We start from the raw sequence: 115,343 nt of genomic DNA, 5'->3' as shown, positions 1-115,343 counted from the left end.
CCAAAACCAAACTGGCCGGAAATAACAGGGTAAGGTTTGCCGGTTCGGCCGGCACCCTGGAACTGGACCTGCCCGGTAAAAGCATTGATGTTATCACAGCCGTAATGAGCCATCATTATTTCGATATTGAATCAAGGAGAAAGGCCACGGAAAACTGCTTCCGCATGCTGAAAAACGGTGGTGTTTTTGTTACTTTTGAAAACATAAGACCCAACTCTGAAAAGGGAGTTCAAATCGGGTTGGAGAGATGGAAAAGGTTCCAGTTGGCTCAGGGTAAGAGTGAGGAATCTGTTCAAAAACACCTGATGAGGTTTAACACCGAGTTTTTCCCCATTACCCTGGAAGAACACCGGCACCTGTTGCGGAAAACCGGGTTTGGGTTTTGCGAAGTATTGTGGGTTTCGTATATGCAGGCCGGCTTTTATGCTATAAAATCATAAGTTACTTTTACAGAAATAATCTTGCTTATCTTTACGCACCATTAATCCTACACCAATGGCAACAAAAAAACCGATGATAGCATCTATAACCATGTGCATAAAAAATGAAACTCTCGACGATCCTAAATGTTTACCGAGCCAAATGTATCCAGGTGTGTCATTTTGGAAGGTAGGTATCATTATCTGGCATATTAGAAACCCAAGCGTAGTCATAAACAATAAATTTTTATGCTCAGTCTGATCGTTGAGAATCGTAACCACAGGAAGGTTAAATTTCTGGATATGTTCTTGCGTATAACTTAAACCTTTCTCTTTATTAAATTGTATAAAATAATAATGAAAAAATAAAAGAACCTGCTCCTGTATTAAAGAGGTGTAGGTTTTTAATTTATCAAAAAACAAAATAAATTAAAAGAATATTTTTATGTTTTTCTAAAATATCGATTGTATTTATTTAAAAATCGGGTATGCTTATATTATAAGAGGTGATTTTATGCTTATTACATTTAAAGTTGCCAACTATCGTTCGTTTCGGGATGCGGCCGTTTTATCCATGGTGGCATCAGGCCGCAAGGAATACAAAGAAAGCTTAATTCCCTATGGGGCAAAGAATGTGCTGCCTGCGGCTGCGATTTATGGGAAGAACGGCGGCGGCAAGAGCAACTTGATTCGTGCCTTTTGGTTGGGCGTACAGTTTGTGCGCAATGCCCAGCGGACGCAGCATGAAAAGGCGTCCATACCTGTACAGCCTTTTTCTTTAAATGATTTTTCGCAAAATGAACCCACATCATTTGAATATACCTACATGCAGGATGGCATCAAGTATGTCTACGGCTTTTCTGCTACTAAAACAAAAATTATAACGGAATATCTGTATCACAGTCCCAAGGGACAGAAGGCAACCATTTTTGAGCGAAAGGCTCAGGAATTCTCATTCCCTATAGATGCTGAGAAGAAGAAAAAAGAGATGATCAGTGATGCTGTTGCCTCAAACCAGCTCTATTTTGCAGTATCCTGTACAATGAACTATAAGCCATGTATTGCGGCGATGAAGTGGTTTCGTGAAAGCGTTATCTTTTCGCGGGATTACACAGATATTCCAAATCAAATTATCCAGCATGCCGAAGACACCGGTATGCTAAAGGCAATTGTCTCTGCAGCGCAAAAGGCAGATCTCGGCATTCAGGATATGAAGTTTGAGATAAGTAACAAAGAGTTGTCAAAACAAGAGAAACTTCCGGATAATCTGCCGGATGATGTTAAATCTGCTTTGCAAAACTTGATGAAAGCCTTATCGAGCGCCCCTAATGAGGCTGAAGCGAGGCTGCGGGTTAGTGAGCTAAAAGCTACATCGCTGCATTACGGCGTGTCCAATGCAGGTGATATGAAGTACTATCCACTAGAGCTTGCGGATGAATCGGATGGTACAAAACATTTGATGGCGCTGGCTCCGGCCATAGAAAAAACGCTGTCCAGTGGCGGTATCTTGATTGTAGATGAGATAGAAAAGGAAATGCACCCCCTGCTTGTGGAGTACATTGTGGCACGCTATCAAAGCAAAAACAGCAACAAAACCGGTGCGCAGATTGTCTTTACCACGCATAACACAGAGCTTTTAAACATGGAGGTGCTGCGCCGGGATCAGATTTATTTTGTGGATAAAGACAAAAAAACTGGAGCATCGGAACTTTATAGCATTACTGAATTTTCTCCTCATCCTGACGAGAATATCCGCAAAGGTTATTTAGCCGGCAAGTACGGTGCTGCGCCAATCCTTGAAACAGAGGAGGTGTAGCCGTTGGCTCGAAGAATTAAGCCTTTGATCTTTGTGTTCTGGGAAGGAGAAAGCGAACAGGCCTACACGAAATACCTTAAGTCTGCGTTTGAGGATGTAGCTGTGATACGCTTTCCCTCCAATTCTGGATTATTTTTGGAAGCGAAAAATATGTTCAAGAATAGCCCAAAGTATCGAAACAACGCCGAGGTTACAGATGAAATCTGGTTTTTCTTTGACACCGAGCTTGAAAAGGCTGTGCACTGGGAGAGAAATTATAAGATTATCAAAGAACTGCGAAAGCTACGCAAGTGTCAGATAAAGGTTCGTCTCCTCATGACAACGGCTTGTATGGAGTATTGGATGCTCCTGCATTTCGAGCGTACAGCACCTGCAATTGCGTCTCCGGCTGACAAAGAGCGTATTAAAGACCGGGTGAAAAGATGTGTGCCATTTTATGAAAAGGGTGACTACGGTTCCACATGCGAGATTGCCAAACACTACGGGACGGCCATCGAAAACGGAAAATGGACGCTTATTTCATTAGTAGATGACGGCCTGCCAACCTTGGAGGATACCGATGAACGCAACTGCTGGCTGTATCAAGGAACGCACACATTTACGACGGTACATGAGGCTATTGAATTTCTAATCGAATTGAAAAGATAAAAAAGTACAACTTTTTAAGCTGTGTGTATGTTTTTCGCTGAACAACCTGCGGCTGATGATGGTCTGATGAATATTTTGCTGTTTATGGCAGATTATGGAGATAAATTGATCGGGATGGCATTGAAGCAGATCTAAAAAGCGGGTTGGATTTTCTTTGAAACGACTTGCTTGGGCATGAAAGAAAAAGAAAACCAACCTGAGCGACCTCGTGATGGAAGGAAAACAGAACAATGTAACCGGAAGAGGAACTACCACTCACAATCAACTTTCCAGCGGAATAACAGTGCGGTACTTGCCACCGGGGGCCTGCTCCGGTGGTTCCTCGACGCGCTCAACAGTGATATTATTGAGCGCTCGGTGAGTAGGTACGCCACGCTATTTACGCTGCCACCGCTTAAATGGAGTGTACTAAAATAAAATGCACATCGAATACAAGGTAACAAATGATAATAATAATCAAAAAGTCTCACAGATACTTAAGAACCATCTGAAATTTTCCCGTGGTGAAATACGAAGGATTAAACGCTGTGCCGGACTTATGGTGAACGATCAAGCAGTTCGTTTAAATTCGCTGGTAAAAGAAGGTGATTTAATACGGGTAAATTTTCAGGATGATAATGACCAACCGGTAATACCCCAGGACATACCATTAAATATTCTCTTTGAGGACGAACATATCCTGGTAGTGAACAAACCATTCAACATGCTGGTACACCCGCTTTCCTATCATGTTCTGAACACCTTGGCTAACGGCGTTATTTACCATTGGCAGCTGCAAGGACATAACAGTAAATTCAGATCGGTCAACCGGTTGGATAAAGATACTTCTGGAGTTATCTTAATCGCCAAAAGCAGTTACATCTGTCATCAACTCTCTGAGCAAATGAAAAAAGGCATATGCCGGAGGGAATACCTGGCAGTGGTGCACAACAGAATAACTATGAATTCTGGAATACTTGATTTCCCTATCGGATGGCCCAATAATGACTCCCTTGTCTTTGGGGTAACATCTCAGGGTAAAGAAGCGATCACTCATTTTACCGTAATACAGCGTTTCGCCAGCGGCAGTCTGGTCAAATTGCGGTTAGAAACAGGCCGTACCCACCAAATAAGAGTTCATATGAGACATTTCGGTCATCCCTTAATGGGAGATGAGCTATATGGGGGTAGTTTAGAGCTGATACATCGTCAGGCTTTACATAGTTGGCATCTGGAGTTTAACCATCCTGTCACAAAGAAAAACATGCAACTGGAGGCCCCTCTGCCAGCCGATATGACATCTTTAATCCATGAGTTAAAAAGTTTAAGAAAGTTTTTTCCATAACATGCTTTACAAAAATAATTATATGTGATAGAATTATTTTCTACAAGTTCATTAGGTCTGGAAACAAAAACCTTCTTATCGAAAATTCTTTTGGTGAGAATTAGTCATTGTACCAAGCCTGAGGATTTTAGGTAATATTTTAAAGGGGGTTTTTTAATGTTTCAAGACAAAATTTTAACATGCCGTGATTGTGGTCAGGACTTTACCTTCAGTGTTTCTGAGCAGGAATTCTTTGCTGACAAAGGATTCACAAATGAACCAGGACGCTGCCCTGAATGCCGTGCACTTCGCAAGCAGAATTCTAATCGTGGTAGTAATTATTCACAAAACAGACGTGAAATGCATTCAGTAATCTGTTCAAACTGTGGGCAGGAAACGACCGTACCTTTTGTGCCCAGCCAAGATAAACCTGTATATTGCAGGGATTGTTACCAGAAATTAGCTTCAAACCGAAGAGTTGGATCTTACCGATAGACTAAATATGATTTATGATTAAGGAGCTTTTTAAAAATGAGCTCCTTATATCTATTAGGGGGCTTAATGGCAAAAAATAATCGCTCTTCGAATAAGAAAAAAAACACAACAGACAGATCATATAAACCAAAAACATTCGTTAAAAGTTGTTGTTTATGCGGTAAACAATTTATTCTGCCATTTCAACCAGATATTGATAAAGATATGATATGCCTTGAGTGTTTTCAAAAAAATAAGAATAAAAATCAATAAAAAAACCTTCCTTCGGGAAGGTTTTGCTAATTAAGCATAATAATCGGGTTCACTTACTCCAATTAGCCTAACGTTACCCAGGCGGAGTTTTTCCTCACAAACTACACGATCATATCGGTTGCGGGCAAATCTGTCTTTTTCATCTACCAGGTAATGCGTAACCTTTGGTTCGTTAATAGCATAGATAAGTAAATTAACAAATCCTTTATCTTTTTCCACCCTATAGTCTGAATGGTCAATAAATCCCCATTTTAAAATTACAATATTGTTGTCACTGGCGTATTTCTCAATGCGGGATTTTTGAGCCGGTAGGCTTACGTTTTTTTGTTTCGGGCATTCATCAGAAACTCGGCATTGGGCAACAGCATAGGTTACTGCTTTAATCTGTTTTTCGCTCATGTTAATTATGTCTGACACATCTCCACTCCTCGTTTCTGCGACTTTATTTGTTTCCTTTGGATCCCAAGTAAAAATATAACCCATTAATTTTCAAACACCTTTATTCAGTTCCAGCATTCGCATGGGTTAATCACCTCTGTGTTAATTATATCACAATTATTATACATAGGGGCCATCGCGGTCATTTTGGCCAGTTATATTTTGGTTTTGCTGCCGTCAGTAATATTCTCGTGGCAATAGTGTATTCAAGGAGGCGGGAAAAGACCCGAACCTTCAGATGAGCTTAAAAGTGCGAAAAAGGTGCAAGAATAAGAATGGCCCCAATATTCATCAGGGCCGCATCGGAAAGACCAACTGTTACAGTAATAATGCTATAGATTCATAACATTTCTTCATTATTTCATAATATTCATCAAATGACTGATTTCCCTGGGCGCTTTTGCTGCCCAGAACCACGCCGAGCGGATCTATTTTATGCATAATTTCAATTTCTTTTGCGGTTGGTGGATTAACTGTTTTTATATCTTCAGCCAGCTTAAGCTCCCAGCCGACATCGGACTTTACTTCTTCTACGGTTACACCGGGGAATAATTCATCTAAATACATTTCTTTGGATGAAGGGTCAAATCTAAAGATACACTTATTGGTTATTACAGCTTCAGGACCTCCGCCCTTTAACCCAAACTCTTCTCTTGCTTCACGGCCGGTAATGAATCCGGGACTGGTGATATAGTCGAGCTTCTCAACGAATTTTCTTTTTTCCAGCTTCATTATTATCAGCACCCTTTTAGCTGATGAAGCAAGGTCATTAGCTCCGCCGGAACCGGGCAAACGCGATTTAGGTTTTTGATACGAGTTCCCGGGACCCATAATGACTGTAGTGTTAAGATTCCCGAATTTATCAATTTGTGCCCCACCAATAACGGCGACATCAATGAAACCCCGTTGTACATCACCAAGAACCCTCCATAATTCGGTGGCAACAAGAGCGTTATCGGTGGTTGCATTATCAGAAATGCTCCACGGAAGCCTGCGGCTGACGGCTCCGACTCCTCCGGCTTCATATATCAATACGGAATTGGTTGCATGGATCTTGCTGGCTACAACTCCTGCCAATAGTGGAATACCTACTCCTATGAACACGCATTCGTTGTCTTTGATCAGCCTGGAGCATGCGGAAACCATAAATTCCTGTGTAGTATAGTTCATTGCCTTGACACTCCTTCTAATAGTTCTCTATTCTCGGGATTTGGTAATTGTCCCGTTCCATTTTCCGCAATTTAGCCAGTCTGTCGGAACCTAATTTCCGCAAGTATTCTTCAAAATTGTCCCAGCTAAAAACCCACTCCTGCAGCCAGGCGTTAAAACCTTCCTGTGAGCGGGAAGCTTTAAGCCATTCTTTTCTGAACGGCGTATCCAGCCAGTAATACCCCGCAACTCCAAGAGGATGCGCGCCGAAAGGTAATTCCACGACAGCATCCACACAATAAAAAGGTATCTGGGTCATATTGGGGATCTTCCTGATTTCAGATGTGGGGATGATTTCCTCGCAGGTTAAGATTACTTTTTTAGCCGAGCGGGCAATGTTTATATCATTGGCAAGCATGCCCCAAATCTGAGCGTTGCCCATTTTATCCGCTTTCTGTACGTGAATAAAGGCAACATCCGGTTCCGCCGCGGGTACGAGGTTGACATTTTGGCCCTTATAGGGGTCCTTAAATGTAACTATTTTATCGTTATATGTTGGGATATCCGATCCCGACATGGATAGAACCGGAAGAAAAGGAACACCCAGCGCCCCCGCCAAAAAGCGCATGCCGATGGCCAGGTTGGTGTAGTCTTCGACCTCCACGTGCCGGGGGATACCTTTTTCAACAGATCTTCTAAAGTTTAATCCGCTTCCGATTACCCCGACCCATACATAAGCTGACTCAACTTTTTTAACCAGCCCTGCTCCCAGCAGTAATTCAACTGATTCGTCGTGGCTATCGACAATTATGGTAAGATCTTTTTTGTTTTGCCTGATCAGCTCATAGCTGCAGGCAACCGGTTCGCGAGATAAAATTCCGCCCAGGGCGATTGTATTACCGTCGTTGACCAGCCCTTGTACTGCTTCGGGTAAAGTTGTCACTTTATTAACCGTCAAGATATGACCCCCCAGTTATCCTATTTGACTATCAGGTTTGGCAACCAGGTAACCAGTTGTGGAAACAGTGCTACGGCCAACAGGGTAATAGCCTGAATTCCGACAAAGGGCCAGATTGCCGAGTAAATATCGCTTATGGTTAGGCCCGAAGGTGCAACAGCTCGTATTACAAATAAATTAAAACCAAAAGGTGGTGTCACGTAAGCCATGCACATGTTAATAACGAACAATATGCCGTACCATAGCGGATCAAATCCAAGGGCACTGACTACCGGTAAGAAAAACGGGCCTGTAATCAGGATGATTCCTGCTGGATCAAGAAACATGCCCAGGATAAAAAAGATAGCCTGCATGCCGATCAATATAGCCCACCTGTTTACATCCATTTCTGTAACCAGACTGCTGAACCATTGACCGACACCGGACATGGTAACCAGGCGGGAATAAGCAACTGCGCCGATAATAATCCAAAATACCATGGAGTTGACTCCAACACCCATGATCAGCATTTTTTTAAGATTTTCCCCGTTCATTTTGTGTTTGATAAAAGCACATATGATTGAACCCACCAGACCGATTCCAGCCGCTTCGGTAGGCGTTGCGATGCCAAGGTAAATTACGCCCAGGACCAGTAAAATTATGAACATCGGCAGCCCTACGGATTTTGCCGACTCCATTTTTTGAGCAAATGTATAGTTCTCCTCCGAGGGCGGTCCGTCTGCCGGATTTTTTATGCATTTGTAAGCGATATAGGCAATAAATAACACGGCCATTAAAATACCGGGCAAAATGCCGCCAAAAAACATTTGTCCGGCGGATACCTCGGCTTCGCTGGCATAAATAATCATGATTACACTGGGTGGAATGATGATGCCGAGAGCTCCGCCGGCACAAATCGCTCCGGCAGCCAGTTTTTTATTATAACCTCTATTTAACATTGAAGGCAGGGCGGTTAAGCCAAGGGTTGCGGTAGCAACGGTGCTGATGCCGACCATGGCGGCGAAGATGGCGGAAATTATCACGGTTCCGATAGCCAGTCCGCCTCTTAATTTTCCCATCCAGCGATTGATCATTTCGTACATATCGTCGGCCAGGCCGCTAAACCGCAAAACAGCTGCCATCATCAGGAATAGGGGTATGGAGGTTAGCGTAAAGCTGGTAAGCTTCCCCAGGGAACCAAGTGTAACCGCATAAAAACCGGCAGTGCCTCCCCATAGGAAATACCCTATGCCCAAAGAAAGACCGCCCAGTGCAAAAGCTACCGGAACACCCAAGCCCATAAAAAGTAATAAAGAACCTAAAAGAATCAATGCCAATAAAGATGGCTCCATTGCAATTAGTCCTCCTCATCAACTGTATTGCCGAGAGCTAGTTTAATGTTGTTGATTAAATCCACTATTGCCTGCAGCCCTAGAAATAGACCACCTAACGGTATCAGCAGTTGGGGAATGAAAAGGGGAATATTGATTACGCCCTGGGTGGTGTAGCCCGCTGCAAGGGACTCAAGGCAGGTGTTGAAGCCAATCCAAACAAAAACACCGCATAAAAGAAACAACAGGGAAGAAGTTAAAATATCAATGATACCTTTTAACCGGGGGGTAAATTTCGCGTAAAATATATCGACTTTTACATGCTGCCGGGCCAGTAGGCCATACCCTCCGGCCAGCAGCGCAACCGTTGCGCAGATATAACCATCCATGGCAAAAGCCCATTGAATAGAATATTTCATGGTGGAACGCAGTATGACATCGGCTGTAATTAAAAACCCCATAAATAAAATTAAAATTCCACAAATCCACATGATAAGTTCATTTAATTTTTTAACTGTATTTTTATATAAATTCAATATTAATACCTCCGTGATGATGTAACAGGGCATTACCCTGTTACATCATTTGGGCTAAAATCTTATTGGGACAACCATCTTTCTTCCCAGTTTTTGGAGTCGGGATTTTGGGCTTCCCATTGTTGGATGTCGTCTTTTAGGAGATTAACCATTTCCGCGGTATTGGCATTTCTGGCGGCAAATTCATCCCACAAAGGCATAGCCGATTCTTTGAACTTATTGAAGTCTTCTTTGCTCAATTTGCTGACGGTTACACCCTTTTCATCACACATTTGCAAAATGGAGTCGGTAAGCTTTTCCGAACCTTGAATTGCTTCTTTTTCTATATCGGCAGCCACCTGCTCAATAGTTTTTTGCAGGTCTTCAGGCAAAGCGTTCCATTTATCTTCGTTAACTAATACGTAGCAAAGGAATGGGTCGATAAAGCCGGGAAGCGTCAGGTTTTTGGCTACTTCGTAGAATTTATAAGTATCAATGCTGTAAAGAACGTAGATGGTCCCATCCATGGTTCCTCTCATCATTGCCTCGTATTGTTCAGTTGGATCAATGTTAATCGGTGTCACGCCCATGGACTTGTACCAGGTTGGCCACATGGAAGACCCCATGCGAAGTTTGATGCCTTTTATATCGTCGTATGAAGCAATTGGCTTGGTTGAAATCAAACCTTCAATACTGACAGGCCAGTAAAACAATAATTTTACTCCTTGCTTTTGATAAGCCTCTTCAACCATTTGGCCAACTTTAGTTTCCCGCATTACGTGCATGGCATGCTGGTGACCTTTGCTCCAGAAGGGAAGCCAAATGACGTCGGATTCAGGAACCGTGCCGCCCCAGTAAGAGGTTGAGCTTTCCATGTCAATAACGCCTTTCTTTAATGCGTCCAGCGCCTGATCGTTGGGGGCCAGCTGGCTGTTATAAAAGATATTAATTATTACCTGCCCGTTGGTGGCTTCACTTACACGCTTGGCGAATTCATCGTGAGCGATGTATTTTGATTCCCATTCATGGGTGGGTGGAGGATAAGAACAGTTAAGGTTAAGTGTATAAGTTTTGTTTTCAGCCGCTTGTTGGTTGGAATCAGAGCTTCCGTTACTGTTGCCGGAGTTGCCGCAAGCTGTGGTTAAGATGGTAACAACAGCCAGCATTGCAATGAGAAAAAACACCAATCTTTTTTGCACTTTTATAAATCCCCCTTTTTTTATAACTCCCCATAGTAAATCTAATATTAGAAGCTTTTTTCCACCTCCTCGTTTGAAAAACCAGGTTTTGTACAATTTTAAAAAGAGTTTAATTGCTTTAACTTTTGCAAATTGTATGCCAATTGTGATTTTTTTGGACTAAGTACTTAATATAGGACTAGCCGAACAAATTTGATCAAACGGCATTCATCTTATGTTTCAATTTAAAACAAATGTTGTAACAGATTATAACCCGACGATAATTAGGACGTCGTATCTTCACAGGTTCTTGACTTTTTTGAGCATGGGCTTGAGTGCTGTTTAATCTGGCGGGCGGGTGGGCGGCCGTACAGGTTGCATCTCTTTAAAGCAATTTACTCCTGGTCAATGTTCCCAAAAATACAGCCGGGGGAGTATAAAACATACTCCCCCGGCTTGCTAGCTGAATCTTTCACTTGGATTAGGGCGTTTAATTTTACCTTACCCGGCAACTGTTGTCCCGGCATGAAGAATTAATGCTTAATCAATCCGCTTGCCTGGAAATGGATGGATCATTTCTATATGATATTGACTTTGCTTAAAACCTTGTTCATATTTCGCACGGCACACATCTTGCCGCACATGGTACAGGAATCTTCCGCTTCAGGCTGGGACTCGGCCCTGTAACGGCGGGCCTTTTCAGGATCAATGGCCAATTCAAACATTTTAGCCCAATCAAGATTGCGCCTGGCTTCGCTCATTTGATCGTCCCACTGCCGTGCCCCCGGTACTCCCTTGGCTAAATCAGCCGCGTGGGCGGCAATTCGTGATGCGATAATTCCTTCCTTCATATCATCCAATGTAGGCAGGCGCAGGTGTTCCGCCGGAGTGACATAACAGAGAAAATCCGCGCCGTTGGCGGCGGCAATGGCGCCTCCGATAGCGCTGGTGATATGATCGTAACCCGGCGCAATATCGGTGACCAGCGGACCCAAAACATAAAACGGGGCGCCGTGGCAGAGCTTTTTCTCCAGAAGCATGTTGGGCGCTATCTCATTTAGGGCCATATGTCCCGGGCCTTCAATCAATACCTGGACATCCTTCTCCCAGGCCCTTTTGGTCAACTCGCCCAGCACGATCAATTCCTGTATTTGCGAAGCGTCGGTGGCGTCTTTGATGCTGCCGGGGCGGCAGGCATCCCCGAGGCTGATGGTTACATCAAAACGGCGGCAGATCTCCAGCAAGTCGTCAAAGTACTCATAAAAAGGGTTTTCCCTGTTGTTTATTTCCATCCAGGCAAAGAGCAGCGCCCCGCCCCTGGAAACAACATTGGTGAGGCGGGGATTATTTTTAAGCCTTCTTCCGGTTTCCCGGTTAATGCCGGCATGAATGGTCATAAAGTCCACACCGTCACGGGCATGCTTTTCCACAACGCCAAGAAATTCTTCCACGCTGATATCTTCAAGTTCTTTGTCATAGAAGCCCACGGCGTCATATACCGGAACCGTACCTATAGCAGCCGGTGAGGATTGAACCAACTTTTGCCTGAATGTTTCTGTCTTGCCGAAACAGCTCAAGTCCATGATGGCGTCAGCCTTCATGGCAACAGCCAAACGAACTTTTTCCATCTCGGATGCAAAATCGCAGCAGTCCTTGGAAACTCCCAGATTAACATTTATTTTAGTTTTCAGTCCCCGGCCAATGCCGCAGGGTTCCAGGGAGGCATGGTTAATGTTGGCCGGAATAACAACACTGCCCTGGGCAATGAGATCCCGGAGCGCTGCAACATCAATGCATTCTTTCTTAGCAACGGACTCCATTTCTTGTGTTATAATCCCTTTTCGGGCCGCCTCCATCTGAGTATTGTAAGACATAAAATTTATCCTCCTTTTTTACCTGAACACGTTACCAATACCTGAAGTTTGATGCTAATATACGGTCCATATTATTCCCCCGCTTATAGTTAACGGTTAATCAAAAAACCGCAGTCCCAAAGGAAATGCGGTTAAACACAAAGAAAAACATCACATCCCTTCGCTGGTATTATCCAGTACCTGTGCTATACAGGCAGCGCCGATCAGCGCTCAGGTTCCAGGGTAAGCGGGTGTTTCCCGCACTCTCAGCTCCACATCAGGAACTCCCCTTGTTGTTAATATTTAGTTGTTATTAAATCAAGAATATCACAGTAATATTCCTGTGGCAATAGTGTATTCAAGTAGTATATTGCTTCTATTTTTGAGGATTCAGGATATTTTGACCGGAGTCCATGATGTTGTCATAGTACTTTAATTTTTTATTTACCAGCTTTAGCAGATCCTTGTATTCCTTAATATGATTTTCAATAATTTCTTTCTGTCTAAGAATAATCTGACGCCTTTGGGGTATAGTATTTTCTCCGAGGCGGCATAGCTCCACATAATCCTTGATATAAGCTATGGACATGCCTGTGGCCCTCATGCAGCAAATAAGCTGAAGCCATTCGAGGTCAACATCGCTATATTGTCTGGTCCCATTGGCTGTACGCTGAATGGGGGGTAAGAGTCCTTCCTTTTCATAGTAGCGCAATGTATATGAAGATATATTAAATTTTTGGGACACCTCTTTGATTGAATAACTCATCTCTTTCGCCCCTCGTATAAGAAATGGTTCCTGCCATGCATATTATATGGGTTAAAGCATACTCTAAGCAATGAATTTTATTTTTTGGCATTGACTTAGAGTTAACTCTAAGTAATATACTAAAAGCAGCTTGGACCTCTTGCAACGGCCGCCTTAGTTCGGGGCATGCAAGCCAATACATCTTAGATCGTTAATGTCCTGAAACAGAATTGATATACTATTCTGCTGTGCAGTAGTGGGAAAAAGGGAGGAATTATTTTGTTGTACAGAAAGTTTGGCAAAACCGGTGAAATGGTTTCCGTTTTGGGATTTGGCTGTATGAGACTGCCGGTTATCGGCAACGATCCAACCAATATTGATGAGAAAAAAGCGATTAACATGATTCGGTATGCTATTGATTCTGGCGTAAATTATGTAGATACTGCGTATCCATATCACGGTACCGGTCTTACTCACGGCGGAGCAAGCGAGCCTTTTCTTGCTAAAGCCTTAATGGATGGGTACAGAGAGCGGGTCAATTTAGCGACAAAGCTTCCCAGCTGGCTGATTAAAACAAGAGCCGATATGGACAAATACTTAAATGAACAGTTGGAGCGCCTGGAGACCGATGTCATTGATTTCTATTTGGTGCATTCGCTAAACAAAGATGTTTGGCCAGGATTAAAAGAAGCCGGGATTAGCGAATTTTTAGATCAAGCGATAAAAGATGGAAGAATTAAATATGCGGGATTTTCTTTCCATGATCAATTTGATTTGTTTAAAGAAATCGTAGATTATTATCATTGGTCATTCTGCCAAATTCAGTATAATTACTTGGATGAAGATTTTCAGGCGGGCAAGAAAGGGTTGGAGTATGCAGCGCAAAAAGGGCTTGGCGTTGTTATTATGGAACCTCTGAGAGGCGGTAATATCGCCAATCTGCCCAAAGCGGCAAAAGCTGTTATTGATCGGGCCGATGTGCGGAAAACACCGGTGGAATTGGCTTTACGCTGGGTATGGAATCATCCGGAAGTATCCGTTGTATTAAGTGGCATGACCGCCATGGAGCATGTTGTGGAAAATATCAAAGTGGCCCGGGAAGCGCAGGCTAATTCATTAACCGCCCAAGAAATGAAAATTATTGATCAGATTAAGAATCTTTTTAAAGAAAGAATAAAAGTGAATTGTACAGGTTGCTCGTATTGCATGCCTTGTCCCGAAGGCATAAATATTCCCGTATGCTTTTCAACATATAACGACTACTGGGTTTTTGACGCCCCTCCTGCAGCTAAGGGAATGTATGAGATGTGGGCGAAAATGGGGGCTCCCGCCTCCAAGTGTTTGGAATGCGGCAATTGCGAGAGCCATTGCCCGCAAAGCATTGCCATTCGTGACGAACTAAAGCGTGTTAAAGAGTTATTTGAGTAATGGTTGAGATAAATTGATTTGAGTACGCGCCTCCGCCCCCATTGGGATGCCGGAGCGCTTCTGGAGAAGGGTTTAAAGGACACGCGGGCTTTTCTTATGGACACTATCTTGGTAGTGGGATATCGTCATCCACTACCAAGATTTTAGTTTTAGACACAGCTTTAAATCCCTCCGTCATCCTGCTGCCGTTTAAGGCAAAGCAGAACCACCTGTCTGGCCCAGGTGGTTTTGGGCTTTAACTAGTAAGCGGTTGGTATATTGTTTCTCTGAGTAATCTGCATCCATAATTTTATCAAGTTTGCTTTAGTATAGCCAGATAATACTGATTTACCTAAGGAATTTAGGAGTTATGCTCTCCTGCCGGTATAAATGAGTACCGCATCCCTTAAAAATGCTGCTGTCCCAGGTTGATTCTTATCATAATAGGCAGTAAATCTCTCGTTATCTACATACATCTGAGTAACTCCTATATGTGCTTCTTTGGTATAACAATCCCAATAATAGCTTAACCATTGACGATGTAGATCCGCCGCTTTTTGGGCCGGCTCGCCGGCCGGATCACCTGTTTTAAACGCAGCTTCGAGTGTTTTAATAACCTCGCTACCAAGTCTTTCAACATCTTCATACTGTTCTTTTGACATGCCTTTGACTTTTTGATACGACTTATTAACAGCCTCGTCACCATATTTTTCACGAATTTTCTTGCCATACTTCTGTTCATTATCATTGATTAACTTTTGCTTAAAGCCCTCAAATTTTTCTTGATCATTCATCGTAATTCTCCCTTCTTTTAACGCAATCGTTTTATCAATATTCGCAATCAACAGGTCCAATTGCTTTCTTTTTTCAAGAAGCTTATTACGGTGTTCTCTTAGCGCTTTTACACCATCAAAGGAAGGTGAGGTTACTATTTCTTTGATGCTCTCCAAACTCAAACCCAGCTCTCTATAAAAAAGAATCTGTTGTAACCTGTCAACCTCATTTTGACCATATATGCGATATCCTGAAGAGTTAATTCTTGCCGGTTTAAGAATGCCTATTTCATCATAATACCTTAATGTTCTAGTGCTGATACCTGCCATTTGACCTAGTTTTTGTACTGTATATTCCATCGCCCGCCTCCTGACAAATTAACTATACACCTTTACGCAACGTCAATGTCAACAGGTATGAAATCCAGAAAAATTTGGTTTCTCAATTAGGGGATTATCCTATTGCCTTAATTAATTGGTCAGTTTGGCAGCTTTAAATAGTGTTGTTTTGCCTTTTTTTTAAAAGGGGGCTTTATTTTACAAACCAATTCTATCGGTTGGCAGCATAAGAATGTGATCAAATGGTATTTCTAATAACCAAACCCAGGGCAATAATACCCTGGGTTTTTGTATACAATGTTTGGTAAATTATATCATTCCATGCTACCTGTTACATACCGGCCTGCCGTTCCGTAAGCAGCTCATGTGCCTCGTTTACCCCCAGGTCGTGGTGTATAATTCCGTCAACCGCCGCCAGCAGCGCTTCCGGGTGGGGGCTCTGCCAGATATTGCGCCCCATTACTATTCCCCGGGCACCGCCCTGGATGGCTCCGTAGACCATTTTTAATGTATCCAGGTCTGTTTCGCACTTTGGCCCTCCGGCAATTAATACCGGTACGGGACATCCGGCCACCACCCGGTCAAAATCCTTTTCGGTGAAATATGTTTTTACCAGATCGGCTCCGTGTTCTGCCGCCACCCGGGCTCCCAAAGCAATAAAGCGGGGGTCCTGCTTCTTGTCCTCATTAATTTTCCCCACTCCCACTACTCCCAGCAGCGGTGTGTTCCAGCGCCGGCACCGGCCGGCCACCTGAGCCAGGTTGATGAGGGTATCATGCTCATAGGGTGACCCGATAAAAGCGGATACGGCTACGGCGTCGGCCCCCAGGGCCAGTGCCTCTTCAACGTTCCCGGTCAAGCCCTCGCGGGTCAATTCCGGCCCGGCAATAGTGGCTCCGCCGCTAATGCGCATGATCACGCCCGGACATCCCCGGGGATGAAAGGCGTAACGATAAACTCCCTTTGTTAATAGCCAGGCATCTACCATACCGGTATTTTCCAGCTTGGAAATGGTTTCCTGCACATTGACCAACCCCGTCATCGGCCCCAGGGCCATGCCGTGGTCCACGGCAACCACCAGGGAATTTCCCGAGGCACTGTCAAATAGCCTGCGCAATCTAATTTGCATACCGTCCATTATTAAAAGCCCCTTTTTTAATTATTTATTCAAGTGATTTGCTCAAATACCTTGCCGCTCCCTTTGGTCGGATGCCGTTAGTCCATGATGACGACTCCTTTAATCATGCTCTGTTTGCGCACCTGCTCCACCGCGTCCAACATGTTATCCAGTTTAAAACGGTGTGAAATCATATCACGCACTTCAATCTCCCCGGAAGTTATCGCGGCCAGAGCACGCTGAAAATCAAGCGGAGTGGAGGCAAATGTGCCGGTTAAATTGATTTCTCCGTAATGCAGCCAGCGCGGATCAATAGTCAACTGCTGCCCCGCCGGCGGCCCGCCGAAGATATTAAAGGTACCGCCTTGGCGCACCGCGGGCAAACACTGCTCCATAACCGGGGGGATACCCAGAGCGGCTATGACCATATCAGCTCCCCGTCCTTCCGTAAACCGGCGCACTTCATCTATAAAATTGTTCCGTTGGGTGTTAATACACAGGTCCGCTCCCATGCGCCGCGCTATATCCAGCCTGGCATGATTTAGGTCCGCCACTATCGCGCGGGCGCCTAGATGACGTGCCACTTTTAAGTGAAACAGCCCCATGGGGCCGGCCCCGACTATGGCTACGGTATCCCCGCTCTGCACCTTCCCCTGACGGGCTGCGGCCAAACAGCAGGAAAGGGGCTCTGCCATAGCGGCCTGTTCAAAGGCAATGGACGGGGACAGCTCGCAGACCCCCTGAATGTCAATAATCTGCCGGGGAATGCGCACATACTCGGCAAACCCCCCGTCAATGCCGTGGGCCAGGCCAAATTCCCGCTCGCAAAGATTATGCCTGCCCCGGCGGCAGAAATAACAATCTCCGCATACTGCAATCGGGTAAACCGCTACCCGCTGGCCGGGCTGCAGGCCTACCACTTCGGGTCCCACGCTAAAGATTTCCCCGGCTACCTCATGCCCCAGAATAGCCGGCAGGTTTTTGGGGAGGCCCTGGCCCAGCAGCATTTTAACATCTGTGGCACAGATGCCCGAAGCCCGCACCTTTACTACAACTTCCCCGGCACCCGGCTCGGGGCGGGCCACTTCCTGAATGCGAATGTCGTTAATCCCATATACCACGGCCGCTTTCATAATGCATTCTCCTTTCTGACCTCGGTCATGAGCGCCCTTAATTTATTTAAACTCTTTTGACCAGGCGAGGCTTCCACTCCGGAGCAAAGGTCGATGCCGGCCGGTTTAACAAACGCTATTGCTTGGGCAACATTGGACGGATTTATCCCCCCCGCCAGGAAAGCGGGCAGCGGGCAATTCTTTACCAGCTGCTGAACCAGCTGCCAGTTGCTTTGCCGCCCTGTTCCGCCAAATCTCTTTGAGCCGCTGATAACTGCCGCGGTATCAAACACAACCAAATCAGCTCCCGCCTCGGAACATTCCCACACCAGCCGCTCTATTTCCGGCCGGTTGACTTGTTCATCAGCCGGCGGGAGGTGGATGGACTGCCACATTTGTATCCCTGGATATATTTTTTTAGCCCGGACGATAAGATCCGCCGCCCGACTAAGAAACTGTACCGCAAAGGGTTTTAATGAACTGATTAATAATTCAAGCTTGGTAAAGGATATTTGATGCACCAGCGCCACTGTCGGCCGGTAAGGTGATGCAAATATTTTCCCGGCTTGTTCGATAGTCAGCGAGCGGGGAGAAAAAGACACGTCCACCACCACGCCGATGTAATCAGCTCCTTCGGCGGCAGCCAGCCGGGCATCTTCCAGATTGGTAATTCCACAAATTTTAACTTTGCAGCCAGCCTTCATGCTGATAATTCCTTTCTTCTCCGTTCTCCATTATACTGGCGCCGGTATTATCGATAAATGTTTCAATAATCCTATTTGAGGGCACTTTTTCCGCAGCCAAAAAATTAATCATGCGCTGGTAAACCTCCGTGCTGCGGGTGAGGGCATAAATTGTCGGCCCGACAGAACTCATGCCCACAACCTCGGCGCCAATTTGCCGCAGACTGCCGGTGTACCGGTAAATGGGGGCGCCGAATAATCCGTGCTGTTCGCACTCGGCACGTTTGGACCCCAGGTAGGACAGGTCAAAAAGGGCGTTGCCCATGGCCTTCAGGTCCCCCCTGGCCATAGCCGGCAGCAAATCCAGCAGCACTATCTGTGATTTGGTTCCACACTGCAAATGGTCCAGGTAGCGGGCCCGGCGCATTAATAGTTCAACCTCCGGTTGGGCGGCCGTGTCTTTGCCTGTAAACTCATCGTCCAGGCTGGGCACCTCCGGAATAATAATTAAAGCCCGGGTATCCGGCAGGGGGATGCGGTAAATCAGCTCCATATCATCAGTGGCCAGCACCATGCCGCCGTTTATACCGGCCATAGCCCCTATCCCTGTTTCAAAGCCCCGGATCAGATAGTTTTTATTCATGGCGCTTTCTTCGCAGGCGTTGAAACCCAAAATCCGGCGCAGTTCCCGGTTATTGAAAGGGCGGCCCAAAACTTCATTGATGCCGACACAGGCCGCCGTCATGGAACCAGTGGATGAACCCATTCCCACATGACGCCGCCCGTGATCATACAGTTCAATTTCAAATCCGCCGGGAAAGCCCAATATCTCTTTAAATACCCGGGCAAAATGTTTTACAATGAGCGTGCGCTGGCCCTGTACGATAATTTCCGGATTTTTAGTGGACCGTACCCGGGCCCGGAAGTAAATGCCCACCGCAAGACCGATGCCGCCGCCACCGGGCCGGGTGGTGTTGAAACGGTTCATATCCAGCACGGTGGTATGCAAGCGTGCCGGTACAGTTACCTCGACTTCCCTTTCCGCAATTTCCTCAACCTTGCGGGGCTCTACCCCAAAAATTTGGGGGTGAACAATAAAATCCTTTTGACCGGGTTCAAACTCCTCCAAAACAGTTGTTATGCGGTCAAAGGGTCCACCTATAATACCGATTTCAATTGATTGTTTGCGCGGCATAATTGACGTCTTATTTATTGCCATACTACTGTCCTCCCATTTTTTTATCTGCCTTTAACGGATTGACCTGAACTAACACCATGCTGCCTGACTGCTGCTGCAGCTATCCCACCTCCTTTTACCCGTTGGCCGGGCCCAAAAATAAAAAAACACCCCGGCAGGGTGTTTTAGGTAAAAAATATATTAATGCCAATGTTAAAGTTAAACGAAGCTAAATACACCGGCACATATATCCGAAGGCTGCATCAAAGCTGCCTTGATCCTATTTACCATCCTACCATTCTACAACTTTGATTATAATCCAACTGACAGATTATTTCAACACATCATGGATATGCCATAAAAGGCCGCAACCCCATAGACGGTTATTGGTTATATGTTTAATATTATTGGAGCTGCCTAAAGGTAATTGTCATCCGGAAAGCGAAATCTAGAACAAGCTTAGGCAGGCTTGTTGAATGGCAATAGTAGCAAGGGAGATGATGGAATATGCCGGGTCAGGAAGATTTGAAAAAGGATATCTTAGATCAAGATTTATGTTCTTCTTGCGGCATGTGCGTGGGGCTGTGCCCATATATAAAAACAGCCCGGGACAGGGTGCGGGTGATTTACCCCTGCGGGCTGGCGGAAGGTACGTGTTACAGCATTTGCCCCAAGACAGGGGTGGACGTTGGAGCAATGGACCGGGTTGTTTTTGGCCGGGAAAGGGAAGATCAGGCCCTGGGCGTAATGCAGGGATTATATATCGCGCGGGCGGTGCAAGACAGGGCTGCAGGGGCCCAGTACGGCGGCGTGACTTCAGCACTGGCGGCTCTGGCCCTGGAAGAGGGGCTGGTATCCGCAATGGCTCTGACCGGCGGGGATATTTTCAACCCTTATCCGGTGCTGGCCCGTAATGCTGAAGAAGCCAGGGCCTGTGCCGGGTCCAAGTATACAGGTGTTCCCACGCTGGAGATATTGAACAGGGCGATACGGGAGGGCCTTGATCAGCCGGGTATAGTCGGCCGGCCCTGCCAGGTGCTGGCTGTGCGCAAAGCGGCACAGGGCCGTTTACCGGGGGCGCAGTTCAATCAGGTTGGATCATTCGGGCTGGTGCTGGGGTTGTTTTGTTTCTGGTCGCTGGATTCGGAATTTTATCATTTTCTGGAGCAAAAAGTTAAAGAAAAAATAATTAAGATGGACATTCCGGTGGCAGGTCCGGTTATCGAAACAGCGTCAGGTACTTACCGGTGGCAGGTGGAAGATTTGCGGCCCTATATTAAAAAGCCTTGTAATTTATGTTTGGACAGCACTTCTGAATGGGCCGATATCGCGGTGGGTTCCACCGAGTATGACCCGGCCTGGAATACAGTGGTGGTGCGTTCGGACAAGGGGCGGGAACTGCTTGACCTGGCGCTGCGGAAAAATGTGCTGGAGGTTGGGGAATACCCTGCTGAAAGACTCCCTTTGCTCCGGCGGGCTGTGTTGAATAAGAAAATGCGGGTATTGCATATGCCGGAATACAAGCCGGGGCAGCCCGGTTGTCCGGTAGTGCCGCCGGAATACAAAAAGCTGATGGAAGAACAGTGGGGAGGGATTGACCAGTGACCATCATGGGAGTATGCTGCGAAAAGCCGGGGAGCAAGGTTGCGCTGACGGGCAATGAATCCATCGCCCGGGGCGCCCTGGAGGCCGGCGTGGGATATGCTTCTTCCTACCCTGGTTCTCCCACTGCGGAGGTGCTGGGCACGCTGGCTAAATTGGCCCGGCAGTTTAATCTATATGCCGAGTGGTCAATTAATGAAAAAGTAGCGATGGAAGGCGCGGCTGCCGCTTCCTTTGCCGGTTTGCGGTCGCTGGTGATCATGAAGGCCGACGGCCTGAATGTGGCCCTGGACTTTGCCAGCGCGCTGGCCATATCGGGCTGCCGGGGCGGTATGGTTATTGTGGTGGGGGACGACCCCGGCGCCCATTCCAGTGTGCGGGAAGAAGATTCACGCAACCTGTGCAAGGCGCTGCATTTGCCCGTACTGGAACCTGCCTCGGTGCAGGAAGCCAAAGACGTAACCAGGGAAGCTTTTTCCCTGTCGGAAAGCCTGCAACTGCCCGTGGTTGTACGCTGCGTCACCCGGGTCTGCCATGCCAGCGGAGATGTGCTGCTGGGGGAACTGGCCCCGGCCAACAGGCGGGCTGTTTTTACTAAACAGGACCGGGTTATAACCTTTTCCATTAAGCTGCATGCCCTGCTGGAGCAAAAGCTGGCCCGGGCAGCGGATATGGCCGGCAATTCCCGGCTGAACTCCTATCACGGCCCGGGCGATGCCAACCGGCTGGTCATAGCCAGCGGGCCTTGTTATATGTATGCGTTGGAAGCACTGGAGATGCTGGGGCTAAGCGAGCAGGTCGGAGTGTTGAAGCTCGGTATTACCTGGCCTTTGCCTGAAACACTGTTATTAGGATATTTAAAGGCTGCCGGCGAAGTGGTTTTTGCGGAAGAAGTAGAACCCTTTGTGGAAGATAACGTGATGGCCCTAGCGGCCCGTCATTGGGATGAGGTTGGAAGAATAAAATTTTACGGTAAAAGGAACGGGCGGGTTGCCGGTCCCCACGGGCCGGGGATAGGTGAGCTTGACCCCGATGTGCTGGCGCAATCTCTGTCTGCCATATGGAGCACCTCCTATACCAGGCCTGCCTGGCCTAATCAAAAAGAAATCCTGGACCTGCTCGGAGAAAAAATGCCGGATCGTGAACTGGCCCTTTGTGCGGGCTGCCCGCACCGGGCTTCCTTCTGGTCCATCAGGACAGCCCTGGAACTGGACGGGCGAGGCGGCATTGTGCTGGGTGACATTGGCTGCTATACGCTGGGTATTGTCAGAACGGGCTATTATCTGCTGCAAACCATGCATTGCATGGGTGCCGGTGTGGGTATCGCCTCCGGGCTTGGCAAACTGGACTGCTTCGGCTTTGATAAGCCCGTAATTACCGTGGTGGGCGACTCCACTTTCTATCATGCCGCTCTTCCGGCACTGGTTAACGCTCGCTACCACCGGGCCAACTTCATGTGTGTGGTGCTGGATAATGAAACTACGGCTATGACCGGCCACCAGCCGCACCCGGGCCGGGAACTGACCGCCACCGGGGAACCGGCGGATACCGTGCAAATGGAAGAGCTTATCCGCGGCATTGGTATACCATACGCGGTTCAGGACCCTTACGATGTGCCGGCAGCCACTGAAGCTGTATACCTGATGCTGCAGCAGCAAGGCCCCCGGGTTCTTATTCTGCGGCGGACTTGCGCTCTGGCGGCGGTAAAAGGCAAGCGGAAGAACCGGGTTTACGTTGACCCGGCCAAGTGTATCGGTGATAGCTGCGGCTGTGGCAGGTTTTGCAGTAAAGTGTTTGCCTGCCCGGCCAACATTTGGGACGCCGAAAGCGGCAAGGCGCGCATAGATGAAGCTGTTTGCAACGGCTGCGGGGTATGTGCGACGCTTTGTCCCCAACAGGCCATTGTGGTGGAAAGGACGGTGTAAACGGCATGGGCGCTTTTTATGAACCTCTGAATATGATTATTACCGGTGTGGGGGGGCAGGGCAACGTGCTGGCTTCCCAGGTTGTTTCAGTTGCAGCGGCTGAGGCCGGGTACCGGGTGGCGGTGGGTGAAACCTTCGGTGTCTCCCAGCGGGGTGGCTCGGTGATGAGCCATGTGCGCATATCCCGGGACAGACCGTACGGCCCGCTGATCCCCCGTGGCAGGGCTCACGTGATAGCCGGTTTTGAACCGCTGGAAACCTTGCGGGTAATGATGGACTATGCCAATCCCGATACGGTAATTATTATGAACGACCGGCCCAACTACCCCCTGGGGTGCTTACTGGGTGAAGACAAATATCCCCGCCCGCAAAACATCAGGGCGGCGGTGCAAAAAATGGTCAGCCGGATGCACGTATTGCCGGCTACGGAACTGGCCAAAGAGGCCGGCAGCCCGATGGCTGCCAACATGGTGATGACCGGCGCCCTGGCGGGCAGCGGGCTTTTACCCTTCGGCCGGGAATACTTTGTGGAAACAATTAAATCATTGTTTAAGGATCATATCCGCGAGTTAAATCTAAAAGCTTTTACAGTAGGTTTGGAGCACGTTGCGTTACCTGTGAAATAACAAAAGAAGCCCCGCTTTACGTTTCGCGTGCGGGGCTTCTTTTTGACTAATATGATCCCCGGTACAGAGCCCATTTGTTCTGACGTCAAAATAACCCCGCTTGGAATTGCTTCCTTGGCGGGGTTTTATATTGTTTTCTTATACCGTGGGTTTTGAAATGCAGTTTAGAAGAGGCTCAACTTTGGAAATTAACAATAGCGTATGCTGATCTTTTTCTATGGATATTGGACAATTCGACATCGTTCCCGAAGGCAATAAAGAGGTGTTTGTCAAAAACAAAAACTTAATGCCATAAGTTGCATGGGAAATGTCGCTGCCAGAGCTTGTATGTCCTAATGTCCATTTAGGAGGTACCGAAAAAATGAAAGAGAAAATTGCGATGGAAAAAGAAATAAATAATAACAATTTTAAAGGATTAATAAGCTATCTGCGAAAGCATTATGGAGACGAAGGGGTTCAACTGGTAACCCGGGGACTGATTAACAGCGAAAAATATCTCATTGCTGATAAATATGATCCTTTAAAAGTTACCCCCGTTCAAGAACACCACCTGCTGGACAATGCTTACTGGGTTTCCAACGAATTTTCTCTACAACTCCTCGCGAATGTCAAAAAGGTGGTTTCGGGACCGAATCCTTTATTTACAGCAGGGGAAAACTCCGTTATCAATCATATGTCTAAAAGCTCCTTATTTATGGCAAGAATATTCGGCCCCAAAATTCTTGCCCATCATGTATCCAGGCTAAATGCACGTTTTAACCGGACAAAAGAGGTAAGGTTAGTTGAATTGACGGATAGTTCAGCAATATTTGAGCTGCATTATAAACCGGGATATCATGTCACCAAGGATGTTTGTAACTGGAATCTTGGCATTTATTCAGGTATGGCCCGGCTTGCCGGAGTTCGGGGCGGTAAAATTGAAGAGATTAAATGCGTAGTAGATGGTAGTGAATGTTGTGTCTTCACAGTTACCTGGAAAAAAAACAGCTTGATAAAACGTTTACTCAGCTGGTTAATGAGATCTGTCACACAGGAGTTGGTAGAAGACTATGAATTTACTACCAGGCAAAGAGATAAACTCATAGATAACCTCAAACAGTCGGAAGAGCGCTATCGCGTATTGACTGATAATTCATTGACTGGAATATATATAATCCAGAAGGGGGTTTTTGTTTATGTAAATGATCGTTTCACTCAAATGCTAAACTATTCTTCCTCAGAAATGATTGGGAAAAAATGTTGGGAATTTTTACACCCCGAATATCAAGATATAATTAAAGAAAGGCTTATGACTAATTCCGGGGAGAATCAAGTAAGGTTTTATTACGAATTATGTGCTTGTCGAAAAGATGGAGAATTAATCTGGTTTCAAGTTTTATCGACCAATATTGAATACAATAGTCAGTATGCAATAATGGGTAACGTAATTGATATCACTGAACGCAAACAGATGGAAAAGGAAATTGCCCGCCTCGACCGATTGAACCTGATCAGTGAAATGGCTGCCGGTATCGGCCATGAAATTAGGAATCCGATGACTACCGTACGCGGGTTACTACAAGTGCTTGGTGGTAAAAAGGTGTGTATTCAATATAAGGAATACTATGATCTCATGATCGAGGAACTGGACAGGGCCAACTCAATAATTACGGAGTATCTTTCGCTCGCCAGGAACAAAGTAGTAGATTTAAAAACGCAGAACCTCAATAATATAGTGCAAGCCCTGTCTCCGTTAATTCAGGCCGACGCAATGGTCTCCGATAAGTATTATCAAGTGGAGCTAAAAGATATTCCGGATTTGCTCCTGGACGAGAAAGAGATTCGCCAGCTCATTCTTAACCTCGTTCGCAACGGTCTGGAAGCAATGTCCCCCCGGGGAATTTTGACCATAAGAACATTTGCTGACAGCGAAAAGGTGGTTTTGGCGGTACAGGATCAAGGCAAAGGGATTGAGCCACGCTTACTTGAGCGGATGGGCACTCCCTTCTTCAGTACCAAGGATAATGGAACGGGTTTAGGGCTGGCAGTTTGTTACAGCATCGCCGCCAGGCACAATGGCACGATAAAAGTGGAAACCGGTCCCAAGGGAACTACTTTTTACGTTTGGTTCAGACTGTAGCAGAGCTTTGCGGTGGCCGCAACCAAAACATAAAAGCCACCAAGATCCTCTGCCTTTAATAATAGTGCAAACACTGGTATGGAATAATTTCGGAATAATTTCAATTGACAACATTACAATTGGTGTTTAAAATTAATTTAATCATCAACGTTTATTTTTTCATAAATTTGCAAAATCACTTAAGAAGATCTATAAAACCTCGGACAAATTCCTGACGAATCAGGATTCATTGATACTACATAAGATAAAAAAACCACGAAGGCATGACCCGGCGCGAAGCGGGGCCTTTCGTGGTTTTTTATTTTTTACGGCGGGAGGGCGATAACTTAAAAAACACCAGGTACTTACCAGTTATTAGCTAAAAAGGAGTCGATGAATTCATGAAAATCAAAATTATTAAAAAAACAGTACTAATGGTTTTGGTTTCCTTTCTCGTCATGATTTTGCTGACCGGTTGCGGTGGTGGGGGCGGGCCACAGGAAAAGGCGCCGGCAGCCGCTGAAAATGTTTTAAAATTGGCCGCGGCTTTTGATTTTAAAAGCGCCATGGAAGGCAAAATGCTGATATTTGATTCCCTGGTTAAACTGGATCATACCGGCAACATCCAGCCTTCTCTGGCGGAGTCCTGGGAAGTGTCCGGGGCTGGAAAGGATTACACCTTTCATTTGAGAAAGGGCGTCACCTTCCATGACGGAACACCCTTCAACGCGGAGACCGCGAAGCTTTCACTGGAGTGGATGTCCCAAAGTGAAGTTTGGGGAAAGTCTATACAGGACATCAATACCCCGGATGAATATACGGTAACGGTAAGCTTCAACAAGTTTTGTGCCAACTTTTTACAGGACCTCGCAGACTCATCATCCTGCGCCATGCTCTGTCCCGGGGCGCTGGAACCGGCGGGCAGCTCAGAGGGAAAACTGACCAATTTTATAGGTACCGGTCCTTACAAACTTGATTCCTATGAAAAGGACAAGCAGGCGGTTTTAATCCGCAATGACAGCTACTGGGGAGATAAACAAAAACTGGATAAAGTGATCTGGTACAGAATACCCGACCCCCAAGCCCAAATCGTTGCGTTAAAGGCGGGTGAGGTTGATATAATCGGCATTGCCGAGCACCATTCCAGCGTTCCCTATGTGGAGGTGCCAGGATTGAAGCAGGCCGGTTATCAGGTCAGCACCCAATCTTACGGTCGTTACCAGGTGCTGGAATTCAACTGCCGGCGTGAGCCCTTCAACGATAGAAATGTCAGACTGGCTTTCAATTATGCCGTGGACAAGGAAAAAATGGTTCAGGAGCTTTTCGGGGGGCTGACAGAACCAGCCGATACCATCACCGCCCCCTGGTTCAAATACGGCCCCTCTGAAGTGAAAGAGAAATTCACCTACGATCAGGAAAAAGCCAAACAGCTGCTGGCCGAAGCCGGCTGGCGGGACACCAACGGGGACGGTCTGCTGGACAAGGATGGTAAACCCTTCAGCTGCGAACTGCTGATTCCCGCAGGGGAGGCCAATGCCGATGCGGTGGCGGTATATGTTCAGTCCGAGCTTAAAAAAATAGGGGTGGATTTGCAGCTGCTGACACTGGAAAGCAGCTCCGCCGGGCAGAAGAAAAATGAAGGCCAGTACGACCTGTTTGTTCACCATAGCTTTTGCCTGCCTACCACTCCCGGAGGTATTGCCCCGGGGGACAAATATGATTCCGGGGCGGCCAGCTGGAAATACGCCTACCACAGCCCGGAACTAGACCAGTTGATTGCAAAGGCTTTCGGAGACCCGGATGAAACCGGACGGAAGGAGTTTTGCAACCAGATCTGGGATTTGCTCCATCATCAGGCGCCCTGCATTCCCCTTTACGATATTGTCAAACTGGTGGTTTATCGGGACGGTGTTACGGGATTCCAACCGGGAGCCACTATGTTTGATATGGATTTAAAAAATATTGAAGTTAAATAGCTTTGGCCTGGACGGTCAGGCTTGGGGAGGGGCGATAATTGCAAAGCTTAATACTACGGCGGTTTTTTGTGGCCCTGCTGGTGATGCTGACAGCCTCGCTACTTTCCTTTACACTACTTTACTTTGCTCCGGGCAATCCGGCGGAGGCCATATTGAGGCAGCGTACCGGAAATGATCCTAACTTTGAGGAAATCGCCCTGTTTATGGAAAATCACGAACTTAACAAGGCCTATTCCAGCCAATGTATTCAATGGATGTATATGATCAGCCGGGGAGATTTCGGCTCCTCCCTTAAAACCGGCGAACCGGTGCTGCGGGAGTTTTTCGGCAGGTTTGGGGCTACAGCGCAGCTGGCTGTGGCGGCGATGGTTATTTCTCTGCTGCTGGCGCTGCCACTGGGGGTGCTGGCGGCGGTCAGACAGAACTCCCTGCCTGACCACGTTACCAGGGTAGTGGCTCTGCTGGGCATTTCCATTCCGGAATTCTGGCTTGGAATCATGCTGATGGTGTTATTCTCCCTGATACTGGGCTGGCTGCCCTGTTTCGGCAGCGGCACTGTCAAACACTTCGTATTACCGGTGGTCACCCTGGGTACCGGTATCGCCGCTGCCCTGGCCCGGTTGACCAGGGCAGCCATGCTGGAGGTGCTGCCCCTGGACTATATTAAGACGGCCAGGGCCAAGGGTTTGCGGGAACCGGTGATCATCTGGAAGCATGCTCTGAAGAACGCTTTAATACCAGTACTGACAGCCTTTGGCTCGCAACTGGGGCATCTGATGGCCGGGGCGGTGGTGGTGGAAACGGTATTTTCCTGGCCGGGTATAGGAAAATTTCTGGTGGATTCTATATACGCCAGGGACTATCCGGTGATCCAGGGATTTGTTTTCCTGGTGGCGGCAGTATTCGTGCTGGTTAACTTGTTGGTGGACATTGCCTACTACTTCCTGGACCCCCGGGTCAGGTTCGAGAAAGGGTGGCGGTAATTTGGCCGGTTGGTTTAAACATTACAGACAAAACAAGCTGCTTTGGGCGGGAGGCGCCATGGTTTTATTAATAACTGTGGTGGCTCTGGCCGCCCCCCTTCTTTCTCCCTTCGATCCCACCCAGGTACAGGTGGATGAGAGGCTGCACGGGCCGTGTCAAGACAATTTAATGGGAACTGATGGTTACGGTAGGGACATTCTCAGTAGGATAATTTATGGGGCCAGATTTTCCTTAAGCCTTTCTCTGGCTGTAGTGGCGGCGAATATGGTTTTGGGACTGCTCATAGGTTCTACGGCAGGCTATCTTGGGGGCATGGTTGACGAATTTATTATGCGGACGGTGGACTTATTGATGGCTTTTCCCGGTATTATTCTGGCCCTCTGTATAGTGGGGGTGTTGGGCCCGTCAATGCATAACCTGTTCATCGCCCTGGTGGCTCTGGGTTGGGTGGGTTACGCCAGGATAGCCCGGGGGCTGGTGCTGTCCTTAAAAGAGCAGTGCTTTATCGATGCCGCCAGGGGCCTGGGCGGGAGCGGTTGGTACATTATTGTGTACCATGTCATTCCCAACATTGTGCCTTCTCTGATTATTTTGGCCGCGATGCACGTGGGGCATGCCATACTTGCCATCGCCTCATTGAGTTTTCTGGGGCTGGGGGTACAGCCCCCCACCCCGGAATGGGGAACCATGCTGAACGAGGGCAAACAATTTATATTTACCCACCCCCATGTAATTTTCTTCCCCGGTGTGTCCGTTACGGTGACAGTATTCGCTTTCAACATACTGGGCGACGGCCTCAGAGACCTGTTGGACCCCAGGGCCAGGGACATTATCAAAACATAATGGGGGGTAGGCCTTATGGATTTGCTTAAAGTCATCGGCCTTAAAGTATATTTTGATTCCCGTGACGGAATGGTTAAAGCGGTGGACGGGGTTGATCTGTCTGTTGCTCCGGGGGAAACCTTGACCCTGCTGGGCGAAACAGGCTCCGGCAAGACGGTTTTGGGTTTGGCGATTATGGGCCTGCTGCCTCCCAATATCTTGATGGAAGGTAAAATACTTTACCGGCAAAAAAATCTCCTGACTCTCTCCGCAGGAGAACTGCGGGAGCTCAGGGGGCGGGAAATAGCTATGATCATGCAGAACCCCTTGAGCTCGTTAAACCCTACCATTACCGTTGGGGAGCAGATAGCAGAAGCAGTAAGGGAACACCGCAAGATTAGCGGAAAGGCTGCCTGGAAGGAGGCGGAAAACATGCTGGGACTGGTGGGCCTGCCACCTGAACGAGTCCGGCATTACCCCCACCAGTTCAGTGGGGGTATGCGCCAGAGGGTCATGATTGCCCTGGGCTTGGCCTGCCGGCCTTCACTGTTGATTGCCGATGAGCCAACTAAGGGGTTGGACGTTACTGTACAGTTACAAATTATGGATTTATTAAGTTCCCTGCCTGGCTACACCGGCTCCGACGGTTCAATGCTGCTGATTACCCACGACCTTGGGGTGGCGTCTGAACTGGCCGACAGGGTTGCCGTGATGTACGCAGGCAGAATAGTGGAGTTGGGTGGTGTCAGGGATATTTTTAAAAAACCGGCACACCCCTATACCAGGGGGTTTATAGCAGCGCATCCGGGAAACGGCCTAAGGCCGATCAAGGGTCAAAGCCCTTCCCTGGTGGAGCTCCCTTCAGGCTGTGGTTTCCATCCCCGTTGCCCCGGGGCCGGTTCCCTCTGCCAACGGGAGATTCCGCCGCTATCAGACGTAACCGGAACTCATAAAGTGAGGTGTCATTATGCTTGAAGCGGCAGGGCTTACCAAAATATATCGCAGCGGCATCCTCCGGTGGGATAAAACCGTTGCCGTCGAGGATATCTCCTTTACTATTACCAAGGGCCAGTGTTACGGGCTGATAGGGGAAAGCGGCAGCGGTAAATCTACCGTGGGCAGGCTGGTGGCCGGTCTGACATTGCCCAGCAGTGGCAGCGTTTTAATGAATGGCCGGAATATTTCCGGGATGGGGGCGGCAGATCGCAAGATTCACCGGAGCAAAGTGCAAATGATTTTCCAGGAGCCGGATGGTTCCCTGGACCCCCGTTGGAAGACTTCCCGCAGTCTGGCCGAACCATTCAGGCTGCATCAACTGTTGCCTGAGGGTAAAATTACCGGACGGGTAAAGGAATTGCTAAACATTATCGGACTTCATTCGGAGCATTTGAATCGCTACCCCTTTGAATTGAGCGGGGGACAACTGCAGAGGATATCCCTGGCCCGGGCACTGGCACTGGAAACGGAGCTTATTGTGGCGGACGAGCCCACATCCTCCCTGGATGTATCTGTACAGGCTCAGATACTCTGTCTTTTAAAAGAATTACAGCAAAAATTAAACCTGGCCATACTTTTTATCACCCATGATCTTTATGTTGCCCGTCAAATGTGTCAGCGAGTTGCGGTTATGTACCGGGGTACAGTTGTAGAAGAAGGAGATACAGAGTTTGTTCTGGCTCAGCCGGCCCATCCTTATACCAGGCTGCTGCTGGAATCACTGCTCATTCCAGACCCCGACGCCAGAAAAAACAGAGTGGGCACAATGAGGCGTTTTAACGGAACCGAACTGGAGCATACATATAAGGACCGTCGGGGTTGCCTGTTCTACCACCGTTGTAAAATGAAAAATTCTTTATGCGAACAGGTGAAACCAGATTTTGTATTCATTACTAAGGGGCATAAAGTGGCCTGCCATCATGCGGAACCTTTTAGTGCAGCTCCTAAAATTGCCGTTATTTGAGGAGGACTAACCATGAAACAGGCGGAATTAAAAGAAGCGATCAGACTCAGGTGGAACAACAGGGCGGAGTCCTTTGACAGTTCTCCGGGCCACGGCATTCACTCCCAGAGTGAAAAAGCTGCTTGGATATCCCTTTTTACCGGAATCATGGGGCCGTCTGGAACCAGTGTACTGGATGTGGGTTCAGGCACCGGTGTTTTGTCCCTGTTACTGGCGGAAATGGGACACAAGGTTACAGGGGTAGACCTGGCTGAGGAAATGGTGCAGAAGGCCAGGGACAAATTTAAAAGCAATAATCTGCCCGCGGAATTTGTTATAGGCGATGCGGAAAACCTGCCTTTCAGGAAACAAACCTTCGACATTGTGATCAACAGGCATGTGGTGTGGTCCCTTACCGATCCGGAGAAGGCCTTTAGAGAATGGAAAAGGGTATTGAAGAAACCCGGCGGCAGGTTGATAATAATAGACGGCAACTGGGGCAGGGATGTGCCAACGGTTAGAAGGATCTGGCGGTTTTTCAGCCGTATTCTCATACTGCTCACGGAGTTCAACAACCCTTGGGTGGGTAATCAGAAATTGGACAGGCTTCTGCCCATGAAACAGGTAAAACGGCCGGAAACCGATGTGGAAATACTGAAAAAGCTGGGCTTCGCGGTCAGAGTGGAGCCTCTGAACATCCCCAGGTGGAGCGGATTTTTAGGCTATCTTAAACATGGCCACCACGCTGGAATGGATTTTCTAATCGTAGCTTCACTTTGAAACCACAACCCGGGAGGATACGAAATCATAGAGTATCCTCCCTTATTTATAGGTTCCGCATGGGTTCCGGCTTCCACTATCTGAGATATATCGGAAAATGAGAGACAACCTCTTAGATAAACCCATAATATGGTTTTTGACTGGTGGCAAAATGGATCCATCTGATCAAGGTGATAAAGTCAAATACTGGGAGCTTGACCGCTCTTTGGATATCGGATGCATATGGCGGTAAATCACTGCATTCTAATAGGATTGCTCCAATATCCGGATGATCATTTACCATAGCAACAGCTGCATCAACTACTTCTTTTCTAAGCTTCTCATTATCAAACGTTCCTCTGTCCTCAATAATAGCTGAAAACTCGGGCAACCCACTTAAATCTTTTACGATACAAATACCTGGATCATGCACACCACAGCTTGCAAATAAGTTTGGCGTGATTCCTTTGGCGTAGGCTGTCAGCATACCAATTTTTTGATTAGGCTTTAAACCCGTTTTGATCCAGGGTATTTGCACAACGCTGGAAAGGTACACGGGAATATCAACAGCTGCTGCTACTTTATTTTGGAAATTGCCAAAGAACCCGCATGCTGCGGATATCGCGCGGGCACCTTCCGCTTCCAATTCCTGTGCTGCTTTGATTACGCTATCCAACAATGTGAAATCGCCTGAAAGCAGCCTTGATGTATTACAATCAGGAACTACCTTTAATCTAACGGGAAAGTCATAAGTACATAGATTGGCAACATTTCCTGGCAAAACAGGATACCAGCATCCGTCCAGATACAGAATCCCCACTGAATATCCGGTTACATACTGACCTCTTTTTTGTGTAACTACAGTTTTGGGGGTTGCAATTCCCAGGTACCCGTACTCCCGTTCTTGGTTAGGCTTTTTGCTGTTCATTTCAAACTCCCTTGCGTTCGATACTTGAAAACTAATTACTTAAAATAGTAACATTTTACGGTTAATAAATCCAGAAATAATGGTTATCAGGTGCTTACTTTCTTGATCGACAATCCCGGCTAGTTTTGAATATTATGTTTTTGCCGGAACAATGGACTGTTTGAAAAACGTTTAATTATTCGCCCATACAGGTCATCAAAAATTGTATACACTACGGGTACCAGTATCAAGGTGATAAGAGTTGAAAAAGTTAAGCCAAAGGCAATAACTATGGCCATTGGTTTCATTAATTCATTACCGGTACCGCCGCCAAGAGCCATGGGCATTAAAGCCAAAACTGTACATAAGGTCGTCATCAGAATCGGCCGCAGACGGATCGGCCCGGCCTGTATGACAGCATCATTGCGTTCGATTCCACGTTTGCGCAGGGTATTTATATAGTCAACCAACACAATGGCATTGTTAAGAACAATACCAATTAACATAATGGCCCCGATCAAACTCATCACATTTAAGCGTGTTCCGGTAAGTCCCAACCCGATTACAACTCCGATAAAGGTGGGTGGTAAGGAAAACATGATGATAAAAGGTTGGAACAAAGATTCAAACTGCGCCGCCATCACCATAAAGACCAGGACAATCGCCAGTATCAGGGCCGTACCCAAGGCACTGAAAGATTCATTCATATTTTGTTGATCTCCACTGTAGTCAATGGTATAGCCCTGGGGAAGTGTCAATTGTGCCAGTTTCTGCTGAATTTCGGAGTTAACACTGCCGGGAGCTACACCGGAAACATCGGCGGTGATTGCAACTTCACGGTTTTGGTTGGAACGGCTTATCTCCTTGGGAGAATTTTTAATGGCTATATTAGCCACGTCTCTCAATGGCACTTTTGCTCCGGAAGAGGAAACAATCACCATGTTTGAAAGGGTACTCTCGGTGTTGGCATAATCTTTGGAGTATCGCAAACTTATGTCGACGGTGTTATCACCGGTATGCAGGCTGCCTACTGTCAGGCCACCGAAAGCAGTTTTGATTGCTGAAAGAATCTGACTGACGGAGATACCGTACTGTGCCGCTCTTTCGCGGTCAACCACTATTTGCATTTGAATATTACTGGACAATGAACTTGACACGTTCCTGGTTCCGGACACTCCTTTAATGATCTCTACCGCATTGTTACCCAACTCAGTAAGAATATCCAGGTCGCTGCCACGGATAATTACATCAACTGCACTACCGGACATGCCCATGGCACTTTCTTCCACTTCCACCGTAATAGTGGCGCCAACAACATCGGTTATGGCTTGACGGATTTTTTCTGCTGCTCCATTGGATGTTACTTTATATTCATCTGTGGATTTAAGCTTGTACTGAATGGTTGCATTATTGGCTTCGGAAGTGCCTGCAAAGGGGTTGTTGCCGCCGCCCACTGTTATATTATCGGTATCAATCCCGTCACCGATTGCTTTTTTGGCTAGATTGTCAATTTCCTCAGCCTTTTTCTGAGTTACCTCAAGCATGGTGCCTGTTGGCATTTCAATAGTAATGTTTACTCCCCGTTCATCCATACTGGACATAAACTCCATGCCAATCAACGGGATACAGCCCAGACTGGTAATGAATAAAAGTACAGTGGCTGCCACCACAGTTTTACGATGCTGTAAAGCCCAGCTAAGAAGACGTTTGTAGCCTGAAATAATCTTTTGCAGCCCGTAACCGAAAAGGGTAACCGGGTTCTTGTCTCCCTTTTTATACACAAATTCTTCCGGTGCCGGTACATTTTTTAACATTCTGGAGGACATCATCGGCACCAGCGTCAGGGCGGCAAAAAGAGCGCAGGCATGGGAAAAGCTTACGGTCAATGCCAGCGGTTTGAAGATCATACTGGCGATGCCGCTGACGAAAACTATGGGCATAAAAACGACAATCTGGGAGGCCGCCGAAGCCATTACGGCAGTTCCCACCTCAGCTGTTCCCACTTTGGCCGCGTTGATCACGTCAAGGCCTTCCTGCCTTTTTCTGTAAATGCTTTCCAACACTACAATGGCAAAGTCAACCAGGGATCCAAGGCCAAGCATCAATCCACCAAGGGACAGCATGTTAATTGTTATATCAGCAAAATACATGGCGGAAAATGTACCGATCAAGGCGATAGGCAGAGTGATTGCTACTACCGCGGTACTTCTGGCACTACGCATGAACAGAAACAATATGATTACCGCAAGTAATCCACCAAGGAGTCCATGTTCCTCAACACTTTTAACGGCATCTGTGATGGTGGTAGATGTGTCGCTGACGATGTTCATTTTAACACCATCAGTTAGCGTTTTGTTCAAACCGGCCACTTCTTGATAAACTTTTTTAGCAACCTGCACTGTGTTGCCGTCTGAAGCTTTCCGTACACTCAGAGTTAAAGACGGCTCCCCATTGACATAAGTGAGAGAGCTATCTTTTTTAAAAGAATCACTAACTTCTGCGATATCTGACAGCGGAATGTGGTTTCCAGATGAGCCGGGGACACTGATTTGTACATCCTTGATGACATCAAGGTTGTCGAATTCATTCATAACCCTGATGCTGATTTCGCTGGAGCCTCTGACCAATTGTCCCGCTGTGCCGGTAATATCATCACCGGAGAGTGCCTGTGACACCTGTTGAATGGTTAGGCCATAGGCATCCATTTTAGCTTGGTCGAGCCTAACCTGGATCTCCCGCTCTTTGCCGCCTCTAATGCTAACAGAACTGACACCCTCAATCCGCTCCAGAGCCGGTTGAATAGTATCTTCGGCAATTTCTTTCATCTTGGCAAGACTTGCTCCGGTCAGACTGTAAGTCATAATGGCTTGGGAATTGAGATCAATTTTAGATAACGTGGGACTGTTGGCATCATCCGGCAAAGAACTTCTAACTGAATCAATTTTGCTGCGCAAGTCGTTCATTTTATCGTCAAGATCTGACCCATAGTCGAATTGCACCATGATCATGGAGTTGCCGGTTGAAGACTCTGAATTAATTTCTTTGATGCCGCTAACCGAACTTACAGCTGATTCTATGGGCTTGGTAATGACCTTTTCAACCTCAGCCGGTGCCGCTCCCGAGTAACTGGTGTTGATCGTTATAACCGGTATACTCATGTCCGGCATAAGAGCGACTCCCAGATTGGGCAGTGCATAAAGTCCAATGAATACCACCGTAAGTATGAGCATTGAGATGGCCACGGGTCGTTCAACGGAAAAGTTTGCTATTTTCACTTGGCATCACCGTCCTGTGTCTTAACCACTCTCACCTGCTGACCATCGGAGAGAAGACGGTTGCCTTCGACTATAATGCTTTGTCCTTCCTTTAAGCCGTCGGTGATTTCAATCAGGGTGTCATTGGTAACCCCGGTTTTAACAGAGACCTCCTTGGCCTGGTTATTTTCTACAATATATACAATGTGCTGCCCATCCTGCTCAATAACCGCATCCACCGGCAGCGCAAAAATATTTTTTAAATTTCCCGTGATAAGTTCGATTTTGGCTGTCATTCCCGGCTTAATTTCCCCGGAGGGGTTGGCCACTGAGATTTCCACCGGATAACCCATGGTGTCGGAGTCTGCTTTTGGTGCTATGGTAGTCAATGTTCCCTCAACGGATTTGTTAAGAGAATCAATGGTAACTGATACAACGCTTCCCGGTCGGAGTTCGTTTACTATACTTTCAGGAATCGAAGCCTCTACCTTAACGGTATCAATACTTACGATGACTGCGGCATTGGTTTGACTGCTGACCATTTCACCGGACTCAATATTAATTTCACCTACCAGGCCGTCCATTGGTGCGGCAACTGAATAGTCGGCAAGATTTTCCTGCGCACTGCTTAGTGTTGCATTAGTCTGATTCATTTGCTGCCGGGCCTGTTCAAGATTGAGCTTGGCATTAACCAACGCGGTGTTGGCCTGTTCTAAATCGTATGTAGATATGACATTACTTTCAAATAAGGTTTGTTTGCGGTCATAATCGGCCTGGGCATCCCTTAAAGCCTGATCCGCCATATCATAACTTGTTTTAGCGATGCCTAAACTCGCTTCTGCTTCAGTCAATTGGTTACTTGCTTCCTTGCTATCAATCTGAAAAAGAACTTGTCCCTTTTTTACCTGAGCACCTAATTTTACCTTAACTGCTGCAACACGACCGGAAACTTTGGGGGCGACGGTGGTCTCCGACGACGATGAAATCTGTCCGGAGGTACTGTAATTCATTTTCATTTCTGTTTTGGCTAGCTTCATCACTTCAACGGGAATTGATGATTCTTCAGCAATGGGCGGTTGTTTACTTCCGCATCCGTTTAAAAGGGAAGAAAATAACATAACTAACAGCAAAATCGTGAACTTTTTCAACTTTTTTATCACTCCCTAAATCATTCTGCCTCTCGTATACATTATAGAGAAATAAAACAAACAGTTTTTAAACCAAATATAAAATATCTATTAACAAACTCGAAAATTTAAATTAAAATTTTTGGCTAAAAAAGGCTAAATATTTAGTAGAAATTTAAAAGATCGTTTTATAATGTAGGCATTATAATAGAGAATAAAACAGAAACTTGTAAATCAAATCCTGTGGAGGTAACCATGTGTCTTTAAAACAAAAGATTTGGGCTTCTTACATTGTTATGATCATAGTTCCTTTTTTTCTGGCAGTCTTGTCAGCCAGATTAATCTTGATTAATTATGAACAGGGTCATCAACTACAAATTATAGAAGCTGTGCAAGACGAAAAAATCAGGGAATATACGGATTTTGCAGAGGAATTAGAGTCTACCCTCGTCAATCATCCGGATTACTTTAAAGATAAGTTATACTTGGAACGGATCAACAACAAAATAACTTCCTTTGGGATGGGCATGTTGATCCAGGATAATGATCAATTTACCTATAATTCCCTACCGGTGAAAGCAGAAAAACTAAAACCTTATTTATCAAAATTTCTGGAACAGGATATTTCTAAAAGATGGGTAACAGCAATTGCCAAAGAATATATAGTAAGATGCAGGGCCATCTCTTTCAGTGATGGTACGACAGGCCGCATTTACCTTTTTATGAGCAAAATAGCCCCGTGGGATCCTCCGCCCGGACAATTTAATGAATACGTGAAATGGGTTTTTATAATTTTCATCATTTGTATTTTGGTGACTAACAGTTTTTTAACTTACCATATGTCTAAAAGTTTAATTGATCCATTAAACTCAGTTAAAAAAGCCGCGATGGAAATCCAACGGGGAAATCTGGATTACCCCATTAGCTATCCGGCCAAAAACGAAATAGGGGAATTGTATCGGACCTTTGAAGAGATGCGGCTAAAACTAAAGCAATCACAAGCTCTTAATACTCAATATGAAAACAGCAGAAAACAACTGATATTTAATATATCCCACGACCTTAAAACACCGCTTACGACAATTAAAGGATATGCCCAGGGCATAATCGACGGTGTAGCCAATAACCCGGCGAAAATGGAAAAGTATCTGCGGACTATCTTAAATTACGCTGTGGAAATGGAGCGGTTAACCAATGATTTAGTTCTTTTTTCTGAATTAGACATTAAACAGCTTCCTTTTGACTTTGAAACTATAGAAATTAATAAATATCTTGAAGATGCCATAGAAGAATTAAACTTTTCCTTAAGTGAAAATAGCATTGACCTTAGCTTTGTGTCTCATTATGAAAGCCAGGATTTAATCATGGCCGACCGGCAGAGGCTGGTTAGAGTTATTCATAACATCATAGAAAACGCCCAAAAACATTTAAATAAAGAGCATAAGGAAATACAAGTAATCTTAAAAGAAGATAACAGCGGGGCATTAATTGAAATAAAGGATAATGGCTGTGGTATTCCGGAGGATAAACTTTCCTTTATTTTTGACCGGTTCTTCAGAGTAGATAGTGCCAGGAACCGGACAACCGGAGGCAGTGGTATTGGATTATCCATTGCGAAAGAAATAATCGAGGCTCATCAGGGCCGGATTTGGGTCAAGAGCACGGAGGGGTTAGGGACCAGTATATTTTTTACCTTGAAAAAATCTAAATATTTTATAGTAAACCTAAACTAAAAGAGCTGTTTTCTTACGAGGAGGAAAACCTATGAAGAAGGTATTAATTATTGAAGATGAGCAGAGTATTGCCGAACTGGAAAGAGACTATCTGGAAATCGAAGGCTTTGAAACGGATATCGAACTAAACGGCAGGACAGGTCTGCAGCGGGCCTTACAAGGAAATTACGCGATGATTATACTAGATGTTATGCTGCCTGAAGTTGACGGGTTCGAAATATGCCGGACCATACGCAACAATAGCGATGTACCCATAATCATTGTCTCTGCCAAAAAAGAAGATATTGATAAAATCAGAGGATTAGGACTGGGCGCTGACGATTATATGACTAAACCCTTCAGTCCGGCGGAACTGGTGGCAAGAATCAAGTCCCATCTTGCCCGCTATAATCGTCTGGTTAATCAAAGAGTTGATGATCATAACGAGGAATTAAAAATAAAGGGCCTGGTAATTAATAAAAATTCCCGGCGTGTTTATCTAAACGGCCAGGAAATACAGTTAACTAACAAGGAATTTGATCTGCTGGTATTTTTAGCTGAAAATCCGGAACGGGTATTAAGTAAAGAACAAATTTTTGAAAAAATCTGGGGTATGAACACTTGGGGAGAAATAACAACAGTAGCTGTTCACATTAGAAAAATTCGTGAAAAAATGGAGGAAGATACATCAAATCCACAATATATTGAAACCGTTTGGGGTGTAGGATATCGTTTTAAGGTTTCCTAAAGTTTTGCTTATAGTTATATCTTACAATAGAAAACACCTGAATGTACCCTGAAGATTCACTGAATTTATACTTAATATTTTCAATTTTCAAAAATAACTATCGGAAAATTACTCTATTCTATATTGTCTGATGTGGTTAAAGTATCCTTTTTAGATATCTCTCCTTATTGACTTTTGGAAACTAAAATACTAAAATAGTTTTATGGTTAAAGATGGCAAGGCTGACATGAGTATTTTTTTAAAAAGGAGGGATGAATGAAGTGGAGGACATAAAAAACCTGATCCTTGATAAGACAAAAGAACGGCTGGAACGCTTTGGGTATAAAAAGACAACAATGGACGAAATTAGCAGGGACTGCAAAATTTCAAAAAAAACAATTTACCAACACTTTACAGACAAAGAAGACCTGTTCAAATGTCTTTTTTTACGTGAGTTAAATAAAACGATGGAGATATTATTTTCGCGAATCAGGGGTGTGTCCGACCCTCTTGAGCAGCTGGTACTGCTTATTCGAACGGCAGTACCGTATCTAAACCAAGATCATTTCATAACTAAAGTACTAAAAGACGATGACCTGTTTTTAGCCATGAATAGAAAGTATCATGAATTTCTTGATAAAGAGGTCATCTCAATCATCGCGGGGATTATTCGCGAAGGCAAACAGCAGGGTAAGTTCCGGGATGTGGATGAAAAGATTGTTGCTTATGCCGGCTTTAGGCTATTCCAGGCCTTCAGCTTTGCTCGTACAGGTCCGCTCTGTGATGATGAGCACATTGAGGATTATACCGAGATACTGATCGACTTTATCGTTAATGCCCTGGTAAAAAAGTAGAGGCTAATCCAGCCAATTGTATTTTGCATCGGGCATTATTAATTTTTGCCATTCGGAAACTGAAAAACGAAAATAGTTTGCAAGTTACAGCTGTTTTGATCGTTTTGATAGCTACATAAACATAAGTACTGAGGAGTGGGTTTTTTGCAAAAGTCTATTACAGTTTGCGCAATAGTTGTGATACTGGTGGTATCCTTTGGACTCGCCGGATGTTCTAAAACCGAAACAGCAAAGGAGGATATACCGCTTGTTCGCTCGCAAGTGGTAACAAAAGACGCCACGGGGCAAACCGCCGTCTATTCCGGTGAAGTGCGGGGAAGGCATGAGGTTATTCTGGCTTTTCAGGTTGGCGGGAAAATTACTCAACGAAACGTGGAGCTTGGGAGTGTGGTTAATTCCGGAGATGTTCTAATGGAAATGGATGCTCAAGATCTTCAACAAGCCGTAAATATGAGCGCCGCACAAGTGTCTTCGACTAAGTCACAATTGAGTCTGGCCGCCACCAATATAAAACGCTTTCGTAATCTGTATGAACAGGATGCCGTCAGTCTTGCGCAACTGGAGCAATACCAAAACGCCTATGATATTGCTTTAGCCGCCTTCAACCAGGCATCATCCCAATATAATCAAGTAGCTAACCAGCTAAGCTATTGCTCACTGGTGGCGGATAGTGACGGAGTTATTGCCAATGTGAATGCTGAAGCAGGACAAGTAGTTAACGCCGGCCAGCCTGTCCTCACCTTAGTGCAAGGCAGCGAACGTGAAATTGAAATCTATGTCCCGGAAAACCGCATTAACGACACCCGTAACGCACAGAAAATCGACATCAGTTTTTGGGCGCTGCCCGGGGTTACAGCGGAAGGGAAAATCAGGGAAATTTCACCGGTTGTTGATCAGGTGACCAGAACGTGTAAAGTCAGAATCAATTTAAGCAGCCCTCCTAAAAATATAAGTTTGGGAATGACTGCCAGTGTGAAGGTGGTAAACTCCGTCAAACAGCAGTCAATTTACATTCCCCTTGCGGCAATATACCAGATCGGTGATACACCAAGTGTGTGGGTCATTCAAGATGGCATCGTAAAATTGCGTCCTATCAAGGTCGGAGCTTTCGGTGACGAAACGGTTCAGGTTCTGGAGGGACTCCAAAATGGAGATGTCATTGTGACTGCCGGGGCTCAAAAATTAAGGGAAGGACAAAAGGTGCGTTATGAGTAAGCTGAATTTGTCCCAGTGGGCACTTAAGAATAAACAAATTGTATACTTCTTTATCCTACTGATTTTTGTGGCTGGAATATTTTCCTATCAAAAGCTGGGGAGAATGGAGGACCCTGATTTTATAATTCGTCAGATGGTAGTGTCTGTCGCCTGGCCAGGGGCCAGTGCCAGCCAGGTAGAAGAACAGGTAACTGATAAAATAGAGAAAAAGTTACAGGACACACCTGGTTTGGATTTTTTAAAAAGCTATTCACAGCCGGGGCAAGCAGTGATCTATGTGACTCTAAAAGATTCAGTAAGTGAAAAAGATATTCGCTCCACCTGGCTTGAAGTACGGAATATGGTAAATGACATTAAAGGGACATTGCCACAAGGGGTGGTCGGACCCGTATTCAATGACCGGTTCGACGATGTATATGGCTGTATTTATGCCCTTACTTCAAAGGACTATAGTTATGAGGAGGCGCGGGAAAAAGCGGAGCAAATTCGCAGGGATTTACTAAGTGTTAACAATGTGAAAAAGGTTGAACTCATTGGCGTCCAACCAGAAAAAATTTATATTGAGATGGAAAGTAATAAATTGGCTCAATTAGGGATAGATCCCAATATGATTATTGCTTCCGTAAAAGCACAGAGTTCTATGACTCCCGCAGGTATGATTGAGACATCCTCAGATGATGTCTATTTACGGGTTTCCGGGATGTTTGAAAATGTGGATAGCCTTCGCAACCTGCCCATTCGAGCTAGTGAACGGACCTTTCGCTTAGGCGATGTTGCCACAATACAGCGCAGTTATGCCGATCCTATGGAACCGAAAATGTATTATAACGGTCAGCCGGCTATAGGTCTCGCTGTTTCTATGGAAAAGGGGGGAAATATCCTTGCCCTGGGAAAAGAGCTGGACAAAACCATTGCCATGATAAAAAAGGACCTGCCCTTGGGCATGGAAGTCCATCAAGTATCCAATCAGCCCAAGGTTGTCCAAGAATCCATTAACGAATTTGTAAAATCATTGTCTGAGGCAGTGATGATTGTGTTGATTGTTAGCTTCATCAGCCTTGGCTTTCGTTCAGGTATCGTCGTTGCTTTATGTATTCCATTGGTCCTTGCCGGTGTATTTGCGTGCATGAATATATGGGGCATAGCTTTACATAAAGTATCGCTGGGAGCACTAATCATGGCTCTGGGCTTATTAGTGGATGATGCGATTATTGCTGTTGAGATGATGACTGTAAAATTGGAGCAAGGGTGGGGGAGATTTGAGGCGGCCGGCTATGCCTACACGGCTACAGCCTTCCCTATGCTTACAGGTACTTTAATTACTTGCGCAGGATTTATACCCGTTGGTTTCTCCAAAGGTTCTGCCTCCGAGTACACCAGTAGTATCTTCTATGTGATAACCTTTGCTCTTTTGATTTCCTGGTTTGTATCGGTACTGGTTGCTCCGCTGCTGGGTTATAAATTTATCAAACTCAAGCACACTGCTGATGCAGGTCATAACGTTTATGATTCCAAGTTTTACCGGAGGTTCCGGCAGATGCTCGTTTGGTGTCTCAATCACAAGAAACTGGTACTTAGCATTACATTAGTTTGCTTTATAGGTTCTACCTTTTTAATGAAGTTTGTAAAACAGGAGTTTTTCCCTGCGTCAGTTCGCCCGGAGCTCATTGTGGAAATGACTCTGCCGGAGGGATCATCCCTGGCGGCCACCGAGCGGGAGGCACATCAATTTGCGGACAGCCTTTCCGGCGATCCGGATATTGAAAACTACAGCTATTATGTCGGGAGGGGAGCACCACGCTTTATCCTTACGCTGGATCCGAAGCTGCCAAAGGCGAATTATGCTCAATTCGTGATTGTCGCCAAGAATCTAGAATCCCGTGAAGCCTTGAGAACTAAAGTTGATCAGCTATTTGCCGAAAAGTTTGAGCATGTGCGTGGCCATATCACGTTCATTCAAACCGGGCCTCCTTCGCCTTATCCTGTCATGTTGCGTGTTAGTGGCTATGACCACGCCAAGGTACGTGAGATTGCAAACCAGGTAAGTGAGGTTATGGCAAGAAATCCAAGCCTGACCAATATCAATCTTAACTGGAATGAAAAAAGCAAAGTGATGAATTTGGCTGTTGACCAGGAAAAAGCAAAAATGCTTGGTGTTAATAGAGAAAGTTTGGCCCAATCCTTACAGACCCAGCTGTCCGGGGCTACCATTGCCGAATTTTATGAAAAGGATAAAACTGTTGGTATTGTATTTCGTTTAGACGTCCAAAACCGGAAAGATTTGTCCGGTATCAAAGATCTTCCCATACACGTTGGCAATGGCAGATTTGTGCCTTTGGACCAAATTGCCACAATAAGTTACGATGCTGAAGAAGGTTTGATCTGGCGGTATGACCTAAAGCCAACCATTACCGTACAATCGGATGTGGTTCCCGGAGTAACCGGTAATGATGCCACACAAGAAATCAATGATGACTTAGAATCGGTACGCGAAAACCTTCCCCCCGGTTATAGCATAGAAGTTGATGGTGCTTTGGAGAGAAGTCAAGTTGCTAAGCGTTATTTGCTTCAACCGGTTCCCATTATGATCTTGGTCATTGTGATTCTTCTTATGCTGCAGCTTCAGAAAGGTTCCCTGATGTTTCTTACCCTTCTTACGGCGCCCCTGGGTGTCATCGGAGTTAGCCTGGCCATGCTGCTCACCACGCGTCCGATGGGGTTCGTGGCTGAAATGGGAATTTTAGCCCTTAGTGGCATGATTGTACGCAACTCGGTTATTTTAATCGACCAGATTGAGCGGCATATTAAAGAAGGTGATACACCGTGGGATGCGATCATCAATGCTGCGGTTATGAGATTTAGGCCCATCCTGCTAACTGCTGCCGCTGCCATATTAGGAATGATCCCTTTAATTGCAAGTAATTTCTTTGGTCCTATGGCGGTAGCCATAGCAGGTGGTTTATTAGGTGCCACCCTATTGACCTTATTAGTTTTACCTACCATGTATGCCGTGTGGTTTAAGGTTAAGCAAATTTAATGCTTTAATGAGATAATAGCTATTAGAGCGGACGACCATGTCCGCTCGCCCCTGCCGCTCGAGGTTACATGCGAAAGCCAAATTGAAATGGCTAAGGAGCTTAAAAACGATGCCTTGGAAGGTAATTGGGGACAGATAAGCAAGGGATTGCAGGATAATTAAATAAGAAATCCTTGGATTAGGGAAATCGGCTGGGAACAGTTAATGATTCGCTGGCAAGTAGTAGGGCCTCTCGTGAAAAATCCCGGGAGGCCCTTAAATATAATAATTAACATAATCCATAATCTGCCGCTGGCAAATCCGTCACCAACCGATTGTCTGATATATTTTAACGGCAATGCCGGTTATAAAAATGTTAGCCAGGGCAAGGGGCACCAGTATCTTCCAACAAAATCCCATAAGCTGGTCCACCCTGATGCGGGGATAGGTCCAGCGAAATTGCATGACGAGGAAAATCAGGATATACATTTTCAGTAAGAACCAGATCCAGGAAGGGATGAAAGTCAGGCCGAAAGGCGCCTGCCACCCGCCGAGAAAGATAATGGTAGCCAAAGCACACGTCAGCATAATGTTGGCGAACTCGGTCAGGCCATACATACCGAAGCCCATACCTCCGTATTCCGTATAGGGTCCGGCAATAATCTCCGATTCCCCTTCAACAACACAAAACGGGGTACGGTTTGTTTCGGCTACACTGGCAGTGAAGTAAATCAGGAAAGCAATGGGCTGGGTTAAAATAAACCAGGTATGCTCCTGGGCGGCTATGATGTCTGATAAATTAAGATTGCCTACAATCATTACCACGCCGAGCAGGGAAAGCACCAGCGGCAGTTCGTAGCTAACCATTTGGGCCACTACACGCATGGCGCCAATTAAGGAATACTTACTATTCGAAGCCCAACCTCCCATCCAGATAAACAGTGTGGTAAGGGAAGAAATGGCCAGGATGTAAAACAGGCTGATGTTGATATCAATTGCCGCCATGCCTTTGCCGAAGGGAATCACGGCAAAAGCCATCAAAGTCGGCACAAAGATCAGTAAGGGTGCCAGCAAAAATAATACTTTATCCGATTTTCCGGGGATAATGATTTCTTTGCCCAGCATTTTAACCATATCGGCCAGAGGCTGCAGTAACCCCTTGGGACCGACCCGGTTTGGGCCAATGCGGGCCTGCATATAGGCGGCAACCTTTCGCTCCACGTAAAGCGGCAGATACAAACAGTTGATCAGGATGAATACCAGGACAGCGACCAACTTGCATAATAAAACAATTGCTTCTGCAAGCTCACCGGGTAGAAATCCAACACCACCGACAAGAGTTCTGATCCAATCAGCTATGCCCACAAATAAGTTTCCCAGCACTTCATTCCCCTCCCCATAATTCTAATTATTCTCATGGATTGGCTTAAGATAGATCTTGCCCTCATCTCCATCCACGGTAGTTTCCTGCCCATCCTGCACCAACTTCAGCACACCCGGGATATTAACAACTGCTGGTATGCCGTATTCTCTGGCCACTATGGCTCCATGTGACAGAAATCCGCCGGTTTCCATTACTATGGCTGAAGCTTTTAAAAAGAGAGGGGTCCAGGCCGGGTCGGTGGAGGGAGCCGCCAGCACCTCGCCGCAGCCCAGTTTTTTCCCCTCTTCCGGGTGCATCACTATCCTGGCTTGGCCTGACGCTTTCCCGGCCGCTACGCCCAGACCCTCCAGCGTATCTCCTGGACCGCGGGCTAAAGGAGTGGAGTAAACGGGTGTATCATTGATTATCAGGTCCGGAGGGGACAGGGCTTCCAGTTCTTTTCTTCTTTTTTTCCGGTCGGACACAAGGTTTTGCAGTCCCCGCCCGTCCCAATCATCTGTTAGGATGGGGATAATGTCATACCATGAGCAGTGAAAGATATCATTACGTTCTGTTAATAGCCCCCATTTAACCAGCCGTCCGGCTATTTCCAGACATATCTTACGGTGAACTTCTGCGAGTCGAATTATCTCCGATTTGGTCATTTCCCTCATTTCTGAGTTCTCAATGAGCTGGGACACCAGGTATTTTACCAGTACTTTAAGGTAAAAAGGGAGTTTGGTATTTATCCGGTCCCAGGATGTTTTTCTTTTTTTCTCTTGCCCGGCCTTGATTGAGGCTGTGTTTGCATTATCCAGCAAGGTTTTGACAGTGTTCAGAAGGTAGGAAGGGTTTTCCCTCCAGCGAGGATTGATAGTGTCCGCTTCGTAAACCGCCCGGTGGCCGAAATCTTTTATATAACCTTTAAATACCTGCTTAAAAGGTGTGTTGTCCGGCAATGCATACTCCCAGTTAAGAGGATTATATGATGCGGAAGTGAAAAACATCAGTGCATCAGGGTCTTTTCCGGCTAGTTCAGCCAGCTCTATCAGGCGGTAACCGTGAGTTGCGCTGGTTATGTTCCCAGCCCCGGCCATTAAGTAACTAATTAGAGCCTTACTTTCTGTAGGAAAATAATTTTCCAGTACCCCGGTCAGTGTCATCATTGTTCCACCCGCGAAAAGGTTGAAAAGGGGTACCATAGGCGAATATGTATATGTTGTTTGGGCTAAATCCATAAAATAGTTTAACAGATCTTTATCTTCAACCAGGGTTAAATCTTTTCCCCGCATCTCGTCCGTGTAGCTGCGAATGTTGGCAGAGGAGCTAGCTACCTTTTTTCTCAGGCGGTTTAGCAAAAACACAAGCTTAAAGTGTAATAGCTTTATTTTCAGGAGGGAGGCCCTCCCATGCTTTTGATTTTCGGGTATGGTTATTTCCTGTTGGTGTCCTCCCATATGATGGTTGGATTCAGCGGGAGTCATGGCGTAATATTTATAGGCCTCCCACTGAAAGACCGACATATTCGCGTAAAGCCTGCCGTTGAAACATTTAAAGCGTTGGATTCCGGGAAGTTGTTGGACACCTAAATATTTGTAGAAACCATCCATCATTTTGGTCAAGATGATTTTGTTATCTCTATGAGCCAAGGTCGACAATACCACGGGAAGGGCATCCCTTGTGTTGGCGTTGGACCAAATTTCCGGCTGGCTTTTTATTGCCGGGTAGGTGTATTGGGGCAGAGCAGTAACCGGTCTGGCCTGTACCAGATAAAATTTTTCACCGTCTAATGCCCACTCTATGTCCTGATGGCACTCACCTTCTCCCAGGGAGTCCAGTACTCTTAAAATAATAAGACCCAGCCGGGTTATTTCAATATTTGAGAGCACCTGTTTGGATTGCATTTTTTCTTGTAGCTCGAACCATTTAGAATCTTTTTCGGTTACCAGCATTGTTCCGCCACAATCAGCTGGAATAGTTACTGTTTTTTTTGAACCTATTACCGTCCCTTTTATTTTGTGCTGAATATCGGTTGTATCCAATAGATATTGATCAGGTTCGACCAGCCCTCCCACCACTGACTCCCCCAGTCCGTAATTGGCGTTGATGACTAAAAGATCCTCCCGGCCGGTGCGGGGGTCGCAGGAAAAGGCTATTCCTGCTGCCCTGGCCTCCACCATTTGCATGATAACCACCGCCGGGAGGACTTTATTGTCGGAAATATTCATTTTTCTCCGGTAAGCCACCGCCCTGGGGGTCCACAGCGAGGCATAACAAGCTTTGACCGACTCCAGAATATTATCCAGCCCCTTAACGTTAAGGAATGAATCGTGCATCCCGGCAAAGGAGGCCTTCTGCGAGTCCTCCGCCGAGGCCGAGGAGCGTACTGCCACCGGTTTTTCCCATAGGCCAAGTTTTTTCAACCTCCGGGCCAGTGCCTTACGCACAATTGGGGGAAAGATTCCATTGTTAATTTTCCCCCTCATATTATCGAGTATCAATGTAATTTCAGGATTTGTTATTTTTTCCGCAGTTGATGACCGGGATACATCCTCCAGGCTTTCTTGCAGCTTGTTGGCCTCAATAAAAATCCCATAGGCTAAGGTAGATAACACTCCACCGGCTGGAAGGTCAAATCCATACCTGTCCAGCCGCCCCAGGTTCCATCCTTTGCCACCGGCGGCTTCAGGACCCGCTCTGAAGGCCTCATCCCAGCGCAAAAATAGTTTTTCCTCTCCACTATCCATATTCTTCCCTCCCCGGACTCTATACCTTTCTTTTTAAAGAGCCGTTAAGAAAAAGGTCGATGGTATTTGCTACGGCCAGGCGGACAGGGAAAGCATCCCCTTGCATCATCCAGGTCATTAGTACCATGAATACGTTGGAATGCAGCAGAGCTGCTATTGCCTCTGCCGGCATGTCCGTCCGTAGTTCACCATCTTCCTGCCCCCGGCGGATGACCCTTTCAAATACCCCCTGCAGCCCGCTGCGTTTATCTGACTCCATCTGATGCATGCTTGCCATATCCTGCAGCCGGCTTGCGGCGTACATAATGAAAATGTCCTTGTTCTGGCTAGCCCAATCCATACCTATTTCCAGCATCGCCATCAACCTGGTTTTAGTGTTGGGGTTTTTATCAATAACTTTTTGCCACAACGGGTCATAATTTTGGTTGATTCGCTGCATGTAAGCCAATAAAATGGCGCCCTTGCCGGAAAAGTAATTGTATAAAGTCCTCTTGGCCACATCTGCCTCCCGGGCGATCTGCTCCATGGAAGTTTGCTCAAACCCTTGTTTTTCAAAGAGATCAATGGCTAAATCAATTATCTTTGTCCGGGCTTGCTCTTTTTTTCTGTCCCGCCTGGTCTGATTACAATTATCAACTGCTGTCAATGTTGCCTCCTTTGCACTTGGTGCATATTTGCACTCAGTGCATATTGTTGCTTTTATTATATGAATATTTTGTTAAAAAATCAATATCTTTAACTGTAAGTTAACAAATATATGCTCAGGAAATTTTTTACCAGATAGGATATTTTTTAATCAGTAGTCTATTTCAATGTACGTTATTTTATTGTAAAATCAAAATAGACTGAATATTTTGATGGTGATTATATGAATCACTTTGTAACCTTTAATACAGGTAAGCATATCAGGGATAGTTTTGAAGAGGAGGGTTTAATACCGTCAAAAATTCATCCGGCCCTGATAAACTCATGGAAGAGATCCCGTGAACATAAGGTTAACCCGCATATTGACGTGGCGCCTACGGTCACTAATTCCCGGAGCGATCTGGACAATCTTGTGGTTCAGGTTGCCAAGTCATATTTTAAATACTATAAAAACCTGATGCACATGACAGAGCTAATAATAGGCCTCAGCAATTCAGCCGGGGTACTGATTCATGTGGAAGCAGGGAGCGCTAAATTAAATAAGAATGCGGAAAGACATAACTTTTTGGTCAACGCTTCCTGGGATGAAAAAAGCGTCGGCACCAATGCTATCAGCCTGGCTTTGACGGAAAAAACAAATGTTTTACTGTACGGTTGCGATCATTATTCTTATGGCTGGCACCCGTATTGCTGTGCTGCTGCGCCCTTGTTTCATCCCTGGAGCAAGAATATTATCGGGGTTGTTGATTTAACCGGCTTTAACAATGAATTAAATATGCATTCGGTAGGCTGGGTGACTGCCATGGCCAGGTTAATTGAGACGGGTATAGGCTTGCGTATGATGGAGAATGATAATAAACCCGGTGCTGCTAAAAATCCCGCTCATTTTTACATAAGCCGCAATCCTGTTAAACAGACAACCCCTGGGGTAATCGGTGAAGATCCGGCATTTCTGTTGGCCCTGGGACTGGCTAAAAAGGCTGCCAGAACGGAACTTAATGTGTTGCTTACGGGAGAGACGGGCACCGGGAAAGAAGTTCTTGCCCGGATAATTCACCAAAACAGCCCGCGTGGTGACGGACCCTTTGTTGCTGTCAATTGCGGAGCTATACCAAAAGATTTAATGGCCAGCGAATTGTTTGGTTATACGGAGGGCGCCTTTACCGGCGCATCCCGTAGGGGCCGCCCCGGACGCTTTGAACAGGCTGACGGTGGCACTATATTTCTGGACGAAATCGGGGACGCGCCTCATGAAATCCAGGTCGGGCTTTTAAGGATAATCGAGGAGGGATGTGTCTGCCGTCTCGGGGGAGTGCGTCCCAGCCCGGTTAACGTGCGGGTGCTGGCGGCTACCAGCCGGGATTTGGAATCTTTGATTAGCAAAGGGGACTTTCGTGAGGACCTGTACTACAGGCTGGCCGGCATAGATATTAAAATACCCGCTTTGCGCGAGCGCCGGGGGGACATTCCTCTGCTGGCGGAGCATTTTAGGACTGAAGCACAAAACAAATATGGGAATGCATATAGGCTGGATAAACAATTAATTCAAGCCTTTATGCAATATCATTGGCCGGGCAATGCTCGGGAACTGAAAAATACGGTGGAGCGTTTGGTCGCCCTTGCAGACGATGGGGTGACGGGTAGCGAGCTGTTTTACCGGTTAATGCCCGGCAAAAACGTGGTGCGTAATGAATTAAATCCCCGGGGCGAGGAACTGGTCCGAGCCATCAAGGAATCAGGCGGAAACATTACCCGGGTAGCGGAAAAATTAGGCGTTAACCGGACCACCGTGTACAGAAGGATGAAAAAATACGGCATTAAACCTTAGGTTAAAGCGCCCGGCTAGCAATGGGATGAAAAAGGGAACAGGCTGCTTTTTCGTTTTTGAAAAAGCAGCCTGTTCCCTTTTTCCAATACTTGATAAAAGAGCACGTTTTTTTATCAAAGTGTTGCAGCAATGTGGCGCAGCGGTTCGCAACAGTATGCAACATGTGCGAGGCCGGGTATAGGGATTTGTCCCTCTGTTATCTCGGGCAGTCGGCTATTGCGGGGGTTTTAACACCGTAATAAGCCACCTTGATATTTTAACCGCTTAATAACATTTTTGGCATGTTAGTTGCTTAAATATTATTAGAGTTCAAAATATTTAATTATTTTCACTTGATCCGGGCCTGGTTTGGACAATGGTCTTCTGGATCAGCTCTGCATTTTGCTGCAAAATTTGAAAGGAGTGTGGAGGATTGCGCCAACACATCGATTTTAGCGGCCGCGAGTATATTTATGAGTACCCCCCCTATTCCCCTCAGGATTTGAGGAGGCGTGAAGGGAGTATTTTAGCGGCCCGGCTGATGATTAACGCCGCCCTGACCGCCCCGTTTGCCGGTGGGGTGTCTCATGTTGAGGCGGAACTGGTTTATGGGCAGGACGAGCAGGAGCAAATCGCCCGGAAAATGGAAGAACTTGCTTACACCAACAAGGTGTGGGAAGAGATGTTCAAATACGAGGCGGTGATGGTCCGGGAGAGCGACGCAGTTATCTTCCTCGGATCCCGCATGGCGGAGGATAACCCCCTGGACGCGGGCTGCGGCATGTGCGGGGGTAAACCCGACTGCAGTTATTTTTATGAGCGCAAAAAGACCAAGTGCGGCATGGTGGATACCACTGACCGGCGTTCTGAAGCTTTAATCAGGGGGCCCTTGTGCACAGCCAGGGTAAATGACCTGGGCTATGCGGTTGGCTCCGCTCTGTGGCTGGCGGCCAGGCTTTTCGTAGATTCCCGGCCATTTACCAGCGTGGGCCTCGCCGGGCTAAAAATGGGTTACTGTAAAAACTCCGGCCTGGTGGTGGGTATACCCCTGGCCGCCCTGGCCAAAAACCCCTATGTGGATATTAATCCCGACTACCATTTAATTAATATGACAAAAATACTGGAAAACACCCGCAAACAATATATCACTCCCCGCACAGTCACTACCTTTGATTACCGGAAGTGGATTCCCAGGCGAAAGGAGGAAGAATAACATGCCGAGGTACGACGGAAAAGCAGTCGCTCAGGAGCATCTTTTGGAAGTGGCCAAAAGTATGATCCAGGCCGCCTATAAGGCGCCCCTGACTACCGGCCGGTTAAAACTTCAGACGGAAATTGTTACCGGAGACGATCTGGTACCTATAATTGAAATGTTGGGCGTGATGGCTAAAATTTCCCAGTTCGTAGCCTGGGACTACATGACCCTTAAGGAAACCTATGAGGCCGGTTACCCACCGGTGCTGGTGTTGATTGGTGCCGATGCCACCGTGTCGGAAATGGCATGGAACTGCGGTGCCTGCGGTTTTCTCACCTGCAAGGAATTCAATGCTTTTGCCAAGGAAAACCTGGGACAGGGTCTGGTGGGCGGCGGACCGTCTTGCAATTGGAAAATACTTGACGTGGGCATCGCCTGCGACTGGGCTGCCGCTTCCGCCTGGCAGCACAATGTGGACAACCGGGTCCAGGGTTCCACCGGCAGCGCGGCCAAGACCTTGGGCTATTTGCCCGAGGCCAGCTCCATCCTGGGTATATCGGTGGGTCCCTGCAAGGAACTGGTCTGGTACAGCCGGGAGGTAATGAACAAAAAGTTTACCTATGAAGATCACATCAAAACCATGTTTAACACTTTGCCCATTAATTTTCTGGGCTTTGCGGGCAGCGGCAAGCCGGCGTTTAAATCCACCGACCGTTGGTGGGAGGAAACCCATTTTATCAGCTGGGGCCCTCAGCCGGAATCAGAGGAGCGCATGTATGAGGTAATCATGGAAATGGCGGATATCGTTGATAAGTATGGGCCGGAGATCGCGGCAAAGTACCAGAAATGATGGCGAAAGGAGAACGGTTATGCGGGATGTTTATGTAATTGGGGTGGGGATGAACCGTTTTGGGAAGTACCTTACCGCCACCGTCAAAGGGATGGCCGCGGAAGTGGTGCAGCTCGTACTGCGGGATGCCGGCATTGACGGTCAGCTGCTGCAGGCTGCATACGTGTCCAACACCTTCTGGGGCATGTTCAGCAATCAGCACTCTATCCGGGGCCAGGTTGCTTTAAGGCCGCTGGGAATTCAGGGCATACCCATCGTGAATACGGAAAACGCCTGCGCCGGAGCCTCAACCGCTTTTCACCTGGCTTATCTAGGCATCGCGGCGGGAGCTTACGATGCGGTCCTGGCCCTGGGCGTGGAAAAGATATCCCATGAGAACAAAGCCCTATCCCTGCAATCCTACGCCTCGTGTATCGATGTGGAAAAATCCTCCGAACAAATCAATACCCTGATGCAGTTAAATGAACTGTACAGCCCGCAGGTCGCCCGGGATGAACCCGGCCGGGGCCGCAGCATCTTCATGGATATCTATGCCGCCGTGGCCCGCTGGCATATGGCCAAGTATGGAAGTACCCAGAAACAGCTGGCAGTGATTGCCTCCAAAAACCATTTTCACGGCAGTTTGAACCCCCTGGCGCAAATCCAGCGGGATATGACCGTGGAAGATGTACTGGCGGACCCACCAGTTTCCTATCCCTTAACCAGGGCTATGTGTTCGCCGGTGGGAGACGGTGCCGCTGCCGCTATTCTCTGTTCCGGTGATTTTCTAAAAAAGCTGACGGGAGCCCGTCCGGTTAAAACCCTGGCTTCGGTGCTGGGTTCCGGGCGGGATAGACTCATTGACGGTGAGGATATCGGGGAGCGCCTGTCCAAACAGGCTTACCAAATAGCCGGGCTGGGACCACAGGACATTGACCTGGCCGAACTGCACGATGCCACTGCTTTTGGAGAATTGCACCAGTTGGAGGCTATGGGGTTTTGCCAGCCGGGGGAAGGGGGTATTTTTTCGGAAAGCGGCGCCACCAGGCTGGGCGGTAAATTGCCGGTCAACACCTCCGGGGGACTGGAATCCCGGGGGCACCCCATCGGGGCCTCGGGGCTGGCCCAGGTTCATGAGGTGATTGCTCAGTTAAGGGGCGAGGCCGGCCAACGCCAGGTGACGGGGGCCAGGATTGGTATGACCGAAAACGGCGGGGGCAATATCGGGTACGAGGAAGCGGCCATGACCATTCATATCTTTGAATCAATTAGTTAGTTTCCATATTAAACAGGGAGGGAAATTTAAATGGCAGTTTACAAAGATACCAAACAAATGTATGAAATACTGGGCGGCCTGTGGAGCCAGCTGCTGGAACATCCCGAAAACGGTAAAAAGTTCAGGGATGCGGGGCTAAACATTAAGTATAACTTATCCGACCCGGCGGGAACGCTCTGGGTTACGCCGGGTGGCGTGCTCACCGGCGACCAAAATTTAAAAGCTGATGTGGAAATGAGCCTGGCCGGGGACACCGCCCACAAATTCTGGCTAAAGGAACTGTCGTTACCCGCGGCCCTGGCTAAAAAGCTCATTGTTTCCAAGGGGTCTATGGCTAAAGTAATGAAAATGCTACCGCTGCTCAAACCCTTGCATGAAATGTACCCGGCAGTTAGTGACAAGTACAACCTACCCGGATAGGAGGTTTGGCAGTGACTACGGTAAATATGAATTTGCTTTCCTATCAAGTGGAGGCAGCGGCGGGAAAAAAACCTGACTTTAAAATATTGACCTTTGAATATGGCGAATACCCGGCAGAGGTTTTAACCTTTAAAGACATTTTTGTCAACGGTTGCAAAATTGCCCGGGTGCTGCGGGAGCACAGCATCGGTCAGGGTGATAAATTTGCGGTGTTTATGCGCAACCACCCGGAATTTGTATACGCGCTATGGGCCGCCTCCGCGACCGGTGCGGTAATGGTGCCCATAGACCCCCGCTCCCGGGGTGACAACCTCCAGTATCAGTTGGAAAACTCAAATGCCCGCGGCGTGTTTGTGACGGCCGACTTGTTGCATGAAATAGACTGCCTGGAATTGGATCAAAATGCTTGTCCGGTGCTGGGCGTAAGTTATAAAGAGTTATTCGGAGTTGCGGTCGGCGACCGGTTCCCAAGCTTGACTGAAATACTGGCAGGACCGCAAACCAGCCCTCCGGACAAACGGAAAAACGATGCCAATACCCCATTGGAGATTATCTACACCTCTGGGACCACCGGCAACCCCAAGGGAGTGATGGTTAAGGAGGACCGCCTGGGCATGTACGCTCTATTTGCCAAAAACATTTGGCGCTACCAACCAACCGACGTGCTGTACACCGGGCTTTCCCTCACCCACGGCAATGCCCAGGCCGTGGACCTTATCCCTTCCCTGGCTCTGGGTATACCGGCGGTTTTTAGCCACAAATTCACGAAGAGCAGGATCTGGGACATCTGCCGCCAATACAGCTGCACTACCTTTTCCCTACTGGGCGGCATGATGATGGGCATTTATAGCGAACCGCCCGGGGAAAACGACGGCGACAATCCCGTACGCCTGGTGATCAGCGCCGGCACGCCCCCGGCTATCTGGCATGATTTTGAAAAGCGGTTTAACGTCAAAATTCACGAATGGTATGGTGCTGTGGAAGGTGGTTTTGCCCATAATCCACCGGGAATGGGCCCCGTTGGTTCCTTTGGCAAACCCCTGGACGGCGTGATGGAAATGAAAGTGGTCCGGGATGACGATACTGAATGCGGGCCGGGGGAGATCGGCGAGTTAATCTGCCGCATGGTACGCGGCAGCACCGACGTGGAGTATTACGACAACCAAAAAGCCTCGGCGGAAAAAACCCGGGGCGGCTGGCTAAGGACAGGGGATATGTGCCACCGGGACGAGGAAGGCTGGTTTTACTTTGATTTTCGCGCCGGCGGTGGTTTAAGGAGACAGGGTGATTTTATTCAGCCGGGCCACGTGGAAAAAATAATCTCCCAGCATCCTGATGTCAGCGATGTTTGTGTTTACGGCATACCCGCTGCATCCGGGGCGCCAGGGGAAAGCGATATTGTTGCCGCGGTGGTATCCTTCCCGGGTAAAACAGTTGCCCCCCGGTCTATATTTACTGCCTGCCTGGCCGGTCTGGAGCGTAATGCTGTTCCTTCCTATATACAGGTGGTGGCGGAGATCCCCAAAACAGCTTCGGAAAAGAATCTGGAACGGCTTCTCAAAGCCGAATTCAGTCCCCGGGCCGTTAATGTTTTCAAATTAAATGGATAAGGTGGAATGAACATGGAATATTTGGATTTAAATATGGAATTGACTGATGAGCAGCTGGATTTAAAAAAATCAGTAAATAAATTTGCCAGGGAGGTGCTGCGCCCGGCAGCCATGGAACTGGATAAGTTAGCCAACCCGGAGGATGTGCTGAAAAAGGATTCGGTGTACTGGGACTGTATGCGCCAGATGAAGGAGTTAGGCTACCATACGGTGTATATTCCGGACAACTACGGCGGGTTGGGACTCTCCCCCCTTGAAGCTCATATATTTTGGGAAGAAATAGGCTGGGGGAGCTCGGGGTTTGCCGTATCTATAGGGGTTGATTGTTTTCCGGCCTTTTTTGCATCAATGGCTCCGGACGACGGGGATAAGGTGATTGAGGAGGTTGTTAAACCATTTGTGGAGAAGGTTGACAACAGCTTCATCGGCTGCTGGGCCATTACCGAACCCAACCATGGCTCCGACCAGCTTACTATCGGCCTGCCCTGGTTTAAGGATCCCAAAATAACCGGCCAGGTTTCGGCTCGATTGGACGGGGATGTTTGGGTGTTGAACGGGCAAAAATCATCCTGGGTTTCCAACGGTCCACAGGCTACCCATGCCCTGCTCTTTTTAAATATTGAAAAATCCATGGGGCTGGCCGGCGGCGGTGTGGCCGTGGTGCCTTTGGATTTACCCGGAGTTTCCAAGGGCAAATGCCTGGACAAAATGGGTCAGCGGGAATTGCCTCAGGGAGAGATTTACTTTGATCATGTGCGATTGCCCAAGCATTTTATGCTGACCCAGCCCGATACTTACGAGGCTATGCTGGACGCCACGCTGGCTATTGCCAACGCCACTATGGGAGCCATGTTTACCGGCGTAGCCAGAGCCGCCTTTGAAGAGGCGCTGGATTACTCCAAGGTTAGGGTGCAGGGCGGTAAGCTTCTTTGCGAACATCAACTGGTGCAAAAAAAGCTTTTTGACATGTTCCAGAAGGTTGAGACGGCCCGGGCTATATCCCGGGCGGTAATGAATTACAATTTCACCAATTTCCCACCGGTAACCCGTTACTCCATCTTATCCAAAGTATACTGCACCAATGCAGCTTTTGAAATTGCCAACGAAGCGGTACAGTTGTTTGGCGGCTATGGGGTGAGCAAAGAATATTATATTGAAAAACTGCTGAGAGACGCCCGGGCGTCACTTATCGAGGATGGTTCCAACGAGGTGCTGGCACTGACCGCAGCCAGGGCGCTGATTGAGGAAAGCGAGTAAAATTATAGTATGATAAAAACCCGCAATTCCCTGTGTGCCAAGGCTTGCGGGTTTTGTCACATCTTATCGGCTAAAAGGCCTAAATTACTATCTCCTTGCCAACCATCACGTCTACATATCTATCCTTAAAATAATCTTTGAATGCATTTAATGCCCAGTCACAACTGTCGTGAGCTGATATTCCAATAATGCTTGGATTGGTTTGGTCCAACTCAACAATTGCTTCTTTAACTTCAGTCTTACTTATTCTCTGCCATGGCAATTTTCCAGTCCCAATAATTTTTTGCATGTTACACTTCATCCTGGATGTTTCAACAGGATAATGCAGTCCTCCTATTATTCCGTAGATAGGCAGTTCAAACAAATCCCTGGTTCTTTTTATAATTCTTTCTATTCTTTGATGGCCGCATCCCACAATTAATACAATTCCTTTGCCTTTTACATTTACGGCTAACGCCTGCTCTGCGGTAAGCCCCATAAAACAAATTGCCGTATCTATCGTACCGATGGATGCAATACCCTCAAATAGTTTTTGGGGTTTTTTAATAACCTCTATTTCCGCAGTAGCATGGGACATTTTCTCAGGTGCAAAAGCTTTAACCTTTAAATCAATTTCTTGACCGGAAAGAGAAAAAGTATTTTTTTTCTTAGCTTCAATCCCTCCTATATGGTCAATATGATTATGAGATATTACAACGCAATCAATATCAGATACTTCAACCCCCAGCTTGTTCATGTTTTTCAAAAGTGGTGACGGGTGTTCATTTTTAGCATTAAAGCCTACATCAAAAAGGATCTTTTTATCGTCCGCACTAATCAGATATGCTACGCCTGGTTCTCCAATTAAATCCTCATTACTGGTGTAGAAATCTATTAAGGGCAGAACCTTTAGTTCGTTAACAGCACCCAAATTTGTAATTTTTTCCGGCTTGTTGTGCTCCCAAACTGTTTTTTCAATCTTTTTGTTTTTCATAAATTTAATTACAGGAATAGTTAAGGCTGATATCAGACATAAAAAAAGTATGGCAGCAGTATATGATAATAGACTAATCATCTTAACCCTCTCCCTTAACGAATCATCACAAACTGATTTTCCTGTCCCAATAGTTCTTTACTTTTTCATACAGGCGCGTCCGCAGCTGTTGAAATTCCTGAACTACCCGGTCGCCCTCCCAATCATTGAGCAACTCTTTGGGCAAAGCCGGATCGGAAATAGCAATATCGTAAAAATTCCAACCCAGTTTGAATAATAGTGCCAAACAATACCCCGCGTTTTCTTTTATCTCGTCAAATTCCATTTCTATATCCCGCATCAGGTCCAGAAACTCGCGATATCTTTTCCTGATCCATGCAACTTGAAAGACATCATTTATAAATTCATTTGCAGGAAAGTTTAAACTGATATCACCGTCGTTAATACTGAGATACTTAACATTTTCCCTGGCGGCAATACTGTCAACCTCATCTGACATTTGGTATGGGCAAACCCAGGTGTTTCTGATTATCTCCCGCAAACCTATTTCAGTTAAATCATCAATAACTGTTTGCCTTTCTTTGTCTGACTTGTTAAAGTCCAACAGAGTAATCGCAGACCATTTCTTATTCCATACTTGATGTCTCTTTTCATAGCGGTTAAAAAACATTGCAATACCGTGATTCCAGTTGTGGATATTTTCAAATCCATATTCAGTAAGTTGATAGACAACCTCACCCTCAATTTTTTTATTGATTAATATCCCCGCCTTAACCATTCTGGACAAACCCATGCGGGTTGATGTTTCATTCTTGCCAAACTGCTGCATGAAATCAATTAAATTATTTAGTTGAATGGAGTATTGGCTTGCATATTCTCCATAGATGTTAAAGATGAATAAGACAATACTGGTAACACTATCTTTTTTACGTAAAATAATTTTCATTAAGTCAGCACTCCACCTATATTTAGTATCGTTTTAAACCAGGCTCCGTATATTGATATAGTGTATTGCCAGACCCATTCCCCAACCGATTAAGGGAAAGATAAACCAGATAAATTCAGGCGAAAACGTCAGGTTAATTAGCGCTAGCAAGGGGATAACACAAGCAAAAACCAATCTGTGGATGCGAAATCCCTTCTTTTCTTTTTCCACGCTGATCTTGTCGTAATGTTGTTCGTTTTTCATATTGACCCCTCCTTATATAACGTTATATTTTATAGATTGATTTTATGTTATAACATATGTTTCTGTCAATATTATTACTGTAAGAAGGTGCTAGAAATTTTACGGCAAACGTAAGGTTGTGTTATGTAGTTGTAGCCGGGCCAAACGGGCCGGGGGGCGGCGAACTCTGTTACGCTTGTGGCCTGGTTATTGTTTTTCCTTGACACAGTCACTTTTTTGGCATATAATTACAGTGGCTAATTTAGCTAATATAGCTATTATTGGAGGGTTGTCCATGAAAGTCAACTCAACGGAACTGCAGAACAACTTTGGGAAATACCTGATGCTTGCGGCGCAGGAGGATATCATAATTACCAGAAACGGTATGGAAATAGCCAAACTGTCAGCCATTAGAGATGCGGTTTCGGACTGCGGCGCGGTGCCCGGTACGGTAATGGAAAAGGCGAAAGTATACGGTTGTGACGGCAGAAAGGCATCCTATGAGGAATTTCTGGAGCTGACCAAAGATACCGAGGAAAGATACGAATACATAGATGGTGAAATATACCTGCTGGCCTCACCTAAAACAGCGCACCAGATAGCTTTGACCGAGCTTTTTGGTGTGTTTTACAACTGGTTTCAGGGTAAAGAATGTACCCCCCTGGTTGCCCCTTATGATATTACACTCAAAAGAAACCCGGAGAATATAAATGTTGTCCAGCCTGATATCATGGTTATCTGCGACCTTGAGGAAAAGCTGGATGAAAATGACTATTATCAGGGCGTCCCGGCACTAGTGGTGGAGATTTTATCAGAGGGTACGCGGCGCAAAGATTTGATCAAAAAACTCGACCTTTACATGTCATGCGGCGTCAGGGAGTACTGGATTGCAAACCCGATAAACAGGGAAGTTACCGTTTATCTTTTTGCAGACAACAACATCAGCAGCAGTATTACCTATAGAAAATCCGAAATCGCGCAATCCTACATTTTTGAAGGACTATCCGCGGAGCTTGGCAGAATCTTTAAATAAGCGTTCGAAAAGGCATATGATAGACACCGGCAGTCGTCCCTCGCCGGCAAACTTAAAATATAAGGCCTCCGGTTCCCCCTGGCCGGGAGGCCTATTCTATATAAACCTTTCTTGACAAATGGTAAGAGTATCAACACAAAAGATGGCATTATTGTCGGCTGGGATATCGATTTGTTACAATACAAGTCGCCTTACATCGGAGATGCCAGCAATGTTTCCAACCTTTTGAACGAGCTGCCCTTTGGAGAATACAAGAACAAAATATCACTGGATACTGAAAAAGAGCCATATGGCTTATCCGCTGATTATGATTTAACTCAATTTCATGAGTCGGATATGGATTTTATATATAAAACAATTTTGCGTAATTCTGCTGTTTTATTTAGCCTGATAGAAAATTTGGATACCATCCGGTATAACATTAAAATGGGGAACAGCAGCTATAATTATGAGTTCACAAGAAGTTCCCTGGAAAAAATATATTTTGATCAGGATTTGAGAGAGTATTCAAGGGACCAAGGAGAGTTTGCGAAGCTTATTAGTTTTAAAGATATACCTTCCCTTCTTCCCCGTCCACGGTAACCGTTTGGCTGTCCTTTATAACCTTCATTACCCCCGGAACGTTTATTACCGCCGGGATACCGAATTCACGGGCCACAATAGCACCGTGGGAGAGGGAACCACCGGTCTCCATTATCAGAGCGGCAGCCTTTAGAAACAACGGTGTCCAGCCCGGGTCAGTGGATGGGGCCACAAGTACCTCACCAGGATTCAGCCTGCCTCCTTCATCGGGGTGGCTGATTAATCGGGCTGTACCGGTTACTCTCCCGGTGGAGATACCAATGCCGGACAATGAGTTCCCCCCTGTGGCGGGAGTAACCCGGGCAGCGTTGGGACGCCGGGGAGTTTCGTCAGCGACTACGTCAGGCGCGACCAGGCTTTCCAGATATTGTTTTCTTTTCTTGCGGTCTTCCACCAACATAGCAAGCCCACGGCCTTCCCAATGGCCGGCCAGGATGGCGGCCAGGTCGGGAAAGGAACAGTGAAACACATCTTCCTTCCTCTCCAACACTCCCCGCTCAGCCAACCGGCGGCCCACATCCAGGGCTATAACGCGCATGGGTACGAGCATCCTGACCAGCCCGGACCTGGCTTCTTCCCTCATTTCCATGCCCCGTACGGTCTTGCCCGCCCAGTAGCGGACCAGCATTCGCCTAAACAGGGAGACGCCGCTGCGGATTTCCCGCCAGGCCCTTTCTCCTTTTTCATGCTGGACAGCCTTCATTTTGGCACTGTCCGCCGTATGCAGCATAGAACGGACTATTTCCAGGAGATAGGTTGGGTCCTCCCTCCACCTGGGGTTGGCCAGGTCTCCCTCGTATACCGCCCGGTGTCCGTACTCATCCAGGTAAGCCTGGAAGGCCTGTTTAAAAACAGAACTATCCGGCAACTTTTCCTCCCATAAACGGGGCTCGTAATTTACCGAAGTAAAAAACTCCCGGGTGGCCGGCTCTTTGCGGGCTGCTTCGGACAGTTCCATCAAACGGTAGCCGTGTTCCGCGGTAGTAATAGTCCCCTGTCCCGTCAGGATGTCGCTGGCCAGGGCACCCCCCTTGCCGGGGAAACTTTTTTCCAGGGTGTCCGTCAGCATTTTTGCCGGGAAGCCTGTAGAGATATTCATCATGCCCGGGATACTTGTATAAGCCACAGCCAACCGGCTGCTTTTCTTCAGCGCCGCCAGTAGATCTCCATCACTCATAACTGGAAGGTCGCAATTAAACCACGTAACTGCCTGCCCTCGGGTTACTGCAAATCCTTGCTTTGCCTTTCTTTGGAACCTGGATATGGCAAGCATCAGCTTAACCTTGCGCCAGTTTCTTCGACGGACGGCCCTTTTGTCTTCCTTTTTACCGGGTGGTATTTGTATTTCCGGGGTGTGCCCTCCCGCGGCCTCGTTAGATTCCGCCGGCGTGAACCCCAGGGCATCGAAATATTCCCATTGAACTAATGACATATTCATATAAACCCGGCCCTGGTAAACCCTCATGTATTTCAGTCCGGGCAGGATAGGATAACCCACCGCACGGAAAGGTGCCGAGACCATGCCTCCGAAGAGGCTATCCACAACCTTCCGGGTCAGAGTGGATAAAACCATGGGGAGGGCGTCCTTTGTGTTCGCGCTAGACCAGTAGTCCGGCTGCCTCTTTAGCTCGGGGTAGGCGTACCGGGGCAGGGAAGTCACCGGCCTGGACTGCGCCAGGAAAAAGTCCCTGCCGTCATATACCCACTCCACATCCTGGTGCTGTTCTCCTTCCCCCAGGGCCTCGAAGACCCTTTGGATCAGCAGGGCAAGTTTAACGATATCTTCATCAGCAAGGACTTGCCCTCCGTTATAATCTTTACTGCTGTCTTGACCCAGGAAAAACGTACCGCCCCCCTCTTTCGGAACGGTTTTTCCTTCTTTTTTGCCGATCAGTTTTTCAATTATTTGCGGCATAAAGGTATCAGTACCCAAATGGTATTCATCCGGTTCCACCATGCCGCCCACCACCGACTCACCCAGGCCGTAATTGGTGTTGATGACTAAAACATCCCGCCTTCCGGTTTTGGGGTCACAGGTAAAACCGATTCCAGCGGCTTTGGCCTTCACCATATCCATAATCACCACCGCGGGGAGCAGTTCCTCATCTGGTATGTTGAATTTTCTCCTGTAGGATACCGCCCGGGGCGTCCACAGGGAAGCGTAGCAGCCCTTTATCGCCACGGCTATATTTTCGACACCGGTGACGTTCAGAAATGACTCATGGACGCCGGCAAAGGAGGCCGCGCCGGAGTCCTCCAAGGACGCCGAAGACCGTACTGCCACCGGCCGGCCCGGATTACCCGAGCTCTTCAGCCAGGAAGCAACTTCTTTTTCCACCCCCGGCGGAAGCATGCCCGACATTATTCTATCCCTAAACCCGGCCAGGGACTGCCCGGCGACCTTCTCACCGATATTGGCCGCGGTAATACTCTCCGACAGCTTTCTCCGGGCGGGCATGAGGCTGTTTTCTTCCATAAAAAGCTTATATGCTTCAGTAGAAATGACTCCCCCGGCGGGCACAGGAAAACCGTACCTGACTAAACGCCCCAGGTTCCAGCCCTTCCCACCGGCCTTTGCCGCACCGGCCTGGTAGGCTTCCGCCCAATTCAAAAAAAACCGTATTTTTAAACTCATAACCAATCCACCCCCGTCACAAATGGCAAATATTTACAATAAAGCGCTTTCGGCTAATGCTGCTGCGCCCCGCCAAGAAAAAGGTCAACTGATTCGGCCAGGCTCAACTCCAGGTCTGACGATCCCTGGTCAAACAACCAGCCACTAAACGGCACTAGATACATTACTTTGTAATAGAGGGCCAACTTCTGCGCTGACAGGTCCTGCCGCAACTCCCCGGTATCCTGGCCCACCTTGAAAATCCTGGTTAGAACATACTCAATGCCGCTCAGGCGGTTATTCTCAATACGGCCTGACAACAAATCCTGGAAGCGGGCGGAAGCATGAAGCTTAACAATATCTCTGTTTTCTTTATTCCATTCAGAAAGCTTCGTCAACATGGCCAGCATTCGCGATCTGGTATCAGCATTCTCAGTGATCAGCCAGTCTATCTCCGCTATTTTTTCCCGGACGGCTTCCTGCATATATGCGGCGGCGATAGCCTCTTTATTGGGGAAGTATTTATACAGGGTCGCCTTGGCTATATCCGACTCCTCGGCGATTTGCTCCATTGAGGTAAACTCAATCCCCTGTTTCCTAAACAGTTCCAAGGCGGTGCTGATGATGGTATCCCTGGTCTGCTCCTTTCTTCTTTCCCGGCGGTCCTTGGGCTTTGGCTCTATCGTCACCCTATTCACCTCTCATTATGTACTGCGTTTATGTTCATACGTCGTATACTATTATCATATCAACAAAGTCCCTGTATTTGCAAGAGCAACTTTTGCTTGCCCACGAGGAAATCTGGCTATTGGTGCACAGTTTTTCACAGTTAACATGACCGTGCATATCCGCCGGGCAAAGTATAAAAACCCTCGGAAGATTGCCGGGGTTATTCCTAAATATAAAAATACTTGTTATAGTTATGCTAACGGAAAGGGGGTTTGGAATCATGCAGACAGAACGGCTATATACCTATGACGATTATCTAAAAATAGATGACGACAACCGGTATGAGCTGATTGGGGGCGAGTTAATTTTGGTTCCGGCGCCTAAAACTATTCATCAACGTATAATCCGAAGATTAATAAAATATTTAGGAGATTTTGTTGACGGTAATAATATGGGCGAGGTATTATTAGCACCCACCGATGTTTTATTAAGCGAAAAAGAAAAACCCCAACCGGATATATTCTTTATCTCAAAAGAACGCCTTAATATAATAAAAGAACAGCACATTGCCGGCGCACCCGATTTAGTTATTGAAATACTTTCGCCGTCAACAGCTAGCCGTGACCGCGTGGAGAAAAGCAAAATGTATTATACTCACGGAGTTAAAGAATATTGGCTTGTCGATCCCGAAATAGAAACTGCTGAAATACTAACCCCCGGTGAAAAATACTGGCAAATTGACGGCACATATAACAATAAAGCAACATTGCATTCCCCATTTCTAACTGGCTTAGAAATTAATTTAAAAGATATTTTTGCAGGACTAACCTCTTATAAAGGTTAAATAGTGGGTATCATCCATTTGCTTGCACCTGTGCTGAAACCAGGTGTATAGATATTGACCATAGGGTACTATGCACAAGTGAGGAAATAAGTGGAAATGTATAAACAAATACCTTGCGGTATAATGCTGCTTACCGCAAGGTATTTGTTTTATTGTAACGGAAAAGGCGAATACCGGCATACGAATCCAAGAGCGCGTTTGGGCATAATGGTTGCATGTCTAAAATCGAGTCACCCATAATTTTAGCTGATCAAGACGTGCCGGGTTATTCGTTTTATTTTAACAATTTACTAACTAACTTTAACTATTACTACCTTTTTATAAATAACTTTAGGTCTTTTGACAGTGCTTAAAAATTGTTCTAGCAACATCAATTATCATTCTAATTTCTTTTTGTGTTCTTCCTTTTAGTGTATAAACCAATTCATCTATAGCAGCATCATGCCTTAATCTTTGACCATTTTGTAAAAGGTAATCAAAACTAATACCCAATGAATTGCCTATTTTTGCTAGAGTGTCAACGCTTAATTTCCTTTCACCCCGTTCAATTTGCCCCATAAATGAAACTGACAAATTGGCTTTTTCTGCTAGTTCTTCTTGAGTTAGTCCCCTGTTTAAGCGTTCCTTTTTTATCTTTTCGCCTAATAACCGGTAGTTCATTGGCCTCATCCCCTTACAGTAACTATAAAGGTTAAAAGAGGTCAAATTAACATGCCATAAGCATTATTAAATATTGCTATTAGCGTTAAAAAGATGCAAACTGTAACTATATCAAAAATTCCCCTAAAATGTTAAAAAGTAATGAGGGGCGACGGCCAATGGATGTAGAGAAATTAACAAAAGAATTCTGGTTGGTAAAAGATCTTTACGAAAAAGAGGAAAATCCCAATTTAAAAAAGGGTTTAGAAAAGAAGATTTTAAAAATAGCTAGGCAAGTCGGAGAACACTGCCTTGGTTTAGGATCTGTTATGATGTATGTCAAAATTTGTCCAGAATGTAATAAGCGGTCGTATAGTGCCGCAAAAAATGGTTACTGGAAATGTTCCAATTGTGGGAAAAACTTAACAGACATCCCGCCGCTAGAATTTCATGCAACAATAGATAAAAGCGACAACACAACCAATAAAGGAAAAAACGATACTTCCTAACCTCCTCTGGTGCTCATCGGGGCTTTGCTGGCATTGTGAGCAGGCCTGATAATAACTACTACATGTTTCCGGCCATAGTTCCCGTTAGTCGGGGGCGGAGAATGCTTGACAGTATTTATTTTAAAAGGTAATCTTTGGGTAGATGATTGCAGTAGGTGCTTTCTCTTTACAGACCAGCCGGGATATATAGAGCGGCGGATTCCCGCGTGAATATAAGTATTAATTAGTTACCAAGCTTTAATTGAAAATAACAAGAATTGAAAATAACAAGCTTTTTAACCTAATGACGGGTACAACCTGCTGTTTCAGGGGGGGGGAGGGAAACATATGGAAAATAATAATTCATTTTTTATACGTTTAGCCATCGAGGATGATATTAATAAAATTGCCCAGATGCGTTTAAGGTTGCAGGAATATATAGAAGAATGCAACGATCGTTTATGGAAAATGAGTGATAAATTAATCTCAGAATTGACGAATAACTATAGAAAGCACATTTATGACAAGAATGCGAGGTTAGTAGTAGCTGTTTGTAAAGAAACGGACGAGGTTGTTGGAATGGGGTTGGGCAGGATATGCTTTCAGGATATTTTCATTCCGGATAAATCAGGTAGATTGGATGATATCTGGGTAGATGAAGCCTATAGAAGAAAAGGTATATGCAATCAAATAGTCTCAAATATAATGGATTTTTTTGTAGAAAGTGGTGTAAAGTCAGTGATCCTTGATTATATAAAAGGAAATATTGGCTCTGAAATTGTATGGAGCAATTTGGGGTTTAAACCTATATTAGTAACCGCTGTAACTGAAATTGATGAGGTGTTGGTAAATATAAATAAAGACTCCCAGGGGCGTACAGAGAGTTAAAACTTTTCAGTTTTGGAGATGATTTAAGATGATCTTAGCTGATCTGCTTGGCGCGGGTACAGTAATTCTATGCGGTATACTCATTAAGTACGTCAAGCTCTATGACTTAATGGCAGGGACAATATGCTGTCCCCGGAGGAAAAGGCAAAGGTTGAGGAAATAGGCTCTCGAAAATCCGAAGCATTATGGTTCAAGGCTTATGCCTTGGGCCATTTTTGTTTTTTGGCTTGATAAATCTGGGTTGCTTTTTCCGTTCTAAGTTAAAAGTCTTTTGGCTTCCAACAGCCGTTGCAACCCGGTAATAATCACAACGATAAGAAAAAGTGCGGTAAGCCGCGTTAACCAGTCCGGGAACAATATCATTGAAGCCTTCTGTTCGTTCAGCCAATCCCGAATAGTCTACCAGCCTGTCCTTTCTTTCGAAACAGCCAGATTACCGTTTATAATCCGTAAACAACCAGTACGAGCTGATCGGGGGGAAATTAATTTTGTTCCAGCACCGAGAACATTGCACCAAGAGTTAGTTGGTAAGATTTACAGGAAAGTTGCAGAATTTATTTATGATAATAATTTAGGCAAGGTATTAATTGCCCCGACAGATGTTCTTTTATCAAAAACAGAAAAGCCTCAGCCGGATATATTATTTGTTTCAACAGAACGTTTGAATATTATTACGGAAATGAATGTTCAAGGTGCTCCGGATTTAGTGGTTGAAATACTATCACCGTCAACGGGTAAAAATGATATTCTATCGCATAGACGTTAGAATTCCGGTTATGTTTCCATACTTCAAACAGCATGGGTTTTTTTAAAAAAAAGGAAACAAAACAAATATAAAATGCGTCTATAGTTTACATATATGGTTTAATGGATGCTTTTTCTTTGGAAAAGGAGTGAATAACATCGTGAAGTTTGGAAAACACAATACCGCTTTGAAGATATTGACCGTTGTTTGCTTAACTATTCCATTAGTAATGATATTAAACGGAATAAAGGGCGCCGGTGGTCATATGGCTTTCCAATTGCAGCCCCCGGCCGTTTGGGCCGGCGAATCAACGGAGATATCGGAACAGATGGGGAACGGAGCCAAGCTCCAGCAAGCCATTGATCTTGTTACCTCTATGCGCAAGGATTTTCCTAGTGAGAACGGAACCAGGGAAGTGTGGGTAAAAACCGGTGGCAAGCTGGGAAATGTAAGATGTATTCTGGAAACGAAAGGGGTGCCGAAGGGTGCGGAACAATATGAGGTGACGTTGACTAAAAAATGGGATGTGACGGTCAACGCTGTGCAGCCGGTAAGTTATTGGAAGTATAAAGTGACCGGAGAGCGGGTGGAATTGGTGGAGTTTCAGGATAATGACGATGCGGTTGTAACCATGAATGCGGTTAAAATGGCGGAACTGTACGCCAAAGCAGCCACATCCGCGGAAAAGGTGCAGCTGATTATTCTGGAAGCTAATTCAGCATTGTCACGATTAACGGGTGCCGAAAGGGATGAACTGATCAGTTGGCTGGAGGACCTGTCCCGGAATGATGATGACGGAGCGGTGAGACAGGCAGTCCTTGGCGTGCTTTATCATGCCGGGAATAAAGATGCTTTGTCCCGTTTGGTGCGGGAAGTGGAGGCAAACGGCGTGGCCTGGGAAGGCAGGATTCCTGCTTTCGGTATCGATTGGCAATTACTGCAAGAAATTTACCAAAATTATCCCGCCAGCTATTTAGCCCGGGGTATGGTGGCCTACGAAAAAGTGCGGGGCGAATCTTACTTTGCCATAACAAGGGCCGCCGAGGAGGAGAATCCCTATGCCTGGATACCCGGTTATGAGCATGGCGATCAGCAGTATGATCCGGACAGGGAAATTCCCGGTTGGGAGAGCTTCTTAGAAGAGTTCTCCGGACATCCCGCTGCGGACGATGCGGCCTACCGGCTGGCCCGCTGCTACGAAATAAAGGGACGCTGGCAGGATGCTCTTCAAACCCTGCATAGGGCTCTGAGTCTCCCCGACGGTGACATATGCTATCACGTGACCGGGCGCATCACTTACATACTGGATGTGCGCATGACGGGCAGCCAACTGGCAGAACTATCCGCCGGAGAACCGGAACCGGTGATTCAGCAAATGTCCCGGTACACCCTGGCGGTTAAAACCCTGAGAAGTGAAGAATACCGGAAGGCGGCTTTCATGCTGGCAGACTTCCGGGCTGATTTGCAATCCGGCGCCGTCTCCCCAAGTCTGCCCCCTTTTATATCCACCGGAACCATTAGGGGGGCTGAATACGATTTTACCGGAGCGGTTGAAAAACAGCTGGAGCAGGCCGAAAAATTGGCGGATTTGCAGGAAGCCCGGGAGAAGTCACAGGATCCCGCGGACCTGTACAATCTGGCCGCCGCCATATTCCACGACCAAAACATTTATTACAATCACCTTTGGGCCGGCAACCGCCAGTATTTCAACTGGCTGGGTTACATTTTGGACTCTTATTACAGTGACGACAACAAAGGCCCGGCGGAAATGGCCGGGTTTGCCCAGGAAATGATCAATTACTGTCACAGCGCGCGTTTATTTGAAGAGGTTTACGAAAATCCCGCAGCAGCCTCCGAATTAAAAGCCAAAGCATTGTTTTCCCTGGGTTTGAGCCAGCTGGGCATTTACAACTGGGGCGAGGATGCTTTTGTTGCCTTTGACCGGGAGGAATTAAAGGAAGATATTATCAGCACCTTCGAACAGTTTGTGCGGGAGTTTCCATCCAGCACCATGGCTGATGATGCCCTGTTGGCCCTGGCCGACTTCAGCGGCCGGCGGGATTATCTGGAGCGGATATTCAGTGACTATCCCCAGGGCGATGTCGTGCCAAAGGCGGAGGCTCTGCTGGAGAAAATGAGCTCGCCATATTACAGTCCTGAGTACAGGCATTGAATTAAGTGTAAAGGATTGATTTAAAAGTGATTCCATTTCATGTAAAATTCACGGGAATAGCGTTGGTAATACTATTTTTTATTACCGGATGCAGTAAAGCGGCAACCGCCGTACAATTTGAAAAGCAGGCGGAGCTTAAAAAAATTGAAAAACAAAGCGTATCCCATGAAGATAAGCTTTATACGGCATGCAATACGGCAGGAATCCAACTCCTGCAAAAAATATCCGCGGCAAACGAGGGCAAAAACACTATTTTCTCCCCCGTGAGTTTCGCTGCCGTATTGGCCGTCCTTAACAATGGAGCGGCCGGCAAAACCCGTTATGAAATCAATGCCCTGATCAACCCCGAGCAGCTTTCCCCTGCGGAATTGAATGAAAAATACTGCCATACCATTAACCACCTGATCAATACGGGGTATAGGGAAAATGGAAATCAAACCACTGTTGTGGAACTGGCCAATTCCCTGTGGATACAGGAAAATCTTCGGGTAAAAGACGATTTTTTGAACACTTCCAATACCTATTACGGTACGGAAGCATATAATGTCAACTTTAAAGACAACAGCACCATTAACGCCATGAACCGGTGGATTGAAGATAAAACCTACGGCAGAATCCAAAATCATATTATTGAATTCAATCCCCCGCCGGTGATGGTGGTATTTAATTCTCTGTATTTTAATGGAAAGTGGCAGAACCCCTTTGATCAATCCAAAACACAAAAGGAAGATTTCCATTTAAACAATGGCGATATAGCCAAAGTGGAGATGATGAACGCTGAAAAGAGGATGCAGTATTATGAGGATGATCAAATTCAGGCCGGCAAGTTCGACTATTACGGTTGCAGTATGCTGGTCATTCTCCCCAAGGGGGATTCCGGCAATTATTTTAGCAATTTAAATTATGCTGAAATTCGAAAAGCAGATAATAATTTAGAGAATATGAAAGTAAAAATCAAATTTCCCAAATTTAATTTCAAGCAGAAAAACAAGCTGGCCGATTACCTGAAAACCATGGGCCTGGAATCCGCTTTTGATTATAAAAACGCGGATTTTACAGCGATTGCGGACCGGTCGGATCGTTTTAATTTATATATTAGTGATATATCCCAGGAGTGCTTTATCAACGTCGACGAGGAGGGCACCGAGGCCGCCGCCCTCACATCGGTATTGTTGGCGGGATCGGGCATGCCCAGGGATAACGTTCCTCCCGAGTTTTATTTAAACAAGCCCTTCATCTTTGTCATCAGCGATGACCGGACCGGACTGATCCTGTTTGCGGGAAAGGTCGAAAACCCGCTGGAGGAAATGGGTAACACATAACCATTTGTGGTGGTATTGTTAAAATCTACGGTTGCCGAATGCAGAAAAGCTTAGTATATTTTGACATAGGATTTTTTAGGCAATTTCACACAACCGTATTACTGATAACCGTTAGGAAACCGTTCTTAGCGGCCGTATCAACTAGCTGATTGATGGATTGTATTGCGCTATCGCTAAACAAATACCATTGGTTCCCGGTAGCGTCGTAAAGCAGAACCGCGGGGAACTCGGCCAAAGTTTCGGCTGGATGCGAATTAATCAAACCATAAATATCAAAACGTTGTATGCTGTTACCATTTGGATTCAAAAAATCATATTTTCCAATTTTATAATAGGATCCAGGGGTGTCAATATCACCCTGCCAGGAGTAATTGGCAGGAGTTTCTGTCCTGCTGCCTTTGTTGGCTAAAAACATATCATAAATGTCTTTGTTATACGCATTTCCCTTGATTTGCTGCACTATACCGCCCATGGTCATGTGGTATTCATGCTGCAATGCTTGTACTTTTACGCCGTTAATCACCAATGGCTCAGCAGCAATGTTTATGGTGAAATTTTCATAATTAACATCACAGCCAAATGTTTCGGCAATAAAGCGCAGGGGAACCATCACGCGGTTATGCTTAAGATATGGTTTTACATCAAGCAGCACCGTTTTGCCGTTTTTCACCGCTGTGGCGTTGTTTAATTTTAACAAAACCCGCATATCGCTTTTAGAGAGTGTACCTTCGGAATTCGACCAATCGACCTTGGCGCCCAGATTTTCGCTGATAAAACGCAAAGGCACCATCGTGCGATTGTTCATAGTTTCGGGCATCACATCGGATGCAATAGCAACATCATCCACTTTGATTTGAACTGGTTACGTGCATACTGACCCAATCAACACTCATGGGAATCTTTTCTAACACCAAATGCTTTCCTTTACCCGATTCATCCCGCTTACTAAATTCCAATGTTTTTTGATTAAATAGATAATCCGGTGTAGAGATAATGAAATGGTCTATAAATACAGTGCGGGTTGAAGGATCCCACTTTACCGTCTGATCAAAATTCTCACTAATAAATCGCAGGGGAACAAAGATTACCTGGTTAATCATTTTAGCGGGCACTTCCATCTCTACCGTTTTGTTGTTGACTATTCCTTTTTTACTATATAAGGTTAATTTAACTTTTTTCCCATTACTGTCAACTAAATCAACTTTTTTTGTTTCTTCGTTAAATATTACGGTATATCCAAAGTATTCGGATATTTTTCTTAGCGGTATGAATACTTTTCCAGCTCTATCCTTGGTTTTTCTTTGTTCCCGAACTCTAGAGTGTTTTGGACAACTTCGCCCCACTCCGAAAATGAATTTACCTTTACTTGGATATCGCTCTCTTTTGCCGTAGCCGGATATGACATGATAAGAATTATCAATATTGCAAGTACCACGGTTATCCATGCTTTCTTCATTTGGTTACCCCTCTCCCTCAAAAAATTGAGGTTTTCTTTTATTTTCTGCCCAGTTTAAATAGAATGCGGACCAGTTTTCCGCAGAGTGCAATAAGCGACTGTTTTTCCTTCAATGGGTTGTCCCGACATGTTTTAATATCGTTCCGGTGTAAAAATATTTTATCAAATAAACGTTAAAATCTAGACGTTAAAATTCCGGCAATGTTCCCCTAATTCAAACAGCATGGTTCTATAAATGCTTTATAGTACAACGGTCAGGGACAAGTGAAAATTCTGAAAGGAATTACTATCTTGCGGCAACTGTTGGGCAATAAATACAAAATTTTATGGCCGTTCCCGGCCCATAAAATTTCCTTTCAGTTGACCCTTTCACTTATAAAGTTCGGTCAGGTACAGCTATTACTTTTATATATAAAGGTCATCAATAATTATAAATAAGCTTGACTTTTTGTGATTACACTTGTAAACTATATCAAGGGTTTACGAGTGTAATCAATATACAAAGGAGGGAAGCGTCTTGGGTATTCCCCAAATATCTGACTCAGAATGGGAAATCATGAAAGTGATATGGAAGAGAAATCCAATAACAGCTGAAGAAATAATCGCCTCTCTGGCTGAAAGAAAAGACTGGTCGCCCCAAACTATAAAAACATTTATCAACCGGTTGCTTAAAAAAGGCGCGATAGGACATGAAAAAAGCGGCCGCAGCTATGTATATTATCCAAGCGTATCTGAGAAGGAATGCGTGCTGGCTAAAAGCAAAAGTTTTATTGAAAGGGTATACGATGGCGCGGCAGCAATGTTTTTTGTCAACTTTCTTGAGGAAAAGACTTTGTCCGAGAAAGAAATCACTAAACTGCAAAACATATTAGAAAACAAAAAACGTAAATAGTCTTAGTGCTTCGGGCAAGTTCAAGAATCTGGGGGGGATATCCAGTAATGGAGGCGCTTAGTATTATATTTGCACGTGTTTTGTATTCTTCATTAATTGCCGGCATCATAATTGTGCTGTTATTGATTGTCAAAAAGGGTTTGCCCAATCGCTTGTCAGGCAGGGTCTATCACATAATCTGGCTTATAGTTTTAATCAGACTTGTGATGCCATTTCAAATTGAAAGCCCATATAGTATAGGCGATATTTTTCCCAAAACACCCACAGTATTCAATTATTTTCAAGAATATATGAGTAGTCCGGCAGATGGTTACTCCGGAACAGAAACTCTGAATAAAAATGGGTTCCAAGAAGATGAAGAGTACTACGATAAAGAAAAAACTGAAGATTACCCCCTTTGGAACCCGGGATTTCTCAGTATAGTTTGGCTTACCGGGGTTACGGCCACAGCTTTGGTCGCCGCTATTATGATCATAAGACTCAAACGCCGGAGCAGAGAATTCGAAAGAGTTTGCGATTCTCAGATTAATGAACTAATGCAACAGTGTTGTGTAAGATTAGGAATTAAAAAAGATATTCCACTATATATGGATTCATATTTTCGTAGTCCTTGTATAGCCGGCATATTTACTCCAGGCATCTATTTGCCCAGGGATATCTGCAACCAAATACATCGTCATCATTTGGAACACGTACTATTGCATGAACTGGCTCATTATAAGAGAAAAGACAGCATCTGTAATTTATGCGCAGCAATAGCCGTCATGCTGCACTGGTTTAATCCTCTCGTATGGCTGGCAATTAGGGAGATGAGATATGACAGGGAAATTGCCACAGATGCTTATGTAATGGAAACACTGGGTGAGTCCGCAATAATCCCTTACGGAAATACACTTATTAAACTGGCCGGTATATTCTCGAATCGCTCTACACCATTAAACATGATCAGTTTTAGTAAAACCAATGAGCAGATGGAGAGGAGAATCACAATGATAAAAATGTTCAAGAAAGGCTCCTACAGACTGTCAGCCCTTGCTGTCCTTTGCTTTATCATTATCGGGGCTCTAACTTTTACCATGGCAAATGGCAATACTCCTAAAGGCGTTGGGAACAGCATGGTTAATGAGAAGATAAAAGATATGGTGGTAATCATTGATCCCGGTCATGGCGGAGATGATTTGGGAGGTACATATCCTTTTGACACTTCTGATCCTGAATCAACAGAGGTTAAAGAAAAAAATATTAATCTGGAGATATCGCTTCTTCTGTCTGATATGCTAAATGAGTCAGGCATAAAAGCCGTAATGACCCGTCAGGATGACAGTACGATAGAACTGGAGAAACGTATAGAATTGGCAAATAGCTATAATGCGGCGTTGTTAGTCAGTGTTCATAATGAAATGCATCCTGATAGTTCAGCAAATGGAACCAGAACCTTATATTACAACTCCGGCACTGAACCCGGTTATGGGATTACCGGAGAAAAAGCGGCGCAAATCATCCAATCAAATCTGGTAGAGCAACTTGGCACCAGAGACCAGGGAATAAGTAATGTCAAACTAAAGATATTGGAGCAGGTGAACATGCCGGCAGTTTCAGTCGCGGTATCCTACATTACCAATGAATCGGACCGGGAGAAGCTAATGACAGAAGAATTCAGGGCCAGGGCAGCGCAAGCGATATATGATGGAATAATAGAAGTACTGAATGAAGTGGCCGCAACGGATGCGCGTGAGGTTTGAACATGTGAAAGCTTTGATTTTTATATCGATATTTTGATAGAAGTGTAAAAATAAAATAGATATCTATTTGCTAATTTGGGATATTTGGATTATTGTGTCGGTCTGCCGGCAAATCCCCGGAACAAGCTGGGACACCAGGGCTAAAGAGGAAAGGGGACATGCTTCCTGTGGAGTAATGTCCCCAACTGGTTGGGATTCCCCCGGGCCTTTTAAACGCAGCCGGTTGGTTTCGGCAAGCCGGCCAGCTTACAGGCACCCTTGGCGGGGCCGGATGGAAACAGTTGGTACATCGTCTTTAGGGTGTTGCCGGTCTCTTTGCACATCTTGCGGACCATGGGAGCAACCTGGAACTGCTTATAGTAGTTGCGCAGGTACTGAATCACTTTCCAGTGCGCATCGGTAAGTTCGTTGATCCCTTCATTGGTCGCAAAAGCCCTGGCTATATCTTCGTTCCAAAGATTGGGATCCACAATAAAACCGTCTTCGTCCAACTCAACCGTGTTTCCGTTAACTTCAATCATAGACATATCAAAAAACCTCCTTCTATTAATGGCGTTCATGGCAGTTCCTGCCTATATTTACCATATTTCTTCCGTTATCTCTACGGAATCTCTTATTACACTGAAACAAATTTTCTCCGGTATGCCTTGCTCATGAAAAAGCTTTAAACTTTCTGGTCTCCTCATTTCCATTCCCGTAAGGCCTCTACATGTATAACAACCATGTTTCGCTTTAATTCTTTGGATTAATTCTTGTGCAAGAAAATATACTTTGTCGCGAGCATTAACGTTAGGGCCCTCATCATAACCATGTTTTAATCCAATTGCCATAATCGCCCCACTCACAGCTCCGCAAATATCACCTTGTAAAGCTATTCCTCCACCAAACCCGCTAGCTAATCTAAGGGCCTGTTTGCGTTCAACATCAAGCTGTTCACCTAAGTTAGCAAGAACAGCTTGACTGCACTGTAAACCATTCTTCACCATCATAATTGCTTTATTGGAATCATTCATTTAGGATGCCTCCTATAAACACGTTTCCTTGTTTTACGGCGTTTTACCTGCTCCCCGGTCTGGTGGTTGTTCCCGGTCAAACGCGGGATCGCAGGCAGGTTTGTACTTTTTCGGACATAATGAAACGGATAAATTCCTCGCAGGCCCGGGACTGAAAGCGGGTGTGGTTACGAATAATGTAAAACTCCCTGGTTACGAGCGCGTCCTTGTTACGCAAGGGTTTTAGGGTCGATAGGGTCACCTCCTTGTGAATCGCCCAGCACGACATAAACGATATGCCCAAGCCGGCTTCAACAGCCTGTTTAATGGCCTGGGTGCTGCCCAGCTGGATGATCCGTTCGGGTATCAGGCCCATGGTACGGAGGGCGTTTTCCGCCGCCAGCCGCGTTCCTGACCCTTCCTCCCGTAATATAAACGTTTGGTTGCGCAGATCCTCCGGCACCACCAGATTCTTTTCAGCCAGCGCATGGTTGGCCGGTACAATGAGTACCATCTCGTCCTCAAGGAAAGGCTCAACCTGCAGGTGATCGTGTTCCACCGGCCCTTCCACCAGTCCAATATCAATGCTGCCGTTCAGTGTATGCTCGTAAATTAGGGCCGTGTTACCGATGGTCATGGTCAGTTCAACAGCGGGAAACTTTTTGGTGAATGCCCCCAGCAGGCGGGGCAGCACATAGTCCCCGATGGTCATACTTGCTCCAAACACTATTTTGCCGGTAACCAGTTCGACCAGATCAGTTACGTCCCGTTCCGCTTTCTGGTGCAGGGCCAGGATCTGTTTGGCGTAGGAGTACACAATTTGTCCGGCCTGGGTGAGCTCGACTTTTCTATTTGACCTATCAAAAAGTTTCGCCCGGTAGTGTTCTTCCATGCAGTGGATGTGCTGGCTGATGGCCGGCTGAGTCAGGTTGAGCTCTTCTCCTGCCCTGGAAAAGTTTTTCTTTTCCGCCACGGTGACAAATATCAGCAGTTGATACTCCAGCATGGCTTACATCTCCATATTTTTTATTTGAATAACCGGTTGGATTACCTGGGATAAGACCATGATCTTTTATATGATCTTACTATAATGGGAACATGAAGGGAAATTGTAAATTATTATGGCTATGATAACAGCCGGTAATGATGTGGGGTGAACCCGGCAGTTACGGGAGGGACAACAAGAGGCCCCTAATTTTTATCGGGGCCTGGTCTACTACAAAGATACCAATGTTATTATTTGAAGCTTCTTCGATGGGTTGGAAGTTCATGCTTGCCAGATTTATAATTAATATACCCGGAATAATTTTAATTGCTTATATTATTGATAAAATGATTACATCACAGGAGGAAGAATTAATCTATGCTAGTGCTAAAATGATTGATTGAACCACATTATTATTCGTTGGTTTATCATAATTGGCCAGTGTCACCAGTTCGGATAAAGACGTGACATCAAACACTGTTTTATCCAATCCTTTGGCAGGAATAAAAAAACGTTGCAAAGTTTGCGCTAAAAATTGAAGGGAAAATCTTACGGAGCCATTTTCCGTAGCGAAAATTATACCGGATATAGTATATTTAGCTGTTTTTATTTGTTGGTTATTTTCAGCATAGGCGGTTGCGGAGAGCAATTAACCTTACCGGGTAATGGGTCATGGTTTCGGGTTTCCCCATTTAAACAAGATATAAATATGATTGCTTTTATCAAAATTGTGATATAATAATGATATAAACTTTCGTGAGGTGAGCGATATGCCAGTAATTCGTCCTGTTTCAGATTTGCGGAATAAAACCCCTGAGATTGAGGAAATTTGCATCAAAGAGCAAAAACCGGTTTTTATTACCAAGAACGGCAACGGTCATTTAGTAATCATGAGCCAGCAACTTTTTGAGGAACAGCAAGCCTTATTAGACCTTTATGACAAGCTGGACGAGGCAGAAGAACAAAGCCGCGATGGAAAGCGCCGCCCGTTCCGCGATGTTATGGCAGACTTAAGGAACCGTATCCATGTCAAATTATCTAATTAGTATCACCGAAGCGGCTGAGCAGGATCTGGCCGAAATTGTCGATTATATCGCAAACGATAATCCTGCTGCCGCACTTAAACTGGCTGAAAAAATCGAACAGAGCATTTTACAGCTTGAGGACTTCCCACTGATCGGTGCAATACCGAAAAATAGAAGACTAACCAGGCAAGGATATCGTATTTTGATAGTTGATATTTATTTGGTGTTTTATGTTCTGCTGAACAACGAGACGGTTGAAATCCGGCGAATTATTAGCGGGAAAAGAGACTATAAGTTTTTACTTTAGGCAGTAAACAGCAATGAAAAAAGAATAAGATAAACACTTATTCTATACTTCACCAAAGCAGCCGGCTAATTGTAAACCGGCTGTTTTTGATCAGACGCGGGAGCGCAGGCAGGTTTGTACTTTTTCGGACATAATGAAACGGATAAACTCCTCGCAGGCCGGGGACTGAAAGCGGGTGTGGTTATAAATAATATAAAACTCCCTGGTTACCAGCGCGTCCTTGTTACGCAAAGGTGCAAAATGGTGGTTGGAGCAAGTATGACCATCGGGGATTATGTGCTGCCACGACTGCTGGGGGCATTCACCAAAAAGTTTCCCACTGTAGAGCCGACCATGACCACTTATACGGAAAAACGGTTCAAGTATTTGTCCAGGTTAATAACAGCAAGGCAATTTCCATTTATCGAAAAATGGGTTTCGTTGCCGTTGACCAGTTGATTAATATAGAACGGCCTGTGTGACAAGGGGGCGGGGTTATTGATCAATAACCCCGCCCCCTTGTCCTTTGTTACGTATTGAACCAGCGCAAGGCGAACATAACTGCCAGGCCTAAAGTTATGGTGGCGATAACGCTGCGGCTTTTATAGGCGGTTACCGCCGCCACGCATCCCGCCAGCAGATAATGGTTGTCTGTACTGATATCCAGGCTTCCCTGCGGCAGTAACAGGGCGGGAGCGATCAGGGCCGTCAGGATGGCGGCAGGCACGTGCTTAAGCCATTTTTCCAGCCAGCCGGGCACTCCACTGCGGCTGAACAGAGCCAGGCAGGCAAACCGGGTGAAAAAGGTGGCCGTGGCCATACCAACGATTATAAGCAGAACTTCAGTGTTCAGCATTGCTCTTGTCCTCCAGTAGGCCGCCGGCAGCGCTGGCTGCCAGGCAGGCGATAATGATATACCATTTTCCCGGCAGGTACATGGCGCCGGTTACGGAAATTACCGCCGCCAGGGCGCAGACCAGGACGCCGGTTCTGTCCGCCAGGCGGGGCATCAACAGGACCAGGAATGTTGCAGGCATGGCGAAATCCAGTCCCCAGGCCAATGGGTCGTCAATACGCCCTCCCATGCCGGCGCCAACTGCGGTTGATGCTACCCAGGCTAGATATAATGATAGGTTGCATCCCAACTGGTAGCCGGGGTCATATCCCTTTTGCCGCACCCGGTCCATGGTCAGTGCGTAGGTTTCGTCCACCATGCCAAAAGCCAGCAGGGCCTGTATGGGCATGGGCAGACGGTTCATGTGCGGTGCCAGCGAAGCCCCCATCAGCAGGTGGCGCAGGTTGATCAGCAGCGTGGTCAGCACTATTAACCCCCATCCGGCGGGACCCGCGCTCAACATAGTCATCGCCACGAACTGGGAGGCGCCCGCGAAAACCAGAGCGGACATCAGTACTGTTTCCAGGGGAGTCAGACCCACAGTAATTCCCATGATGCCGCAGGCCAGCCCGAAGGGTACAACTCCCACGATGACCGGCAGGCTGTCCCGGATAGCGGACTGTAATTTCGACGCTGCCGAGTCGCGCTGTTCAAAAAGTATTCGCGCCACATTCATGCGCGTCCCTCCCGATACATTAAATATTTGTAACTAATCAGCATCTGTAAATTTTCTATATCTTAACCGGCAGGAAAAACATCGTAAATATCCAATTAATAATATTATAGCTATAATTGGATATTAAGGAGTGGATTTGGCAAAATGGATGTGTCCAAAATGCTTTCCGGTGCCCGGTTGGATGCGTCGTCCCGCCGGCCGCTTTACCTGCAAATAGCCGGCTTGATAGGAGAAAAAATTAAAAGCCTGGTTTTGCCCGCCGGTACCAAACTGCCGCCGGAACGGGAGTTGGCGGTATTGTTCGGAGTCAGCCGAACCACCGCCATCAATGCCTACCGCTGCCTGGAGCAACAGGGGCTGGTGGTTACCAGGGTGGGCAGCGGCACTTACGTTGAAGAATTGCCCGCCGGGAGGGAAGAGGAGGGGCGCTCTGTGCCCTGGATACAGTTAATGACTCCTTTTCCCCAGCTGCCGCTTTCCACTGTGCTGAGGGAAATCCTGGAGGTTGATTTTTCCGGCGGCAGCATTTCACTGGCGGCGGGCATGCCCGACCCCGCGCTGTATCCGGTTGAACTCCTGCGGCAAGGTATTGCCGGAAGCAATAACGGCATTAACCCGGTTGACCTGGGTCACATCTCTACCGAGGGCTATGGTCCCTTGCGCAACCTGGTGGCCCGGATGATAGCGGATCGGGGTATTGAATCAACCGGGGAAGACGTAATGATTACCGCCGGCTCCCAGCAGGGATTGTATCTTATCGGCAAGGCCCTGCTGGAGCCCGGGGACTACGTGGTGGTTGAGTCTCCTACTTTTATCGGTGCTCACCAGGTGTTCAGCGCCTCCGGCGCCAGAATCCTGAGCCTGCCGGTTGCAGGGCAGTTTCCCTTCAGCCTGCTGGAGGATTACCTGGTCCGCTACCGGCCCAAGCTGTTGTATGTGATTCCCACATACCATAACCCTACGGGGCGGTTGATGCCGGAAAATGAGCGGCGCGACTTGTTAAAGCTGGCTGCCCGGCACCGGCTGGTGGTGCTGGAAGATGATCCGTACAGCGAGCTGTATTACGACGAGAAGCCGCCCGCATCCCTGAAGGCGCTGGATGATTATGGGGGGGTGGTATATTTAAGCACCTACTCCAAGGTTCTTTTTCCCGGGCTGCGCACCGGTTATGTGGTGGCCCATCCAGCCCTGTTAAACCGGATGGCTCACGAAAAACAGTTCATCGACCTGCACAGCAATAACCTGGCCCAGTGGTTGCTATGCCGGTTGTTGGAGAGCGACGCCCTGCGGGAACACCTGGCGCTGGTGCGCGGGGAATATAAAAAGCGCCGGGACGCGCTGGCCAAAGCGCTCCGGCGGTATTGCGGCGAAGAGTTATCTTTTGAAACACCCCGGGGAGGGTTCTACATTTGGTGCCGGAATAACCGGCCGGTTTTGTCCGGCCGTTTGCTGCAGCAGTCCGCCGGTGAGGGAGTGTCTTTCGTGCCGGGCGAGGCTTTCTATGTGCACCCGCCCGAGGGGGAAAAAGAGTTCCGTTTGTGCTTTGTCACCCATGCCGAAAAACCGCTTCAGGAAGGCGCCCGCCGGTTGGCCAGAGCATTGGCGGGGATCAGGAGGACGGGTAAACAGCGTGATATCATAGTGAATCAGCCGGTCAAGCCGCTTATATAAATAAGGCTGGGGGGGCTAGATTGAAGGAGAGATTTTATAAAGAGCCTGCAACTCTTGAGATTTAGGTTGCAGGCTCTTTATGTTTTAGAGGTGGAGTAAAATTGCTATATTTCACCGGTTAAACTTTTCAGTGCTTCGATAATCATTTTATCTGATTCGGCATATAAATCAGTTTTTCGGTCGGCCAAATCATCCAAAACTTTGTCCATGTCATCCTTTTGATTGATGTGCTTAACAAGGTATTCCCTAAGTTTTTCTTCCACAGTTTCCAGCAATTCCAGCTGCAGCCTTTTTCTGATTTGATTCCGAAATTCACCGCTTTCTTTTATTGACTCCAGGTGCTTGTTAATTAACGACCACAGGTGGTCAATACCTTCCTTTGTTATAGTACTCGTTTCTACCACGGGCGGACGCCACTTAAACTTGGATGGTGAATTTAGATCGAGCATTTGTTCTATGTCGCCGGCGACTTTTTTCGTATCGCCAAGATCTGACTTGTTGATTACGAAAATGTCCGCAATCTCCATGATCCCGGCTTTGATAGCCTGGATAAAATCTCCCGCCCCCGGGGTCAGCACTACGATGGTGGTATCGGCATAATAAACAACATCCATCTCGCTTTGACCGACACCAACCGTTTCAACGATAATGATATTACAACCATAGGCATCCAGAACCTTGATCACGTCTTTAGAAGCCCTGGCCAAACCACCCAGGCAACCCCTGGTACCCATGCTCCTGATAAAAACATTTTTATCCAGTGAGTGTTTCTGCATGCGCACCCTATCACCCAAAAAAGCGCCGCCTGATATGGGAGAAGTGGGGTCAACTGCAATAACGCCCACCTTCAGGTTGTTTCCGCGGGCCGTTTCGATGAGTTCTTCAACCAGTGAACTCTTTCCCGACCCGGGAGAACCGGTTATACCAATAACATGTGCCTTACCTGTATACGGGTAAATTCGGCTTAATAATTCCTGTTTACTATCTCCGTTGTTTTCAATTAATGTAATTAATTTGGCCGCCGTTCGGTTATCGCCCTGAATCAACTTTTTGATGTCAAGCATGTTTAACACCATGAGCTTTCCGATTCATTTTAAATTAATCTTCAAATAGTATTAAAGGTTTAATAACGTTATCACCTTTAATTGCCATTAATTCAAATGCTTTTTCTATCTCATCAAATCTAAATTTATGTGTTGTTAATGCCGTTGGATCAATTCGTCCGGATTCAATGAGGCGAAGCAGCCTGCTCATGCGCTCTCTGCCGCCGGGGCATAGACCTGTCCGTATTGTTTTATCACTCATGCCTACTCCCCAATCGACCCGGGGAATTTTGAGATAGTCACCTTCACCATGATAACCTATGTTGGAAATTGTACCTCCGGGCCTTGTAGCTTTGATGCAGTTTTCAAAAGTAACTTGAGTGCCCAATGCCTCAATAGCGGAATCAACGCCTTGACCATTCGTAATACGCAAAATCTCTTCCACTACATCTACTTTTTTGAAGTCCAAGATTATGTCTGCTCCGTAATATTTTGAGAGTTGCTGCCGGTGAGGTACTGTTTCTACCGCTATTATTAAACCGGCGCCCAACAAACGGGATCCGGCTGTAGCCATTAAACCGACCGGACCTTGGCCAAAAATGGCAACAGTACCACCAAGAGGAATACCGGCATGTTCCGCCCCCATAAAACCGGTGGACATCATATCTGTGGCGTACAGGGCGGCTTCATCGGAAACAGAACTTGGAACAGGTACCAGGTTGGCATCGGCATCGTTGACATGAAAATATTCGGCAAAACAGCCGTCTTTAATGTTAGCGAATTTCCAGCCACCCAGCATCGTGGTGCATTGTGAAGTGAAGCCGCGCTGGCAGTTTTCACATTTATAACAAGGGGTTATTGCGTTAACTACCACACGATCTCCTACTTTTAAACTCTCAACAGCACTGCCCAGTTTGTGTATAATTCCTAATGCTTCGTGGCCCAGTGTAAGGTCAACCTTTTCACCTATGGCACCATGTACTGTGTGTACGTCGGAAGTACAAACAAGAGCGGCAGTAGTCTTGATTATCGCATCATTGGGTCCGGGGTCCGCCGGCAGCGGTTTCTCCATTATTCCTACTCTGCCGATACCGTGCATTACAAACGCTTTCATTATCTCAACGCTCCTTTATTTTTTAAATTTTCGGAAAATAATTTGCCATCTGCTTTAATGAAAATTATTGCGGAGTTGCAAATAATTAATGATGTTAAAAAATTAGTTGACTACCGGCATTTTGGGGGTTAAAGCCTGATTATTGTCTGGTCGGGAAAAGAACATAGTTTTTTCAAGCCGGTATTGGACATGACAAAAGTATTTTCCAACCCCACACCCCCGATGCCCGGAAAGACAAATTTTGGTTCGATAGCCATAATCATTCCTGCTTCCAACGGAGTGTTTACACCCTTGGCCAAAACCGGCAGTTCATTTAATTCCAACCCCACACCATGCCCAACGAATGAAACGGGATAGGGCGCGCCCATAAAGTAATCTGTGAGTCCGTGTTTTTGGGCCTGTTCAAAGGCCAAGTCGTAAAGATGACCGGCGGGCATACAGGGTAATGCTTTGGCAAGTATTACTTGTTGAATCTCCTCGGCTACTTTATACGCATTGTCAATCATATCCGGTGCCTCGCCGATGGCAAAGGTTCTTGTGATATCAACAATATAACCGTGTTTTGCCCCAACGTAATCGAATAAAACGGGTTCTTCCCGTTCAATGATCTTTTCTCCGGGACCGAATGGAAATTCAGGGTATAATCCGATGCCGTTTATCGGCCCGTCAAAATAACTGGACATAGCGGAATTGGGACCCGAGAGCAGCTGACCAAAATAGAACTCCGCGTTGAAGCCCCGGGTTTTGATCAACCCCTGATGACCTTCACGCCGGGCGATCTTCTCAATGTCCCCCGCCAGTTCGAATTCACTTTTCCCCGGTTTGATAATACTTGGCAAAGCGTTGAAAATATTGTCCATCATTTTGGCGGTTTCTTTTGTCCTTGCTATTTCATAGTCTGATTTTATTGCTCTCTGTCTGCGTATCAAGGATGAACAATCAATAAGATCGGCTCCGGCAAATAACTGTTTATACTTCAGGTACACGGAGGCGGGAATTACATCAAGCTCCAAACCAAGTCTCTTGGGCACCGGCAAGTCATGCTCTTTGATATTACGGATGATCTCTGAAAATTTACGCAGCTTAATTACCGGGTAATCATCAAGTTTCGAGTCTGTTCTAAACCTGTCTATATTTCTGCGTATCATAATTACCGGTTTGCCGGCGGCAGGTATATACAAATGTAAATCCTGATATGTTCCGCAAAAGTATACTATATCGGCGCTTTGACTGATTAGAGCCCCGTCAAGATCTTCCGTTTGCATCATGCTTTGAAAATCTTTAATTCTTTTAATCAACTCTGTTTTAGGGGTTAGATATGTTTCTTTATAATTTGGCATTTCATCACCTTTTAACCTGTAAGATTAAAAAAAAGCATCTGCGTATTCGTAAAAAACCCGGCCTGTTTTTCTGCCAAGCCGGCCCGCGGCAACATACTTGCGAAGCAGCGGGCACGGCCTGTACTTGGAGTCACCAAAACCTGCTTAAGAATTTTTTTGATTTCCATTAGGTATTATGCACCTCCTTTTATTAAATGGGTATTGCATAATCCTGGCCAGCTTATTATCCAAGGCCGAAAATCAAAAGCCCAAAGTTAAAAGTACCTAAAATGACTTTGGGCTTTCGACTTATAAATTATGCTCGAAATAAAAAGACATATATTAACAAGGTGCCCGGAGAATAAAGAGCCGGCGCTGCTTTACACCCCATTTAACCTTATATGTGACCGCCTGGCATATCATAGTTACCTTTCAGGGAGTGTTACGCAACAAAAAGTTACTGTGTTTAATTTAAAAACTCTTCTTTATCAATATTGTACTGTTTAAGTTTTCTGTACAGGGTTGTCCGGCTGATACCCAATTCTTTTGCAGCCATCGTGCAATTACCATTATATTTTTTAAGTGTTGAATAGATGGTCACGGATTCCATTTCTCTTAACTTGTATGTTTTGCCATATACATCGGACATGATTACCTGTTTTTTTTGTTTGATCTCTTCCGGTAAATTATTGGGTTTTATTATTCCCTCATCGCATAAACTGGCAGCTCGTTCAATAACATTTTCCAATTCCCTGACGTTCCCGGGCCAGTTATAGTTAATCAACATGTTAATGGCGGTAGGTGATATCATGCAGCGAAAGCCTGTCTTTTCAAGAAAGTGTTCAGCCAGGGGAATAATATCCTCCTTTCGTTCTACAAGGGGCGGTATATGGATATTTAACCCGTTTAACCTGTAAAACAAATCCTGCCGGAACCTCCCTTGCTTCACTTCTTCTTTCAGGTCTCGGTTAGTTGCCGCAATAAGCCTTATATCTACGGAAATAGTTTTATTGCCTCCCACTCTGACAAATTCTCTTTCCTGAATAAAACGCAACAACTTGACCTGCATGTGCAAGGGCATTTCTCCCACTTCATCTAAAAAAACCGTACCCTTATTAGCTATTTCAAATTTTCCCATACGTCCGCCTTTTTTGGCACCGGTAAACGCCCCGTCTTCGTAACCAAATAACTCGCTTTCTATAAGTGTCTCAGGAATGGCGCCGCAGTTAATAGCAATAAAAGGACCTTTATAATAAACACTTTCATTGTGCATCGCCCGCGCGAAAACCTCTTTGCCCGTTCCTGTTTCACCGGTCAGTAAAATATTCAGCTTGGTCGCGGCAGCACGCCTGGCCAGCTTAAAGGTGGATTTTATTGATTGACAATTGCCGATTATATTATCAAAAGTAATATCAGACGCCATTTGGGGCTGTACGCTCTTAGCCTTCACAATCAGGATGGATTTGCGGGGGGTAATATAAAAAGCTGCTCCCAGTGTTTCTCCCAACGGGCCGTATATTTGTTTTAATTCACAAGTATACTTATCCTGCTTGTATTCTATCTCCAAATGTTCGGAGTCGCAGACAAAACCTTTTTTCAGCATGTCTTTGAACGAAGTTTTTAAAGGTAATATATTCTCTATACTAGAGCCTACCAGTTGATGGTTATCCAGATGAAGTAAATTACTGCACATTGAATTTACGTTGGTAATGTGCCCCGCCTGGTCTACCCGGATAATGCCGCACTCTGAATGCTCTAAGATGGCAAATGACTGTTTTGCGTTGTGAATCAGCTTTTTTTTCAGGTTATAAGCATATAGTTGAGTCTCAATGGCTTTTGACGCGGCGCTTACAAACGCAAATAAACATTTATGAGTATGTTTTGACAAAGTTGTTACATCCAGAAGGCCGATTATACTTTGATTAATATCGAATATTGGAGCGGCAAAACAACCCAAATGATGAAGTGGCTCGCAAAAGTGTTCTTCTCCCAAAACGTCTACCGGCGCTTGTTCCAACAGGGCTGTGCCGATGCCGTTCGTTCCTTTACTATTTTCATGCCAATTGGCGCCTTCCACCAGCATAATTTTTCTTGCCACGCTCATAATACTGTCGTCGCCTAAAGCCTTAAGAATATAACCTTCCTTGGAAATTAAAAAAATCGCGGTGTTTGTTCCTTTTAACCTGAAGTACAGGTCATTGATAATCGGATTAGCTATGAAAACCAACTCGCTGTATTTGTCTCTATACTCTCTCAGCTCATAAGAGGATAACTGGTCGTCCTTATTATTTAATTGGTATGGATTGATACCAAAACCCGCACTCCTTGTCCACGACTTGGAAACAACCGGTTTTTCTCCAAACTTGGTGAAATCCCCGCTTCTTATAGCCTCCCTCCACTTATTCTTCATTTTGTCACCTCCTTCTCAATTCCTTTATTAGTGTGGCATAGCTTTTGCAATATTTGGGATATAAACATGGGATATAAACAACAAAAAAATTACTCTGTTTAGCTCAGTAAATGTCGAGCCTTAATACATTTAAAAAAAAGAATATTCATTCAAGATGTTTTTTTTAAAAAATTCAGAAAATATGGTTCGGCATGTATATTATATCTATTCCAAACCATTAGAAAAAGGGGGGTTAGTTAAAGTTTTACATATTTTTTAAATCTATTCATTTCCTTGATCAATCAAAAGAACTAATTTCACCGGTATTTTGCGTCGGCAATTAAAAGCATTTAGTGAGGAGTGATAAATGTTTTAATGTTTTTTATTGGCTTTAACCAAGCAGCTTATAGAAGGGAAGTGTAAATATGTTGGAATTAAACACTGACAACCGGAAGACTGCGGAGATTTTGGAAAAAAGTATGGCCGGTCAAAGTCACACGCCACTTTTTAACCCGGAGGCTTTAGAAAAACTCAGCAGTGAATTCAGCGCCTGGCAAGAGAACAAACTTCGGAAAGAGGACCGGGAGAATTGGCACATGACTCCCAGCACCGTACTGGGTTCGGAATTATCCAGGGAATTACTGTATACGCCGCTTAGTATACGTGACATTGACTACAATGAAGACCTCGGTTTTTCCGGGCATGAACCTTTTACCAGGGGCATACACCCCAATATGTACAGGGGCAGAACATTTACTCAACGCCAGTTGGTTGGTTTCGGGGCACCGGAAGATACCAACGCCAGAATGAGATTCTTGCTGGAGCATGGCGCCACGGGACTGAATATTCTTTTTGATATGCCAACAATACAAATGTATGACTCAGATAACCCGATGTCAAGAGGGCAAGTTGGTTCTTGCGGGGCCTGTATTGATTATGTCGATGACTGGGAACTGTTGTTCAAAGACATTGATATCGGCAAAGAAACATCTTCCATAGTTACTCATTACCCCTCAAACACCGCCATTTTATTCCCCATGTACCTTGTTCTGGCGGAGCGCAGGGGTGTTCCCTGGGACCAGTTGCGGGGCAGCGTACAAAATGACGTCACCCTGGAGGAATTAGTTCGCAATGCCGCCGAGTATATTCCCCCACAGGATTGTTTTCGCATTGAATGCGATAATATTGAATTTATCAGGCAGAATGTGCCCCGTTGGAATTTCATCACCCTGAATGGTTATAACCTGCGGGAATTCGGCACTTCCGGGGTTACCGAGATGGCGGTAGCATTATCCCATGCCATGGAAATCTTGGATGAAATGATCAGGCGGGGTCATGATGTTGACTGGGTAGGCGAAAGGCTGGCATTTTTCTGGTCACCGGCAATGGATTTCTTTGAAGAGGTTTGCAGGCTACGTGCTGTAAGACGGCTGTGGTACAGGATCATGAAGTATAAATACAATTCCAAAAACCCCAGGTCAATGTGGATGCGCTGCCACGTGCAAACTTCCGGAATCAGCCTGGTGCGGGAAGAACCGCTGAATAATATTATCAGATCCTCTTATGAAGCATTAGCCGCGGTGCTGGGCGGCGCCCAATCCCTGCACGTTGACTCTTATGATGAAGCATACGCCATTCCATCCGAAGAGGCATCCTTGCTGTCACTGCGCAACCAGCAGATCCTGGAACACGAAACGGGTATCACCGCGGTCGTAGACCCCCTGGGCGGATCTTTCTACGTTGAATTTCTGACTAATGAAATCGAAAGGGAGATTTTAAAGGAAATCACTGCCATTGAGGAGCAGGGCGGATACGTTAACGCGGTTAGTAATGGGTTCCTGCTGCGTAAAATCTATAAATATTTTTACAATGAACATAAAAAAATCGAGAGCGGAGAAATAAAAATAGTAGCCCATAACTGGCAAAAAAGCGCCCGCGGAGAAGATTTTGAGGCTTTCAGGTACCCGGAAGACGCGGAGCAAAAACAAATCAACAGGCTCAAGGAGCATAAAGCCCACAGAGATCCGCAAAAAGTGGAGAGTGCTTTAAATGCTCTAAAAGATGCTTGCCAAAAAGGAGTCAATATTGTTCCTTATACGCTTGACTGTTCCCGGGCTGGTTGCACCGTGGGGGAACAATGGAAAGTGTTCAAGGAAGCCTTTGGCCTGTGGATAAAACCCAGTTTTTTCTAATTTGATAAGCATAGTTATATTTACCACCTTATTAACGATATAAAGATTAAAAGCACTGGGGGAATTCAAATGCAACAAAAAAGAATATCTAAAGTTCTGATGTGCTGTTTAGGTCCGGAGACTCACAACAGGGGAATATTAACGGTTAGCGGGATGCTTAGGGATGCCGGCATGGAGGTAGTTTACCTGGGCAATGCCACCCCGGAAGAAGCGCTAAAGATTGCCATAGATGAAGACGTTCAGGCTGTCGGAGTAAGCTCGTTATCGGGCGCCCATTTGAGTATCGGAAAGCTGCTTATGAACTTGGCCAAAAAGAAGGAGTATGATAAAAGCGTTGGTTTTCTTATGGGGGGAGTAATTCCACCAAAGGATATACCCAAGTTGCGAGAAATGGGTTTCGATAATGTGTTCCCCAGCGGGGCGTCAAGAGAGGCCATTGTCAATGGTGTATTGGAGTCTATGCAAAAAAAGATGGCTAATTAAAAAACCTGTTAGGAGGCTTTCATTTGAGTAAATATGATTTAATCCAAGTTGGGGCCAAAGAATCTTTTGCTAAAACAATAACTGAGACAGATATTGCTCTCTATGGGGCCATCAGCGGGGACTTTAACCCGGTTCATTTTAATAGCGTATATGCTGCCGGAACCATGTTTAAAAACCGGATTGCGCACGGAATGCTTACAGCGGGCCTGATCTCAGCGCTGTTGGGTACAAGATTACCAGGGCCGGGGACGGTTTATTTATCCCAATCCCTTAATTTCCGTGCCCCGGTATATATCGGCGATACTATTACCGCCGAAGTTGAAGTTTTGGAAAAATACCCGGAAAAAAAACAAATTAGTTTAAAAACTACCTGTATTAATCAAAACGGCAAAGAAGTCGTAGCGGGTGAAGCATTGGTTATGTATAAAGAATAATATCATACGCAGGTTTGGCATGTGCTTATGCAGGTATAAGTCTGAACTTACACCTGCATAAAAATTTGAAGTATTCAGAATTTAGCAGTCAGAATTCAGAATAATTAGAGATGATAAACCGTTTTTTCAATCTAATTCCTAATTTCTTTTGTTTTCAGGCGGTTTTTTATTCTGACTCCTGACTTCTGACTCCTGACTCCTGATTAGTTGCAAGAGCTGCCTTGATGAGTTGATATGAAAAAGTTAAAGCATGGCCGGTTTCAGTCCCCTCTATTTCGGTTGCGATATTTAACAACTCGTCCATCGATAGGTCTGAATGACTATTGGCGCCGGTTTGCTCCAGGTAATTTAGACAACCTGGTAATACCTGAATCAATATTTCTTTGGCCTGCTCTTCAAAACCCGCATGTTTCATTTTACACACTCCTTTTTTTGTGGTTTTCCATTATTATACTTTATTTTGGCTCCATTTGAAATTGTGGATGATGATTTTGAGGTGAAAATAAATGCTGAATTTGGTGAGAATCATGCAAGGATAAGGTAGAATCCAAAATCTTTTAAAAATAAAGGTTAAAATTCAAAGGAGGTGTTAACATGGTCGCAGACAAAAAGAAAAAATCATCAGCCAAAACGTTGCAAACTGCCAGGGAGGCCGGCAATTTCGGCAAAAGGATTCTTGCCAGTGCGCGGGCAACCGCTGAGGAAGGAAAACCGGTGGCCTGGTCAATGGTTGATTGGTGGCTGGGTGGCACCCTGGCAAAGGCTATGGGCGTTGAACTCTGTTACCCGGAAAACTACGGTGCCTTTTGCGCGGCAGTAAGACAGGCGGAGCCTTACCTTGATTATGCGGAAAGCGACGGCATTCCCAACACCACTTGTGGATACGCGAGAAACTGTATCGGTTATACCCGCAGGCTACAAGAGAATAACTTTGTTATCCCACAGGATGCTCCCGGCGGGGGCATGCCAAAACCGGTTTTCCTTTTAGCCTGTGGGGCTGCTTGTGATGCCAGGTATAAATGGTTCCAGAGCCTTGGCCGTTATATGGACGTACCTGTATGGACCTTGGAGTTCCCTCAAACGGGTGTTCCGGAATATTTTTTGAAAAATAATAAAGAAGAGAATATCCGGTTCATGGTCAGGGAACTAAAAGAGTTTGTTTCTTTTATGGAAAACTTGTTAGGCAAAAAAATGGACTGGGACAATCTTAACGAGAGGCTGGATACACTTTTTAAAACGCATGAGTTGGCTCATAAAGTGGATATCCTGCGGAAAGCAGTACCCTCTCCGGCCGTTAATACCGACTTTTGGGCCCTCATGATACCACATCTATACCTGCCGGATGATCCCGAAGCCCTGGAGTTTTATAAAAGGGTTTACCAGGAAGTTAAACATAAAGTTGATCATCAAATAGGCGCTATTCCAAATGAGCAATACCGGATGGCTTTTAGTGAGCTGCCGCCGTGGCATACCCTCGGCATATTTGATGAATTTGCCGGGAAACATGGCATCGCTTTTGTTATTGAAAGCTGGAATTATCACGCCCCTGGCCCTCTGCCTGAATCTGAAAAGGAGGGGATAAAAGATCCCCTGGAACTTATAGCCAGGTATTCCTATCATAAATACCACGAATATGTTCCCGAAGCGAGAATTCATAATACGGAGCCGGCTCTATTTACCGCGCCATATTTAAAGTGGGTTCAAGATTACAGGGTCGACGGTTTATTCTGTCACCCACTGATGTCTTGCCGCCCGGCTACGTATACACTGATGCATGTGCGCAATTTGTTAATGGAAAAATTCAAAGTGCCGTCAGTTGTTGTTGAGGGGGATATTGTAGACCTGAGGGTATTTAATGAAGAGGAAGCGCACACAAAAATTGATGCTTTTATTGAGACAATGGATTACTACCGGGAGATCAGAAAAAAAGAAGGCTTTGCATGGTAGCCTAAGGGGGTATTATAGATGAACACTAACAAAGGTCTGGCCAGGGCCGAGCAAATCTACCTGAACCGGGATAGCGTGGCCAGGAGTTTTAAAGCAGCGGGGAAGAAAACTGCGGGATATTTTTGCTGTTACCCCCCTTCGGAGTTAGTGACCGCCTTGGATTATGTGCCTTTCAGAATTATCGGTGATATGAATGAGCCTTTAACCGAGGCCGATACCTACCTGCCCACGGTAATGTGCTACTTTTACAGAAGTATCATGGATATTGCAATCAAGGGTAAATACGACTACATCGATGCTTTTATCGGGGCCCACGCGTGCGATGGAGCGGAAAGGGTCAGTTATATATGGAGGTCCTATATTAATAATCCCTGCTCTTACTATCTGGATGTGCCACATACGGATCGAGACGCGGCACTGGATTTTTTTAAAGCCCAGATCATTTATATGAAAGAAGTTTTAGAAAAAAGTGCCGCCAAAAAGGCGACCATCGCCGACATTAAGGATGCAATTAAGATCCACAACAAACAGCGAAGCTTGGTGCGCCGGCTTTATGGATTAAACAAATCAGATCCGCCGCTGATATCCGGTTCGGAAATGTTAAAAGTTATGGTGTCCATTATGAGCTTACCTCCCGAAGACGGCAATCAGTTACTGGAAGAAGTTATCGAGGAAGTCAAGCAAAGAACGGACGGTCCGCGAAAAAAAAGCGGCCGCATTCTTGTCTGGGGCTCTCTAATCGACCATGTAGCTTTCACAGACCTGATCGAGAGCTGTGATTTAAATATAGTAATTGATGATACCGCCATCGGTTCAAGGAGTTTTTGGATTGACGTCGATGAGCTTGATGACCCGTTCGAGAGTCTTGCCATTCGTTACCTGAAAAAGATTGTATGTCCCCGCACATTCAGAGATACCAGAAAAACAAGGGCTGAAGACCTGGAAAACAGGTTTGCCTACCTTAAGAAAATGGCGCAAGACTGGAATGTAAACGGTGTATATATGAACATCATCCGTAATTGCGATATCCACGGTTATGAGATTCCCGAAGTGAGGGATTATTTTGCAAGCATGGGGCTGCCGACACTGGTGATTGAGCAGGATTATGCCACAACAGCTTTGGAGCCTTTAAGAACGAGATTCCAGGCTTTTGCGGAAAGTCTGTAAAAAAACAGGAGCAGCATGAGACAGCGGTTTATCGTCTTGTAGTATTCTGAATTTTGAGTATTGAATTCTAATTACCTGATTAGTAACCAATCCTTTATTTTGCCGAAGAGGGGATTCAGGTGTTAATAGCCGGAATTGATATTGGGTCGACAATTACCAAAGTTGTGATCATGGAAGATGAAACAATACTGAATACTGTTATTGAACCAACCGGAGCTGAACATAGAAGACTGGCCCACGAAATAATGAAAAAAGCGCTGGAACCAATCCCCGAAGATTTTCAGCGGCTGGATTATATCGTTGCAACCGGTTATGGCCGTATAAACGTACCATTTGCCGATACCCAGATAAGTGAAATAACCTGTCACATGCGGGGGGTGCATTGGCTCTTCCCCACCGTAAGAACGGTAATAGATATAGGAGGGCAGGATTGCAAGGGTATAAAAGTAAAGAACGGCAAGACGGGCAATTTTATTATGAACGATAAATGCGCGGCAGGTACCGGTAGATTTTTGGAAATTATCTCGGATACACTGGGCTTGCAATTGGGGGACATAGGAGAGATATCGCTGCTGTCCGGCGAGCCGGCGGAGATAAGTAAAACATGCACCATTTTCGCCGAGCAGGAGATATTATTGCGTTTATCAGAAGGAGTTCCGGTAGCGGACATACTGGCCGGCTTACATAAAGCCCTGGCCGGCAGAGTTTTCTCCATGGTAAGTAAAATCGTGATCGAAAAAGACGTTGTAATGACCGGCGGGGGTGCAAAAAATGCCGGACTGCGCAAGTACTTGGCAGACCGGATCGGCTTTCCGGTGTTAATACCCCGTGAACCTTTAATTACCGGCGCCCTGGGGGCAGCCATAATAGCGCGGGAAAAGGCTCAAAATCTGGATCAAGGTGTGATCGGGAGCGTCAAGTCAGGCCGGCAACTGGAAGCAGTAACCTTTTTTAATGAAAACGAATAAACGGCGGATGAAAAGAGGTGCCGCATGTACAAGGCAGGTGTTGACATAGGCTCGGTAATGGCCAAGGCTGTAATCATGCATGGTGACAATTTACTTGCGTATTACACCAAACCTGTGGGCGGCAATTTTTATAAAGCTGCGCACGACACGCTTGATGGGGCCTTGGCAAAGGCAAATTTGCATTACGACAGCCTGGGAATTATTGGGACAACAGGATTGGGGGCATCATTTCTGACTTACCCCAACCTCTATAACACCGAGGTTGCCTGCCAGGCCAGGGGAATGAAATACCTTTTCCCGTCAGCGAGGATTGTAATTGAAGTCGGCGACCAGTCAACGAGGGTTATCAAACTAACCGAACATGGTAAAATCGCGGATTGTGTGATCAATGACCGTTGTGCAGCCGGCAGCGGCAGAACCCTTTTAATCATTGCTAAAGTCTTGAGATTAAGCATCGATCAAATGGGCGATTATTCAATAATGTCAACCAACCCGGTAAGATTCGGCACCAGTTGTTCGGTCTTTACCGAGACAGAGGCCATCTCGCGTATTGCCGAAGGTATTAAAAAGGAGGATATTATCGCCGGGCTGCATCATTCAATGGCCATAAAAATCTATAGCATGGTTCAAAAGGTAAAACTTGAAGAAAATTGTGCCATGACGGGAGGTGGTGCCAAAGATAAAGGGTTGGTGGCCATGCTTGAAAAAGCGCTTGGAAAACGACTGTTAGTCCATCGGGAGCCATTTATCAGCGGAGCAATTGGTGCCGCAATCATGGCTTCGGTGAAAACTTGAACCGGTGACAAAAACAGTTTTTAATCCTCATGTCATAACCGGCGGACATTAGCAGTTGATTGGGGTGAACTTTTAATGACCAAGGTTATTGAAGGTTTTAAACAAATTACAGGAGATCATGCGCCAAAGGAGGTTGGCCTCGGATGAATTATTCAAATATTCTTATTAATTATATTGAAGAAGGCGTATATAAGGTCATTATGAACCGCGCTGACAACATGAATTCATTGACTTCTGAAATGATTAAAGATTTGTGCCGGGGCTTGGACAACCTGGAGAGAAAAGAAGATTGCCGGGTAATTATATTGACCGGCACCGGCAAAGCTTATTCGGCCGGCGGCGATATCAAGTATTTATCCGCGGGGCTGGGCACTATGGAAGGTAAATCTTATCTTCAGCTGATTAACAGCTTGATATTAAAAATATTTGAGATGGAAAAAATCATTATTTCGGCGGTAAACGGGTTTGCCGTTGGAGGTGGATGCAACCTTTGTTTCGCCACGGACCTGATATTTGCTTCCAGTAAAGCCGTTTTTGCAGAGGCTTTTTTACCCGTGGGGCTGGTTCCTGATGCCGGGGGCACTTTTTTTCTGCCCAGGATCCTGGGACTTCCAAGGGCAAAGGAGTTAGCGTTAACCGGCAGAAAGATAACAGCCGAAGAAGCTGCATCCATGGGTTTGATCAACAGGGTTGTGCCGCCGGAAAATCTGGACCCGGCTGTCCTGGAAATGGCCAGGGAGATATCAAGCAGGCCTTCCCGGCAAATCGGCCTGGTCAAGGTTTTGATGAACCGGAGCTTGTGGTTGGATTTGCGAAGTGCACTTGAGTACGAAGCTTATGCCCAGGGACTTTGTATGCAGACAATAGAACACCAGGAGGGTGTAAGAGCTTTCCTGGAAAAGCGCAAGCCGGTTTTTACTAAATAAATAAACATTAGTCATAAACGAACTGGCAGATTCAACACATTAAAAACTATGGGAGTGAGTTGAAATGAGAAAGGTTGCTGTCGCCGGGGTGGGAATGACCAAGTTCGGTCCTACGGATAAAAGCCTGGTGGAACTGTTTTCTGAGGCGGCGTGGGAAGCAATTAATGATTCCAACATCAAGCCTGCGGATATACAGGCTTTATTTATCGGCAACTGCCTTGGGGATTTCGCCGAAGGGCAAGCCAATATAGCTGGATTTATAGCTTGTGAATTAGGCTTGTCGCACGGAACCCCGGCTACCAGATTTGAAGGTGCGTGCGCCACCGCTTCAGTTGCCGTCAGAGACGCTTTTATGTGGGTAGCCTCGGGGTTTTACGATACGGTTCTTGTCGGAGGCGTTGAAAAAATAATGCACATGGGCACCCCCCTGGCCACCAGAACCTTTGCCATGGCAACAGACAGCAGGTATGAAGAGTTTTGCGGGCTGACCTTTCCGGCAGTTTTTGGCATGATGGCCCACATGTATTCCGTGAAGTACCGTATTCCATTACCTGCACTTAAAGAGAGAATGGCTCTGGTAGCTGTAAAAAACCATCAAAACGGCATCAATAATCCATTGGCGCAGTTCAGAAAAGAAATAACCGTAGACACTGTTTTAAACAGCCTCATGGTTTGTGATCCCCTGCAGCTTTTTGACTGCTGCCCGTTTTCAGACGGTGCTGCGGCATTAATCCTTACAACCGAGGAAAAAGCTAAAAAAATGGTTAAAAAACCGGTTTATATACTTGGTACCGGGCAGGGTTCAGCTGGCTCTTTAAGCAGACAAAAAGACTTTACGGTCATGAAATCCCGGGTTGCCTCGGCGCAGCAGGCTTATGCGATGGCGGGATTGGGACCCCAAGATATCGATGTCTGCGAACTTCATGATTGTTTCACCATAGCTGAAATAGTTGCCAGTGAATGTCTTGGATTTTTCAAATTCGGCACAGGCAGTCAAGCCTTGGAAACAGGTGAAACCAAAATTGGCGGGAGAATACCGATCAATCCGTCAGGCGGGCTGAAAGCCAAGGGGCACCCAATTGGAGCCACTGGTGCCGCGCAGGTATATGAAATTGTTAAGCAGCTCCGGGGAGAATGTGGGCAAAGGCAGGTTGAAGGTGCGAAAACCGGCATGACGGATACCTTGGGTGGGGATGCCGGTACCATAGTGAACATTATTTTAAGGAGATAAAGGGGACATACATTCCACATTAGAATGGAGGTTGCTATGTATAAGTTGACACACAAGCAGTATTATGAGGCGTTAAAGAAAAATAAACTGTTGGGCCTCAAGTGTTTTACATGCGGCGGTTATACTACCCCGCCTAAATTATGCTGCGATAATTGCGGAAGCACTGAACTTGAAATAGCTGAACTAAGCGGCAGAGGAGAAATAAAGACATACACAGTGGTCAGAGTGGCTCCGGAAGGGTTAAATGCGCCTTATATTGTAGTGCTGGTGGAACTTGAAGAAGGCCCGTGGTTGATGGGAAACGTCGACAATGTAAATATTGATGAAGCGTGTATGGAGCTGATTGCCAAAAAAGTAACCGTAGCACATAAAACAGTTACCGGGATGAATTATACCGCGGGTGAAGGTGTCACTCCTTTATTTATTATTGAATAAGGGGGGGGAAGAAATATTGAGACTTTTCAACAGGAGCAAATTCATTAGCGGTAAAGAAATAGATAAATTCATTATTCAAATAGAAGCCAGCCTGGTGGATACCATACATGAAATGGAGTTGTCAATAACTGTCGACTTTAGGGATATGGTAATAATTGATGCTCGATCCAGCATGCTGAGGGTGCCCTATTATCATTGCCATAAAGTATCTGATTTGGTAAAAAACCTGATAGGCTTAAAAGTAATAAAAAGTGGACAGGCAAAAAGCGTTGCTCAACTGATTGGTGGAAAACAAGGGTGCTTGATATTGGAGGAGTTGTCACAGGACGCTATAAAGGCTATTAGCCAAACCGGGGCTTTTTTAATTCCGCCAAATCAGTATGAGCATATTATTGATAGTTATACGCATGACACATGTTATACCCATTGCTTATCAATAGAAGAAAAAAAAGAAGCGGCCTACTCACGGCCAATGTTTGGAGGATACTTACAAGAAGCTAAAAACACGCATATAACGAAGAATGGTCGGTAATTTTTAATTAACTCCAAGTGATTGGTTTAAAAAAATCAGCCAATCACTTTTTTTTATAAGGCCGGGAGAAGCTGTTAGTCCAGATGTGAAACGTTGTTCACTATTGATACGTTACATGGATTAAACGGTTAAACTTCAAGCTTAAACGGTTAAAAATTGCGTATGCAAAGATTTTACACTTAATAATAAGCTGCTTTTAATCGTACGTTCAAACCACTCGTAAATCGTGGTATTTGCTTTAACAGAAAATAAAAGAATGGTTTTAGTTTCTATTGGTAGAGTTAGTATGGTTTTATACGTACAATTGATTGATATTTCAACTGGTATCACTATTGCTATCAGATATATCTGACATATCTGAAAATTTTTTAAACATATCCCTAATTTATTTGTTTATTTAAAACTCTGGTAAGGGGGTATTTTAATGAAGCTGCAATTTCCCAAAAAGGTAAATATGACGGAATTATTGGCCAGGGACGGAATACAGCATGAAAGGCGCTTTGTGCCGACAGAAACCAAAGTTTTTTTCATCAATGCATGTTCCGAAGCGGGTTTTAAAGTAGTAGAGGCCACTAATTTCAGCCACCCTAAATATTTACCGCAAGCCAAGGATGCCGAGGAGGTTCTAAAACGCATTGAACGTAAACCCGGTGTCCAGTATAAGTGTTACGGCATGACCGATAAGGCTGTAGAACGTGCGGTGATTGCCAAAGAGAATGGTTTCGGTCCCGATATTCTGGCCTTCACCATCTCAACAACAGATGCCCATTGTATGCGCAATGCTAACCGGCCGGTGGAAAAATTCTTTGAGCAGATTCCCAACTGGGTAAAGATGTGTAAAAGCGTCGGCATCAAGCTCGACATGGCCATAGCCTGTGTTTTTGGATGCCCCATAACCGGACCGGTACCGATGGAGAAAACTTTTGAGTTGATTGAAAGAGGCCTTGAAATGGGATGCTCGTCCGCCACACCCTGCGATACAACAGGTGAGGCGGCGCCGGACAGGGTATACGAGTTTTTCAGCAGGTTAAGGGAAAAATTTCCCAACGAAGATGTGCACCGGGCCCATTTCCATGATGCCAGGGGCACGGGGCTGACGAATTATTTTGCCGCCCTGCTTGCCGGTGTTACGGAGTTTGAAGCCTCGTTGGGTCAACTGGGAGGCCAACCTTCTTATGTTGTGGACGGGGTTCCCGCAATAGGAACCGGCTGGTTATATACCCCCAGCGATATCACCGGCAACGGTTCCACCGAAGACCTGGTGGTAATGTTTGATGAGATGGGAATTGACACGGGCGTCGATGTCGACAGGGTCCTTGAGCTGGGCCGCATACTGGAACACGTGCTGGAAAGGGAACTGCGCCCCTACACAACCAAAACAGGCCGTATTCCCAAAGGCCGGGTTGACTGGGGTAAAAATATCCCGCCTTACAATGCTCAGCCTTGGGTTCATCCGAACAAGTAAATGTAAAACTCAAGTAACTGTAACAACGGTGATTTTATTGTCTGCCGCGTGAAAAATAAGGAAAGGAGGAACCCCGGTGATTTGTTAAGCGGCGGAACAAAAAAGATATGTGAACTCCCAGGCTGTTCAATCATTACCAATAAGTGTATGAAGCCGGTGTAAGATACTCAAAGCCGGAGTTCACAGCCAAATCAATTATTTCAAAAGTAAAAAGGAGGGAAAATGGCGTGACCAAGTTGGGAATTGAATTCGATAAGGAAGCACAAAAGAAATTAGACTATCAACTGGGAACAAGAGAATTATATCCATATGCCGGCATGTGGGTGGCTGAGGCATTAAAAGAACACGGTGTTAAAATCGCCTTCGGTGTACCCGGGGGACACATCTGGCATTTCATAGACGCAATCAGCCGCATCGGCATTAAAACTATTACCTTTTTACACGAGCAAAACGCTGTGTATTGTGGTGAAGCTTACGCCCAGGTCAGCGGCAAGCCGGCGGTATGCTACGCAACGGTGGGTCCCGGTGTCGGTAACGCCGTCAGCGCTGTGCAGCAGGCCAACCTGAGCAATTCACCCATCATCTTCTTATGCGGTGGTCACGAAATCGAACACGATAAGCTTTACAATACCATCCAGGAAAGCTACGCCACCGAGCTTATGGGCAGTATCTCCAAGTGGGCTCAGCGCGTGACCTATCCCAATACCATCAAACAATTTTTGACCCGGGCTTTCAAGGACGCCCAGTCTTTCCCCAAAGGGCCGGTAATCATGGAACTGGGCATCAGCTGCCTGTTTACCCAGGATGATGTTAAAAACAAGGTTTGGTGGGGTCTTTGGGGTGACCATGCCACCTGGATTCCGGACTGGAGAGGGGAAGACACGGCCAAACCGCTCAGCAGCGGCGGAAATCCGGATGATATAGCCAAGGCCGTCAAACGCCTGTACGAAGTTGATAAACCATTTATGATTTTCGGTGACGGCGCCACCTGGGCGGAGGCGTCCGAGGAACTGACCGAACTGGTTACACTGGCCAAAATACCCTTTACGACACGGCGCACCGGCCGGGCCGTCGTTTCTGAAAAACACGATTACTACTATCGTGGTCTGCCTCCTTTCCGGAATGAAATTGAGGTCATGGTCCCCATCGGGGTTAAAGTCGGCTTCTTTGACGGCTACGGCGGCGGATGGCCCGAGACGATACAGATTAGCGAATCCGCCGACCAGATTTGGACCTATGTGCCCACCAGCACTGCCATAGTGGGGAACCCGAAGGTAGTGGCCCGGCAAATGATTGATTATATCAAAGCCAACAGCCTGCAACCCCCGCCGGGCAGGGACGAGTGGATTAAGAAAGTGCAACAGGCCAGATCGGAGGCTGAAAAGCGACGCCGGGACAAAGCAATGTATTACGGGTTTGAACATCCCAAGTACAAGCAAGAGAACTGCATGCACCACGGGTATATTTCCCAGGCCATTGCCGATTACCTGGAAGAAAAGTACGCAAGTAAAGTGCGGATCATGATTGACGGTTACACCATGTCCGATTTTGTCATGCCGTATATTAAAGCTGTACGGCCCGCCCAGGTACTCAGTTCTTCCGAGCAAGCCGGTATAGGCCACGGGGTAGCCATGGCCATGGGCGCCGCCTTTGCCCAGCTGGAACAAGGGGACAGAACCCCCGTTCTCGCGTTGATGGGTGACTCCGGAATGGGCAATGCCGGGTTGGAGGTTGAAACGGCAGCTCGTTATAAACTGCCCATCGTCTACCTGGTAACTGAAAACAATGGCTGGATGCCGGGTATGAAATATCCCTGGTACGGTCCAAACTGGGATGCTCTTGGTGATCAGGACGTCATGGGAAATGAGTGGGAAGGTTCCATACAGATGGGGCAGGAACGCAAACCAGCGATGAGATGGGACAAAATTGCCCGGGAATTAGGTTGTTACGGTGAGATGGTTGACAGGCATGAGAACTTTACCGCCGCCCTGGACCGCTGCTTCCAGGCAGCAGAAAAGGGGCAACCCGCCGTGCTTAATTGCATGATGGATATTCAACTGGTTAACAAGGCTGTCACATCGCCGGTTTACTGCCTGATGTACGCTCACCTGCCCTGGGTTGATATCCCGCAACGCGGCAAACGGGCACGCCGGGCCATCTGGGGTAAACCCGGCAAGTTCGAAGGGCTCGTTGATATGCCGAAGATGGCCACCGCGGATCCTTGGGAGCCCCTAACTGAAGATGAGATGAAACCATAAAAAAAGATTACGAAGAATGGGCTCCCCCGTTTTTCGGGGGGGCATTATTAAAAGCTTATTACTGCAGCGTAACTTAAAGGTTAGCGGAGCCATGGGGCCCGTGGCGTAGCGGGCATACCGAAATAAGCAATATTACGCTGCAGTGTTAGGAAAGAAGTGGGCTTTAATGTCATTAATGCTGCGAGTTGCCAAGAGCAATGCCAACTGTATGGATTGCGGTTTCTGTAAGTTCTTCACTTGTGCATCGAACCGTAATTGTACGGGTTGTGGCGCCTGTGTCATAAGTTGTCCCAACAATGCCCGTGAACTGGTAAGTGTTTATTCCAACAGGGATGACGTGAAAATTACCATTGATGGGATTAGGTATGAGGTGCCGGAACAGATAACCATTCTTAAAGCGTTGGAAATCAGCGGGTATAAAATCAACACTCATCTGAAGCATGAACAGGACGCCATTCATGCTCCCTGCGGTACAGGGGGATGCGGTGAATGCTCAGTGCTCGTTAATAATGAATTAAAGCCCAGCTGTGTAACCCCGGTGCGTGAAGGGATGGATATCGTCACTGACCCGTCCAGAATAATTGAGCACCCTCCCAAGCGGATTGTCACGGTTTTTAATAAAAGTGTCACTCCTATGGCAGAGTTATATGGTATCCGCGAAAGTTCATTTTTTATGCATGGGTGTAACATGAACTGCCCCTCGTGCCATAACTGGAATATTACCTTTAGTATGTCCGGCGGTTATTTTTCGCCTGACCGGCTGATCAAACAGGTAAGCGCCAGTAACAGCGGCAGGGGTATCAACCGCATCGGTATTTCAGGAGGAGAGGCGACACTAAACCGGAGATGGCTGGTACAATTCATTCGCCAATTATCCGTGACTGTGCCCCGTAATGTGCGCATACAACTCGACACCAACGCAGCCCTTTTAAATAGGGATTACGTCGATGAATTAATTGATGCCGGCATTACGGATATTTCCCCGGATATAAAAGGAGTCTCGCCGGACAGTTTCCAGCGGCTTACGGGTTTGGTCGATCAGTCAACAGCCCGGCTGTACATGGATAATGCGTGGCAAACACTCAAATATGTTTTGCATCAGTGTGAGGGAAAATTGTTTACTGTGGTTGGAATTCCTTTTCATAAAGAGTTAATGACCTACGAAGAGCTTTATCAAATAGGCCGGAAGCTGGCGTCAATCAACCGCCGGGTGCCGGTCAACCTTATTGAATACCAGGCGGCATTCAGACAGAGAAAGCTTTCATTAGTCAGCCCGGAAGAGACGGAAAAATCGTTAAGAGTTCTGCAGGACGCGGGGCTGGTCAATGTTTTATGCCAGGCCGCCGCCGAAATGCCTTTGGCGGTGGATCCCATGGACTTGATTATTGGTGAAGAATGCAGTTGGTAAAAAGTCAAAAGGGGGGGGGTAATTATGGCTGATACCCGGGTTCATCTGATGAAAAATTATATAATCCAGGCTGTCATAGATACCTTTGAGCAGGGTTTGGGGCCGGCGGGAGTGAAGGTGGCCCTTTCTAAAAACTGGCATTTCACTGTGGGTGAATTAATTTACACAGATCTGTGGGAGGAAATGGATTTTTTCACTGCGGCCGAACTGGATGAACTAATTGTTAACCTTCCTTCCTTAGAAGATGTAAAAAATGGGAGCATTAGCCTGGCCGATCTGAAAAGCGGGCGTTATGACTGGCAGTTGGTTAATGAATTTAAAGAAATTGGAATTATCTGGCAATAACAAAGCCAGGGGGGATGTTGATGAAAGACGTTGTTATTGTAAGCGCCGTTCGCACAGCGGTTGGTAAATACGGGGGAAGTCTGCAAAACATTTCGCCGGTTGATCTGGGCGCCCTGGTCATAGGCGAAGGGATCAAGCGTGCCGGCATCCATACCGGTCATATCGACGAAGTAATCATGGGTAATGTGCTGCAGGGCGGTTGGGGGCAGAATGTGGCCCGGCAGGCTTCCGTCAAGGCAGGCGTACCCCGGGAAGTTCCGGCCTGGACCATCAATATTGTATGTGGTTCGGGACTTAAATCAGTATCTCAGGCAGCCGGTTTGATTGCCAATAATGAGGCCGAAGTAGTTGTGGCAGGTGGCACCGAGAATATGAGCACAGCCCCGTATCTGGTTCAAAATGCCCGTTGGGGTTATCGAATGGGGGACGGCAATCTCGTAGACTTAATGATCAAGGACGGGTTATGGTGCGCGTTCGGCAATTACCACATGGGTATAACCGCTGAGAATATAGCGGAAAAATTTGGCATTACCAGGGAGGAACAGGACGCTTTTGCCGCGGACAGCCAACAAAAGGCTATCGCTGCCATTGATAACGGGAAGTTTAAGGATGAAATAATTCCGGTTCCCATTCCCCGGAAAAAGGGCCCACCGGTGGAGTTCGATACGGATGAATTTCCACGCCGCGGCACTACGCCGGAAGCTTTGGCCAAGTTGCCGCCCGCATTTAAAAAGGGCGGCACGGTAACGGCGGGTAATGCCTCGGGCATAAATGACGGTGCCGCGGCAGTGGTGTTAATGTCGGCTGACAAGGCCAAAGAACTAAATGTCAAACCGATGTTTTTAGTCAGATCTTCCGCAGTGGCGGGTGTTGACCCCGCCATCATGGGCACGGGACCTATTCCCGCAAGTCGCAAGGCCCTGGCCGGGGCGGGCCTGACCATTGCCGATATGGACCTGATTGAAGCCAACGAAGCTTTTGCCAGCCAGGCTATTTCAGTGATGAGGGAGCTTGAGCTTCCGGCTGAAAAGACTAATGTAAACGGAGGGGCTATCGCCATCGGTCACCCGATAGGCGCCAGCGGTGCAAGAATACTGGTGACACTTTTGTATGAAATGAAACGGCGCCACAGCAAGTACGGTCTGGCGACTTTATGTATCGGCGGCGGTATGGGCGCCGCCATGGTGGTGGAAAATATATAGCTGAATCTCGGAACAGGTGGTAAATTGGAAATTCGCTGTGTTTGGAGGTTTTGAAATTGTTATTAAAATGCGCAGCGATACTTTATGACAATATTGTTGGTCAAACTTTGGCCAATGAAGCGGCTAAAAGCAATATTACCACTAATGCTATAAACATAAGCGACGGCAATATACAGAAAATAATTGAACAATATCACGATCCGGCAAAAAAGGGTTATCGTCACGGTTTGCACAAGACGGGCAAAAAAAGTTCAAGCTATAGCCATGGTTTTCAGAAGGCCGATATTGTAATTGATTGCACCAAAGAAACATTGGAGTTCAAGAAAAAATTATTTAAGTATTTAGATTACTTATGCCCGGCGGATACTGTTTTTGTAACCAACAGTTTTACATGCAACTTAACGCTGATAGCCGCAGAGACAAAAAGGCCCGCCAAAGTTGCCGGGCTGAACCTGGATGCGCAGGGTGATGTAATAGAAATCATCAAGACTGTGGCCACTTCTGATGAAACAATGCTTAAAGTAAAGGGCTTGTTGAACGATATTTATGATCAGAAAATCATTGAATTTTCTGACTTTTCAACTCCTATTTTGCACCAAGTGATTATGCCGATGATTAACGAGGCAGCGTACTTTTTAATGCTGGGGATGGCCAACGAAAAAGAGATAGATTCATTAATGACCCTGGGCCCCAATATGCCTGTCGGTCCACTGGCGCTGGCCGACTTGATCGGATTGGATGAGTGCCTGAACTTACTTGAAAAATTATACAAGAGTACCGGTGACGGCAAGTTTTATCCCTGCCGGTTATTTTACAAGTATATTCAATTAAACCGGTTGGGCTGTAAAACAGGGCGCGGTTTTTATGAATACACTGATTCTTTATATTAAGAAGTGCTGAGGAGGGATTGACAATGAACCTAGCGGACGGGCTACGTATTAATTCCTGGCGCTACCCCGATAAGACCGCTGTTGTTTTTGAAGAAAAAAGACTGACTTACTCCGAATTAAACACCAGAGCCAATCGCTTAGCTCATGGCCTGCTAAAGAGGGGCTTTAAACGGGGCGACAAAGTATCCATTATCCTGTACAACTGTATTGAATTCCTTGAGCTTTACCATGCTTTTGCCCGTATCGGAGTAGTTTCAGTACCGATTAATTTCAGGTTGGTGCCCAACGAACGTAATTATATCATCAACAATTCTGAATCTAAAGCGTTATTTATCGGTCCTGAATTTGTAAAAGACTTTGACGCCGGGAGAACTCCCAATGTCGCAGGCAATTGTTACGTAGTCGGTGACGACGGTGCAGAAACCGAAGGCTTGCATAATTACGAGGACATTCTTACTGGTATGCCGGATCATGAACCCTACGTGGAACAAAGTGAAGAAGATTTATTCTATCTTGGTTACACTTCGGGTACCACGGGATTCCCCAAGGGAGCCATGATTCAAACCAGGGGTACTCTGGAAGTTATAAAAAACGCCCTGGTGCGCAATGCCAACAGGCAGGGGGTTGACTTGACCCAGAGAGCCTTTTTGGCCATCATGCCGATTTGCCACTCCAACAGTATCTGGGCCACATTGATAACTTACTGGTTTGGCGGGACCAATGTTATTTTCCCGTCAGGCAAATTTAAACCTGAGAATGTGCTGCAGATTATTGACCGGGAAAAAGTGACCACAACTTCCATGGTCCCCACAATGATCACAAGAATACTTGAACTGCCGGGAGAAATTAAAAATAAGTATAACATGGATTCGCTGACTTCGGTGGGTTCCTCTTCCGCTCCTCTTTTAACCAAAACCAAGGAAGCGGCATTAAAGTTTTTTAGTAACGCCCGGTTCAGTGAAGGTTACGGATCAACGGAAACAGGCGCTCTTACCACTCTGCGCCACAAGGACCAGATGAGAAAAGTCCGGAGCATTGGAAAACCCAATCCCGGCATTGAAATAAAACTTATCGACGAGAATCAGCAGGTAGTCACCAAACCCAATGAAGTTGGGGTACTCTGGGCCAAGGCCCCCTCGGCCTTTATCGGTTATTACAAGGATCCTAAAAAGACAAGGGAAGCAATTAACGGCGAATGGTCAACGGCCGGAGATATGGCTTACTTTGATACGGAAGGTTATTATTACCTGGTTGACAGAAAGCATGACATGATCATCAGCGGAGGGGAAAATGTTTACCCGGCGGAAATCGAGGAAGTGATTATCAAACACCCTGCCGTTTCAGAGGTTACGGCAATCGGTGTTCCGCACGAACAGTGGGGGGAAGTGGTTAAAGCGCTGGTAATAATTAAAGAGGGCATCCAAGCCACGGAAGAGGAACTGCTGTCTTACTGTAAACAGCACCTGGCCGGGTTTAAGACTCCCCGTTCCATCGAATTCAGGGATGATTTTCCACGTACCGCCACAGGCAAAATTCTGAAGCGCTTGGTGAAGAAGCCTTACTGGGAAGGGCAGGAGCGAATGATCTAAGCCAAAGGGAGATTAATATGCAAAATAAAGTTTTAAAACATTTCCAATCTTTAAAGGAACAGGCTTTGTCGGACCGGGGCAGTTCATCTGCGGCCAGAAAAATGACCGCGCGTGAAATGTGTAATAAACTAATGGACCCGGGTACTTTTGTTGAAATCAATATGTTTGTCAAGCACCGTTGTACCGATTTCGGCATGGAAAACAAGGGCGCCCTGGGGGATAGTGTGGTTACCGGGTACGGTAATATTCTAGAACGTCCGGTTTTTGTTTACGCCCAGGATTTCTCCGTGTTGGGCGGCTCGCTCGGCCTGGCCCACGCCAAAAAAATTTGGCATATCATGGATCTGGCAGCCAAGGCGGGCGCCCCCATTGTGGGCTTATGTGATTCAGCAGGGGCAAGAATACAAGAGGGTACGGATGCGTTGGCCGGGTATGGGGGTATCTTTTTAAGAAATACCCGGTATTCCGGCGTTATACCGCAAATTACCGCTATTATGGGCATTTGTGCCGGAGGGGCTGTTTATTCCCCCGCCATAACGGATTTTATTTATATCGTCAAAGATGCCTGTATGTTTATTACCGGACCGGGTGTTGTCAAGGAAGTGATGGGGGAAGACGTCAGCATGGCTCAATTGGGGGGCGCGGATATCCATACCAGGGTTTCGGGCAACGCGGATTTTCTTGTTGACAGCCCTGAGGAATGTATCGGGCAAATAAGAAAATTGTTAACCTATATACCCCAGAATAACAGAGAAAAGCCGCTTCAGGTGGACTTCAGGAATCCGATCAACAGCGGGCTGGACATCGCGGATATCGTTCCTGACGATCCCAGGCAGCCATTAAATGTTCATCAACTGATTAACGCACTGGTAGATAACGGGGACTTTTATGAAGTCAAAGCTGATTATGCGAAAAATATTGTGGTGGGTTTTGCCCATTTTGCCGGACAAAGCGTGGGGATACTGGCGAACCAGCCTGAATTCATGGCCGGAGTTTTGGATTCCAACAGCTCTGACAAAGCCGCCCGGTTCGTCAGGCTCTGTGATGCGTTTAATATCCCGCTGGTTACACTGGTTGATGTTCCCGGCTATTTACCGGGGACCCAGGAAGAATACAAGGGAATCATCAGGCACGGCGCAAAATTGTTATACGCTTATTCAGAAGCAACTGTCCCCAAAATCACGGTTATTTTGAGAAAAGCTTACGGGGGCGCATATATAGGCATGTGCAGCAAGCACCTGGGAGCGGATCTTGTTTTAAGCTGGCCCACGGCCGAAATTGCCGTGATGGGGCCTGAAGGCGCGGTTAATGTAATCTTCAAAAAAACGATATCGTCATCCTCAAACCCGGACGAAACAAAAAGAAAGTTAATTCAAGATTACCAGGATAAATTCGCCAACCCATACGACGCTTGTTTCAAGCAGCACGTGGATGACGTTATTGAGCCTGGTGAAACAAGGACCAGGATAATTAGCGCCCTTAACATGTTAAAAGATAAACTTGAGGATTTGCACTGGCGTAAACACGGTAATATTCCTCTTTAATTAATTAAAGAGGAGCAAGGAGGGATGTATGTGGCTCAGAATATGATTGAAGGCGAAAAAAAAGTATTTGTTACCGGCAACGAGGTGGTCGCGTGGGCGGCTATAGCAGCCGGAGCCGACATTATGTATGGTTATCCCATCACACCGCAAAACGAAATCATGCACTACTGGACCAGGTTGGCTCCCAGGGCGGGTAAAAAGTTTCTGCAAACTGAAGACGAACTTTCCGCCGGCTTTACCACCATTGGGGGAGTGCTGGCGGGAAGGAGAGCTTTTACCGCCACAGCCGGGCCTGGGAACACCCTGATGCAGGAACCTGTTTCAATGGCCGAAATGATGCGTTTGCCGATGGTGATCATCATCCAACAGCGGGGCGGCCCGTCGACCGCCACAGTGATTTATTCACAGCAGGAACTGAATTTAACTTGTTACGGCGGTAATGGGGAAGGCTTACGGATCGTTTATTCAACATCATCGCACCAGGACTTGTTTGATTATACCATCAAAGCTTTCAATACCGCCTGGAAATACCGTTTTCCCACTTTCGTTCTGGGAGACGGTTACCAGGCGAAAATGAGGGAAGGTCTTACCATATATGACCTGAAAGCCAGAGGTATTGAATTGGTTCCCACCGAGCCGATTCTCGGCCAACCGGGCACTCCCGGTGTAGATCGCCCGCCTTCCCATATCAGGAACACCTACAATACCGAAGAAGAGCTGTACGAAGTGATTATGTCCACCGCAAAAAATTATGAAACAATTGCTCCCGAAATTATCGAGTATGACGAGCAGAATATCGAAGATGCGGAGATAATCCTGGTGGCACACGGTGTTGTAAGTAGAGCCGCTTATGGAGCCATGCTGCAGCTGCGCGAGCAGGGATATAAAGTGGGTTATTTCCGGCCCATTACATTGAGGCCGTTTCCTACCCAACAGCTATATGCAAGAGCCAAGCAAGCCCAAAAGCTGCTGGTTGTTGAATCCGCCCTGGGACAATTGGCCCGAACCGTCAGGGATGCCATATATGGTTGTACAACACCCGTGGAAACACTTTTGAAGCCGGGTATGGGCGTCATATCCGAAGAACTGGTGGAACGGGTGGTCCAAATATATGCGGGGGGTGCGGTTAATGACGATTAAGCCTCAAATGCCCAAGTGCTGGCGCAAGGAAAGCAAGCCCCATAAATTTTGCCCGGGGTGCGGTCACGGTTTAGCCCTTAAGGCACTGGGTATGGCCATTGACGAGTTAGGCATTCAGGACAGGGTGGTATTAGGTTGCGATATCGGGTGTTCTTTGCTGGCCTGGGACTTTTTCGATGTTGATATCGTCCAAACACACCACGGTCGTACCACACCGGTTATTACAGGCTTAAAGCGCGCCAACCCCGATATCATAGGCATTGCCTACATGGGGGACGGAGGAGGCTATGCCATAGGCTCGCAGCATTTAGTAAACGCGGCCACCAGAAATGAAAAAATTGTGGCCATACTTGTAAACAACACCAATTATGGCATGACCGGCGGGCAAATGGCGCCTACCACCCTGCCCAACCAAAAAACTGAAACCAGTCCTTACGGGAGAAATGTTGAGGAAACGGGATATCCCACCCAGGGACCGGAGATGGTAGCCGCGATAACGAGGGAAGGAGCGTATGCCGCCCGTGGAACCGTAGCCAATATGCGCCAGTTAAAACAAATGATGAAAAAGGCTTTGCAGAACCAGATTGAAAACAACGGTTTCTCTTTTCTCGAGGTTTTATCCACTTGCCCGACCAACTGGCGCACGAATGCTCAAGATACCTGGAAATACGTTGAAGAAGAGATGACCAGATACTTTACGGTAGGAGAGATTAAAACACCTGCGGCAAAGGAGGAACAAAAATGAGCTTGATTAAAATTGCGCTGGCAGGTGAAGGAGGCCAGGGGGTTCAGGCAGTCGCTGCGATTATAACCGAAGCGGCACATGAAGACGGCAGGGAAGTGTTATATATACCCAACTTTGGCGTGGAGCAAAGGGGAGGGGTTTCCATCGCCTTTGTACAGATTGCCGATGAGCAGATCAGAGCCCCCAAATTTCAAAAAGGAGACATAGTGATTGCCCTGAGCGACAGGGCGGTAATTAGAACGCAGCAGTACGTGGACGAAAACACAATCTTCGTTTACGACAGCGGTATAACCGGCATTGAAAATTATTTGCCTCAAAAAGCCAAAAGAGTACTGAATATACCGGCCGTAGAAGTTTCCAGGACAGAGCTTCACCCGCGCGTTTTCAACGTCATCATACTTGGAGCGGTTATTAAAGCCACCGGTGTGATAAATGAAAACGATGCCAAGAATGCCCTGGAACTAAAACTGGGACACAAATTTGAACAAGATCCCAACCTGCGCGCTTTGAACTTCCAGGCACTTCAGAGGGGGATGCAACTTGTAGAGCGAGCCATTTAGAATGATAACCTTGGAGGAGGTTTTTGAGAATGGGCTTAGGCTATATCAAAAATGAATCTGAAAAAGCGATATTCTATATATTCCCCGGATTATGCAAGGGTTGTGGATTATGCATTGAAAAATGTCCTGCGCATACCCTGGGGTGGTCACAGGTACTGGGTGTATACGGGACTCCCAGCGTTGAAACCGGGCATGGTGAAAAAGAATGCACCGGCTGCGCAATATGCGAAACAACATGCCCGGATTGCGCTATCCATATTGAACGGATTAAAAAAGTGCGCAACCGCTGAGGTGAATTTCTATGATCTGTTATTCTTTTGGCCCGCACAAACCTTCTATTGCCGGTAAAACGTTTATCGCCCCGGGAGTTTTCATTATTGGCAGGGTAAGCATAGATGTGGGAGCGAGCATTTGGTATAACTGCGTGTTACGTGGCGATGTGTCCAATATTAAAGTGGGGCGCCAAACAAACATACAGGACGGTTGTGTTTTACACGGCGCAGAAAGACCAATAAGTTTGGATGTCGACGTAGGCAACTATGTCACTATTGGTCATAGTGCCATATTACACGGCTGCAAAATCAACGATGGCGCTTTTATCGGCATGGGAGCCATTATATTAAACAGGGCGGTTATAGGGGAGGGGGCAATAATCGGCGCCGGTTCCCTGGTACCCGAGGGAAAGGAAATACCTGCCAATGTTTTGGCCATAGGTGTGCCGGCTAAAATTATCAGGGCGGTTACCGAGGAAGAAAAACAGCGTACCATGGATATTAATGAAGCCTATTATCGGAGGGCATTGTTATACAAACAGGCTATCAAACCGGTTAGCATTTCCGTTGATGCGGGAGGGTGATTTTCCGGTAACTTGGGGAGAGTTCTTCCGCCTCAACGAAAGTCCAGATTATATATTTAAGTCCAAGGTCGAAGGTTGATTAATTGACTTTCGATATTGGACTGGATAGTTACAAAATATTGTGGCGGGGAGGTAAAAGAATGGTTGATTGGGAAGCGGCCACATCAGTGGCCCTGTCGGGTATTCTGTCTGTTTTTGCGGTGCTGGCTGTGCTTATGGTAACCGTTCAGGTTTCCGGTAAAATTGTCAACAGCCAGACTCAAAAAAAGCAGCAAAAGGCGTAGCTTTTTAGAAGAGGAGGAAAGGACATTGGGTCAGTTGGTAGATATTTTTAGCGGAATTGGGGTTATGAGTTTAACCCTGGGCAACATTGCGATGTGGCTGATTGCCTTTGTCCTCTTTTACCTGGCCATTGCCAAGGGGGTTGAGCCGCTGCTTTTGATTCCCATCGGGTTCGGCATATTTGCGGCCAATTTCCCTCTTACCGGCCTTTTAGAAGAGGGTGGCCTATTTTATATCTTTTATCACTATGGTATTGAAACCGAGTTAATACCGCCGTTGATTTTCCTTGGGTTGGGCGCCATGACGGATTTCGCCCCGGTGATTGGCAATCCCAAGACACTGCTGCTGGGGGCGGCGGCCCAGTTGGGCGTATATTCGGCATTTTTCGGGGCGCTGCTGCTGGGTTTCACTGTCAACGAGGCGGCCTGTATCGGTATTATTGGTGGAGCGGACGGTCCCACTTCTATTTTTCTTTCGGCCAACCTGGCCCCGCACATGATGGGCGCGGTTTCGGTGGCGGCCTATTCTTACATGGCGCTGGTGCCTATAATCATCCCGCCCATTGCCAAACTGTTGACCACCAAACAAGAGCGGGCCATGGTAATGACCCAAATGAGGGTGGTCAGCAAAACGGAAAAAATTGTTTTTCCGCTGCTTGCCTCAATTGTTGTCATGCTGCTGGTTCCCAAGTCGGCTCCCTTGATTGCCATGTTCATGCTGGGCAATTTGTTTATGGAGAGCGGCGTGGTGGAAAGGCTGACCAACGTCAGCCGCAACGAGTTAATGAATATTGTTACCATCCTGCTGGGCGTGGCTGTTGGTTCCACCATGACGGCGGAGGTGTTTTTAACCTGGAAAACCATCGGCGTGTTCATTATGGGCGTCGTGGCCTTTGCCTTTGCTACGGCAGGCGGTGTGTTGATCGCCAAATTTATGAATTTATTTAC

General features: G+C 46.3%; 110 protein-coding genes and 1 pseudogene (1 of these 111 running past the window's edge). 72 read left to right on the top strand and 39 right to left on the bottom strand.

Annotated elements, in window-relative coordinates; genetic code table 11:
* Window positions 1-440 carry the 3' portion of a class I SAM-dependent methyltransferase gene (locus tag BM056_RS20285; RefSeq protein ID WP_092473880.1) on the top strand. Its footprint begins 241 nt before the window's first position, so the window shows 440 of its 681 coding nt (coding positions 242-681); its start codon lies off the left edge, out of view; its stop codon occupies window positions 438-440.
* Here BM056_RS20285 and BM056_RS20280 read toward each other — a convergent pair.
* Entirely contained in the window at window positions 435-842 is a 408-nt protein-coding gene (locus BM056_RS20280; RefSeq protein ID WP_092473878.1) for a hypothetical protein, read from the bottom strand. The two genes, BM056_RS20285 and BM056_RS20280, sit on opposite strands and share 6 nt — an antisense overlap.
* A 91-nt stretch (window positions 843-933) precedes the next feature.
* Between BM056_RS20280 and BM056_RS20275 the strand changes: the two genes are divergently transcribed.
* The 6 genes from BM056_RS20275 to BM056_RS20255 all read left to right on the top strand — a co-directional run bounded on the left by BM056_RS20275 (window position 934) and on the right by BM056_RS20255 (window position 4,933).
* Window positions 934-2,235, top strand: a complete 1,302-nt coding sequence (locus BM056_RS20275; RefSeq protein WP_092473876.1) for an AAA family ATPase — start codon at window positions 934-936, stop codon at window positions 2,233-2,235.
* A gap of 3 nt (window positions 2,236-2,238) precedes the next feature.
* Entirely contained in the window at window positions 2,239-2,883 is a 645-nt protein-coding gene (locus BM056_RS20270) for an RloB domain-containing protein (protein ID WP_092473874.1), read from the top strand.
* A gap of 174 nt (window positions 2,884-3,057) precedes the next feature.
* Complete coding sequence (locus BM056_RS25885; RefSeq protein WP_131820802.1) at window positions 3,058-3,300, top strand: hypothetical protein; 243 nt, start codon at window positions 3,058-3,060, stop codon at window positions 3,298-3,300.
* A gap of 1 nt (window position 3,301) precedes the next feature.
* Window positions 3,302-4,207 carry an RluA family pseudouridine synthase gene (locus tag BM056_RS20265; protein ID WP_092473872.1) on the top strand — a complete coding sequence of 302 codons (906 nt, stop codon included), beginning with the start codon at window positions 3,302-3,304 and terminating at the stop codon, window positions 4,205-4,207.
* A gap of 156 nt (window positions 4,208-4,363) precedes the next feature.
* Window positions 4,364-4,681 carry a zinc-ribbon domain containing protein gene (locus tag BM056_RS20260; protein ID WP_092473870.1) on the top strand — a complete coding sequence of 106 codons (318 nt, stop codon included), beginning with the start codon at window positions 4,364-4,366 and terminating at the stop codon, window positions 4,679-4,681.
* A gap of 66 nt (window positions 4,682-4,747) precedes the next feature.
* Entirely contained in the window at window positions 4,748-4,933 is a 186-nt protein-coding gene (locus BM056_RS20255) for a hypothetical protein (protein WP_092473868.1), read from the top strand.
* 30 nt (window positions 4,934-4,963) lie between these two features.
* Here the strand turns inward: BM056_RS20255 and BM056_RS20250 are convergent, their stop codons facing one another.
* From BM056_RS20250 to BM056_RS20215, 8 genes are all read right to left on the bottom strand, one after another.
* Window positions 4,964-5,350 carry a recombinase family protein gene (locus BM056_RS20250; RefSeq protein ID WP_165613629.1) on the bottom strand — a complete coding sequence of 129 codons (387 nt, stop codon included), beginning with the start codon at window positions 5,348-5,350 and terminating at the stop codon, window positions 4,964-4,966.
* A gap of 339 nt (window positions 5,351-5,689) precedes the next feature.
* The gene (locus BM056_RS20245) at window positions 5,690-6,541 is read right to left on the bottom strand and encodes a CoA-transferase subunit beta (RefSeq protein WP_092473864.1); all 852 of its coding nucleotides are present in this window, start codon (window positions 6,539-6,541) and stop codon (window positions 5,690-5,692) included.
* Window positions 6,542-6,557: 16 nt separating this feature from the next.
* On the bottom strand, window positions 6,558-7,478 hold the full coding sequence (locus BM056_RS20240) for a CoA transferase subunit A (protein ID WP_238456569.1): 921 nt from the start codon (window positions 7,476-7,478) through the stop codon (window positions 6,558-6,560).
* Window positions 7,479-7,498: 20 nt separating this feature from the next.
* Window positions 7,499-8,809, bottom strand: a complete 1,311-nt coding sequence (locus tag BM056_RS20235; protein ID WP_092473858.1) for a TRAP transporter large permease — start codon at window positions 8,807-8,809, stop codon at window positions 7,499-7,501.
* Window positions 8,810-8,814: 5 nt separating this feature from the next.
* Entirely contained in the window at window positions 8,815-9,324 is a 510-nt protein-coding gene (locus BM056_RS20230; RefSeq protein WP_165613628.1) for a TRAP transporter small permease subunit, read from the bottom strand.
* 62 nt (window positions 9,325-9,386) lie between these two features.
* Window positions 9,387-10,502, bottom strand: coding sequence for a TRAP transporter substrate-binding protein (locus BM056_RS20225; RefSeq protein WP_092473854.1), 1,116 nt, complete (start codon window positions 10,500-10,502; stop codon window positions 9,387-9,389).
* 557 nt (window positions 10,503-11,059) lie between these two features.
* The gene (gene thiC, locus BM056_RS20220) at window positions 11,060-12,355 is read right to left on the bottom strand and encodes a phosphomethylpyrimidine synthase ThiC (protein ID WP_092473852.1); all 1,296 of its coding nucleotides are present in this window, start codon (window positions 12,353-12,355) and stop codon (window positions 11,060-11,062) included.
* A gap of 355 nt (window positions 12,356-12,710) precedes the next feature.
* Entirely contained in the window at window positions 12,711-13,100 is a 390-nt protein-coding gene (locus BM056_RS20215) for a MerR family transcriptional regulator (RefSeq protein ID WP_092473850.1), read from the bottom strand.
* Window positions 13,101-13,358: 258 nt separating this feature from the next.
* On the opposite strand from BM056_RS20215, the gene BM056_RS20210 reads away from it, so the two are divergent.
* On the top strand, window positions 13,359-14,507 hold the full coding sequence (locus BM056_RS20210) for an aldo/keto reductase (RefSeq protein ID WP_092473848.1): 1,149 nt from the start codon (window positions 13,359-13,361) through the stop codon (window positions 14,505-14,507).
* 347 nt (window positions 14,508-14,854) lie between these two features.
* Here the strand turns inward: BM056_RS20210 and BM056_RS20205 are convergent, their stop codons facing one another.
* The 5 genes from BM056_RS20205 to BM056_RS20185 all read right to left on the bottom strand — a co-directional run bounded on the left by BM056_RS20205 (window position 14,855) and on the right by BM056_RS20185 (window position 19,729).
* Window positions 14,855-15,619: a MerR family transcriptional regulator gene (locus BM056_RS20205; protein WP_092473846.1), complete on the bottom strand. Its 765-nt coding sequence runs from the start codon at window positions 15,617-15,619 to the stop codon at window positions 14,855-14,857.
* A 310-nt stretch (window positions 15,620-15,929) separates the two neighbouring features.
* Window positions 15,930-16,736 carry a class I fructose-bisphosphate aldolase gene (locus BM056_RS20200; protein WP_092473844.1) on the bottom strand — a complete coding sequence of 269 codons (807 nt, stop codon included), beginning with the start codon at window positions 16,734-16,736 and terminating at the stop codon, window positions 15,930-15,932.
* Between the two features lie 77 nt (window positions 16,737-16,813).
* Window positions 16,814-17,848 (bottom strand): zinc-dependent dehydrogenase, encoded by a 1,035-nt coding sequence (locus BM056_RS20195; RefSeq protein WP_092473842.1) that lies wholly within the window; start codon window positions 17,846-17,848, stop codon window positions 16,814-16,816.
* Window positions 17,845-18,531: a phosphoribosylanthranilate isomerase gene (locus BM056_RS20190; RefSeq protein WP_092473840.1), complete on the bottom strand. Its 687-nt coding sequence runs from the start codon at window positions 18,529-18,531 to the stop codon at window positions 17,845-17,847. The genes BM056_RS20195 and BM056_RS20190 overlap by 4 nt, the downstream gene beginning before the upstream one ends.
* Window positions 18,509-19,729 carry a GHMP family kinase ATP-binding protein gene (locus BM056_RS20185; RefSeq protein WP_092473838.1) on the bottom strand — a complete coding sequence of 407 codons (1,221 nt, stop codon included), beginning with the start codon at window positions 19,727-19,729 and terminating at the stop codon, window positions 18,509-18,511. Before BM056_RS20185 ends, BM056_RS20190 begins: the two co-directional genes overlap by 23 nt.
* Window positions 19,730-20,194: 465 nt before the next feature.
* On the opposite strand from BM056_RS20185, the gene BM056_RS20180 reads away from it, so the two are divergent.
* From BM056_RS20180 to BM056_RS20135, 10 genes are all read left to right on the top strand, one after another.
* On the top strand, window positions 20,195-21,292 hold the full coding sequence (locus BM056_RS20180) for a Coenzyme F420 hydrogenase/dehydrogenase, beta subunit C-terminal domain (RefSeq protein ID WP_092473836.1): 1,098 nt from the start codon (window positions 20,195-20,197) through the stop codon (window positions 21,290-21,292).
* A gap of 5 nt (window positions 21,293-21,297) precedes the next feature.
* Window positions 21,298-23,214, top strand: a complete 1,917-nt coding sequence (locus tag BM056_RS20175) for a thiamine pyrophosphate-dependent enzyme (protein ID WP_238456572.1) — start codon at window positions 21,298-21,300, stop codon at window positions 23,212-23,214.
* Window positions 23,175-23,840: an indolepyruvate oxidoreductase subunit beta gene (locus BM056_RS20170; RefSeq protein ID WP_165613627.1), complete on the top strand. Its 666-nt coding sequence runs from the start codon at window positions 23,175-23,177 to the stop codon at window positions 23,838-23,840. The genes BM056_RS20175 and BM056_RS20170 overlap by 40 nt, the downstream gene beginning before the upstream one ends.
* A 361-nt stretch (window positions 23,841-24,201) precedes the next feature.
* Window positions 24,202-25,959 (top strand): PAS domain S-box protein, encoded by a 1,758-nt coding sequence (locus tag BM056_RS20165; protein WP_165613626.1) that lies wholly within the window; start codon window positions 24,202-24,204, stop codon window positions 25,957-25,959.
* Window positions 25,960-26,339: 380 nt separating this feature from the next.
* A complete protein-coding gene (locus BM056_RS20160; RefSeq protein ID WP_092473828.1) occupies window positions 26,340-27,914 on the top strand; it encodes an ABC transporter substrate-binding protein in 1,575 nt (524 codons plus the stop codon).
* A gap of 38 nt (window positions 27,915-27,952) precedes the next feature.
* Complete coding sequence (gene nikB, locus BM056_RS20155; protein WP_207648229.1) at window positions 27,953-28,897, top strand: nickel ABC transporter permease; 945 nt, start codon at window positions 27,953-27,955, stop codon at window positions 28,895-28,897.
* A 1-nt stretch (window position 28,898) separates the two neighbouring features.
* Window positions 28,899-29,741, top strand: coding sequence for a nickel transporter permease (gene nikC / locus BM056_RS20150; RefSeq protein WP_165613625.1), 843 nt, complete (start codon window positions 28,899-28,901; stop codon window positions 29,739-29,741).
* A 15-nt stretch (window positions 29,742-29,756) separates the two neighbouring features.
* Window positions 29,757-30,695: an ABC transporter ATP-binding protein gene (locus tag BM056_RS20145; protein ID WP_092473826.1), complete on the top strand. Its 939-nt coding sequence runs from the start codon at window positions 29,757-29,759 to the stop codon at window positions 30,693-30,695.
* On the top strand, window positions 30,688-31,680 hold the full coding sequence (locus BM056_RS20140) for an oligopeptide/dipeptide ABC transporter ATP-binding protein (RefSeq protein WP_092473824.1): 993 nt from the start codon (window positions 30,688-30,690) through the stop codon (window positions 31,678-31,680). The genes BM056_RS20145 and BM056_RS20140 overlap by 8 nt, the downstream gene beginning before the upstream one ends.
* Before the next feature lie 12 nt (window positions 31,681-31,692).
* Complete coding sequence (locus BM056_RS20135; RefSeq protein WP_092473822.1) at window positions 31,693-32,439, top strand: class I SAM-dependent methyltransferase; 747 nt, start codon at window positions 31,693-31,695, stop codon at window positions 32,437-32,439.
* Between the two features lie 112 nt (window positions 32,440-32,551).
* On the opposite strand, the gene BM056_RS20130 is transcribed toward BM056_RS20135, so the two are convergent.
* The 3 genes from BM056_RS20130 to BM056_RS20120 form a co-directional block, all read right to left on the bottom strand.
* Window positions 32,552-33,346 (bottom strand): aspartate/glutamate racemase family protein, encoded by a 795-nt coding sequence (locus BM056_RS20130; RefSeq protein WP_092473820.1) that lies wholly within the window; start codon window positions 33,344-33,346, stop codon window positions 32,552-32,554.
* 119 nt (window positions 33,347-33,465) lie between these two features.
* Complete coding sequence (locus BM056_RS20125) at window positions 33,466-36,600, bottom strand: efflux RND transporter permease subunit (RefSeq protein ID WP_092473818.1); 3,135 nt, start codon at window positions 36,598-36,600, stop codon at window positions 33,466-33,468.
* On the bottom strand, window positions 36,597-37,709 hold the full coding sequence (locus BM056_RS20120) for an efflux RND transporter periplasmic adaptor subunit (RefSeq protein ID WP_131820800.1): 1,113 nt from the start codon (window positions 37,707-37,709) through the stop codon (window positions 36,597-36,599). Before BM056_RS20120 ends, BM056_RS20125 begins: the two co-directional genes overlap by 4 nt.
* 254 nt (window positions 37,710-37,963) lie before the next feature.
* Between BM056_RS20120 and BM056_RS20115 the strand changes: the two genes are divergently transcribed.
* The 5 genes from BM056_RS20115 (at window position 37,964) to BM056_RS20095 (ending at window position 45,251) form a co-directional block, all read left to right on the top strand.
* Entirely contained in the window at window positions 37,964-39,439 is a 1,476-nt protein-coding gene (locus tag BM056_RS20115; RefSeq protein WP_092473814.1) for a sensor histidine kinase, read from the top strand.
* A 31-nt stretch (window positions 39,440-39,470) separates the two neighbouring features.
* Window positions 39,471-40,166 carry a response regulator transcription factor gene (locus tag BM056_RS20110; protein ID WP_092473812.1) on the top strand — a complete coding sequence of 232 codons (696 nt, stop codon included), beginning with the start codon at window positions 39,471-39,473 and terminating at the stop codon, window positions 40,164-40,166.
* A 260-nt stretch (window positions 40,167-40,426) separates the two neighbouring features.
* Window positions 40,427-40,999, top strand: a complete 573-nt coding sequence (locus BM056_RS20105; RefSeq protein ID WP_092473891.1) for a TetR/AcrR family transcriptional regulator — start codon at window positions 40,427-40,429, stop codon at window positions 40,997-40,999.
* A gap of 144 nt (window positions 41,000-41,143) precedes the next feature.
* The gene (locus tag BM056_RS20100) at window positions 41,144-42,214 is read left to right on the top strand and encodes an efflux RND transporter periplasmic adaptor subunit (RefSeq protein WP_092473810.1); all 1,071 of its coding nucleotides are present in this window, start codon (window positions 41,144-41,146) and stop codon (window positions 42,212-42,214) included.
* On the top strand, window positions 42,207-45,251 hold the full coding sequence (locus BM056_RS20095) for an efflux RND transporter permease subunit (RefSeq protein WP_092473808.1): 3,045 nt from the start codon (window positions 42,207-42,209) through the stop codon (window positions 45,249-45,251). The genes BM056_RS20100 and BM056_RS20095 overlap by 8 nt, the downstream gene beginning before the upstream one ends.
* A gap of 303 nt (window positions 45,252-45,554) precedes the next feature.
* Here BM056_RS20095 and nuoH read toward each other — a convergent pair whose 3' ends face one another.
* From nuoH to BM056_RS20080, 3 genes are read right to left on the bottom strand one after another with little or no spacing between them, the layout of a single operon-like run.
* Window positions 45,555-46,610 carry an NADH-quinone oxidoreductase subunit NuoH gene (nuoH, locus tag BM056_RS20090; protein WP_092473889.1) on the bottom strand — a complete coding sequence of 352 codons (1,056 nt, stop codon included), beginning with the start codon at window positions 46,608-46,610 and terminating at the stop codon, window positions 45,555-45,557.
* Between the two features lie 24 nt (window positions 46,611-46,634).
* Entirely contained in the window at window positions 46,635-49,340 is a 2,706-nt protein-coding gene (locus BM056_RS20085) for a PEP/pyruvate-binding domain-containing protein (protein WP_092473806.1), read from the bottom strand.
* 19 nt (window positions 49,341-49,359) lie between these two features.
* The gene (locus BM056_RS20080; protein WP_114319306.1) at window positions 49,360-49,986 is read right to left on the bottom strand and encodes a TetR/AcrR family transcriptional regulator; all 627 of its coding nucleotides are present in this window, start codon (window positions 49,984-49,986) and stop codon (window positions 49,360-49,362) included.
* Between the two features lie 222 nt (window positions 49,987-50,208).
* Between BM056_RS20080 and BM056_RS20075 the strand changes: the two genes are divergently transcribed.
* From BM056_RS20075 to BM056_RS20045, 7 genes are all read left to right on the top strand, one after another.
* The gene (locus BM056_RS20075; protein WP_092473802.1) at window positions 50,209-51,813 is read left to right on the top strand and encodes a sigma-54-dependent Fis family transcriptional regulator; all 1,605 of its coding nucleotides are present in this window, start codon (window positions 50,209-50,211) and stop codon (window positions 51,811-51,813) included.
* Window positions 51,814-52,225: 412 nt separating this feature from the next.
* On the top strand, window positions 52,226-53,005 hold the full coding sequence (locus tag BM056_RS20070; protein ID WP_092473801.1) for a DUF2148 domain-containing protein: 780 nt from the start codon (window positions 52,226-52,228) through the stop codon (window positions 53,003-53,005).
* Between the two features lies 1 nt (window position 53,006).
* Window positions 53,007-53,837 carry a DUF2148 domain-containing protein gene (locus BM056_RS20065; protein WP_092473800.1) on the top strand — a complete coding sequence of 277 codons (831 nt, stop codon included), beginning with the start codon at window positions 53,007-53,009 and terminating at the stop codon, window positions 53,835-53,837.
* Window positions 53,803-55,092, top strand: coding sequence for a thiolase family protein (locus BM056_RS20060; RefSeq protein WP_238456568.1), 1,290 nt, complete (start codon window positions 53,803-53,805; stop codon window positions 55,090-55,092). Before BM056_RS20065 ends, BM056_RS20060 begins: the two co-directional genes overlap by 35 nt.
* A 30-nt stretch (window positions 55,093-55,122) precedes the next feature.
* Window positions 55,123-55,512 (top strand): SCP2 sterol-binding domain-containing protein, encoded by a 390-nt coding sequence (locus BM056_RS20055; RefSeq protein ID WP_092473797.1) that lies wholly within the window; start codon window positions 55,123-55,125, stop codon window positions 55,510-55,512.
* Window positions 55,513-55,523: 11 nt separating this feature from the next.
* On the top strand, window positions 55,524-57,122 hold the full coding sequence (locus tag BM056_RS20050; RefSeq protein WP_207648228.1) for an AMP-binding protein: 1,599 nt from the start codon (window positions 55,524-55,526) through the stop codon (window positions 57,120-57,122).
* A 6-nt stretch (window positions 57,123-57,128) separates the two neighbouring features.
* Window positions 57,129-58,379 (top strand): acyl-CoA dehydrogenase family protein, encoded by a 1,251-nt coding sequence (locus BM056_RS20045; RefSeq protein WP_207648227.1) that lies wholly within the window; start codon window positions 57,129-57,131, stop codon window positions 58,377-58,379.
* Window positions 58,380-58,458: 79 nt separating this feature from the next.
* Here the strand turns inward: BM056_RS20045 and BM056_RS20040 are convergent, their stop codons facing one another.
* Genes BM056_RS20040 through BM056_RS20030 form a run of 3 tightly spaced genes read right to left on the bottom strand, consistent with a single transcriptional unit; the run spans window position 58,459 to window position 60,541 of the window.
* Window positions 58,459-59,433 carry an MBL fold metallo-hydrolase gene (locus BM056_RS20040; RefSeq protein WP_092473792.1) on the bottom strand — a complete coding sequence of 325 codons (975 nt, stop codon included), beginning with the start codon at window positions 59,431-59,433 and terminating at the stop codon, window positions 58,459-58,461.
* A 25-nt stretch (window positions 59,434-59,458) separates the two neighbouring features.
* Window positions 59,459-60,298: a PaaX family transcriptional regulator C-terminal domain-containing protein gene (locus BM056_RS20035; RefSeq protein ID WP_092473790.1), complete on the bottom strand. Its 840-nt coding sequence runs from the start codon at window positions 60,296-60,298 to the stop codon at window positions 59,459-59,461.
* Between the two features lie 33 nt (window positions 60,299-60,331).
* Window positions 60,332-60,541 (bottom strand): 2TM domain-containing protein, encoded by a 210-nt coding sequence (locus BM056_RS20030; RefSeq protein ID WP_092473789.1) that lies wholly within the window; start codon window positions 60,539-60,541, stop codon window positions 60,332-60,334.
* A gap of 274 nt (window positions 60,542-60,815) precedes the next feature.
* Between BM056_RS20030 and BM056_RS20025 the strand changes: the two genes are divergently transcribed.
* Both BM056_RS20025 and BM056_RS20020 read left to right on the top strand, forming a co-directional pair.
* Entirely contained in the window at window positions 60,816-61,553 is a 738-nt protein-coding gene (locus BM056_RS20025) for a type II toxin-antitoxin system prevent-host-death family antitoxin (RefSeq protein ID WP_092473787.1), read from the top strand.
* A gap of 111 nt (window positions 61,554-61,664) precedes the next feature.
* Window positions 61,665-62,135, top strand: a complete 471-nt coding sequence (locus tag BM056_RS20020; RefSeq protein ID WP_165613624.1) for a DUF4825 domain-containing protein — start codon at window positions 61,665-61,667, stop codon at window positions 62,133-62,135.
* On the opposite strand, the gene BM056_RS20015 is transcribed toward BM056_RS20020, so the two are convergent.
* Both BM056_RS20015 and BM056_RS20010 read right to left on the bottom strand, forming a co-directional pair.
* The gene (locus BM056_RS20015) at window positions 62,098-64,770 is read right to left on the bottom strand and encodes a PEP/pyruvate-binding domain-containing protein (protein ID WP_092473783.1); all 2,673 of its coding nucleotides are present in this window, start codon (window positions 64,768-64,770) and stop codon (window positions 62,098-62,100) included. The two genes, BM056_RS20020 and BM056_RS20015, sit on opposite strands and share 38 nt — an antisense overlap.
* A 53-nt stretch (window positions 64,771-64,823) precedes the next feature.
* Window positions 64,824-65,438, bottom strand: coding sequence for a TetR/AcrR family transcriptional regulator (locus BM056_RS20010; RefSeq protein WP_165613623.1), 615 nt, complete (start codon window positions 65,436-65,438; stop codon window positions 64,824-64,826).
* Between the two features lie 233 nt (window positions 65,439-65,671).
* On the opposite strand from BM056_RS20010, the gene BM056_RS20005 reads away from it, so the two are divergent.
* On the top strand, window positions 65,672-66,262 hold the full coding sequence (locus tag BM056_RS20005) for a Uma2 family endonuclease (protein ID WP_337833532.1): 591 nt from the start codon (window positions 65,672-65,674) through the stop codon (window positions 66,260-66,262).
* 330 nt (window positions 66,263-66,592) lie between these two features.
* On the opposite strand, the gene BM056_RS20000 is transcribed toward BM056_RS20005, so the two are convergent.
* A complete protein-coding gene (locus BM056_RS20000; RefSeq protein ID WP_092473776.1) occupies window positions 66,593-66,922 on the bottom strand; it encodes a helix-turn-helix domain-containing protein in 330 nt (109 codons plus the stop codon).
* A gap of 158 nt (window positions 66,923-67,080) precedes the next feature.
* Here BM056_RS20000 and BM056_RS19995 point away from each other — a divergent pair, with 158 nt between their 5' ends.
* From BM056_RS19995 to BM056_RS19975, 5 genes are all read left to right on the top strand, one after another.
* The gene (locus tag BM056_RS19995; protein WP_092473774.1) at window positions 67,081-67,410 is read left to right on the top strand and encodes a hypothetical protein; all 330 of its coding nucleotides are present in this window, start codon (window positions 67,081-67,083) and stop codon (window positions 67,408-67,410) included.
* Window positions 67,411-67,737: 327 nt separating this feature from the next.
* Window positions 67,738-68,277 carry a GNAT family N-acetyltransferase gene (locus BM056_RS19990; RefSeq protein ID WP_092473772.1) on the top strand — a complete coding sequence of 180 codons (540 nt, stop codon included), beginning with the start codon at window positions 67,738-67,740 and terminating at the stop codon, window positions 68,275-68,277.
* 508 nt (window positions 68,278-68,785) lie between these two features.
* Window positions 68,786-69,043 (top strand): Uma2 family endonuclease, encoded by a 258-nt coding sequence (locus BM056_RS19985; protein WP_238456567.1) that lies wholly within the window; start codon window positions 68,786-68,788, stop codon window positions 69,041-69,043.
* A gap of 139 nt (window positions 69,044-69,182) precedes the next feature.
* On the top strand, window positions 69,183-71,195 hold the full coding sequence (locus BM056_RS19980) for a tetratricopeptide repeat protein (protein ID WP_092473770.1): 2,013 nt from the start codon (window positions 69,183-69,185) through the stop codon (window positions 71,193-71,195).
* A 26-nt stretch (window positions 71,196-71,221) separates the two neighbouring features.
* The gene (locus BM056_RS19975) at window positions 71,222-72,517 is read left to right on the top strand and encodes a serpin family protein (protein WP_165613622.1); all 1,296 of its coding nucleotides are present in this window, start codon (window positions 71,222-71,224) and stop codon (window positions 72,515-72,517) included.
* 85 nt (window positions 72,518-72,602) lie between these two features.
* On the opposite strand, the gene BM056_RS19970 is transcribed toward BM056_RS19975, so the two are convergent.
* Window positions 72,603-73,364: a copper amine oxidase N-terminal domain-containing protein gene (locus tag BM056_RS19970; RefSeq protein WP_238456566.1), complete on the bottom strand. Its 762-nt coding sequence runs from the start codon at window positions 73,362-73,364 to the stop codon at window positions 72,603-72,605.
* Complete coding sequence (locus tag BM056_RS19965; protein ID WP_092473767.1) at window positions 73,357-73,962, bottom strand: copper amine oxidase N-terminal domain-containing protein; 606 nt, start codon at window positions 73,960-73,962, stop codon at window positions 73,357-73,359. Before BM056_RS19965 ends, BM056_RS19970 begins: the two co-directional genes overlap by 8 nt.
* Before the next feature lie 528 nt (window positions 73,963-74,490).
* Between BM056_RS19965 and BM056_RS19960 the strand changes: the two genes are divergently transcribed.
* Together BM056_RS19960 and BM056_RS19955 are read left to right on the top strand one after the other, a co-directional pair.
* A complete protein-coding gene (locus BM056_RS19960; RefSeq protein ID WP_092473765.1) occupies window positions 74,491-74,865 on the top strand; it encodes a BlaI/MecI/CopY family transcriptional regulator in 375 nt (124 codons plus the stop codon).
* Window positions 74,866-74,912: 47 nt separating this feature from the next.
* Complete coding sequence (locus BM056_RS19955; RefSeq protein ID WP_092473763.1) at window positions 74,913-76,607, top strand: N-acetylmuramoyl-L-alanine amidase; 1,695 nt, start codon at window positions 74,913-74,915, stop codon at window positions 76,605-76,607.
* 209 nt (window positions 76,608-76,816) lie between these two features.
* Here BM056_RS19955 and BM056_RS19950 read toward each other — a convergent pair whose 3' ends face one another.
* The 3 genes from BM056_RS19950 to BM056_RS19940 form a co-directional block, all read right to left on the bottom strand.
* Window positions 76,817-77,134 carry a TusE/DsrC/DsvC family sulfur relay protein gene (locus tag BM056_RS19950; RefSeq protein ID WP_092473761.1) on the bottom strand — a complete coding sequence of 106 codons (318 nt, stop codon included), beginning with the start codon at window positions 77,132-77,134 and terminating at the stop codon, window positions 76,817-76,819.
* A 51-nt stretch (window positions 77,135-77,185) separates the two neighbouring features.
* On the bottom strand, window positions 77,186-77,620 hold the full coding sequence (locus tag BM056_RS19945) for a C-GCAxxG-C-C family protein (protein WP_092473759.1): 435 nt from the start codon (window positions 77,618-77,620) through the stop codon (window positions 77,186-77,188).
* A 76-nt stretch (window positions 77,621-77,696) separates the two neighbouring features.
* Window positions 77,697-78,605, bottom strand: coding sequence for a selenium metabolism-associated LysR family transcriptional regulator (locus tag BM056_RS19940; protein ID WP_092473757.1), 909 nt, complete (start codon window positions 78,603-78,605; stop codon window positions 77,697-77,699).
* 137 nt (window positions 78,606-78,742) lie between these two features.
* On the opposite strand from BM056_RS19940, the gene BM056_RS19935 reads away from it, so the two are divergent.
* From BM056_RS19935 to BM056_RS26555, 5 genes are all read left to right on the top strand, one after another.
* Window positions 78,743-78,988, top strand: a complete 246-nt coding sequence (locus BM056_RS19935; protein ID WP_435050979.1) for a hypothetical protein — start codon at window positions 78,743-78,745, stop codon at window positions 78,986-78,988.
* 131 nt (window positions 78,989-79,119) lie between these two features.
* On the top strand, window positions 79,120-79,323 hold the full coding sequence (locus BM056_RS26355; protein WP_092473755.1) for a hypothetical protein: 204 nt from the start codon (window positions 79,120-79,122) through the stop codon (window positions 79,321-79,323).
* Between the two features lie 31 nt (window positions 79,324-79,354).
* Entirely contained in the window at window positions 79,355-79,630 is a 276-nt protein-coding gene (locus BM056_RS19925; protein WP_092473753.1) for a type II toxin-antitoxin system Phd/YefM family antitoxin, read from the top strand.
* Window positions 79,611-79,916 carry a type II toxin-antitoxin system RelE/ParE family toxin gene (locus tag BM056_RS19920; protein ID WP_092473751.1) on the top strand — a complete coding sequence of 102 codons (306 nt, stop codon included), beginning with the start codon at window positions 79,611-79,613 and terminating at the stop codon, window positions 79,914-79,916. The genes BM056_RS19925 and BM056_RS19920 overlap by 20 nt, the downstream gene beginning before the upstream one ends.
* A gap of 114 nt (window positions 79,917-80,030) precedes the next feature.
* The gene (locus BM056_RS26555) at window positions 80,031-80,354 is read left to right on the top strand and encodes a hypothetical protein (protein WP_092473749.1); all 324 of its coding nucleotides are present in this window, start codon (window positions 80,031-80,033) and stop codon (window positions 80,352-80,354) included.
* Window positions 80,355-80,424: 70 nt separating this feature from the next.
* On the opposite strand, the gene BM056_RS19910 is transcribed toward BM056_RS26555, so the two are convergent.
* Window positions 80,425-80,751 (bottom strand): AzlD domain-containing protein, encoded by a 327-nt coding sequence (locus tag BM056_RS19910; RefSeq protein ID WP_238456565.1) that lies wholly within the window; start codon window positions 80,749-80,751, stop codon window positions 80,425-80,427.
* The gene (locus tag BM056_RS19905) at window positions 80,738-81,466 is read right to left on the bottom strand and encodes an AzlC family ABC transporter permease (protein WP_092473747.1); all 729 of its coding nucleotides are present in this window, start codon (window positions 81,464-81,466) and stop codon (window positions 80,738-80,740) included. The genes BM056_RS19910 and BM056_RS19905 overlap by 14 nt, the downstream gene beginning before the upstream one ends.
* A gap of 144 nt (window positions 81,467-81,610) precedes the next feature.
* Between BM056_RS19905 and BM056_RS19900 the strand changes: the two genes are divergently transcribed.
* Window positions 81,611-83,137 carry an aminotransferase-like domain-containing protein gene (locus BM056_RS19900; RefSeq protein WP_092473745.1) on the top strand — a complete coding sequence of 509 codons (1,527 nt, stop codon included), beginning with the start codon at window positions 81,611-81,613 and terminating at the stop codon, window positions 83,135-83,137.
* Between the two features lie 104 nt (window positions 83,138-83,241).
* On the opposite strand, the gene meaB is transcribed toward BM056_RS19900, so the two are convergent.
* The 5 genes and pseudogenes from meaB to BM056_RS19875 form a co-directional block, all read right to left on the bottom strand.
* Window positions 83,242-84,201: a methylmalonyl Co-A mutase-associated GTPase MeaB gene (meaB, locus tag BM056_RS19895; protein ID WP_092473744.1), complete on the bottom strand. Its 960-nt coding sequence runs from the start codon at window positions 84,199-84,201 to the stop codon at window positions 83,242-83,244.
* A gap of 34 nt (window positions 84,202-84,235) precedes the next feature.
* Window positions 84,236-85,294, bottom strand: a complete 1,059-nt coding sequence (locus BM056_RS19890; RefSeq protein ID WP_092473743.1) for an NAD(P)-dependent alcohol dehydrogenase — start codon at window positions 85,292-85,294, stop codon at window positions 84,236-84,238.
* Between the two features lie 128 nt (window positions 85,295-85,422).
* Window positions 85,423-86,634 (bottom strand): M24 family metallopeptidase, encoded by a 1,212-nt coding sequence (locus BM056_RS19885; RefSeq protein WP_092473741.1) that lies wholly within the window; start codon window positions 86,632-86,634, stop codon window positions 85,423-85,425.
* 24 nt (window positions 86,635-86,658) lie between these two features.
* Window positions 86,659-86,775: pseudogene (locus BM056_RS19880) on the bottom strand (3-hydroxyacyl-CoA dehydrogenase family protein); the annotation flags it as partial.
* Between the two features lie 304 nt (window positions 86,776-87,079).
* Window positions 87,080-89,023 (bottom strand): sigma-54-dependent Fis family transcriptional regulator, encoded by a 1,944-nt coding sequence (locus tag BM056_RS19875; RefSeq protein ID WP_092473739.1) that lies wholly within the window; start codon window positions 89,021-89,023, stop codon window positions 87,080-87,082.
* Between the two features lie 404 nt (window positions 89,024-89,427).
* Between BM056_RS19875 and BM056_RS19870 the strand changes: the two genes are divergently transcribed.
* From BM056_RS19870 to BM056_RS19860, 3 genes are all read left to right on the top strand, one after another.
* Window positions 89,428-91,194, top strand: a complete 1,767-nt coding sequence (locus BM056_RS19870; RefSeq protein WP_092473737.1) for an acyl-CoA mutase large subunit family protein — start codon at window positions 89,428-89,430, stop codon at window positions 91,192-91,194.
* Between the two features lie 69 nt (window positions 91,195-91,263).
* Window positions 91,264-91,677: a cobalamin B12-binding domain-containing protein gene (locus BM056_RS19865; protein WP_092473735.1), complete on the top strand. Its 414-nt coding sequence runs from the start codon at window positions 91,264-91,266 to the stop codon at window positions 91,675-91,677.
* A gap of 23 nt (window positions 91,678-91,700) precedes the next feature.
* Window positions 91,701-92,111: a MaoC family dehydratase gene (locus BM056_RS19860; RefSeq protein ID WP_092473733.1), complete on the top strand. Its 411-nt coding sequence runs from the start codon at window positions 91,701-91,703 to the stop codon at window positions 92,109-92,111.
* Between the two features lie 166 nt (window positions 92,112-92,277).
* Here the strand turns inward: BM056_RS19860 and BM056_RS19855 are convergent, their stop codons facing one another.
* Complete coding sequence (locus BM056_RS19855) at window positions 92,278-92,526, bottom strand: hypothetical protein (protein ID WP_092473731.1); 249 nt, start codon at window positions 92,524-92,526, stop codon at window positions 92,278-92,280.
* A gap of 179 nt (window positions 92,527-92,705) precedes the next feature.
* Here BM056_RS19855 and BM056_RS19850 point away from each other — a divergent pair, with 179 nt between their 5' ends.
* From BM056_RS19850 to BM056_RS19740, 23 genes are all read left to right on the top strand, one after another.
* Window positions 92,706-94,058, top strand: coding sequence for a 2-hydroxyacyl-CoA dehydratase family protein (locus BM056_RS19850; RefSeq protein ID WP_092473729.1), 1,353 nt, complete (start codon window positions 92,706-92,708; stop codon window positions 94,056-94,058).
* Between the two features lie 18 nt (window positions 94,059-94,076).
* Entirely contained in the window at window positions 94,077-95,225 is a 1,149-nt protein-coding gene (locus BM056_RS19845; protein WP_092473727.1) for a 2-hydroxyacyl-CoA dehydratase subunit D, read from the top strand.
* 119 nt (window positions 95,226-95,344) lie between these two features.
* Window positions 95,345-96,193 (top strand): acyl-CoA dehydratase activase, encoded by an 849-nt coding sequence (locus tag BM056_RS19840; protein WP_092473725.1) that lies wholly within the window; start codon window positions 95,345-95,347, stop codon window positions 96,191-96,193.
* A gap of 24 nt (window positions 96,194-96,217) precedes the next feature.
* Window positions 96,218-96,988 carry an acyl-CoA dehydratase activase gene (locus BM056_RS19835; protein ID WP_092473723.1) on the top strand — a complete coding sequence of 257 codons (771 nt, stop codon included), beginning with the start codon at window positions 96,218-96,220 and terminating at the stop codon, window positions 96,986-96,988.
* A gap of 143 nt (window positions 96,989-97,131) precedes the next feature.
* Window positions 97,132-97,914, top strand: a complete 783-nt coding sequence (locus tag BM056_RS19830; RefSeq protein WP_092473721.1) for an enoyl-CoA hydratase/isomerase family protein — start codon at window positions 97,132-97,134, stop codon at window positions 97,912-97,914.
* Between the two features lie 64 nt (window positions 97,915-97,978).
* Window positions 97,979-99,145 carry a thiolase domain-containing protein gene (locus BM056_RS19825; protein WP_092473719.1) on the top strand — a complete coding sequence of 389 codons (1,167 nt, stop codon included), beginning with the start codon at window positions 97,979-97,981 and terminating at the stop codon, window positions 99,143-99,145.
* Between the two features lie 36 nt (window positions 99,146-99,181).
* Complete coding sequence (locus BM056_RS19820; protein ID WP_165613621.1) at window positions 99,182-99,580, top strand: Zn-ribbon domain-containing OB-fold protein; 399 nt, start codon at window positions 99,182-99,184, stop codon at window positions 99,578-99,580.
* A 16-nt stretch (window positions 99,581-99,596) separates the two neighbouring features.
* Entirely contained in the window at window positions 99,597-100,112 is a 516-nt protein-coding gene (locus BM056_RS19815) for a DUF2889 domain-containing protein (RefSeq protein ID WP_092473715.1), read from the top strand.
* A gap of 424 nt (window positions 100,113-100,536) precedes the next feature.
* A complete protein-coding gene (locus BM056_RS19810) occupies window positions 100,537-101,577 on the top strand; it encodes a hydroxymethylglutaryl-CoA lyase-like TIM-barrel protein (RefSeq protein ID WP_092473713.1) in 1,041 nt (346 codons plus the stop codon).
* A gap of 227 nt (window positions 101,578-101,804) precedes the next feature.
* Entirely contained in the window at window positions 101,805-103,835 is a 2,031-nt protein-coding gene (locus BM056_RS19805) for a thiamine pyrophosphate-binding protein (protein WP_092473711.1), read from the top strand.
* Between the two features lie 166 nt (window positions 103,836-104,001).
* Window positions 104,002-105,243, top strand: coding sequence for a radical SAM protein (locus BM056_RS19800; protein WP_092473709.1), 1,242 nt, complete (start codon window positions 104,002-104,004; stop codon window positions 105,241-105,243).
* 24 nt (window positions 105,244-105,267) lie between these two features.
* On the top strand, window positions 105,268-105,588 hold the full coding sequence (locus BM056_RS19795) for a hypothetical protein (RefSeq protein WP_092473707.1): 321 nt from the start codon (window positions 105,268-105,270) through the stop codon (window positions 105,586-105,588).
* 20 nt (window positions 105,589-105,608) lie between these two features.
* Window positions 105,609-106,790: an acetyl-CoA C-acetyltransferase gene (locus tag BM056_RS19790; RefSeq protein WP_092473705.1), complete on the top strand. Its 1,182-nt coding sequence runs from the start codon at window positions 105,609-105,611 to the stop codon at window positions 106,788-106,790.
* A 56-nt stretch (window positions 106,791-106,846) separates the two neighbouring features.
* Window positions 106,847-107,680 carry a 3-hydroxyacyl-CoA dehydrogenase family protein gene (locus tag BM056_RS19785; protein ID WP_131820799.1) on the top strand — a complete coding sequence of 278 codons (834 nt, stop codon included), beginning with the start codon at window positions 106,847-106,849 and terminating at the stop codon, window positions 107,678-107,680.
* Between the two features lie 23 nt (window positions 107,681-107,703).
* Window positions 107,704-109,269, top strand: a complete 1,566-nt coding sequence (locus tag BM056_RS19780; RefSeq protein WP_092473701.1) for a class I adenylate-forming enzyme family protein — start codon at window positions 107,704-107,706, stop codon at window positions 109,267-109,269.
* A gap of 17 nt (window positions 109,270-109,286) precedes the next feature.
* Window positions 109,287-110,813, top strand: a complete 1,527-nt coding sequence (locus BM056_RS19775) for an acyl-CoA carboxylase subunit beta (protein WP_092473699.1) — start codon at window positions 109,287-109,289, stop codon at window positions 110,811-110,813.
* A gap of 30 nt (window positions 110,814-110,843) precedes the next feature.
* On the top strand, window positions 110,844-111,953 hold the full coding sequence (locus BM056_RS19770; protein WP_092473697.1) for a ferredoxin oxidoreductase: 1,110 nt from the start codon (window positions 110,844-110,846) through the stop codon (window positions 111,951-111,953).
* Entirely contained in the window at window positions 111,943-112,698 is a 756-nt protein-coding gene (locus BM056_RS19765) for a thiamine pyrophosphate-dependent enzyme (protein ID WP_092473695.1), read from the top strand. The genes BM056_RS19770 and BM056_RS19765 overlap by 11 nt, the downstream gene beginning before the upstream one ends.
* Entirely contained in the window at window positions 112,695-113,258 is a 564-nt protein-coding gene (locus BM056_RS19760; protein WP_092473693.1) for a 2-oxoacid:ferredoxin oxidoreductase subunit gamma family protein, read from the top strand. Before BM056_RS19765 ends, BM056_RS19760 begins: the two co-directional genes overlap by 4 nt.
* Before the next feature lie 29 nt (window positions 113,259-113,287).
* The gene (locus BM056_RS19755; RefSeq protein ID WP_092473691.1) at window positions 113,288-113,548 is read left to right on the top strand and encodes a 4Fe-4S dicluster domain-containing protein; all 261 of its coding nucleotides are present in this window, start codon (window positions 113,288-113,290) and stop codon (window positions 113,546-113,548) included.
* An 11-nt stretch (window positions 113,549-113,559) separates the two neighbouring features.
* Complete coding sequence (locus tag BM056_RS19750; RefSeq protein WP_092473689.1) at window positions 113,560-114,114, top strand: gamma carbonic anhydrase family protein; 555 nt, start codon at window positions 113,560-113,562, stop codon at window positions 114,112-114,114.
* Window positions 114,115-114,254: 140 nt separating this feature from the next.
* Window positions 114,255-114,398 (top strand): OadG family transporter subunit, encoded by a 144-nt coding sequence (locus BM056_RS19745; RefSeq protein ID WP_092473687.1) that lies wholly within the window; start codon window positions 114,255-114,257, stop codon window positions 114,396-114,398.
* 25 nt (window positions 114,399-114,423) lie between these two features.
* The coding region (locus BM056_RS19740; RefSeq protein ID WP_092473685.1) for a sodium ion-translocating decarboxylase subunit beta at window positions 114,424-115,343 on the top strand (920 nt) is incomplete at its 3' end.

Source organism: Desulfotruncus arcticus DSM 17038 (assembly GCF_900113335.1).
Taxonomy (GTDB): domain Bacteria; phylum Bacillota; class Desulfotomaculia; order Desulfotomaculales; family Desulfallaceae; genus Desulfotruncus; species Desulfotruncus arcticus.
This window is presented reverse-complemented; position numbering and strand designations above follow the sequence as displayed.

What these genes read in the sequence shown, in the direction of transcription:
- BM056_RS20275 (WP_092473876.1), top strand. Translation starts at nt 934, where the DNA reads ATGCTTATTACATTTAAAGTTGCCAACTATCGTTCGTTTCGGGATGCG.
- BM056_RS25885 (WP_131820802.1), top strand. Translation starts at nt 3,058, where the DNA reads ATGAAAGAAAAAGAAAACCAACCTGAGCGACCTCGTGATGGAAGGAAA.
- BM056_RS20265 (WP_092473872.1), top strand. Translation starts at nt 3,302, where the DNA reads ATGCACATCGAATACAAGGTAACAAATGATAATAATAATCAAAAAGTC.
- BM056_RS20260 (WP_092473870.1), top strand. Translation starts at nt 4,364, where the DNA reads ATGTTTCAAGACAAAATTTTAACATGCCGTGATTGTGGTCAGGACTTT.
- BM056_RS20255 (WP_092473868.1), top strand. Translation starts at nt 4,748, where the DNA reads ATGGCAAAAAATAATCGCTCTTCGAATAAGAAAAAAAACACAACAGAC.
- BM056_RS20245 (WP_092473864.1), bottom strand. Translation starts at nt 6,541, where the DNA reads ATGAACTATACTACACAGGAATTTATGGTTTCCGCATGCTCCAGGCTG.
- BM056_RS20235 (WP_092473858.1), bottom strand. Translation starts at nt 8,809, where the DNA reads ATGGAGCCATCTTTATTGGCATTGATTCTTTTAGGTTCTTTATTACTT.
- thiC (WP_092473852.1), bottom strand. Translation starts at nt 12,355, where the DNA reads ATGTCTTACAATACTCAGATGGAGGCGGCCCGAAAAGGGATTATAACA.
- BM056_RS20215 (WP_092473850.1), bottom strand. Translation starts at nt 13,100, where the DNA reads ATGAGTTATTCAATCAAAGAGGTGTCCCAAAAATTTAATATATCTTCA.
- BM056_RS20205 (WP_092473846.1), bottom strand. Translation starts at nt 15,619, where the DNA reads ATGGAATATACAGTACAAAAACTAGGTCAAATGGCAGGTATCAGCACT.
- BM056_RS20200 (WP_092473844.1), bottom strand. Translation starts at nt 16,736, where the DNA reads ATGGACGGTATGCAAATTAGATTGCGCAGGCTATTTGACAGTGCCTCG.
- BM056_RS20195 (WP_092473842.1), bottom strand. Translation starts at nt 17,848, where the DNA reads ATGAAAGCGGCCGTGGTATATGGGATTAACGACATTCGCATTCAGGAA.
- BM056_RS20190 (WP_092473840.1), bottom strand. Translation starts at nt 18,531, where the DNA reads ATGAAGGCTGGCTGCAAAGTTAAAATTTGTGGAATTACCAATCTGGAA.
- BM056_RS20185 (WP_092473838.1), bottom strand. Translation starts at nt 19,729, where the DNA reads ATGGCAATAAATAAGACGTCAATTATGCCGCGCAAACAATCAATTGAA.
- BM056_RS20180 (WP_092473836.1), top strand. Translation starts at nt 20,195, where the DNA reads ATGCCGGGTCAGGAAGATTTGAAAAAGGATATCTTAGATCAAGATTTA.
- BM056_RS20175 (WP_238456572.1), top strand. Translation starts at nt 21,298, where the DNA reads ATGGGAGTATGCTGCGAAAAGCCGGGGAGCAAGGTTGCGCTGACGGGC.
- BM056_RS20165 (WP_165613626.1), top strand. Translation starts at nt 24,202, where the DNA reads ATGAAAGAGAAAATTGCGATGGAAAAAGAAATAAATAATAACAATTTT.
- BM056_RS20160 (WP_092473828.1), top strand. Translation starts at nt 26,340, where the DNA reads ATGAAAATCAAAATTATTAAAAAAACAGTACTAATGGTTTTGGTTTCC.
- BM056_RS20145 (WP_092473826.1), top strand. Translation starts at nt 29,757, where the DNA reads ATGGATTTGCTTAAAGTCATCGGCCTTAAAGTATATTTTGATTCCCGT.
- BM056_RS20140 (WP_092473824.1), top strand. Translation starts at nt 30,688, where the DNA reads ATGCTTGAAGCGGCAGGGCTTACCAAAATATATCGCAGCGGCATCCTC.
- BM056_RS20135 (WP_092473822.1), top strand. Translation starts at nt 31,693, where the DNA reads ATGAAACAGGCGGAATTAAAAGAAGCGATCAGACTCAGGTGGAACAAC.
- BM056_RS20130 (WP_092473820.1), bottom strand. Translation starts at nt 33,346, where the DNA reads ATGAACAGCAAAAAGCCTAACCAAGAACGGGAGTACGGGTACCTGGGA.
- BM056_RS20110 (WP_092473812.1), top strand. Translation starts at nt 39,471, where the DNA reads ATGAAGAAGGTATTAATTATTGAAGATGAGCAGAGTATTGCCGAACTG.
- BM056_RS20095 (WP_092473808.1), top strand. Translation starts at nt 42,207, where the DNA reads ATGAGTAAGCTGAATTTGTCCCAGTGGGCACTTAAGAATAAACAAATT.
- BM056_RS20085 (WP_092473806.1), bottom strand. Translation starts at nt 49,340, where the DNA reads ATGGATAGTGGAGAGGAAAAACTATTTTTGCGCTGGGATGAGGCCTTC.
- BM056_RS20075 (WP_092473802.1), top strand. Translation starts at nt 50,209, where the DNA reads ATGAATCACTTTGTAACCTTTAATACAGGTAAGCATATCAGGGATAGT.
- BM056_RS20065 (WP_092473800.1), top strand. Translation starts at nt 53,007, where the DNA reads ATGCCGAGGTACGACGGAAAAGCAGTCGCTCAGGAGCATCTTTTGGAA.
- BM056_RS20060 (WP_238456568.1), top strand. Translation starts at nt 53,803, where the DNA reads ATGGGCCGGAGATCGCGGCAAAGTACCAGAAATGATGGCGAAAGGAGA.
- BM056_RS20055 (WP_092473797.1), top strand. Translation starts at nt 55,123, where the DNA reads ATGGCAGTTTACAAAGATACCAAACAAATGTATGAAATACTGGGCGGC.
- BM056_RS20045 (WP_207648227.1), top strand. Translation starts at nt 57,129, where the DNA reads ATGAACATGGAATATTTGGATTTAAATATGGAATTGACTGATGAGCAG.
- BM056_RS20040 (WP_092473792.1), bottom strand. Translation starts at nt 59,433, where the DNA reads ATGATTAGTCTATTATCATATACTGCTGCCATACTTTTTTTATGTCTG.
- BM056_RS20035 (WP_092473790.1), bottom strand. Translation starts at nt 60,298, where the DNA reads ATGAAAATTATTTTACGTAAAAAAGATAGTGTTACCAGTATTGTCTTA.
- BM056_RS20030 (WP_092473789.1), bottom strand. Translation starts at nt 60,541, where the DNA reads ATGAAAAACGAACAACATTACGACAAGATCAGCGTGGAAAAAGAAAAG.
- BM056_RS20025 (WP_092473787.1), top strand. Translation starts at nt 60,816, where the DNA reads ATGAAAGTCAACTCAACGGAACTGCAGAACAACTTTGGGAAATACCTG.
- BM056_RS20015 (WP_092473783.1), bottom strand. Translation starts at nt 64,770, where the DNA reads ATGAGTTTAAAAATACGGTTTTTTTTGAATTGGGCGGAAGCCTACCAG.
- BM056_RS20005 (WP_337833532.1), top strand. Translation starts at nt 65,672, where the DNA reads ATGCTAACGGAAAGGGGGTTTGGAATCATGCAGACAGAACGGCTATAT.
- BM056_RS20000 (WP_092473776.1), bottom strand. Translation starts at nt 66,922, where the DNA reads ATGAACTACCGGTTATTAGGCGAAAAGATAAAAAAGGAACGCTTAAAC.
- BM056_RS19995 (WP_092473774.1), top strand. Translation starts at nt 67,081, where the DNA reads ATGGATGTAGAGAAATTAACAAAAGAATTCTGGTTGGTAAAAGATCTT.
- BM056_RS19990 (WP_092473772.1), top strand. Translation starts at nt 67,738, where the DNA reads ATGGAAAATAATAATTCATTTTTTATACGTTTAGCCATCGAGGATGAT.
- BM056_RS19965 (WP_092473767.1), bottom strand. Translation starts at nt 73,962, where the DNA reads ATGGATAACCGTGGTACTTGCAATATTGATAATTCTTATCATGTCATA.
- BM056_RS19955 (WP_092473763.1), top strand. Translation starts at nt 74,913, where the DNA reads ATGGAGGCGCTTAGTATTATATTTGCACGTGTTTTGTATTCTTCATTA.
- BM056_RS19950 (WP_092473761.1), bottom strand. Translation starts at nt 77,134, where the DNA reads ATGTCTATGATTGAAGTTAACGGAAACACGGTTGAGTTGGACGAAGAC.
- BM056_RS19945 (WP_092473759.1), bottom strand. Translation starts at nt 77,620, where the DNA reads ATGAATGATTCCAATAAAGCAATTATGATGGTGAAGAATGGTTTACAG.
- BM056_RS19940 (WP_092473757.1), bottom strand. Translation starts at nt 78,605, where the DNA reads ATGCTGGAGTATCAACTGCTGATATTTGTCACCGTGGCGGAAAAGAAA.
- BM056_RS19935 (WP_435050979.1), top strand. Translation starts at nt 78,743, where the DNA reads ATGATGTGGGGTGAACCCGGCAGTTACGGGAGGGACAACAAGAGGCCC.
- BM056_RS19925 (WP_092473753.1), top strand. Translation starts at nt 79,355, where the DNA reads ATGCCAGTAATTCGTCCTGTTTCAGATTTGCGGAATAAAACCCCTGAG.
- BM056_RS19920 (WP_092473751.1), top strand. Translation starts at nt 79,611, where the DNA reads ATGTCAAATTATCTAATTAGTATCACCGAAGCGGCTGAGCAGGATCTG.
- BM056_RS19910 (WP_238456565.1), bottom strand. Translation starts at nt 80,751, where the DNA reads ATGCTGAACACTGAAGTTCTGCTTATAATCGTTGGTATGGCCACGGCC.
- BM056_RS19905 (WP_092473747.1), bottom strand. Translation starts at nt 81,466, where the DNA reads ATGAATGTGGCGCGAATACTTTTTGAACAGCGCGACTCGGCAGCGTCG.
- BM056_RS19900 (WP_092473745.1), top strand. Translation starts at nt 81,611, where the DNA reads ATGGATGTGTCCAAAATGCTTTCCGGTGCCCGGTTGGATGCGTCGTCC.
- meaB (WP_092473744.1), bottom strand. Translation starts at nt 84,201, where the DNA reads ATGCTTGACATCAAAAAGTTGATTCAGGGCGATAACCGAACGGCGGCC.
- BM056_RS19890 (WP_092473743.1), bottom strand. Translation starts at nt 85,294, where the DNA reads ATGAAAGCGTTTGTAATGCACGGTATCGGCAGAGTAGGAATAATGGAG.
- BM056_RS19885 (WP_092473741.1), bottom strand. Translation starts at nt 86,634, where the DNA reads ATGCCAAATTATAAAGAAACATATCTAACCCCTAAAACAGAGTTGATT.
- BM056_RS19875 (WP_092473739.1), bottom strand. Translation starts at nt 89,023, where the DNA reads ATGAAGAATAAGTGGAGGGAGGCTATAAGAAGCGGGGATTTCACCAAG.
- BM056_RS19870 (WP_092473737.1), top strand. Translation starts at nt 89,428, where the DNA reads ATGTTGGAATTAAACACTGACAACCGGAAGACTGCGGAGATTTTGGAA.
- BM056_RS19865 (WP_092473735.1), top strand. Translation starts at nt 91,264, where the DNA reads ATGCAACAAAAAAGAATATCTAAAGTTCTGATGTGCTGTTTAGGTCCG.
- BM056_RS19855 (WP_092473731.1), bottom strand. Translation starts at nt 92,526, where the DNA reads ATGAAACATGCGGGTTTTGAAGAGCAGGCCAAAGAAATATTGATTCAG.
- BM056_RS19850 (WP_092473729.1), top strand. Translation starts at nt 92,706, where the DNA reads ATGGTCGCAGACAAAAAGAAAAAATCATCAGCCAAAACGTTGCAAACT.
- BM056_RS19845 (WP_092473727.1), top strand. Translation starts at nt 94,077, where the DNA reads ATGAACACTAACAAAGGTCTGGCCAGGGCCGAGCAAATCTACCTGAAC.
- BM056_RS19835 (WP_092473723.1), top strand. Translation starts at nt 96,218, where the DNA reads ATGTACAAGGCAGGTGTTGACATAGGCTCGGTAATGGCCAAGGCTGTA.
- BM056_RS19830 (WP_092473721.1), top strand. Translation starts at nt 97,132, where the DNA reads ATGAATTATTCAAATATTCTTATTAATTATATTGAAGAAGGCGTATAT.
- BM056_RS19825 (WP_092473719.1), top strand. Translation starts at nt 97,979, where the DNA reads ATGAGAAAGGTTGCTGTCGCCGGGGTGGGAATGACCAAGTTCGGTCCT.
- BM056_RS19820 (WP_165613621.1), top strand. Translation starts at nt 99,182, where the DNA reads ATGTATAAGTTGACACACAAGCAGTATTATGAGGCGTTAAAGAAAAAT.
- BM056_RS19810 (WP_092473713.1), top strand. Translation starts at nt 100,537, where the DNA reads ATGAAGCTGCAATTTCCCAAAAAGGTAAATATGACGGAATTATTGGCC.
- BM056_RS19800 (WP_092473709.1), top strand. Translation starts at nt 104,002, where the DNA reads ATGTCATTAATGCTGCGAGTTGCCAAGAGCAATGCCAACTGTATGGAT.
- BM056_RS19795 (WP_092473707.1), top strand. Translation starts at nt 105,268, where the DNA reads ATGGCTGATACCCGGGTTCATCTGATGAAAAATTATATAATCCAGGCT.
- BM056_RS19790 (WP_092473705.1), top strand. Translation starts at nt 105,609, where the DNA reads ATGAAAGACGTTGTTATTGTAAGCGCCGTTCGCACAGCGGTTGGTAAA.
- BM056_RS19780 (WP_092473701.1), top strand. Translation starts at nt 107,704, where the DNA reads ATGAACCTAGCGGACGGGCTACGTATTAATTCCTGGCGCTACCCCGAT.
- BM056_RS19775 (WP_092473699.1), top strand. Translation starts at nt 109,287, where the DNA reads ATGCAAAATAAAGTTTTAAAACATTTCCAATCTTTAAAGGAACAGGCT.
- BM056_RS19765 (WP_092473695.1), top strand. Translation starts at nt 111,943, where the DNA reads ATGACGATTAAGCCTCAAATGCCCAAGTGCTGGCGCAAGGAAAGCAAG.
- BM056_RS19760 (WP_092473693.1), top strand. Translation starts at nt 112,695, where the DNA reads ATGAGCTTGATTAAAATTGCGCTGGCAGGTGAAGGAGGCCAGGGGGTT.
- BM056_RS19755 (WP_092473691.1), top strand. Translation starts at nt 113,288, where the DNA reads ATGGGCTTAGGCTATATCAAAAATGAATCTGAAAAAGCGATATTCTAT.
- BM056_RS19750 (WP_092473689.1), top strand. Translation starts at nt 113,560, where the DNA reads ATGATCTGTTATTCTTTTGGCCCGCACAAACCTTCTATTGCCGGTAAA.
- BM056_RS19745 (WP_092473687.1), top strand. Translation starts at nt 114,255, where the DNA reads ATGGTTGATTGGGAAGCGGCCACATCAGTGGCCCTGTCGGGTATTCTG.